This window comes from Enterococcus termitis (genome assembly GCF_001730305.1).
In the GTDB taxonomy this organism is placed as follows: domain Bacteria; phylum Bacillota; class Bacilli; order Lactobacillales; family Enterococcaceae; genus Enterococcus_L; species Enterococcus_L termitis.
Genome location: NZ_MIJY01000046.1, coordinates 57,672 through 173,014, shown reverse-complemented (window position 1 = coordinate 173,014; position 115,343 = coordinate 57,672). Strand labels below are relative to the sequence as shown.

The 115,343-nt window shown below is 37.6% G+C and carries 104 protein-coding genes, 1 pseudogene and 2 other annotated features (2 of these 107 cut by a window edge); of the genes and pseudogenes, 23 read left to right on the top strand and 82 right to left on the bottom strand.

What is annotated here, in order from left to right:
• The 7 genes from lepB (BCR25_RS18610) to BCR25_RS18580 all read right to left on the bottom strand — a co-directional run.
• On the bottom strand, positions 1-295 hold the 5' portion of the coding sequence (lepB, locus tag BCR25_RS18610) for a signal peptidase I (protein ID WP_069665112.1). It extends 260 nt beyond the left edge of the window; 295 of the gene's 555 nt are visible here — the first part of the coding sequence; the start codon lies at positions 293-295; its stop codon lies beyond the left edge, outside the window.
• Between the two features lie 249 nt (positions 296-544).
• A complete protein-coding gene (locus BCR25_RS18605) occupies positions 545-1,990 on the bottom strand; it encodes a S41 family peptidase (RefSeq protein ID WP_069665111.1) in 1,446 nt (481 codons plus the stop codon).
• Positions 1,991-2,074: 84 nt separating this feature from the next.
• Positions 2,075-2,293: a YozE family protein gene (locus BCR25_RS18600; protein ID WP_069665163.1), complete on the bottom strand. Its 219-nt coding sequence runs from the start codon at positions 2,291-2,293 to the stop codon at positions 2,075-2,077.
• A 4-nt stretch (positions 2,294-2,297) separates the two neighbouring features.
• Complete coding sequence (gene msrA, locus BCR25_RS18595) at positions 2,298-2,807, bottom strand: peptide-methionine (S)-S-oxide reductase MsrA (protein WP_069665110.1); 510 nt, start codon at positions 2,805-2,807, stop codon at positions 2,298-2,300.
• Positions 2,808-2,809: 2 nt separating this feature from the next.
• On the bottom strand, positions 2,810-3,490 hold the full coding sequence (locus BCR25_RS18590; RefSeq protein ID WP_069665109.1) for a YpmS family protein: 681 nt from the start codon (positions 3,488-3,490) through the stop codon (positions 2,810-2,812).
• Positions 3,491-3,495: 5 nt separating this feature from the next.
• Positions 3,496-4,383 carry an SGNH/GDSL hydrolase family protein gene (locus tag BCR25_RS18585; protein WP_069665108.1) on the bottom strand — a complete coding sequence of 296 codons (888 nt, stop codon included), beginning with the start codon at positions 4,381-4,383 and terminating at the stop codon, positions 3,496-3,498.
• A 301-nt stretch (positions 4,384-4,684) separates the two neighbouring features.
• Positions 4,685-5,527 carry a DegV family protein gene (locus BCR25_RS18580; RefSeq protein WP_069665107.1) on the bottom strand — a complete coding sequence of 281 codons (843 nt, stop codon included), beginning with the start codon at positions 5,525-5,527 and terminating at the stop codon, positions 4,685-4,687.
• A gap of 130 nt (positions 5,528-5,657) precedes the next feature.
• Between BCR25_RS18580 and trhA the strand changes: the two genes are divergently transcribed.
• Both trhA and BCR25_RS18570 read left to right on the top strand, forming a co-directional pair.
• Complete coding sequence (trhA, locus tag BCR25_RS18575; RefSeq protein ID WP_069665106.1) at positions 5,658-6,311, top strand: PAQR family membrane homeostasis protein TrhA; 654 nt, start codon at positions 5,658-5,660, stop codon at positions 6,309-6,311.
• 163 nt (positions 6,312-6,474) lie between these two features.
• Positions 6,475-6,675 carry a hypothetical protein gene (locus BCR25_RS18570; RefSeq protein WP_069665105.1) on the top strand — a complete coding sequence of 67 codons (201 nt, stop codon included), beginning with the start codon at positions 6,475-6,477 and terminating at the stop codon, positions 6,673-6,675.
• An 80-nt stretch (positions 6,676-6,755) separates the two neighbouring features.
• Here the strand turns inward: BCR25_RS18570 and BCR25_RS18565 are convergent, their stop codons facing one another.
• From BCR25_RS18565 to BCR25_RS18505, 13 genes are all read right to left on the bottom strand, one after another.
• Positions 6,756-7,268, bottom strand: a complete 513-nt coding sequence (locus BCR25_RS18565; protein ID WP_069665104.1) for an adenine phosphoribosyltransferase — start codon at positions 7,266-7,268, stop codon at positions 6,756-6,758.
• Positions 7,265-9,583, bottom strand: coding sequence for a single-stranded-DNA-specific exonuclease RecJ (gene recJ / locus BCR25_RS18560; protein ID WP_069665103.1), 2,319 nt, complete (start codon positions 9,581-9,583; stop codon positions 7,265-7,267). Before recJ ends, BCR25_RS18565 begins: the two co-directional genes overlap by 4 nt.
• 137 nt (positions 9,584-9,720) lie before the next feature.
• Entirely contained in the window at positions 9,721-10,152 is a 432-nt protein-coding gene (locus BCR25_RS18555) for a LapA family protein (RefSeq protein ID WP_069665102.1), read from the bottom strand.
• Between the two features lie 12 nt (positions 10,153-10,164).
• Positions 10,165-10,965, bottom strand: coding sequence for an SDR family NAD(P)-dependent oxidoreductase (locus BCR25_RS18550; RefSeq protein ID WP_069665101.1), 801 nt, complete (start codon positions 10,963-10,965; stop codon positions 10,165-10,167).
• A gap of 12 nt (positions 10,966-10,977) precedes the next feature.
• The gene (rnz, locus tag BCR25_RS18545) at positions 10,978-11,910 is read right to left on the bottom strand and encodes a ribonuclease Z (protein ID WP_069665100.1); all 933 of its coding nucleotides are present in this window, start codon (positions 11,908-11,910) and stop codon (positions 10,978-10,980) included.
• A 68-nt stretch (positions 11,911-11,978) separates the two neighbouring features.
• Entirely contained in the window at positions 11,979-13,274 is a 1,296-nt protein-coding gene (locus tag BCR25_RS18540; RefSeq protein WP_069665099.1) for a sensor histidine kinase, read from the bottom strand.
• Positions 13,267-13,959: a response regulator transcription factor gene (locus tag BCR25_RS18535; RefSeq protein ID WP_069665098.1), complete on the bottom strand. Its 693-nt coding sequence runs from the start codon at positions 13,957-13,959 to the stop codon at positions 13,267-13,269. Before BCR25_RS18535 ends, BCR25_RS18540 begins: the two co-directional genes overlap by 8 nt.
• Before the next feature lie 269 nt (positions 13,960-14,228).
• Positions 14,229-14,801 (bottom strand): DUF1269 domain-containing protein, encoded by a 573-nt coding sequence (locus BCR25_RS18530; protein WP_069665097.1) that lies wholly within the window; start codon positions 14,799-14,801, stop codon positions 14,229-14,231.
• Positions 14,802-14,871: 70 nt separating this feature from the next.
• Positions 14,872-16,737 carry a carbohydrate-binding domain-containing protein gene (locus BCR25_RS18525; protein ID WP_069665096.1) on the bottom strand — a complete coding sequence of 622 codons (1,866 nt, stop codon included), beginning with the start codon at positions 16,735-16,737 and terminating at the stop codon, positions 14,872-14,874.
• A 9-nt stretch (positions 16,738-16,746) separates the two neighbouring features.
• A complete protein-coding gene (locus BCR25_RS18520) occupies positions 16,747-17,424 on the bottom strand; it encodes a DUF4956 domain-containing protein (protein WP_069665095.1) in 678 nt (225 codons plus the stop codon).
• Complete coding sequence (locus BCR25_RS18515) at positions 17,414-18,145, bottom strand: polyphosphate polymerase domain-containing protein (RefSeq protein ID WP_069665094.1); 732 nt, start codon at positions 18,143-18,145, stop codon at positions 17,414-17,416. The genes BCR25_RS18520 and BCR25_RS18515 overlap by 11 nt, the downstream gene beginning before the upstream one ends.
• A gap of 266 nt (positions 18,146-18,411) precedes the next feature.
• Positions 18,412-19,686, bottom strand: coding sequence for a kynureninase (gene kynU / locus BCR25_RS18510; protein ID WP_069665162.1), 1,275 nt, complete (start codon positions 19,684-19,686; stop codon positions 18,412-18,414).
• A gap of 59 nt (positions 19,687-19,745) precedes the next feature.
• Positions 19,746-20,933, bottom strand: coding sequence for an MFS transporter (locus BCR25_RS18505; protein ID WP_069665093.1), 1,188 nt, complete (start codon positions 20,931-20,933; stop codon positions 19,746-19,748).
• Between the two features lie 316 nt (positions 20,934-21,249).
• On the opposite strand from BCR25_RS18505, the gene BCR25_RS18500 reads away from it, so the two are divergent.
• Positions 21,250-21,690, top strand: a complete 441-nt coding sequence (locus tag BCR25_RS18500; RefSeq protein WP_069665092.1) for an Lrp/AsnC family transcriptional regulator — start codon at positions 21,250-21,252, stop codon at positions 21,688-21,690.
• A gap of 81 nt (positions 21,691-21,771) precedes the next feature.
• On the opposite strand, the gene obgE is transcribed toward BCR25_RS18500, so the two are convergent.
• Entirely contained in the window at positions 21,772-23,085 is a 1,314-nt protein-coding gene (gene obgE / locus BCR25_RS18495) for a GTPase ObgE (RefSeq protein WP_069665091.1), read from the bottom strand.
• A 511-nt stretch (positions 23,086-23,596) separates the two neighbouring features.
• Here obgE and gap point away from each other — a divergent pair.
• Positions 23,597-24,607 carry a type I glyceraldehyde-3-phosphate dehydrogenase gene (gene gap, locus BCR25_RS18490; protein ID WP_069665090.1) on the top strand — a complete coding sequence of 337 codons (1,011 nt, stop codon included), beginning with the start codon at positions 23,597-23,599 and terminating at the stop codon, positions 24,605-24,607.
• A gap of 204 nt (positions 24,608-24,811) precedes the next feature.
• Here the strand turns inward: gap and BCR25_RS18485 are convergent, their stop codons facing one another.
• From BCR25_RS18485 to BCR25_RS18440, 10 genes are all read right to left on the bottom strand, one after another.
• Positions 24,812-25,840 carry a 3-deoxy-7-phosphoheptulonate synthase gene (locus tag BCR25_RS18485; RefSeq protein WP_069665089.1) on the bottom strand — a complete coding sequence of 343 codons (1,029 nt, stop codon included), beginning with the start codon at positions 25,838-25,840 and terminating at the stop codon, positions 24,812-24,814.
• Positions 25,841-25,905: 65 nt separating this feature from the next.
• Positions 25,906-26,153 (bottom strand) — a binding site (T-box leader).
• Between the two features lie 115 nt (positions 26,154-26,268).
• Positions 26,269-26,736, bottom strand: coding sequence for a ferric iron uptake transcriptional regulator (fur, locus tag BCR25_RS18480; protein ID WP_069665088.1), 468 nt, complete (start codon positions 26,734-26,736; stop codon positions 26,269-26,271).
• Between the two features lie 123 nt (positions 26,737-26,859).
• A complete protein-coding gene (locus BCR25_RS18475; protein ID WP_069665087.1) occupies positions 26,860-27,741 on the bottom strand; it encodes a CvfB family protein in 882 nt (293 codons plus the stop codon).
• Between the two features lie 18 nt (positions 27,742-27,759).
• On the bottom strand, positions 27,760-28,083 hold the full coding sequence (locus BCR25_RS18470; protein WP_069665086.1) for an AzlD domain-containing protein: 324 nt from the start codon (positions 28,081-28,083) through the stop codon (positions 27,760-27,762).
• A complete protein-coding gene (locus BCR25_RS18465; RefSeq protein WP_069665085.1) occupies positions 28,076-28,780 on the bottom strand; it encodes an AzlC family ABC transporter permease in 705 nt (234 codons plus the stop codon). Before BCR25_RS18465 ends, BCR25_RS18470 begins: the two co-directional genes overlap by 8 nt.
• Before the next feature lie 211 nt (positions 28,781-28,991).
• Entirely contained in the window at positions 28,992-30,917 is a 1,926-nt protein-coding gene (locus BCR25_RS18460; RefSeq protein WP_069665084.1) for a cell division site-positioning protein MapZ family protein, read from the bottom strand.
• Between the two features lie 185 nt (positions 30,918-31,102).
• Entirely contained in the window at positions 31,103-32,209 is a 1,107-nt protein-coding gene (gene rpoD, locus BCR25_RS18455; RefSeq protein ID WP_069653135.1) for an RNA polymerase sigma factor RpoD, read from the bottom strand.
• Positions 32,210-32,281: 72 nt separating this feature from the next.
• Positions 32,282-34,186, bottom strand: coding sequence for a DNA primase (gene dnaG / locus BCR25_RS18450; protein WP_069665083.1), 1,905 nt, complete (start codon positions 34,184-34,186; stop codon positions 32,282-32,284).
• 227 nt (positions 34,187-34,413) lie between these two features.
• Positions 34,414-36,750: a cation-translocating P-type ATPase gene (locus BCR25_RS18445; protein ID WP_069665082.1), complete on the bottom strand. Its 2,337-nt coding sequence runs from the start codon at positions 36,748-36,750 to the stop codon at positions 34,414-34,416.
• Between the two features lie 134 nt (positions 36,751-36,884).
• Positions 36,885-37,490: a lysozyme family protein gene (locus BCR25_RS18440; protein WP_211272526.1), complete on the bottom strand. Its 606-nt coding sequence runs from the start codon at positions 37,488-37,490 to the stop codon at positions 36,885-36,887.
• 186 nt (positions 37,491-37,676) lie between these two features.
• Here BCR25_RS18440 and BCR25_RS18435 point away from each other — a divergent pair, with 186 nt between their 5' ends.
• Positions 37,677-38,396, top strand: a complete 720-nt coding sequence (locus BCR25_RS18435) for an alpha/beta fold hydrolase (RefSeq protein ID WP_069665080.1) — start codon at positions 37,677-37,679, stop codon at positions 38,394-38,396.
• A gap of 9 nt (positions 38,397-38,405) precedes the next feature.
• Complete coding sequence (gene mprF / locus BCR25_RS18430) at positions 38,406-40,994, top strand: bifunctional lysylphosphatidylglycerol flippase/synthetase MprF (RefSeq protein WP_069665079.1); 2,589 nt, start codon at positions 38,406-38,408, stop codon at positions 40,992-40,994.
• 55 nt (positions 40,995-41,049) lie between these two features.
• Here mprF and BCR25_RS18425 read toward each other — a convergent pair whose 3' ends face one another.
• Both BCR25_RS18425 and tuf read right to left on the bottom strand, forming a co-directional pair.
• Positions 41,050-41,925: a PhzF family phenazine biosynthesis protein gene (locus BCR25_RS18425; RefSeq protein ID WP_069665078.1), complete on the bottom strand. Its 876-nt coding sequence runs from the start codon at positions 41,923-41,925 to the stop codon at positions 41,050-41,052.
• A gap of 100 nt (positions 41,926-42,025) precedes the next feature.
• Positions 42,026-43,212, bottom strand: a pseudogene (gene tuf / locus BCR25_RS18420) (elongation factor Tu).
• A gap of 336 nt (positions 43,213-43,548) precedes the next feature.
• On the opposite strand from tuf, the gene BCR25_RS18410 reads away from it, so the two are divergent.
• Positions 43,549-44,919 carry a cellulase family glycosylhydrolase gene (locus BCR25_RS18410; RefSeq protein WP_069665075.1) on the top strand — a complete coding sequence of 457 codons (1,371 nt, stop codon included), beginning with the start codon at positions 43,549-43,551 and terminating at the stop codon, positions 44,917-44,919.
• A gap of 111 nt (positions 44,920-45,030) precedes the next feature.
• On the opposite strand, the gene BCR25_RS20515 is transcribed toward BCR25_RS18410, so the two are convergent.
• The 9 genes from BCR25_RS20515 to BCR25_RS18370 form a co-directional block, all read right to left on the bottom strand.
• Positions 45,031-45,192 (bottom strand): hypothetical protein, encoded by a 162-nt coding sequence (locus tag BCR25_RS20515; RefSeq protein WP_169819040.1) that lies wholly within the window; start codon positions 45,190-45,192, stop codon positions 45,031-45,033.
• 12 nt (positions 45,193-45,204) lie between these two features.
• A complete protein-coding gene (locus BCR25_RS18405; RefSeq protein ID WP_069665074.1) occupies positions 45,205-45,561 on the bottom strand; it encodes a hypothetical protein in 357 nt (118 codons plus the stop codon).
• A gap of 260 nt (positions 45,562-45,821) precedes the next feature.
• The gene (gene nagE, locus BCR25_RS18400) at positions 45,822-47,810 is read right to left on the bottom strand and encodes an N-acetylglucosamine-specific PTS transporter subunit IIBC (RefSeq protein WP_069665073.1); all 1,989 of its coding nucleotides are present in this window, start codon (positions 47,808-47,810) and stop codon (positions 45,822-45,824) included.
• Between the two features lie 24 nt (positions 47,811-47,834).
• Positions 47,835-48,668, bottom strand: a complete 834-nt coding sequence (locus tag BCR25_RS18395) for a PRD domain-containing protein (RefSeq protein ID WP_069665072.1) — start codon at positions 48,666-48,668, stop codon at positions 47,835-47,837.
• A 391-nt stretch (positions 48,669-49,059) separates the two neighbouring features.
• Complete coding sequence (gene rpoE, locus BCR25_RS18390; protein ID WP_069665071.1) at positions 49,060-49,689, bottom strand: DNA-directed RNA polymerase subunit delta; 630 nt, start codon at positions 49,687-49,689, stop codon at positions 49,060-49,062.
• A gap of 75 nt (positions 49,690-49,764) precedes the next feature.
• Entirely contained in the window at positions 49,765-50,199 is a 435-nt protein-coding gene (locus BCR25_RS18385) for a YwiB family protein (RefSeq protein WP_069665070.1), read from the bottom strand.
• Between the two features lie 222 nt (positions 50,200-50,421).
• A complete protein-coding gene (locus tag BCR25_RS18380; RefSeq protein ID WP_069665069.1) occupies positions 50,422-51,363 on the bottom strand; it encodes a sugar-binding transcriptional regulator in 942 nt (313 codons plus the stop codon).
• Positions 51,364-51,365: 2 nt separating this feature from the next.
• Complete coding sequence (locus BCR25_RS18375; protein ID WP_069665068.1) at positions 51,366-52,355, bottom strand: alpha-ketoacid dehydrogenase subunit beta; 990 nt, start codon at positions 52,353-52,355, stop codon at positions 51,366-51,368.
• Complete coding sequence (locus BCR25_RS18370; protein ID WP_069665067.1) at positions 52,352-53,350, bottom strand: thiamine pyrophosphate-dependent dehydrogenase E1 component subunit alpha; 999 nt, start codon at positions 53,348-53,350, stop codon at positions 52,352-52,354. Before BCR25_RS18370 ends, BCR25_RS18375 begins: the two co-directional genes overlap by 4 nt.
• A gap of 191 nt (positions 53,351-53,541) precedes the next feature.
• Between BCR25_RS18370 and BCR25_RS18365 the strand changes: the two genes are divergently transcribed.
• From BCR25_RS18365 to yidA, 4 genes are read left to right on the top strand one after another with little or no spacing between them, the layout of a single operon-like run.
• On the top strand, positions 53,542-53,901 hold the full coding sequence (locus tag BCR25_RS18365; RefSeq protein ID WP_069665066.1) for a hypothetical protein: 360 nt from the start codon (positions 53,542-53,544) through the stop codon (positions 53,899-53,901).
• Positions 53,894-54,745 (top strand): lipoate--protein ligase family protein, encoded by an 852-nt coding sequence (locus BCR25_RS18360; protein ID WP_069665065.1) that lies wholly within the window; start codon positions 53,894-53,896, stop codon positions 54,743-54,745. Before BCR25_RS18365 ends, BCR25_RS18360 begins: the two co-directional genes overlap by 8 nt.
• Before the next feature lie 52 nt (positions 54,746-54,797).
• Complete coding sequence (locus BCR25_RS18355; RefSeq protein WP_069665064.1) at positions 54,798-56,168, top strand: HD domain-containing protein; 1,371 nt, start codon at positions 54,798-54,800, stop codon at positions 56,166-56,168.
• Between the two features lie 23 nt (positions 56,169-56,191).
• The gene (gene yidA / locus BCR25_RS18350) at positions 56,192-56,998 is read left to right on the top strand and encodes a sugar-phosphatase (RefSeq protein WP_069665063.1); all 807 of its coding nucleotides are present in this window, start codon (positions 56,192-56,194) and stop codon (positions 56,996-56,998) included.
• An 83-nt stretch (positions 56,999-57,081) separates the two neighbouring features.
• Here yidA and BCR25_RS18345 read toward each other — a convergent pair whose 3' ends face one another.
• From BCR25_RS18345 to BCR25_RS18305, 9 genes are all read right to left on the bottom strand, one after another.
• Entirely contained in the window at positions 57,082-59,157 is a 2,076-nt protein-coding gene (locus tag BCR25_RS18345) for a BglG family transcription antiterminator (RefSeq protein WP_069665062.1), read from the bottom strand.
• A gap of 45 nt (positions 59,158-59,202) precedes the next feature.
• The gene (locus tag BCR25_RS18340; RefSeq protein ID WP_069665061.1) at positions 59,203-59,832 is read right to left on the bottom strand and encodes a beta/alpha barrel domain-containing protein; all 630 of its coding nucleotides are present in this window, start codon (positions 59,830-59,832) and stop codon (positions 59,203-59,205) included.
• Between the two features lie 13 nt (positions 59,833-59,845).
• On the bottom strand, positions 59,846-60,739 hold the full coding sequence (dapA, locus tag BCR25_RS18335) for a 4-hydroxy-tetrahydrodipicolinate synthase (protein ID WP_069665060.1): 894 nt from the start codon (positions 60,737-60,739) through the stop codon (positions 59,846-59,848).
• Positions 60,729-61,304: a KpsF/GutQ family sugar-phosphate isomerase gene (locus tag BCR25_RS18330; protein WP_069665161.1), complete on the bottom strand. Its 576-nt coding sequence runs from the start codon at positions 61,302-61,304 to the stop codon at positions 60,729-60,731. Before BCR25_RS18330 ends, dapA begins: the two co-directional genes overlap by 11 nt.
• Before the next feature lie 314 nt (positions 61,305-61,618).
• Positions 61,619-62,878 carry a PTS ascorbate transporter subunit IIC gene (ulaA, locus tag BCR25_RS18325; RefSeq protein ID WP_069665059.1) on the bottom strand — a complete coding sequence of 420 codons (1,260 nt, stop codon included), beginning with the start codon at positions 62,876-62,878 and terminating at the stop codon, positions 61,619-61,621.
• Positions 62,879-62,907: 29 nt separating this feature from the next.
• Positions 62,908-63,189 (bottom strand): PTS sugar transporter subunit IIB, encoded by a 282-nt coding sequence (locus BCR25_RS18320; protein ID WP_069665058.1) that lies wholly within the window; start codon positions 63,187-63,189, stop codon positions 62,908-62,910.
• A gap of 12 nt (positions 63,190-63,201) precedes the next feature.
• The gene (locus BCR25_RS18315; RefSeq protein WP_069665057.1) at positions 63,202-63,648 is read right to left on the bottom strand and encodes a PTS sugar transporter subunit IIA; all 447 of its coding nucleotides are present in this window, start codon (positions 63,646-63,648) and stop codon (positions 63,202-63,204) included.
• A gap of 337 nt (positions 63,649-63,985) precedes the next feature.
• Positions 63,986-64,843, bottom strand: a complete 858-nt coding sequence (locus tag BCR25_RS18310) for a PhzF family phenazine biosynthesis protein (RefSeq protein WP_069665056.1) — start codon at positions 64,841-64,843, stop codon at positions 63,986-63,988.
• A 110-nt stretch (positions 64,844-64,953) separates the two neighbouring features.
• Positions 64,954-65,388 (bottom strand): NUDIX hydrolase, encoded by a 435-nt coding sequence (locus BCR25_RS18305; protein ID WP_069665055.1) that lies wholly within the window; start codon positions 65,386-65,388, stop codon positions 64,954-64,956.
• A gap of 166 nt (positions 65,389-65,554) precedes the next feature.
• Between BCR25_RS18305 and gloA the strand changes: the two genes are divergently transcribed.
• On the top strand, positions 65,555-65,929 hold the full coding sequence (gene gloA, locus BCR25_RS18300; RefSeq protein ID WP_069665054.1) for a lactoylglutathione lyase: 375 nt from the start codon (positions 65,555-65,557) through the stop codon (positions 65,927-65,929).
• Positions 65,930-66,056: 127 nt separating this feature from the next.
• Positions 66,057-66,776, top strand: a complete 720-nt coding sequence (locus BCR25_RS18295; protein WP_069665053.1) for a gamma-glutamyl-gamma-aminobutyrate hydrolase family protein — start codon at positions 66,057-66,059, stop codon at positions 66,774-66,776.
• 77 nt (positions 66,777-66,853) lie between these two features.
• On the opposite strand, the gene BCR25_RS18290 is transcribed toward BCR25_RS18295, so the two are convergent.
• The gene (locus tag BCR25_RS18290; RefSeq protein WP_069665052.1) at positions 66,854-67,678 is read right to left on the bottom strand and encodes an aldo/keto reductase; all 825 of its coding nucleotides are present in this window, start codon (positions 67,676-67,678) and stop codon (positions 66,854-66,856) included.
• 154 nt (positions 67,679-67,832) lie between these two features.
• A complete protein-coding gene (locus tag BCR25_RS18285; protein ID WP_069665051.1) occupies positions 67,833-68,849 on the bottom strand; it encodes a branched-chain amino acid aminotransferase in 1,017 nt (338 codons plus the stop codon).
• Between the two features lie 166 nt (positions 68,850-69,015).
• Between BCR25_RS18285 and BCR25_RS18280 the strand changes: the two genes are divergently transcribed.
• Positions 69,016-69,948 (top strand): mechanosensitive ion channel family protein, encoded by a 933-nt coding sequence (locus BCR25_RS18280; RefSeq protein WP_069665160.1) that lies wholly within the window; start codon positions 69,016-69,018, stop codon positions 69,946-69,948.
• Between the two features lie 57 nt (positions 69,949-70,005).
• On the opposite strand, the gene BCR25_RS18275 is transcribed toward BCR25_RS18280, so the two are convergent.
• The 9 genes from BCR25_RS18275 to racE form a co-directional block, all read right to left on the bottom strand.
• Positions 70,006-71,139, bottom strand: coding sequence for an N-acetyldiaminopimelate deacetylase (locus BCR25_RS18275; RefSeq protein ID WP_069665050.1), 1,134 nt, complete (start codon positions 71,137-71,139; stop codon positions 70,006-70,008).
• 202 nt (positions 71,140-71,341) lie between these two features.
• Positions 71,342-72,547 (bottom strand): ABC transporter permease, encoded by a 1,206-nt coding sequence (locus BCR25_RS18270; protein ID WP_069665049.1) that lies wholly within the window; start codon positions 72,545-72,547, stop codon positions 71,342-71,344.
• Positions 72,544-73,224 carry an ABC transporter ATP-binding protein gene (locus tag BCR25_RS18265; protein ID WP_069665048.1) on the bottom strand — a complete coding sequence of 227 codons (681 nt, stop codon included), beginning with the start codon at positions 73,222-73,224 and terminating at the stop codon, positions 72,544-72,546. The genes BCR25_RS18270 and BCR25_RS18265 overlap by 4 nt, the downstream gene beginning before the upstream one ends.
• Positions 73,217-74,368, bottom strand: a complete 1,152-nt coding sequence (locus BCR25_RS18260) for an efflux RND transporter periplasmic adaptor subunit (protein WP_069665047.1) — start codon at positions 74,366-74,368, stop codon at positions 73,217-73,219. The genes BCR25_RS18265 and BCR25_RS18260 overlap by 8 nt, the downstream gene beginning before the upstream one ends.
• A 186-nt stretch (positions 74,369-74,554) precedes the next feature.
• Complete coding sequence (gene dapD, locus BCR25_RS18255) at positions 74,555-75,256, bottom strand: 2,3,4,5-tetrahydropyridine-2,6-dicarboxylate N-acetyltransferase (RefSeq protein ID WP_069665046.1); 702 nt, start codon at positions 75,254-75,256, stop codon at positions 74,555-74,557.
• Between the two features lie 75 nt (positions 75,257-75,331).
• Positions 75,332-75,829 carry a cyclic-di-AMP-binding protein CbpB gene (cbpB, locus tag BCR25_RS18250; protein ID WP_069665045.1) on the bottom strand — a complete coding sequence of 166 codons (498 nt, stop codon included), beginning with the start codon at positions 75,827-75,829 and terminating at the stop codon, positions 75,332-75,334.
• A 190-nt stretch (positions 75,830-76,019) separates the two neighbouring features.
• Positions 76,020-76,532: a metallophosphoesterase gene (locus tag BCR25_RS18245; protein ID WP_069665044.1), complete on the bottom strand. Its 513-nt coding sequence runs from the start codon at positions 76,530-76,532 to the stop codon at positions 76,020-76,022.
• 10 nt (positions 76,533-76,542) lie between these two features.
• Positions 76,543-77,892 carry a ribonuclease PH gene (gene rph / locus BCR25_RS18240; RefSeq protein ID WP_069665043.1) on the bottom strand — a complete coding sequence of 450 codons (1,350 nt, stop codon included), beginning with the start codon at positions 77,890-77,892 and terminating at the stop codon, positions 76,543-76,545.
• Complete coding sequence (gene racE, locus BCR25_RS18235; protein WP_379974907.1) at positions 77,885-78,715, bottom strand: glutamate racemase; 831 nt, start codon at positions 78,713-78,715, stop codon at positions 77,885-77,887. Before racE ends, rph begins: the two co-directional genes overlap by 8 nt.
• Positions 78,716-79,124: 409 nt before the next feature.
• On the opposite strand from racE, the gene BCR25_RS18230 reads away from it, so the two are divergent.
• From BCR25_RS18230 to BCR25_RS18215, 4 genes are read left to right on the top strand one after another with little or no spacing between them, the layout of a single operon-like run.
• Positions 79,125-79,853, top strand: a complete 729-nt coding sequence (locus BCR25_RS18230) for an amino acid ABC transporter ATP-binding protein (protein WP_069665041.1) — start codon at positions 79,125-79,127, stop codon at positions 79,851-79,853.
• Between the two features lie 27 nt (positions 79,854-79,880).
• Positions 79,881-80,702 (top strand): transporter substrate-binding domain-containing protein, encoded by an 822-nt coding sequence (locus BCR25_RS18225; protein WP_069665040.1) that lies wholly within the window; start codon positions 79,881-79,883, stop codon positions 80,700-80,702.
• Positions 80,703-80,750: 48 nt separating this feature from the next.
• The gene (locus BCR25_RS18220; RefSeq protein WP_069665039.1) at positions 80,751-81,449 is read left to right on the top strand and encodes an amino acid ABC transporter permease; all 699 of its coding nucleotides are present in this window, start codon (positions 80,751-80,753) and stop codon (positions 81,447-81,449) included.
• A gap of 30 nt (positions 81,450-81,479) precedes the next feature.
• On the top strand, positions 81,480-82,118 hold the full coding sequence (locus tag BCR25_RS18215) for an amino acid ABC transporter permease (protein ID WP_069665159.1): 639 nt from the start codon (positions 81,480-81,482) through the stop codon (positions 82,116-82,118).
• A 207-nt stretch (positions 82,119-82,325) separates the two neighbouring features.
• Here BCR25_RS18215 and pheT read toward each other — a convergent pair whose 3' ends face one another.
• The 6 genes from pheT to lepB (BCR25_RS18185) form a co-directional block, all read right to left on the bottom strand.
• Positions 82,326-84,749, bottom strand: coding sequence for a phenylalanine--tRNA ligase subunit beta (pheT, locus tag BCR25_RS18210; protein ID WP_069665038.1), 2,424 nt, complete (start codon positions 84,747-84,749; stop codon positions 82,326-82,328).
• A gap of 6 nt (positions 84,750-84,755) precedes the next feature.
• Positions 84,756-85,802 carry a phenylalanine--tRNA ligase subunit alpha gene (pheS, locus tag BCR25_RS18205; RefSeq protein ID WP_069665037.1) on the bottom strand — a complete coding sequence of 349 codons (1,047 nt, stop codon included), beginning with the start codon at positions 85,800-85,802 and terminating at the stop codon, positions 84,756-84,758.
• An 84-nt stretch (positions 85,803-85,886) separates the two neighbouring features.
• Positions 85,887-86,095 (bottom strand) — a binding site (T-box leader).
• A gap of 40 nt (positions 86,096-86,135) precedes the next feature.
• The gene (locus BCR25_RS18200) at positions 86,136-86,480 is read right to left on the bottom strand and encodes a winged helix-turn-helix transcriptional regulator (protein WP_069665036.1); all 345 of its coding nucleotides are present in this window, start codon (positions 86,478-86,480) and stop codon (positions 86,136-86,138) included.
• A 59-nt stretch (positions 86,481-86,539) separates the two neighbouring features.
• The gene (addA, locus tag BCR25_RS18195; RefSeq protein WP_069665035.1) at positions 86,540-90,343 is read right to left on the bottom strand and encodes a helicase-exonuclease AddAB subunit AddA; all 3,804 of its coding nucleotides are present in this window, start codon (positions 90,341-90,343) and stop codon (positions 86,540-86,542) included.
• Positions 90,336-93,914, bottom strand: a complete 3,579-nt coding sequence (locus BCR25_RS18190) for a PD-(D/E)XK nuclease family protein (protein WP_069665158.1) — start codon at positions 93,912-93,914, stop codon at positions 90,336-90,338. Before BCR25_RS18190 ends, addA begins: the two co-directional genes overlap by 8 nt.
• Before the next feature lie 139 nt (positions 93,915-94,053).
• Positions 94,054-94,611, bottom strand: coding sequence for a signal peptidase I (lepB, locus tag BCR25_RS18185; RefSeq protein WP_069665157.1), 558 nt, complete (start codon positions 94,609-94,611; stop codon positions 94,054-94,056).
• Between the two features lie 187 nt (positions 94,612-94,798).
• On the opposite strand from lepB (BCR25_RS18185), the gene BCR25_RS18180 reads away from it, so the two are divergent.
• A complete protein-coding gene (locus BCR25_RS18180; RefSeq protein WP_069665034.1) occupies positions 94,799-95,146 on the top strand; it encodes a hypothetical protein in 348 nt (115 codons plus the stop codon).
• A gap of 121 nt (positions 95,147-95,267) precedes the next feature.
• On the opposite strand, the gene BCR25_RS18175 is transcribed toward BCR25_RS18180, so the two are convergent.
• The 3 genes from BCR25_RS18175 to gdhA all read right to left on the bottom strand — a co-directional run bounded on the left by BCR25_RS18175 (position 95,268) and on the right by gdhA (position 100,698).
• A complete protein-coding gene (locus BCR25_RS18175) occupies positions 95,268-96,617 on the bottom strand; it encodes a glucose-6-phosphate isomerase (protein ID WP_069665033.1) in 1,350 nt (449 codons plus the stop codon).
• Between the two features lie 231 nt (positions 96,618-96,848).
• Entirely contained in the window at positions 96,849-99,146 is a 2,298-nt protein-coding gene (locus BCR25_RS18170; RefSeq protein ID WP_069665032.1) for an Ig-like domain-containing protein, read from the bottom strand.
• Between the two features lie 205 nt (positions 99,147-99,351).
• Positions 99,352-100,698, bottom strand: a complete 1,347-nt coding sequence (gene gdhA, locus BCR25_RS18165) for an NADP-specific glutamate dehydrogenase (RefSeq protein ID WP_069665031.1) — start codon at positions 100,696-100,698, stop codon at positions 99,352-99,354.
• Positions 100,699-100,836: 138 nt separating this feature from the next.
• On the opposite strand from gdhA, the gene BCR25_RS18160 reads away from it, so the two are divergent.
• Positions 100,837-102,120, top strand: coding sequence for a BaiN/RdsA family NAD(P)/FAD-dependent oxidoreductase (locus BCR25_RS18160; RefSeq protein ID WP_069665030.1), 1,284 nt, complete (start codon positions 100,837-100,839; stop codon positions 102,118-102,120).
• A gap of 176 nt (positions 102,121-102,296) precedes the next feature.
• Positions 102,297-102,740 carry a hypothetical protein gene (locus tag BCR25_RS18155; protein ID WP_069665029.1) on the top strand — a complete coding sequence of 148 codons (444 nt, stop codon included), beginning with the start codon at positions 102,297-102,299 and terminating at the stop codon, positions 102,738-102,740.
• A 42-nt stretch (positions 102,741-102,782) separates the two neighbouring features.
• Here BCR25_RS18155 and BCR25_RS18150 read toward each other — a convergent pair whose 3' ends face one another.
• The 6 genes from BCR25_RS18150 to BCR25_RS18125 form a co-directional block, all read right to left on the bottom strand.
• The gene (locus BCR25_RS18150; protein WP_069665028.1) at positions 102,783-103,478 is read right to left on the bottom strand and encodes a winged helix-turn-helix domain-containing protein; all 696 of its coding nucleotides are present in this window, start codon (positions 103,476-103,478) and stop codon (positions 102,783-102,785) included.
• A 47-nt stretch (positions 103,479-103,525) separates the two neighbouring features.
• Positions 103,526-104,644, bottom strand: coding sequence for a WxLIP family cell surface protein (locus BCR25_RS18145; RefSeq protein WP_069665027.1), 1,119 nt, complete (start codon positions 104,642-104,644; stop codon positions 103,526-103,528).
• 197 nt (positions 104,645-104,841) lie between these two features.
• Positions 104,842-105,645 (bottom strand): WxL domain-containing protein, encoded by an 804-nt coding sequence (locus BCR25_RS18140; RefSeq protein ID WP_069665026.1) that lies wholly within the window; start codon positions 105,643-105,645, stop codon positions 104,842-104,844.
• Positions 105,646-105,699: 54 nt separating this feature from the next.
• The gene (locus BCR25_RS18135; RefSeq protein WP_069665025.1) at positions 105,700-106,515 is read right to left on the bottom strand and encodes a WxL domain-containing protein; all 816 of its coding nucleotides are present in this window, start codon (positions 106,513-106,515) and stop codon (positions 105,700-105,702) included.
• 18 nt (positions 106,516-106,533) lie between these two features.
• Complete coding sequence (locus tag BCR25_RS18130) at positions 106,534-107,268, bottom strand: WxL domain-containing protein (RefSeq protein ID WP_069665024.1); 735 nt, start codon at positions 107,266-107,268, stop codon at positions 106,534-106,536.
• A gap of 24 nt (positions 107,269-107,292) precedes the next feature.
• Positions 107,293-107,652, bottom strand: a complete 360-nt coding sequence (locus BCR25_RS18125; RefSeq protein WP_069665023.1) for an LPXTG cell wall anchor domain-containing protein — start codon at positions 107,650-107,652, stop codon at positions 107,293-107,295.
• Between the two features lie 361 nt (positions 107,653-108,013).
• On the opposite strand from BCR25_RS18125, the gene BCR25_RS18120 reads away from it, so the two are divergent.
• Positions 108,014-109,498, top strand: a complete 1,485-nt coding sequence (locus BCR25_RS18120; RefSeq protein WP_069665022.1) for a helix-turn-helix domain-containing protein — start codon at positions 108,014-108,016, stop codon at positions 109,496-109,498.
• A gap of 75 nt (positions 109,499-109,573) precedes the next feature.
• On the opposite strand, the gene BCR25_RS18115 is transcribed toward BCR25_RS18120, so the two are convergent.
• A complete protein-coding gene (locus tag BCR25_RS18115; protein WP_069665021.1) occupies positions 109,574-110,968 on the bottom strand; it encodes a 6-phospho-beta-glucosidase in 1,395 nt (464 codons plus the stop codon).
• A gap of 190 nt (positions 110,969-111,158) precedes the next feature.
• Here BCR25_RS18115 and BCR25_RS18110 point away from each other — a divergent pair, with 190 nt between their 5' ends.
• On the top strand, positions 111,159-112,160 hold the full coding sequence (locus tag BCR25_RS18110) for a LacI family DNA-binding transcriptional regulator (protein WP_069665156.1): 1,002 nt from the start codon (positions 111,159-111,161) through the stop codon (positions 112,158-112,160).
• Positions 112,161-112,324: 164 nt separating this feature from the next.
• Here the strand turns inward: BCR25_RS18110 and BCR25_RS18105 are convergent, their stop codons facing one another.
• The 4 genes from BCR25_RS18105 to BCR25_RS18090 all read right to left on the bottom strand — a co-directional run.
• Positions 112,325-113,590, bottom strand: a complete 1,266-nt coding sequence (locus BCR25_RS18105) for an ABC transporter permease (protein ID WP_069665020.1) — start codon at positions 113,588-113,590, stop codon at positions 112,325-112,327.
• Positions 113,583-114,482 (bottom strand): ABC transporter ATP-binding protein, encoded by a 900-nt coding sequence (locus tag BCR25_RS18100; protein WP_069665019.1) that lies wholly within the window; start codon positions 114,480-114,482, stop codon positions 113,583-113,585. The genes BCR25_RS18105 and BCR25_RS18100 overlap by 8 nt, the downstream gene beginning before the upstream one ends.
• Positions 114,483-114,551: 69 nt before the next feature.
• A complete protein-coding gene (locus BCR25_RS18095; RefSeq protein ID WP_281247186.1) occupies positions 114,552-115,178 on the bottom strand; it encodes a DUF2812 domain-containing protein in 627 nt (208 codons plus the stop codon).
• 65 nt (positions 115,179-115,243) lie between these two features.
• On the bottom strand, positions 115,244-115,343 hold the end of the coding sequence (locus BCR25_RS18090; protein ID WP_069665017.1) for a PadR family transcriptional regulator. Its footprint extends 209 nt past the window's final position; only the last 100 of its 309 coding nucleotides appear in the window; its start codon lies off the right edge, out of view; the stop codon is at positions 115,244-115,246.

Genomic DNA, 115,343 nt, shown 5'->3' with positions numbered 1-115,343 from the left:
TTACATAAAGCTGGTCATTTTCATAGCGGATCGCATCTCCTGGTAATCCAACGACACGTTTAATATAGATCGAACCATTTGGCTGCTTGAACACCACTACATCAAAACGCTTGATAGAGGTAAATTTTTCCATTACGATCATGTCACCTTGACTAAGTGTCTTAGCCATAGAATTTCCATCCACTGGTACAGGAATCAAAAAAAAGCCTCTTAAAATAAAAACAAGCACCACAGAGGGAATGAGTAATTTCATAAAGGAAATAAAGTAGCCGATATATTTTTTCTTTTGCTCCATTTTTTCTCTCCTTCCCGTTCATCTATCCTATTATAAAGGAAATAGAGTAAAAAAAGCGACTAATTTAAAGAAAAAAGACTCGTCAAATGAAAAGTCGAGAAAAAGAATATGAAAATGAGGATGAAACAGAGGCGTTATCCCCGAGAAATAAAAAGGGTCTGCTTCTGCCTCACCGTTTATTCGGATTTCAAGTGCCTGAGACATAACTCATAGTAGGATGTCTCAGGCACTCTAACCGCGTCATTTTCCTTATTTTTTTTCAGCTTCTTTTTGTAGTTCTTTGATCCCAACATCATATGCTTGGTCATTGGCAGTGATCATTTTTGCAACTTCTACTTCGATTTGATCAGCTGTTTCATTATCCACTTCTCCTGTAACAGGTAATTGATTATCCGTTTGGATTGCTATGACTGCATTTTTTGTTTCTTCTGAATACTCATTACTTTCAGCGTCAACTTCATACCCCAATGCTTTTAGTAAAGCATTGACATTTTTAACAACAGAAGAAGAATCTCCAACTTTCAGGGTTTTATCTCTGGAAATCGGTGATAGATAGGCATAATCAGGATAATCCGCTTTGATTGTTGGTTTTAAGCCTTTCTCGTGAATCCACTCTCCTTTTGGTGTTAGCCACTTCAACACAGTCAGCTTGATTTCACTCTTATCATTGAAGTTTTTAACGGTTTGAACTGTCCCTTTACCAAAGGTTTTTGTTCCAATGATTTCTTTGTTTCCAGATTCTTTTAAGGCGGCAGCAAAAATCTCAGAAGCACTTGCACTGCCTTCATCTACTAAAACAACTGTTGGTTCATTTACTTTAAAGCCGTCGTCTAAATCAGAAGAAGCCGCATCTTCGCTTGTATTACCGTTTTTATCTTCAAATTTGACAATCGTTTTTCCATCTTCTAAAAACATACTTGCCATTTGTTCTACTTGGTCCAGTAACCCACCTGGATTTTGACGTAGGTCGATCACAAAAGACTTAGCGCCCTCTTTTCTTAATGAGATGATGGCATCTTTCAATTCTTTATACGTATTTTCACCAAAAGAAGATATTTTGATCGAACCAATCGTCGAATCTTTTTTATCTAGTTCTCCTTTGACTGTTTCAAGTGGAATGGTATCTCTTTTGAGTTTTAATTCAAAGGTTTCGGTTCCTCGTACGATCGTTAAGCGAACTTCGGTCCCTTTTTTTCCTCGTATTTTACTGACAACTTCTGTAAGAGTTTTCCCTTTTGTTTCTTCATCATCAACTTTAATGATTTGGTCATTTGCTTTCATGCCGGCCTTAGCAGCAGGAGAGCCTTTAATTGGCGCTTGTGCAACTGTTGGTAGATCATCGGTCATTGTCATAGTGGCTCCGATTCCCTCAAAGCTGCCTGAAATACTTTGATCTAATTCATCTGCTTCCGGTTCATTCAAATAACTGGAGTATGGGTCGTCTAGGGCTTCAGTCATTCCTTTTAATGCACCATCGACCAGTTTTTCTTCGTCGATTTTTCCAACATAGTTCGTTACGATTTCATTGTAAAGATTGTCGACTTTTTTTAACTCGCTGCTTTGTATTGGACGACTCGCCAGTTGTTTTTTATATTGATGATCAAAATAAATGTAACTGCCGCCGCCAACTAGAAACGCGACACAGACGATCGATACTATGTACTGGTAATAAGGCACTTGCCGTTTTTCTTTCATGAGGTCATCTCTTTCTCTAAGTTTATCACTACATCTTTCCCAGTTTAACACGAAAAAAAAGCAAGGAAAAGTCTTCCTTGCTTTTTATTTGTTGTTTTCTAAATATTTTTCCCACAATTCATCAAAAATATGCATATTGCTTATATAATCTACGTTCATTTCTAAGTAACTTGATAGTTCATGATAATCTTCTGACTGTTTAGGAAATTGAATATCCTTTGCGGCATCATTGGCAAACTGACTTTCATCTGTTTTTTTAGGTGCCCTCAATGTCATTAAATAATGATAAAAGCTTCTTCTCATGTATTCACCAATTTTCTTTAATAAAATTTGCTCGATTGGCATGAGCATCTTCGTAACGTTCTGGATCTTTCTGATAAAAATCCTGATGGTACTCTTCTGCTGGATAGAACGTGACAGCTGGCTCTATCGTTGTCACGATCGGTTCAGTGAACCGACCACTTTCAGCTAATGCTTGACGGCTTCTCTCAGCAATCACTTTTTGTTCGTCAGTTGTGTAAAAAATCACGGGACGATAATTGTCTCCACGATCTTCAAATTGACCGAGTGCATCTGTAGGATCTGTTTGCTGCCAATAAATCTCCACTAAACGTTCATAAGGCATACGTTCAGGATCAAACTCGATTTCAACAGCTTCTGTATGTCCAGTTTTATGGCTTAAAACCTGCTCATAAGTTGGATTGGGCACATGACCGCCTGTATAGCCGGAAGTAATTGAAAGAATACCTGGCTGAGTATCAAAGGGCTGGATCATACACCAAAAACAACCTCCAGCAAAAATAGCTTTTTCACTCATGTCTAGTCCTCCTTTTTGTTCGCAGTATCTTTTGGTAAGTATATATTCATTCGAATATCATCATCAACTAAGTTGATTTTTTCGGCCCGAATAAATAGACCATTTTGCATTCTAAATTGATCTAAACGCAATAGGATCGTGCTATCATCTGGATTTACTTCTACCCAGCTTTGTAATTTATAATCTCGCTCAACAAACTTCAATATTTCTTTCATTGGTAAGCCTAATGTTCCAATAGACAGACTCTTTGCTTTTAATTGGACATTGCCATCATCCATCACATACGGATCAAAATACAGGTAAAATTGAATAGGATGACCCAAAACTTCAAACGTCCCATTCAACATCGCTTCATTTTCTAAATAGAACTGATAGGTGATATCTGAATCCTTTTGAAAATCACTAAGATAAAAATCGATCAGTGCATTCACTTGCTTCTTATTCGATTGAATGGAAACTACTGGGGTTCCCTCTTTTTCTACTAGCTCTGGAACAGGTTTATAGTTGGGTTCACGAACTTGAGTAATTCTGATAAACACAAAAGCTAAACTTGCTACGATCGTACCGATCAGAACAAGGAAGGCGATCTTCCAAGGATTTATCGGCTGCTTTTCTTTGGTTGTTTCTTTTCTTCGCTTGGTTTTCTGTTTTTCTTTTTTAGGTGTTTCTGGTTCATTTTTCATTAGTTTCACTCACTTCCTTTTTCCAGCCATTTATCTTTTGTTTTGACCATCTCATCACGAACCGCGCTAGCCATGATTTGATAACCTAAATTATTAGGATGGAAACGATCTTCTTCATACAATGCATTGTTTTTAATATCATGGGTTTCGCTTGATGAAGTTGTCTGATCATCACTAACGATACCAACCTGATCACCAATTCCTTTGTACAATAAATCATTGATTGGGATAAAATATGCATTTTTTTCAGCTTCTACGATCTCTTTTGTTCCATCGTTCCAGTTATCTACAATATCCTGCATCTCTGTAATATCAGGGAAATAAAGATAAAATGGATTGTAAATTCCTAAAACGTAAATAGGTGCATCTGGGTTGTATTTACGAATCTCTGCTAATAATTGTTCTACTTGACCTTGGTATTTTTTTAGTGGTTTTTTAAATGAATCTTGTGTCAAACGAAAAACATCACCTTTAATGACTTTCATTAAATCATTGCCACCAACAGTTAATGAAATCAAATCAGCGGAAGCCAATCCAGCTTGGATATCTTCATTTTTTTTAATTCGTTTCAAAATCTGATCGCTACGATCACCATTTTTACCAAAATTATCTGTTTGAACACCATTCAAATGGTATTCTTCTTGTAAATCATTGGCAACTAATGGAACAAAACCGCCAGAATTGGTTAAATCGCCAATACCTTCAGTTAATGAATCGCCGATTGCAGCATAATGAATCACTTCTTTGACTGCACCTTGTGCCGTTGGCTTAACACCAGTTCCCAAGATCGGTTTAGCTTTAGGGATTGCTATAATCAATAGTAAAAAAACACCGATGACTGTAGCAAAAAATAAGGCAAACCCTTTCCAATTTTTTTGAAAAAATCGTTTCATTGTATCCCTTCCTTTTCAAAAATCAAACGAGGTCATCGTTTTGAACGCTACCTCTGACCTTCACACAAAAAATAGCCGTTATCTGTCATGATACATAAAATTTTGCTAATTTTCTACATTTTTGTATGATTGATTATCAAATAACTAGAAAAAAGTGACTGAGTTATAACTTGTCAAGTTACTCCTCAGTCACGAATCATCTAAAAAAACACAGTGATCGTTTTATTAGACCGTTCTTTTCCTTTATTGGCTAAAATATGATGGTGCAAATAAGCAAAATACCTAATCATTCACCATAGCTTTAGTCTGTATAATACATAATAGCAAAGGCGCCTTTACCCGTATGTGTGGCAATAACTGGATTCGTGTGCAAGACAGGGATATCCATATCTGGAAACAACGCCTGTAAGCCTTCTTTAAAGCCATTAGCTAGTTCTAACCCGTCTGCGTGCGAAATACCTATTTGCTTCACATTTGATAAGTTGCTTAGTTCACTTTTAAGCTCATCAAACCATTTATTGAATGTCTTTAATCCGCGGCCTTTCGCCACTGGAATCAATTCAGTATGTTCAAAATCCATAACCACTTTCATATTGAAAATATTAGACAAAAGACCTGTCGTTCGACTGATTCGACCGCCTTTGACCAAGTTATCTAATGTGGAAATCCCGATAAACAATTTTGTATTTTCTTTAACACGATTGATCTCAGCTAAGATTTCTTGTATGCTCGCCCCGTTTTTAGCAAGCTTTGCTGCTTGAATCACTTGAAACGATAAGCCCTGATCTGTAAAATCACTGTCGATCACTGTAACTTTGCTTGAGCTAAGGTTTCCAGCTTGTCTAGCCGCTTCTACAGTCCCGCTTAACCCTTTTGTCATGTGTATCGAAATAATTTCACTACCATCTGCGCCTAAACGATCGTACAACTCAACAAACTCACCGATCGGCGGTTGACTAGTTTTAGGTAAAGCTTTAGCTGAACCCATCAACTCCATGAAATGCTCACCATCTAAATGATCGTCATCTGCATAAACAACGCCATCAATCATCACAGATAATGGGATCATCTGAATGTCTAGCTCGTCTCGTACACTTTTAAGCATTGTGCAAGAAGAATCCGTCACAACTTTAACATTTGTCATAATTTTATCACTCTTCCTTTAAAAACAACCTCAATTCGTGGTAAAATACTTTTGAGGCTTAAATGTCTGTCTATAGTATAACAGACAAAGAAGTATTTTTCACCAAATTAAAATGAAGGAAGTTGATTTCTTGGAAAAAATAAAATTCTCCAAAAAATACATGATTTTGAATGAAGTACTTAATGCGGTCACCCATGGCATCGGTGCTGGATTGAGTATTGCGGGACTTGTGGTTTTACTCGTTAAAGGCGCACGCTTAGGTTCAGCGGTTCATGTTGTTTCCTATGCAATTTATGGATCGACGTTGATTCTTTTGTTCCTGTCATCGACTTTATTTCATAGTTTGATTTTCACTCGTGCAAAAAAAGTGTTTCAGGTGTTTGATCATAGTTCGATTTTCTTACTTATCGCAGGAAGCTACACACCATTTTGTTTATTAAGTGTGAAGGGCTGGCTTGGTTGGCTATTGTTTGTTTTAATTTGGTTGATGGCAATCAGCGGAGTCGTTTATAAATCCCTGACCCTCCATAAACAAGAAACAGTTAAAAATATCTCTACTGTGATTTACATTATTATGGGGTGGCTTTGCTTGATTGCTGCTAAACCATTATATGCCTCATTAGGTTTTACAGGAACAGCCCTTTTAGTTGCTGGTGGTGTTTCTTATACTTTAGGCGCAGCTTTTTATAGCTTGAAAAGTGTTCGCTTTATGCATGTTGTTTGGCATTTGTTCGTAATGTTAGGTGCCGGCTTTATGTTTTTCTCAATCTTATTTTTCACTTAAAAATCCTAATCTATCAACCTTATTGAATGGTTCATCAAAAAAGCACTTCTTTTTTTAGAAAAAAGGAGTGCTTTTTTGCATTTTTTACTTTACAAACCGAACAAACATTCGTATAATAACTATACAAACGTTTGTTCGATAAAAAATTATGAGGTGATTAAGAATGAAAGCTATTCGTCGTGGCGGGTTATTATTTTTCGTATTGATTGTTGGTATTTTCTTAGGGACGTTAGGATTACGATCCGCTTTACTTATTGTTAGCCCTCTGTTTATTATATGGTTCATGTTATGGGATGAAAAACGGTACACTCACACAAGAAAAAAAAGTGAGCATCAGCATTATGTCTACCGCAAATATCCTTAACATCTGACAATTTTGTCTGATGTAAATGCAAGAAATCGGGTATCTGACTGCTTCTGTCAGATACCCGATTTTTATAGTATTTAATATTCCATTAACGTCACAATTTCATAATCACTGATTTTGTCACGCCCATGAAGATCCATCAACTCGATCAAAAATGCACAGCCGACAACGATTCCTCCAAGGGATTCAATCAGCTCTACTGTAGCTTTGATCGTACCGCCAGTTGCTAATAAATCATCGCAAATCAACACACGTTGTCCTGGCTGGATAGCATCTTTATGCAACGTCAATGTGTCGGTACCATATTCTAGATCATAGGTTACTTCAATTGTTTCACGAGGCAGTTTGCCTTTTTTACGTACAGGGGCAAATCCAACACCTAACTCATAAGCAACTGGACAACCTACGATAAACCCACGTGCTTCTGGTCCTACGACCATGTCGATTCTTTTTTCTTTTGCATAATCAACGATTTGCTTTGTTGCTTCACGATACGCATCTCCATTCGCCATCAATGGTGAAATATCTCTAAAGATAATTCCTTTATCCGGGTAATCGGGAATACTAGCAATATAATCTTTTAAATTCATTTTTGTACGTCCTCCTCATTCCACAGCCATTGTTGTAATGTCTCACGATCGCTGTATAGCAAAAATTCTTCTGTTTTAATTCTTTTTAAGCGAGTTTGATAGACCTTACTCTCCGTCAAGGGATGATTTTCAGGTTCTTCTACTTTTCTTAAAATACCGTTTTCTATTGTAACAAATCCTAGATCAAAAAACACCTGAATCATAAAAATTAATAATTTTTTTTGAATGTTTAAGAATTGCGCAACAGTATCCAACTTATAGCGAACATCAATTTGTTCCTGTTGTCTAACAAATTTATATAGCTGTGCGTATTGTTCTCTGGTTCCCGCACCATTTAGATAGGCTTCCTCTGGTGAGACGCCCATAAGATAAACTCGCTCTATTTTTCCGAGCTGCGTGATTTGTTTGAGCACGGAACGTTCCTCTGGACAGTCAACAAAAACGACCTGTTCTGCATGAGTTACCTTGATTTCATCTAAAATATCATCAATTTGGCTGAATAGTACGTGGTTTACAGCAACATCCTCAATCAGTTTTTGATTGTTTTTATCGAAATAAATGAACAAGGTATTGTTTTTAGGAATTTCTTTTTGGCGATTGTTTTTTCCACGTAAATCAAATAATTGTGTTCCTTCAATAGAAAAATCATTGACCATTAGTTGTGGTTTTTTATTGCCGTTCCACTCATTGACCGATAGTTGACCTGAAACATTTGTCTTCCCCTGACCTAGCTCGTCGATCTGGTTGCCCATTTGAAAAGCGATCGCATCTAGTTTAGCACCGGTTTGGACCAACTGAAATTTAAGATGGCTTTTATCTGCACCGATTTGACGGCTTTCCTCGATTGAGACATCTTCAAATAGAAAGTTTGGGACAGGATTATCTGTGCCAAACGGCGCCAAAATTTTTAATTGTTGGATAAAGGGAAGTGTGGCTTCGTCTACCTTCAAGATTTCATCGATTAACAATTCTTGTCCTTGCGAAAGATCGATTTGATTGGTTTCAAGAAACTCTACCAAATGCTTTTTCATTTTTGGAATATTTTCAACAGACAACGTCATACCAGCCGCCATGTGATGCCCGCCAAAGTGAATAAACTTTTCACGTATTTCATTTAACGCGTCAAATAGATTAAGCGCTGAGACACTTCTGCCAGACCCTTTTGCGCGTTCATTTTGCTCATCAATAGTCAGTACGATTGTTGGTTTGCCAGTCTCTTGCATGATTCTGCCAGCAACAATTCCTAAAACGCCCTCATGCCAGCCTTGTTTTGCAAGAATATGAATGGGATCTGCTGGATCGATCAGCTCAAAGGCTTCTTTGGTAATCGTCGATACGATTTCCTTGCGTTCTTCATTTTGTTGGTTGATACTCGTTGCGATTTGCTGCGCTTCTTCTTCATCGAAGGTTGTCATTAATTCGACACCTGGACTGGCATCGCCCAATCTGCCTAAAGCATTCAACCGCGGACCAATTGTAAATCCTATATTTTCTTCTGTAATGCTTTCTTTTTTTAAATCAGCCAAATGAATTAACATATCTAAACCAATTCGTTCACCTGTTTGGATCATTTCCAAGCCCATTTTCACAAGCACTCGATTTTCATCAGTTAGAGACACTAAATCAGCGATTGTACCGATGGCAACTAAGTCTAGAAATTCAACCGGCAGTTCTCCAAGCAAAGCAGTTGCAACTTTAAATGCTACTCCAACGCCTGCTAAATCACCAAAAGGATAGGCGCCTTGAGGATGCTTAGGATGGATGATCGCAAAAGCATTCGGCAGCTCTGCCGGTAATTCGTGGTGATCTGTAACGATAACATCGATCCCTTGTGCTGTAGCATAGTCGATCGCTTCATGACCAGCAACACCATTATCGACTGTTACGATCAACTGAGTTCCTTGCTCGATCTGCTCTTTGAATACAGATAAATTAGGACCATATCCATGAATAAAACGGTTTGGTAAAAAATAATCCACCTCACCGCCAATCAGCTCAATCGCTTCTTTCATGACGGTAGTACTAGTAATTCCATCGGCATCATAATCTCCATAAACTAAGATTTTCTGACCTTCAGCAACAGCATTTTGTATTCTGGTAATCGCTTTTTCCATATCATGGATCAAAAACGGATCATAAAGATCATTTATCGTTGGACGTAAAAAAGTTTCTAAGACTTCAGCTGATTGAATGCCACGATGCCATAGAATCTGTCCTAATAATGGATTGATTTTTTCATTTGTTAGTATTTCTGAAAACTCTGTCGGCAACTCTTTTTTTTCTTGTAATCGCCATGAATATTTTGCTTTTTTCACGTCACCACTCCTAACCAAGTAATTATACCAAATTCAGCACAAAAACTAAAGAAAGTCTCCCAGCTTTCTCAAAAATAAAAAGTGACGAATACATAACTTCAGCAAGCTATGTACTCATCACTTTGTATCAAATTTACTTACTCATCTTTATTCCTTGGTTTGGTAAAATGATCAACTCGACTTCCAACCGATTCTTGTTCGACAATTGGCTCTGTATCGGTTTGAGTTGCTGCATCATATTTAGCCTGTAAATCAGCCAATTGGTTTTCGTAGCTGCGTTTAACTTTTTCAACTTCTTCTTGTGCCATTTCATCTGTGTCATTTTTGTATGTTTCAATTGTTTTTTCAAGTTCTTTGATTTGTTTCTTTTGGTTCCAAATTGTAGTTGTCGATGTTAATAACCCAATCAAGGCACCAATGATTGCAGAACCTAGAATCGTCAAAATCAATGGTCCAGAAATTTTTGCAAAACCAAAATTAACGGGAACTGATTGACTATTTAAAACGGCAAAAACCACAATAACAAGGACTAACACAAGTCCAATAACCACACGCCACTGATTTTTCATTTGTCTTTCCTCCTATTTCTTATTCAACAAGCCACCTGCTAGAAAGTCTCCTACATGAGGAAATAATGTGTAAAAACGATATGCCCCTTCCATAATACGAGGACGATTAATCTCTCTTTTAAACGTGCCCATTGCATTGACAATTTCTTTTGCTAATGGTTTCGGTTCTAGTACAAAAAGATCCACTGATGCCAAGTAATCTCCTGAAGGATCGGCTTTATCAAAAAATTCCGTTTTGATTGGACCTGGATTAACTGTTGTCACAGCAACTCCTAAAGGCCGCAATTCCAAACGCAGCGCATTAGAGAAGCCTAAAACAGCAAATTTCGTTGCAGAATAAATCGTTGATTTTGCTGTCGCCATCTTACCAGCCATAGAGGCGATGTTGATAATGTGACCCGTCCCTCTTTCTGCCATCTGCAGCGCAGCTTTTTGAGTAAAGACCATCATTCCTAATACATTGACTTCAAACATACTTCTTGCTACCGCTAAGTCTGTGTCTAAAAAGTTTTCAAAGATACCAAAACCAGCGTTATTGACTAACACATCAATCGGTCCTACTTCTGCTTGGATTTTTTCAAAAACAGTATCTACATTTTCTGGATCTGCAATATCTAATTGAAAGGAGTAAGCAGCATTTCCGCTGTATTCTTCACACATTTCTTTGACCTTGCCGATCAAATTGATTCGTCTTGCACAAACAACGACAATTGCGCCTTTCTTAGCTGCTTCATAACAGATTTGTTCGCCTAACCCCGCAGAACCTCCTGTCACAACAACTACTTTATTCGTTAGATCTTGTCCTTTAAACATCATGTTTCCTCCTTATTCCTCTTTAAATGGTATGTCGATGATCTCCATATCTTTTACGATTTTAGTATTGGGGAAAATTTCTTTGGCTTCATTTTCCAGCTGAATAATATCACCTGTTAAATAGCGGGCGCTAATATGCGTCAAAATCAGCTTTTCAACATTCGCTTTTAAAGCAACTTGGGCTGCTTGATGACTAGTCGAATGGAAATACGCTTTCGCCATTTTTTCTTCATCCTTGTTAAAAGTACTTTCATGGACTAAAGTCGTTGCATTTTCAGCTAGCAGAACGCTATTATCCGTTTTTCTCGTATCGCCTAAAATCGTTACGATCCGGCCTTTTTTCCGGTCACCAACATACTCTTTTCCATCGATCACTTGTCCATCCGGTAACTCAACGATTTCTCCTCGCTTAATTTTTCCGTAGATTGGTCCAGAAGGAATATTTAATGCTTTCAGTCGTTCAACCTGCAGTTCGCCCTCATGATCAGCTTCAACGATCCGATAACCAAAGCTAGCAATTCCGTGATCGAGAGGCAAACATGAAACAGTGAATTGTTTATCAGAAAAAACAGTGCCTTCATTGGCAATTTCGATTATTTTCAATTCGTAAGACAACCTCGTTTGTGAGACTTTCAAAGCAGTACGTATAAACGAAGCAATGCCCACAGGCCCATAAACTTCTAAGCGTTCATTTCCTCCTTGAAATGAACGGCTGCTCAATAAGCCTGGCAAACCGAAAATATGATCTCCATGCAAATGAGTAATGAATATTTTCTCAATTTTTCTTGGTCGAATGTTACTTTTCAAAATCTGTAACTGCGTGCCTTCGCCGCAATCAAAAAGCCAAACGGCATTTCTTTCGTCTAATAACTTTAATGCAATACTGCTTACATTACGATGCTTTGCTGGAACCCCAGCTCCTGTACCTAAAAATTGTAATTCCATGGGCTACCTAACTTTCTTTAAACTTCCTCTTTATTTTAGAAGAAAGTCGTTGCTTTAGCAAATAATTTTTATTTTACTGGAAAACGCAGTGTAACTGTCGTTCCTTTAGGTTCAGTATCTGTTATTTCAATTTTCCCTTGATGTTCATCAACGATCCATTTGGCAATCGCCAAACCTATGCCATTTCCACCAGTCTTCCGATTTCTAGACTCTTCACCACGATAAAAGCGTTCAAAAACCGCTGCTTTTTTATCATCAGCAATACCAATACCAGTATCGCTGACTTTGATAATCCACTCTCCGTTTTTCACTGTAGAAAAAACAACGATTCGTTCGCCTGCTATTGTATATTTCAAGGCATTATCCAAAATAATGATCAATAGCTGATGTATTCTCTTTTTATCGAAAATCAGCTGCTGTTCTTCTCCTAAATCGATCGTAAATTGTTTCTCTTCGGCAACGGCTAATTCTTGATAAGGTAGTAAAAGTGTATTTAAAAACAGATTGATTTTTACTGGTTCTTTTTCTAATGTTAAGGAGTTCGAATCTGAACGAGCCAATAGTAATAAGTCACTTGTTAATTGACTTAAGCGCTGAACTTCATCTAAAGACAGAGCAATTGTTTCGGATTCTTCTAAAATCGTGTGGTTTGGTTTGGTAAATAATTTTTCTAATTTCGCTTGAATAATCGCCAGTGGGGTTCTTAATTCATGCGAAGCATTTTCCACAAATTCCTGTTGTTTTTTCCATGATACTAAAATAGGTTTCATAAACCACTTTGAAAGAAGATAACTCAAGCCGATCGATAATAAACCAAAGACGACCATACAAATAATCAAAATCTGCTTAAATCGTTCCACCGTTGCCTTAATAGGATCTGTATTGACCAATAGCTGGATATAAGCAACGTCCTCTTGTCCTTTTACTGCCAAAGTAATGGAACGAAACTGCAAGGAGCGGTCATTGCTGTCTTTAGTTTGGACATTTGTGATTTTGTTTAAATCCTCTGTTGATAATTTCAACTCTTGAAAATCATAGAAACGAGAACCTAGTTCTGTTTCATTTACGATTTCTCCGTCCGCAGACCAAAGGATCACTTGTTGTTGAAAATTATTAGGCGGTGGCGTATCGAATTTACCAAGCGTCTGCGCCTTGTTTTGGAGGGGGCCTTTTTTCATTAGTTGATGCTGTAGAAATTTCTCATCTGTTGAAAGACGTTGCAGATCACTGTCGACAGATTGATAGATCGATGTTTGAAGTAACTGAAAAACAATCAATCCTAAAATCAAAAAAATACTGGCAAAAGAAATCAGATTCATTAAAAAATAGTTGATCCGTTGCTTTTTATTCAACTGCTTATTCATGTGCTTTCTCCTCAGGAACCTCAAAAAGATAGCCCACGTTTCTTAATGTTTTGATCCAGCAATCCAGTCCAAAAGGCTTCAGATTTTTTCTAAGATTGCTCATATAGACTTCAACTACAGTCAATGTCGTATCTGATTGAAAGCCCCAGATTCGATCAAACAACTGATCTTTAGTAATGATCCTGCCACGATTTTGCATGAGATAATGCAACAGCTCAAATTCTTTTCCTTGCAGCGTCAATTCGTTTTCTTTAAAGTGAACTTGACGATTGTCTGGATCTAAGCGTAAATCAGCTACCACCAATTCATTTTTTCCATTCATCCCTAAAGAGCGTCTAGCAAGTGCTTGTACACGCAACAGTAATTCTTCACGATGAAACGGTTTGGTTAAATAGTCATCTCCGCCATTTTTAAAGCCATTGACCTTGTCTTGCAGTCCATCTTTAGCCGTTAAAATCAAGACTGGCGTATAAATATTTTTCTTTCTCAGAGCAGTCAAAACTTCTTCACCGGACATCAACGGCAACATTAAATCTAATACGATCAAGTCATAAATCCCTCTCTCTCCTTCGTAAAGAGCTTCTTCACCATCGTAAACTTGATCGATTTCGCCTAATTCAGATAAAATCTCCAAGATGCTATCTGATAAAATTTCATCATCTTCTACTAAAAGTATTTTTAACATTTACATTCCCACCTTTTTACTCAAAAAAAGAAGACGGAAAGCAACAGCCTTTGTGTCACGTCTTCTTTATGCACTATGTATTTACAGACATCCTATACCTATTGACAAAACGCAAATGAAGCACAAACAAGCATCGACTTCATTTGCCATTTTTTCAAAGAGGATGAGACAGAAGACATCGCTTCTGTTCTCACCATTTATCCGAATTCTATGTGAGCGGGATATGACTCAAAGCATTATGTCCCACTCAGAGATCATTCATTCAAGTATCAATTCTCTGTTTTTTCATTTGATCCTTGCTTTTTGTTTTGCCAAGATTTCTCTGCGGAATCTTTCGTTTCTTTTTCAACAGCTTTTGCATCAGAAATTTCTTTTTCTACATCTTCAAAATCTAAGCGGGTAATTTCGCCGCCTAGTTCATTCATGATCAAGTGATTCAACGGACGATTGTCTTCTTCATCAGCAATCAAGATCAAACCTGTTTCACCTTCACCGATTTGTTTCGTCACATGCTCGAAGACTGTTTGAGCTCCTTGAATTTCTTTTGCATCTTGGGTTGCACCTAAAAGGCTTCCGGCAAACCAGCCGAGTAAAATCCCCAAGGGGCCACCTAAAATCCCAATCAGCATCCCGATCATACTATTTTTTGAGGTATGATCATTGCCGGTGAAATCAAGAAAATCGTCGATTTTAAACTGATGGACACCATCATTAACATGCGTAACCACAGCCATCTGTTCTCCTTTGATTTGTTTTTCCACATATAATTTTTTTATTTCTGAAAATGCTTGATACGCTTGACTTTCTACTTCAAAATGCATAATGATCACTCTTTTTGACATCGTATCCACCTCATTTTGTTTGATGTTTCTATTTTAGCAATAAAGTAGGTCATAAAGCAATGAAAATCAATTACATCGGGGGCTGACCGCCGCTGGGTCCGCCCATTTGATTGCCGCTGACCACATTTCCTGATTGATCTACTGAGGTTGGGATATCATCAATAGAAATCGTCGCTAGTTCGGTTCCGTTTGTATACGTGCCATCAGAGAATAGACCATTTTTCTTGGTGCCAGTATCTTCTCCACCTGAAGATAACGTCACCTTTTCTCCAACTTTCAGTTTTGGTGAGCTAATCGCGATATGAGAAAAATCTTTATCTGGTGCGATTGTAAGAATGGTTTCACCTGCTTCATTTTTTAAATTGATCACCGTCCCTGCTTTTTGTGTTTCATCAAAATAGATACTGAGACTTGCTTGTGAGGAAGAGTCACTCGCGCTCATCGCCATACCGGAACTTCCACTAGCTGCAAACGTACCCCCTTCTATTGTAAACGTGCCATCATAATCTAACGCAGCATTTCCGCCATCAAGCGGGCCGTTAACAAGAAGCGTGCCGCCAGTCATACGAACATCTCCATTACTATCGATACCATCTCCATCCGCATCGACAAAAACTGTTCCTCCAGAGATTTCAATGAATTTCGTACTGTCTCCACCACCGCCTGGTTCACCAAAGGAATCTGCACCAAAAGGTCCTTCTTGTGCTGCTTCATCAGTGCTTCCACCAGCGGCATTGATTCCGTCATCTGATGCTTTCACAGAAATGTCTCCATCTTTGATAGTTACTGTAGCGCCTTCTAAGCCTTCGTAAGACTGACCGACAGTTATTTTTCCATTGTTGATCAGCAAATCTGTATCTGCATGTATCCCATCATCGCCACTAGTTAATAAAAATGTACCATTGTTGATCGTTACTTTGCCATTAGAGTGAATACCGTCATCTGCTGTGTTCAACTCAAAGCTACCATCATCGATAAGAATATTTCCGGAAGCTTTTAAACCTTTATAACTTGCCGTCGTATCAATAGATGAATCGTCATAGCCATTCGCAGTTTGAATTTTTACTTCGGCTGTCGCTATGGACAAATTGGTTTCAGCTTGAATCCCATCATTCCCAGATTGAATAGTAAAACTTCCTCCATCAATAGCAACCCAGCCTTTCTCAGCATCAGTTGCATTATTTGCTTGAATACCGTCTCCTTCAGTTGTTTTTAAGGTAAATGTACCCTCTGCGATCGAAACAGAATCTTTCCCTTTTAATGCATTATTTTTAGCTGTTACATTGACGGTGCCGTTCGTAATAACTAAGTCGTCCTTACTGCGAATCCCATTACTATAGTTTCCTGATACAGTTAGTGTACCAGAGCCATTGATCGTTAAATCATCTTTACTAAAAAAAGCAGCATCTGGTTCTGTAACATCGGCAGAAGAAAACGTATAATCTGTGCCATCAGATAAATTATTTTTTGAACCTTCCGCTAATGTTGTGATTACTTTTTTTGCCTGCTCAACGTAAATTGCTGAAGAAGAATCGTTGGTAATCGTAACATTGTTCAACACTAAACGAACAACTTCGTCTTTAGCACTAATCTTTATTTGACCTTGATAATCGCCTGATAAAATGTACGTGCCCCCAGCAGTGATCGAGATAACGCCATCTTTTTCAGTGGCTCCTGTGCCGTCGATTTTGCTGCTTGACTGATTTAAATTTATTTTTGTAGCGTTATCTTCCTCGTAGCTCTCATCAAAATCTGCTTCATCATAAGAACCATATTCATTTGCAGCAGTTTTCTTTGTCTGTGCAACCGCACTAGTAGACACTTGGGTTGTACTAGCCTTCGTTGTCTTTTCAGCATTTGATCCTTCTTGACTGCAACCACTGATAGCTAATAGAACGAATGCCAATAATGCTATGTTTAAGCGACTTTTTTTCATCTATTTCACCTACAATTCTTCTCTATTTGTGGATACTTTTCCGGAAATGATCGTTAAGTTCCCATTTCTGACACGCATTGCATCCATTAATTCTTTTTCTGTTCCACTATCTTTTAACGTAACCCGGTAACGTAATTCATACAGGCTACCCATATTCGTCGTTTTAACTGAATCCAGAGTAGCCGAGTAGGCATATTCATGAAATAGATCATCAAATAAACCAGGGTAATCTAAGTCTTCCGGAATCGTGATTTTTATTTCTCTTTCTGCCACCTTTTGTTTTTCACCAAAATGAAGTGTGTTAAGTAGTAATAAGAAAAGAGCAATAATAACAGAAAAAAGTGCGATATACCCAACAAAGCCCATGCCTGTTGCCAAACCAATACCCATTGACCAAAAAATACTAGTGATCTCTCTTGCACCACCGGCTACCGAACGGAATCTAATCAAACTAAATGCACCTAAAACAGCTACACCTGTTCCTAAATTCCCATTGACAAGCATAATAACCAGCTGAACTAAGACAGGCAAAACGGCTAATGTGATGACAAAATTTTTACTGTATACATTTCTGTACATGTGTACACATGCGACTAAAAGACCTAATACAACAGAAGTAACAATGCAAACAAGCAGTTGTTTATACGATAAATCTACAGAACTTTCCACTAACAAACTAGACAACATGATAAAAATCCTCCTTGTGGTATAAATAACGCTGATAGGCTTGAGCATATTTGGAAAATGAACTTGGATAAATATCCAAATCTGCTAAAATTTCAGAAAACCATAACGGGTATGCGCCTAATGCTTTTACCTCCATCAATACATCGATTTCTGGTGCTACCTTTTCTCCATAATCTGATAAATTTTCTTGATAGAATCGTTCTTCTCTATAGCGAATATTGAAGTCAAACGTTACTCGAAACTCTTCATCTTCTGCTGCAAACAACGCGCGCCGATCATAAGCAATCATTACCTTAGGCTCCAATCTCTTTCTGGCAAAAAGCCAGTCGATTTCTTGTTTGATTTGCTGATCTTTTGCACTGACCAGTTTAAAAGAATGTGGATGTTGAAGGTATTTTTTGGCTGACTGATAAGACAAGGCAATACGGCGTTTGTAAACAACGCCCTGTACTTTCTTTTTTATTTCTAAAAATACATTAGAAGATTCAGTGGGAATGCCATAGCTTCTAATTCTAAACTTTTCCTTATATGCAGGCTTAGCAATAGAATGCCTGATCATTTCGTAATCATGAGTATCAAAATAGACAGACATGATCGTATGTAGTCCGTATTCATCCTCTTGCATATGAGGGAATAACTTCTCTCTTAATTTATGGTATGTTTCATTAGACAATGCATATTTTTTTTCTTTTCTTTGAAAACTATTTTTTAGCTTGACCATATTCATCTCTCCTTTGACTAAACACATAGTAATCAATGAAACATAAACAAAGCTTAAAGGAGTCAAAAAATAGTTTTACACCAAAAAAAGCGTGAGTGAGATATGACTCTTCGAGTCATATCTCACTCACGTGGAATCCTTATAAACGACGGTGGGAGCAGAAGCGATCCCTTCTGTCCTATCCTCACCCAGTATCTGAATAAGTTTCATTCCTGTGACAACACTGAAAATTTCAGTATAGCTGTTATTCATCTCACTGATTTGTTTTAAACAACGAGTGTCCGTTCATTACTAAAAACTTCATATCTTTTTTCTACAACGATTTCTTCTAGTATTTCAACGAGTGTATAAACCTCTTCATACGTATTATACAACGCGATAGGAGCCAGACGGATCACATTTGGTTCTCTGAAATCTGGAATCACATTCGCTTCTTTCAATGCTTTACAAATTCTGTAAGCTTCTTTGTGCTCTAAACAAACATGTCCTCCTCTACGATGATCTTCGCGAGGGTTCCCCACACTAAAGCCATAACGCTCCAATTTTTCGTCAATCAGATACATCAGATACGCAGTAATCAAAAGTGATTTTTCCCGAATGTTTTTCATTCCTACTTCATTAAAAATATTCAAGGTACCTTCTAAGGGCGCCATCGCTAAAAAGCTCGGCGAACCAATTTGCCAACCGCTTGCATCTTGCTGATGCTCAAACTGTTGTTTTAGTTCAAACTGTGTATCATCCTTGTTGCCCCACCAGCCAGCAAGTCCTGGAGTTTCATTAAAATGTTTTCTATTCATATACAATCCTGCAATCGAACCTGGTCCTGCCGATAGATATTTATACGTACACCAAACCGCAAAATCCGGCTGAATATCTTTAAAATCCATCGGAATAGCACCGATCGCATGACATAAATCCCAACCGATTAAAATCCCTCTTTCATGGGCTGCTTCTGTAACACGTTTCATATCAATTATTTGAGAGCTTCTGTATAAAACTGTAGGCAGTAGAATAAGTGCTACATCGTCTGTCATAGCATTGATCACGGCTGTCTCATCAATCAAACGTCCATCTAAACTTTCAACTACTTTTACAGCATCGTTTGGTTCATAACCATGAAGACGGACCTGACTGTCTACGGCATAACGATCGGTAGGGAAATTTAAATCATCCACTAAAATTTTATACCGTTTTTTTGTTGGCTTGTATAATGTACTGATACATTGATGGATATTTGTTGTGGTACTTCCTGTAATCACAATTTCATCTGGATATGCATTAATCAGCGGTGCCGATAATTCACCCAATTTCCCTGCATAATGAAATAGACCATCCCATAATTTGATGCCTTCATTTTTCCAAATATCCAGCATATTTTGTAAGGCCTTTTCTGCATCTTTAGAAGCTAAGCCCAAAGAATTGCCGTCCATATAGATTTCATTTGGTTGTACATAAAATCGTTCTCTAATCGCTTTAAGCGGATCCTGTTCGTCCAGCCATTGTGCATATGCACGATCTTCTTGAAATGTATTATTCATCATTTTCACCATTCCTCTTCTCTTCTTCGATACTGCTCAGAAAACAATCTAACTGCAAATTTCTAAGTAAAAATACTTGTTTTATTTCGTTTGACAAAACTGAACACGGCTAAAAGAGCAATCGCACCAAGACCACTCAATAGAATAATTGCGCTTGTCCACGATTGTGTTTTTTCAGTCAGTCCAGTGACTAAAGGAGTTCCTATAAAAATTCCGATATAATAAAATAGATTGATAAATGAAATACTGGCTCCTATCAGCTGTTTTTGTTCAATTACCTTAGGCGCCAAAATCATCACACATGAGGAAGCCAAACTGGCTCCAGCCGATAAGGCAAACGACTGTCCAATAATCGTCCATTCATTTGATAAAAAGCCTGCCCAGATTGTTGCAAGAAACAATGAAAAAAAGGCCCCGACAATAACAGCAACTCCTTTTTTCGTTTTATCGATCAAATAACCTGCTAAAGCGCCAAAAGGAATGCCAAACAATCCAAAGTAACCTGTATATTGATTTGCTGACACCTCTGATAGTCCATATAATTGTGTATAAATCAATGGATATAGGTTGATGAAAGTAAAAAGAATAAAAGCTAGACAGCCTTGTGCTAATGCTAAAAACCATATCAATCTATTTCTTAACGCTTTTCTTATTCCAATTCGCTCTTTTTGAGAACTGTCCTCAATTTCGCTGGGCGGTTCATCAAATAAAAACAAATATAAAAGCAATAAGCAGATGGAAATTCCTGCAATCAACAGCCACGGAGATCGCAAACCATAAGCTTGCGTCATTGGTTTGAAAAAATTCATAGCCAACATTGACCCTAATGCCGAGAACGTTCCCCAAACACCTGTTGCAATGCCACTTTTTCCGCCCTTAAACCAAAAATTGATCAAAACGATTCCTACCATGATAATCATTGAAAATGAAATACCTTCTACTATTCTAGAAAGGAACAAAGAAAAAAAATGTGTAGAAAAAAAGCCCCAAAGATTACCTACTGCTAAACAACACATCAAACCAACAAGTAACTTCTTGGCACCAAAACGTGAAACTAAAGCGCCGCCAGGGATCGCTAAAAAAATACCAGATACTGTAAAAACAGACATCAGCCACGAAACAAGTGATAGAGGAATCCCAAGTTCCTGCCCTAGCTCATTTTGAATAGGAACCAATTTCAACTGACTTAATGAAACCACTACACCACCCAAATACAACAACAAAAATTTTATCCATTTGTTCCTTACCATCAAGAACACTCCTTTTTGGCTCCTTTTTTGATTGAAGAAACAATCCTTTTACTAGTAAAATGGTCAAACCACCTCAAGATAGCCTAATCATAACGGAATTCTTGATTTTTTGTATATAGAAATCTGAACAAAACAAAAGCAGATTCTTTTCAAAGCAAAGAAGATAGAAGACATTTTTTTACAATGTGGAATAAGACTAACTATCTCATCTCTTGTTTTTTAAACATCTAATACAAAAATATCTAGAAAAACGATGGTTTATCCACTATAATGAATGTACAAAATAAATCACACTATAGAACAAGGAGATGAAGCAATGGACACAATCGATCAAAAACTATTACAAATCCTGCATGAAAATTCCCGCATTTCAATTGTTGATATTTCACGAAAAATAAATTTGAGTCGTCCAAGCGTAAAAGAAAGAATCGACAAATTAGTTGAGAAAGGCACGATAAAAAGTTTCACGATTCAAACTAACTTAAATTCCCTCAACGAATCGATTACTTTTTTTAGCGAATTAAGTCAGGTCAGTCTCTCTATGGAAAAAATCATTCCTCTACTAAAAAACACCCAACAAGTAAATGAGGTCCACATTATCAGCGGAGAAGTGAATTATTTAGTAAAGGCGACAGTAACCAATACGTCAGAAATGAAAGATTTACTTTCAAAGTGGATGGTCTTTGCAAAAGTCAAAAGCTCAATCATCCTTGATACGCCGATTGAAAACCAGTTTCATTTTAACATTGAAGACTGACACCTGAAACTAGTGTAACCAAAGAGGAATACTGATAGAAATAAAAAAAAGCCGATCAATGATCAGCTTTTTTCTCAATTATTATTCAACAAATTCAAACTCAAATTCAGCGATTCTGACAATGTCACCATCTTTTGCTCCGCGTGCTCGTAATGCTTCATCCACACCCATTCCACGCAATTGACGTGCAAAGCGCATCACACTTTCATCATGTTCAAAATTGGTCATTTGGAATAGTTTTTCTAATGATTCTCCTGATAAGATCCAAGTAGCATCTGAATCACGATCGATGCTAAACTGCGGACCTTCCGCTTGAAAGCCATAATGAACAGTATCTTCAACGATCTCCTCTTCATATAATGGAAACTCAGGGGTCACATCTAATAAATCAGCAGTCGCATTTAACAAAGGATCGATTCCTTTGCGCGAAATACCAGAAATTGGGAAAATCAGTAAATGATCGGCATACTCATCTGTTCGCTCTTTTTCGATCTGCTCTTTAAACTTTTTCAAATTCTCTTCGGCTTCAGGCATATCCATCTTATTCGCAACAATAATTTGCGGACGCTCCATTAAACGCAGATTATGTGAAGCCAGTTCTTTATTGATAGCTAAATAATCTTCATATGGATCACGGCCTTCCATTCCACTCATATCGATTACATGGAGAATAACTCTTGTTCGTTCGATATGACGTAAAAACTGCGTTCCTAAACCGACACCTTGTGAAGCTCCTTCGATCAATCCTGGTAAATCAGCTGCCGCAAAACTACGACCATCACTTGTTGAAACCATTCCAAGGTTTGGCACCAAAGTCGTAAAATGATAGGCACCGATTTTAGGACGTGCAGAAGAAATAACTGAAAGTAATGTAGACTTACCCACTGATGGGAAACCAACTAAGCCGACATCTGCTAAGACTTTTAATTCCAGCTCGATTCGTCTTTCCTGTCCCGGTTCACCATTTTCAGCGATTTCCGGTGCTGGATTTTTAGCTGAAGCAAAACGGATATTGCCACGACCGCCACGGCCGCCTTTAGCTACTGTCAAAGTTTGACCATTCTCAATCAGATCACCAATCAACACTCCTGTGTCAGCATCACGGACAGTTGTACCAGGTGGAACCTTAACAAAGGTATCCTCAGAGCCGCGACCATGCATACCTTTACTCATACCGTTTTCTCCCGGCTGAGCTTTAAAGTGACGATTGAAACGGAAATCCATCAACGTCCGTAAACCCTCTTCGACAATCAGAATCACATCACCACCGCGACCACCGTCTCCACCAGCTGGTCCGCCGTCTGGTACATATTTTTCTCTACGAAAAGCAACCATTCCGTCTCCGCCTTTACCAGCTTTAACATCGATCGTTACTTGATCTAAAAACATGGACATAATTTGTCCTCCTATTCTTAAAGAAGTTGAGACAAAATCAGTTGCGTTGAAAACAGCTTCTTCTATCTCACCATTTATTTGGATTTAACTAGTCATCACAAAACACTTATTAAGTTTTGCTACTCTTTTCAAGAGCAAATGCTGTTTGAAAGCCTTTCTTATTGTAAAGGTTAATGCTGGATTTGTCTAGCCAAATTCGTCAATATGAGCGGAAATTAACGATTGTTGAAGACATGGAGATACTTGCTTTCACTATTTTCACATCATTAAAATAAATAAAATGAAAAACAATATTTTTGACAAAAATCGAAAAGGCGTTCATGCTACAAGTATAGCGTTGAGAATCTTTTATTTATAAAAAGGTTCGATCCTGTCTATTGCTGATACGTCTTTTGAACGAATACGTGCAGCAATTGATTTCATTAAGTCGTAGGTTTTGTATAAACGGTAAGTGGCTATTAAAAAATTTTGAGTAGTCCCTAGCCTTAATTATCAAAGGAGGAAATTTAGCATGACAGTAAAAGTAGGTATTAATGGTTTTGGTCGTATCGGACGTCTCGCATTTCGTCGTATCAAAGAAGTTTCTGATGATATTGAGGTAGTAGCGATTAATGATTTGACTAGTCCGACAATGTTAGCACAATTATTGCAGTTCGATTCTACACACGGAACGTATCCAGGAACTGTAACTGCGACAGATGATTCAATCGTCGTTGATGGTCAAGAAACAAAAGTTTATGCAGAAGCTGATGCCAGTAAATTAAAATGGGTAGAAGAAAATGGTGTAGATATTGTATTGGAATGTACTGGATTTTACACTTCTAAAGATAAAGCACAAGCTCATTTAGATGCAGGTGTAAAACGTGTCGTGATTTCTGCTCCTGCCGGAGATATGAAAACGATCGTATATAACGTAAATGATGACACCTTGACTCCTGATGATAAAATCATTTCAGCAGGCTCTTGTACAACGAACTGTTTAGCTCCAATGGCTTATTTCTTAAATAATGAATTTGGTATCGAAGTCGGAACTATGACAACTGTTCACGCCTATACCTCTACGCAAATGTTGTTAGATGGACCTGTTAAAGGCGGCAATTTACGTGCGGCGCGTTCAGCAGCAGATAATACGATTCCCCACTCAACTGGAGCTGCTAAAGCAATCGGTTTAGTTATTCCAGAATTAAATGGAAAATTACAAGGTCATGCCCAACGTGTCCCAGTAGTAGATGGATCATTAACAGAATTAGTATCAATATTAAAAACAAAGGTAACCGCTGATCAAGTAAATGAAGCGATCAAAAAACATACAGTTGATAACCCATCATTTGGTTATGATGATCGTGAAATTGTTTCTGGTGACGTGATAGGTACAACCGAAGGCTCGATCTTTGACCCTACTCAAACCGAAGTAACTTCAGCTGGAGAATTCCAGTTAGTCAAAACAGTCGCTTGGTATGACAATGAATATGGTTTCACTTGTCAAATGATTCGTCTATTAGAAAAATTCGCAAACCAATAAAGAAGAACATTTCAATAAAAAAAGGAGGCTGAGACAAAAGCGTTTAGCTCCAAGAAATAAGAAGTAATTCACGAAAATTGCTCTTCAAATTTTTGTGAATTTCGGCTTATTTCCGAAGGAGCTGCTTTTTTCTCGCCGTTTATTTGGGTTTAGAGAGCGAAACAAAACGGATTTTCAGTTTTGTCCCGCTCTCTGTTCATTTAATTAACTATTTTCTGCAATATATTCGACTAAACGCTCTGTTTCAGCCCAACCTAAGCACGGATCAGTAATCGATTGACCAAACACTTTACCATTGGCTTCTTGACGCCCATTTTCGAGAAAGCTTTCGATCATGAAACCACGTACCCATTGCTTCATATCATCATTCCACGAGCGATTGATTAAGGTTTCTTTCACAATTCTGACTTGCTCTTTATATTGCTTGCCAGAGTTATCGTGATTCGTGTCAATCACGATGAATGGATTTTTGTATTGACCTGATTTATAGTGCTCAACAACCTTTAACAAATCCTCGTAATGATAATTAGGCAAGTTTTCACCATACTCATTTAATCCGCCGCGTAAAACAACGTGAGCTAATGGATTAGCACTTGATTCTACTTCCATTCCGTTAAAGATGAATTCTTGTTTTTGCTGTGCAGCATATAAAGAATTGAATAACACTTTTAAATTACCACTCGTTGGATTTTTCATACCCGTCGGCTGATCGATCCCGCTGGCAACGAACCGATGTTGCTGATCCTCAACTGAACGCGCCCCCACTGCAATATAGCTAACTAGATCCTCGACAAACTCTAAATTCTCAGGATATAGCATTTCATCTGCTGTAGTTAAGCTAGTTTCGCTGATTACTCGGTTGTGCAGACTACGAACTGCGGCGATCCCTTGAATCAAGTTGCTTTCACCTTCAGGATTTTGTTGGTGAAGAAGCCCTTTATACCCATCTCCATTGGTTCTAGGTTTATTGGTATAAACTCGCGGAACCATAAATACCTTGTCTTGCACTCGTTCTTGTAATTTTGCTAAACGTGTGACATATTCCATCACTGCGTCTTCATCATGAGCGGAACAAGGACCAATCAATAATAATATTTTTTGACTTTTTCCTTCAATAATATTTTTTAACTCCTGATCCCGAATGGCTTTCTTTTCTGCTTGCTGCGTTGTTAATTTCGATAATGATTTTACTTGTGCAAAATCGATCGGCTGACTCAATGCTTTAAAACTCATAGGATGACTCCCCCTTCATTTTTCTACTACCCAAACAATAAAAAAAGCCCCGCCTTTTCATTTCTGAAAAGGACGAGACTCAAAAACTCGTGTTACCACCTTTGTTTACAATCAGTTCACACTCATTGCCTTAATAGGTACAATCTTAACTATACCCTGGCACAATAACGGGTGCGCAATAACCGTCACAGCCTACTTCATTCGGTGTGAAGTTCAAAGAGGAATTCAGATACATCAGGTTTGTGCGCCTCTCAACAACCGGCAACTTTCTGTACACCTAGTGTGTCTTACTAGTTCTTATCGATACTTTTATTGTTTATTGAAGCTATTGTATGAGATTATGTGGGTATTGTCAATCATTTTTTTAATAAATAAAAAAAGACAAAACAAATGCATTCCTAAAAATAACATTCGTTCTGTCTTTTTCTCTAGTTTTTTGATTGGTTTTTCTTCGTTTGTTGGCAGTTTTCGCAAATGCCGTGAAACGTCAATCGGTGATCTTTCACCATAAAATGATAGCGCTGTTCAATCACCTGTTCCACTTCACCTAAAAGATCTTCTTCTACTTCTTCAATGTTCCCACATTCCAAGCACAATAGATGATGATGAAAATGTTTTGCCCCTTCTTTTCGTAAGTCATAACGAGCTAATCCATCATTAAAACTTACTTTGTCGACGACTTTTAAGTCAGTTAAAATTTCTAGTGTACGATAAACAGTTGCTAATCCAATTTCCGGGCTTTTTTGTTTAACTAAAAAATAGATCTCTTCTGCTGATAAATGATCTTTTTCATTTTCCAGTAAAACCAAAACTGTTGCTTCTCGTTGAGGCGTCAGTTTAAAACCAGATTCATGTAATTGTTGTTTTGTTTTCTTTAAAGCAGCAGTTGAATCCATACTCGCAGCCCCTTATTTAGAATAATTATAAACTAGCTCAATATTCTCTAGTTTTAAATTATAATTAGTATAAAATAACTCCGAAATATTTGCAAGTGATTCTCAATTAGAATCAAAAAAGATTTATTTTTCTAAATCTGTTTCCTCTTTAGCTGGAAGTAAAAAAGTGTAGCCGGCTTCCTGCTTGATTTTACCTTGCTTTAATAAATTGCCGATTGCCCGTTTAAATTGAGCTTTACTGATGCCAAATGTTTGCTTGATTGTTTCTGGATCTGATTTATCTGTAAAAGGAATTTTGTGCTCTGACTCTCGTTCTAAGAAGGTCAAAATCATTGCAGCATCATCACTGATCACTTCATACCCACGAGGTTTTAATGACAAGTTTAAAACACCGTCCGGTCGCACACCGATCACACGGCCATTAATTTTTTCACCTAAACGAGGTTCTTGATAGCGTTCTGAAGGGTGAATAAAGCCAATATAAAAATCATCTGTCAAAACAAAGGTCCCAGCCATTTTTAAGCGATAAACAGTTCCTGTAATATTTTTATTTTTTATCTCTTCTGTTGCTGGTTTAGCCATTGCTTTGAAAAGTTTTTCATCCGCCAGTTCACCCCAAATACGATCTTTAGCATCAACTTTTAATGCAACCATCAACTGATCCTCTTTTTTAGGCCATAATTCGCGCATAACAGGCAGCTCATCCAAAGAGACGACAACATCCTTATCCTTCAAGCCGATGTCCACAAACGCCCCTAGATCTCTTCTGGTGCCCGTAACAGTTCCAAAAGCAAATTGACCGATTCGAGCAGCAGGAATAATCGTTGTCATTTCAGGCTCTTGCTTTTGATTTAAATAACCGAATCCTTCAACAGCTTCTCCGATTTCATGGTGACCTTCTTCTTTCGCCAAACGAAAAGTTATCCCATTTTTTTGTAAAAAGTAATATCCGTCATTCTCATCGATCACTAATGCGGTAAACACGTTCGCTAATAATTCATTCATATTTTTCTCCTTCTGGCTTTAGCCTAAAAAAATGCGTAATACAGCAATCGTAACGATACCGACCACGACTGTTTTCATCAAATCTTTGGTGCGAATCGCTACAAGTAAGGTCGGAATACAGCTGATTGCCTCTAATAGTTTTAATTTTGGAAATCCTGATGTTTGAGCTTCTAAAATACTCTGAAATAAAAGCGCCGTCAAGATACATATAGGAATAAACGATAAAAATCGTAAAAACCATTTCGGAAAATCGACCCGTTTGGAAATAAGAAAGGGAATGATTCGAGGAATCCACGTGACTAAAGAACAACCTAGAATGGTCAGCAACACATAATTATTCATCACGATAATTCACCACCCCAACGGTACAACCTAATAAAGTTGAAAATAACACTGAAAGCTCTGGCGAAAAAAAGCCCATGAAAAAATACAGTGACAGGCAAACTGTCCCAAGAACGATCAACGTTTCTTTTGTATGTTTTTTGATTGGATCATCGAGCTGTAAAATAAATAGCCCTGCAAACATCGCAACTAAGGCAAAGTCTAATCCGAGCAAATATGGATCAGGAATCCAGGTGCCTAATAAACCGCCAATAATCGTTGAAAGGATCCAAGCCAAATAAGCGGTAATGTTCAATCCGTGTGTCCAAGCAGATGAGACTCGTTGCCCATTAGTCAATGCTGACATCAATACACCATAGGACTCATCTGTTAAAAGCGTGCCAATACCAATACTTGTAATTAAAGGTTCCTGCTTAAAGTATGGCGCAACAGACATGCTCATCAGAAAATGGCGCAAATTCACTAAAAAAGTGGTAAAAATAATGGCTGAAACTGGTGAATGAATGGCAAGCATTCCACAAATGATAAACTGAGCACCGCCAGCATATACTAAAATGGACATCAAAGCAATCTCAAGTATTGATAACCCAACATTTTTGCCAACAACTCCAGCGGCAATCCCGATGCCTAAATAACCCAAAATCGTTGGTATACACGCCCTGACTCCTTCTTTGAACGTTGTGTATTCTTTCTCCATACTCTTTCTCCCTTGCGATTCGATCATTATCAATCTTTTTTATAATCAATAACAACCAAACTAATTCTACGCACAGACTCTCTAGCAAAACGTAAACTTAACCCCTTCTTGTAACAACCTTTTATGATTCTTTTGCTCTCAAACTAGAAGGAAAACGAGACAAAAGTGCAAAGACCTTTGTCTCATTTGCTTTCATTTTTAGAAGCATTTCTTATCTTCCAGCGTTTCTTGAAGCATTCCCCTTGAACCAACCAGTTTTAGCATTGATCGTAACCAAATATTGTCCGTCTCCGCCATAAAGATTATAATAACCTTCACCATTAATGATTCTTGCTGGCTGTAAAGAGTAATTGCCAGCAGTAATGTAGCCACGCTCAATACAAGTTGCAATAACCTTATCTTGTACGCCAGGCGCCCAGCTCCATGCAGGATTACTCATGTCACTTAAATCACTTGGATTCGCTGAATAAACTGGATCAGTATAGACACCGTCAGCATTAGCAGGTGAAAAAGTACTTGCATCTGGCTGTACCCCAGTTGTTGTCTGTCCTACATTCCCTTGATTATCGTAACCAGTCGTACCGGTTGCCGTTTGGTTTGCTTGCTGATCATTGATCGCTTGTTGTTGTGCGGCATTCGCTGCTTCTGCATCAGTTAACGCTTGATCTGCCTTTGTTAATGATTCTGTTAAAGGCTTACGTAAAGATTCACTTTTGACTTTGTCGACTTCGGTTTTGGCTGCATTATATGTTTCTCTAGACAACGCTTCAGTTAATTGATTGTCTTTATAAATCACTTCTACGGCAACTTTGGCCTTTTGTAATTGATCATATTGTGTCATCGCTTGATCGATTCCCTGATTGATCAGCTTGTCAAAGTCGTCCTTTTCAGCTCTTTTGGTGACTTCTACTTTTTTGTCAGCTTTGATCGCCGCATCATTGAGTTTGTTTCCAGAAATAATCGGTTCTGAAAATAGTTCATTGACCTGCGTAATCGCTGTTTGCTTAGTTGCTACTTTCTCATATAATGTGTCTAATTTTTTATAGTCGCTATCCTCTTTTAACGTATCTAAATTTTCTTTGATTGTTTTTAGACTGACGTTGACCATTTCAGGTTTGATAAAAACTTGTTTGTCATCCGTAAAATAACTGTTCAACTCTTTTTCTGTTTGAGCAGCCAGTTTTTCCTGTTGTCCAGAAACTTGTGTTGTACCAGACGTTTTTTTCTGTGTCTGATTATAGGCAAACCAAGAGCCGCCTGCTAGTACAACAACTGCTGCTAAAATGATAGACATTTTTTTATAATTTTTATTTTTTTGATTGTTTGTCGGCTCGGAAATTGACTCATTTGTACTAGGTGAAGCTGCTGGTTTTTCAAACTGATTTTTAGCAGGTGCTTCATCGCCTCCCTCTTTAAAGAAAATCGGTGCAGCATCCATCTCGATTTCTTCCGGCTTTTTGCTTTTAGAGGGAATCTTTGTAGTATCCGTTGGCAAAGGTTTGGGACCTATTGTCTTTTCTTCTTTTGGTTGCTCTTCCGGTTTGGTGAATTTAGTGATTTCTTCTTTAGGCATGTTTTGTTTAGCTTGCTCAGCCTTATTGTTATCTATGTCGTTAGATTTCACTTCATCTTGTCCTTTACTATTTAGTTCAACGCTTGGTTCACTCGTTTTTTCTAAAGAATCAGAATCAGCTGCTGTGCTGGACAATGCTTGTTCTGACTGTTGTTCGCTCGATTCTTTTGATTCTGTTGACTTTTCATCAACAGAATTTTGTTCATTTTTATGCTCATTGATGTATTGACTCAAGGCACCCGTCTCTTCAATTCCTTTTTCCTTGCTGTCAGTTGTTGTTTCAGGAGCTTGCTGGCCTTCTTCACTCACTGTGGATTCTTCCTGCTGTTCATTAAACATCGTCATCACGTGACCAATGCTCATATCTTTTAATTCTGACCATTCAATATTTTCATTTTGTTCTTTATTTATAAAATTTGAAGTACTTTCTTCATCTTCTGTCTCTACTCTTTTTTCTGAAGTTTCGTCAATTTTTGCTTCCTCTTTAAAAGAATAGCCGCAATTTGAGCATACTACTTCTTCATTATCTATCTCGGTTCCGCAATTTGGACATTGTTTCGTCATTCATTCCGCCTCACATTCTACTCATTCCAGTAAATCTAATCTACCATAAAATCGCTTTTCTTCCAATATGTACAGTCTAACTTTTTTGTTACGATTATTAAAAAAAGAGTGAAGCAAAACTTTTTTTTAGTTTTGCTTCACTTTTAAACCTAAATTGATACACTTTTATAAGAGTCTAAATGTGCTTATTCTAAAAAGTCTTTTAGCTGTTTAGAGCGGGATGGATGGCGTAACTTACGTAATGCTTTCGCTTCGATTTGACGAATCCGTTCACGTGTCACACCGAATACTTTCCCTACTTCTTCCAACGTTCGTGTTCGTCCGTCATCTAAACCAAAACGTAAACGCAATACATTCTCTTCACGATCAGTCAAGGTATCTAAAACATCTTCTAATTGTTCTTTCAATAATTCATACGCTGCATGTTCTGCAGGACTTGTTGCATCTTGGTCTTCAATAAAGTCACCTAAATGAGAATCGTCCTCTTCACCGATCGGTGTTTCTAAAGAAACTGGCTCTTGTGCGATTTTCAAGATTTCACGAACTTTTTCAGTTGGTAAATCCATTTCTGCACCGATTTCTTCCGGCGTTGGTTCTCGGCCTAAATCTTGCAGCAATTGACGTTGGATACGAATCAATTTATTGATCGTTTCCACCATATGCACAGGAATCCGAATCGTTCTTGCTTGGTCGGCAATTGCACGAGTAATTGCTTGACGGATCCACCAAGTCGCATAAGTAGAGAATTTAAATCCTTTACGGTAATCAAATTTTTCAACAGCTTTCATCAAGCCCATGTTTCCTTCTTGAATCAAATCAAGGAATTGCATTCCGCGTCCTACATAACGTTTTGCGATGGAAACAACTAAACGCAAGTTTGCTTCTGCCAAACGTTGTTTAGCTTCTTGGTCGCCTTCTTCGATTTTCAATGCAAGTTCAACTTCTTCAGCCGCAGTCAGTAACTGTACGCGTCCGATTTCTTTTAGATACATACGAACAGGGTCATTGATCTTCACACCCGTTGGGGCAGATAAATCTTCCATTTGGGCCTTTTCAGCAACTTTTTCGTCTTTTTTCAGACTATGTTCACTTGGGTCACCATTTTCGTCAACTACGCTAATACCAGCATCTTCAACTTTTTGGATCAATTTTTCCATTTCATCCGCATTTAATGTAAATGGTGTTGCTAATGTGTTTGTTAAATCATCATAAAAAACATTCCCTTTAGGCTTGTTTTCTTTGATAAAGGCTGCCAGTGCAGCTGCATATTTTTTTTCTGTTTCTTTTTCCATGAAAAGAAGGCCCCCTTCATTTTTCCATTCGGCTAAATCTATAAATAATAGTCAGATACGTTTGCCTAATTGTTAAGACGCAGTACGACTTTTTTGCAATTGTTTTACCAGTGTAATGACCTCGATTGCCAGTTCATCAACTAGTTGTTTATTGCCGATACGCTCAGCTTCTTTTTTCTGCTGTTGTTTCAGCATGATCAGCTCCTCTAGGCTAGAGTTTTGAATCACGCGTAAAACATCTGCCATCTCACGATCTGAGCTTTCCTCTGAAATCGTCTGCAAAGAAATATCGATCGCCAATTTTTTGACCTTATCTTCTTTCACAAAATCAAGAAAATCAGCAAGTAAAAACTCATTGTGAATACTCATGTAGCTGTCTAACAGTAAATATAGCTCTTGATATGAATCATGAGCAAAACTAAACGCAGGTAACTGCATCACTTGATTTCGAACACCTTGCTCATTCATCAGACGATAAAGTAATGTTCGCTCGGCCTTTTCAACTTGCGTTAAAGGCAAATTGTTTTGTACAGAAGGAACACTTTCTTGTTCAAACATTTCAGGTGGTTCCAACATATCTTCCATCTCAAAAGCAGGCGGTGGTGCTGTTTGCTGCTGGCGTTCTCTTCTTTTCGTTGAACGCTGCTGTGCTTCAATTTGCTTTAGTTGTTCTTCCAATGAATGAAACGATAATTGAAACTCTTGTGCTAACTGATTTAAATATCGGTCTCTTTCTAATGGCGATTGAACTAAAAGTAATTCCTGCAACAATTCATTAACATAATCAAGTTGCTCTTTTTCGTTATTCATGTTTCTTGTCAAACGGTGATAGTGCATTTTGAAACTAAAAACCGTTTCACGACCATGAAGAGCCAGCTCTCTAAAAGACTCACTACCGTATTTTCGCAAATACTCGTCTGGATCCAATTTTTCTGGAATACTAACAATACTTAGTTGAAAACGACTATGTTCACTCAATAAAGAGATCGCTCTATTTGTCGCTTCGATTCCGGCTTTATCGCCATCATAGCAGATCACGAGTTCTTTAGCGACGCGCTCTAATTTTCGAATTTGTTCATTTGTTAAACTCGTTCCCATAGAAGCTACTCCACTGGAAATTCCTGCTTGCCAGGCAGCCAGTACATCCATAAAACCTTCAAATAAAAAAACAGTGTTTTCTTTACGGATCTCTTTACGTGCTTTATCAAAGTTAAACAATGTCTCCCGTTTATTGAACAAAACAGTTTCTGGGCTATTGAGGTATTTAGGCATATCATCACCTGGAAAATCTTCTGTCTTTAGCAAACGTCCAGAAAAAGCAATGATATTGCCACGGTCGTCATTGATTGGAAACATGACTCGTTGATAAAAGCGATCTAGAAATTCGCCGCTTTCCCTTTGAATAAACAGACCAGATTCCTTGAATAGTTCTTCTGATGTTTGTTCATTTTGAAATACTTGGCTTAAAAAATCACGTTTTTGAGGCGCGAACCCAATATTGAATGTTTCGATCAGCTCTTTGGTCAAGCCACGTTCCAGCAAATAGTTTAATGCCGGCTCGCCGATTTGAGTATTCATCAGAACATGATGATACAAATCAGCCGCTTTTTTGTGCAGCTCGATCAGCTTACGATTTTGAATACTTTCTGTAGTATCTGCTTCATACGTATTGGTCCAATCAACTGAAACCGGAATTTGCTCCAATTCTGCAACTCTTTTAACGGATTCTGGAAAACTAATTCCTTCGATTTCCTGCAGAAAATTAAAAACAGTTCCGCCTTTTCCGCAGCCAAAACAGTGAAATATCTGTTTGTCTTCTGCTACTGAAAATGAAGGGGAACGTTCTTCGTGGAACGGACACAGACCCATATAGTTCTTGCCGGATTTTTTCAACTGAACATACTGTCCAACAACATCAACGATGTTCGTTCGTTGTCTTACTTCCTCGATCACTTCTTGAGGAATTCTTTGTGCCACTGTTCTCACCTCCTAAAAAGCCAAAAGCTAATGTACGTGATAGTCAGTAAAAAAGCACTGAAACCTTCAGCGCGATTTTCAAAAGACACAATTACACATGGTTAATTGTATCACATTAAACAGAATTTTCAAGTAAATTGCACGCTTATTTCTGAAATTTTTCTTTCCAACACAAAGTAAAAACACAGTTCGCTTTTTTTAAGACAGAACTGTGTTTTAAAAGGATTCTAAAGATCTTTAATTGTTTTTCCTGCTCGTTTCATTTGAATTAACCCAATCAATAAACGGACAATGATATTCATCACCATCATCACTGCAAAAATCGGTAAAGTTTGACTTGTTAAAAAGCCAACTTCTAAAATACTGTGGAACAACATTGCCGCAACATAAATACCACCAATAGTCGTTACAACAAGGAAAATCCGTAATGGATTGAAAGGCAAACATGCACGAACAACAGCCATACAGCTAATTCCGATCAATAAATAATACATTAATGTTGTTGTATCTATCTGTGTCAAGCCTTGGCTTTGACCAATCAAATAGATAGCAACAATATTCAAGACGACTAATACAGCATTCACAGAAGCATTTCGTAAAGCTGTCGGTAAAAATTTCCCTTGAACCTTGCGTTTATCTCCTTCAAATGACAAGAAGAATGCTGGATAACCTTCGATAGCTAAATCAATCAGTGTGATTTGAATCGGAATAAACGGAAAAGCAATTGCTGTAATCATACAAAGGATGGATAAAATAAATGAATAAATCGTTTTGATGAAAAAGATACTTGCCACTTTCGTGACATTATTGACAACACGTCTGCCTTCAAACAAAACATCTGGCAGCGTTGTAAAATCAGAATCCAATAATACTAAGTTTGAGATTTGTCTAGTTGCTCCGTCACCTTCTGCCATCGCAATACTGCAATCGGCTTCGCGTAAAGCTAAAACATCATTCACTCCATCACCAGTCATCGCCACCACGTGATCATTGTCTTTAAGCTCACGAACGATCGTACGTTTTTGCTGAGGTGTAACACGACCAAAAACGGTATAATCATGCACTGCTTTGCGGACATCTGCTTCAGTTTCCATTGTAGACATGTCGATATAAGACTCGTATCCATACAATCCAGCACGACGAGCAATGTTAGAAACAGTCACTGGGTTGTCCCCAGAGATCACTTTAAGATCGATCCCTTCTTCACGTAAATAAGCTAACGTCTCATTCGCATTTTGACGAATCGGATCATCTATTTCTAAAACAGCCAAAGGAGCTAAATAAGGGATAGTCTCTTCGTCCAGGGGCGTATTTTCAGCAATACCCAACATCAATACACGATAACCGTTCTCTTGTGCCTCGATTACTTCTTTAGGTAAGCGATCTTCAGTAACTAATTTTTCAGGCGCACCAAGATAAACAGTACCTAATTCGTTAAACTCGATTGCCCCCCATTTTCGCTCGGATGAAAAAGGTAACGTCTTAACTGCGCCATAACGATTAGAAAGTTCAAAGTGATCACGAATCGCTTGCATCGTAATGTTATTATCCGTACTTTCGGCTAAATAACTACCGATGATTTGCGGAAAATTCTCATGATAATTGGCATGTAACACTTCAACTTTTTGAACTTTCATTTTCCCTTCGGTGATCGTCCCTGTCTTATCTAAACAAAGGGTATCTACATGGGCTAAGGTCTCGATCGAATACATATCCTGAACCAAAATTCTTTTTTTAGCCAGCTTCACAACACCTGTAGTTAAGGCAATACTGATTAAAAGAACAAGTCCTTTTGGCAACATCCCTAGTAAAGCAGCTGCTGAAGCGACAACGGAACTTTTTAAGCCAGCATCACGAATCATAAACCCTTCTACAAATAGAATGATCCCTAAAGGAATAATCACTAAACTCGTAAATTTAGATACTTTACGAATCGAATTCACTAGTTCAGACTGAATCGGTTTATGTACTTTAGCTTCTGCAGTGATCTTCACGGCGTAGTTATCAGCACCTACATGAACAACCTTTCCGTGAACTTGTCCGCTGGCTAAGAAACTCCCTGACAGTAAAATATCGCCTTCGGTCTTCTCAATCAAATCAGATTCACCCGTCAGCAAGGCCTCATTGGCTTCTGCTTTTCCAGCTAAAACTTCTAAATCAGAGGGGACTTGTTCCCCAGCAGAAATCACAACAAGATCATCCATCACTAATTCTTTAGTATCGATCTCCATTTCCTTGCCGTCTCGAATTACATGTACACTTTCTTTGGCTACAATCGATAATTTTTGTACAAGATTTCTTGCGTGAATCTCTTGATAGATCCCCATCCCCATATTCACCAAAATAATAGCTAAAAATGCAAGATTGGAATAGGCTCCAACAAAAAGCAAACACAGAGCGATACCAAAGTTTAGAAAGTTAAACAACGTCATTACATTATCATAAATAATGTCTTTCGTTGATTTTGCTACATTTTCTTCGTAATCATTTTGAAGGCCTTGTCTCTTACGTTCCTCTACCTCCGAGTGAGTCAGACCTTGTTTTATATCAAACTTATTTGTCATGGATTTTGTTCCCTACTTTCTCCTTGTTAAAAATACACCTTCTCTAGTTTACTTGTTAATAGAAAGAACTTCAAGAAAATCCTCAAGAATTCGTAGAATTTCACTAGACGATTTTCTTAAGGATTTTAAAATTGTTATTTTAACCATTTAATAAATTGCATGTTCATCTTTACAATATCAGCATAAAACATATTGCCGCCATTTTTATATAAAAACCCACCATTATAAAAAACAGCTTGTGGGCGATAATAGCGATATGTTCTCTGATCATCATTTCCTAATAAGGGAGAAAGTACCTCTTTTGAATATTCCTCTGCCAAACGGATCGTATTTTTTCCGCCGCGTTCTTTTATAAAATCAATATAATCCAAGCCAAAATTATATGCTTGAACAGCAGTCCACTGATCGCAACCTGCTTCCTCTGCTTTATCGAGTGACTGCGCTAGATAAGCCACACCCGCATCAATGCTTTCTTTTGTTGTGCCAATCATGTGTTGTTGACCATAAACACTCTCACTGCTTTGCATCAAATCTTCTGCTTTGCCTTTTGACTCCGTATAAATAATAGCTAAAATCAAGTCTTTGTATTCAGGAATATCATTTTCTTTTACAGCTTGTTCTACCTCTGACTCAAACGTCATTACATGCTTCACATTTTTGCGAATATCATAGCCAAGATAAACGGTTAAAATAAGCAGCAGAAGCAAAACGAATAGCAGCATTTTTTTTAAGAATCTCATCAATTTGCCCATCGTATCATCCAAACTTTTTATAAGGTAGTTTTTATCATACGTTATTATTTATAAAAAATCTAAATAAATGCTAATTCTTTATTATTCTTTAAGAAAAAGAGAGAGATCTATGTTTCCTTTCAGTTTGAAAACCATCCAAAAACCGCTATACTACTATTGACAGGTGGTAATAAAATGAAACATGAAAAAAAGAACATACGGACAACCGATGGCAGTCAAATCTATTATGAAGTATCCGGTGAAGGCTTCCCTTTATTTTTACTTCATGGTAACGGCGGAAGCGGTGATTATTTTGAAAAACAACGACCGGCTTTCAGTCAATATTTTAAAGTTTTCACTATGGATAGTCGGGATCATGGACGCTCCACCAATCAAAGTACCACACTTACATTTGAGCAGATGGCAGAAGATCTATATATGATCATGAAACATGAACAATTAGACCAAGCCGATTTTGTGGGCTTTAGTGATGGGGCAAATTTAGCGATGGTTTTTGCAAAACAATATCCTCATGCCGTTCATCGACTGGTCTTAAATGCGGGAAATACAGTAGTCTCAGGAGTTAAATTGTTCTTTCGAATTCTAACAGCTTTACAGTATGGTATGTTATGTATAGCCGCAGTGATAAGCTCTACCGCAAAAAAACAATTGCGTATTGTGCGCTTGATGGTAAAAGATATTAATGTCACAACAACTGATCTCAATCACTTTCATGCGAAAACCTTAGTAATTGTTGGTAAACACGATATAATCAAACGCTCACACTCGATTTATTTAGCAAAAGAAATCCCCCAGGCTGCTTTTGTTTTAGTTGCTCATCAAGGGCATTCGTTTGCCAAGAAAAATCCAGAACTATTTAATCAAGAAGTGCTCTCATTTTTATTAGAAAAGTAGGTGTATCCAATGAAACGAGTCATGCAATGGTTCAAAGAACGAACAAGCTATTTTAAAACAATCTTTATTTTTTCAGTTATCATTATTATTTTACGCGAACTTCTTTCTATCAGTAAAACTATTTCTTTCAGTCAATTGGGAATCATTTTTCAAGATATCCCCTTTTGGAAAATTATGTTGATGCTGGTTATTGGATTGATTGCGGTCCTGCCGATGATCGGCTATGATGTGATTCTCAACAACATTCTGCAGCAAAAGCCTAAGAAACTGTTCCTATTTGAAAGCAGCTGGATGATCAATACGATCAATAATATTGCTGGCTTTGGCGGTCTTATCAGCATTGGTCTTCGTTCAGAGTTTTACGGCAAAGAAAAAGACGGCAAAAAAGTGGTACAGGCATTATCTAAAATTTTACTATTTTTAATGTCCGGCTTGTCGATTTATAGCTTCATTGCATTCTTACTGGTTATTTTTGGTCATACAAATGAATACATTCAGCAATACTGGATCTGGTTAATTGGTGGAGGACTGTACTTCCCAATTGTTTTACTCGTTAGCTTATTAAGAAAGGACGAATACATCGGAGACATCGACAGACCCACACGAGCTGGTCTGATTTTCACCTCTTTCTTAGAATGGACAGGTGTTTTAAGCAGCTTTCTATTGATCGGTCTATTAATGGGTGTCAAAATAGATCTATTGCAGGTAGTTCCTTTATTCATAGCCGCTTCTGTGATCGGGATTGTTTCAATGGTCCCTGGTGAACTGGGTAGTTTTGATTTGCTTATGATTATCGGCTTATCCGCTATTGGCATTTCTCGTGAAGTCGTCGTCGCATGGATTCTGCTTTATCGTCTGTTTTACTATATTATTCCGTTTTTAATCGGCGCATTATTTTTCATGAAAAATTTGAGCCATACATTAAATAAACGCTACTCATATATCCCGAGAGAACTTTCGACAGCATTCGCTCATAAATGTGTGGTTTTTCTAATGTATTTTTCTGGGATCATGGTCGTTTTATCGGCAACGATTCCTGAAGCCTTTATCGAATTAACTTGGCTTAAGCAATTAAACCCACTTTCTTTTCGAATTATCACACAACTGCCAGCAATTTTATTAGGCTTTTTATTATTGATCACCGGCAGAGGTATTGCTGCACGAGTGAAACGAGCTTATTTACCGACGATCGGTCTGATCGTGATTACCTTGGTTTATACCTTTGTTAAGGATTTCAGCTGGGGCGTTAGTTTCTTTCTTGGATTGTTGCTGGTTATTATTGTTTTTTCCAAAAGACAGCTATATAGAGAGCAATTGGTCTATTCATGGGAAATGGTAACGATCGATGGAGCAATTTTTCTAGCATTGACGATTTTATATATCGTGATCGGTGTGTATAATTTGCCTACCTTTCCTCACCATAAACACCGCTTCATCTCCTTCTTTTTATTCCCTTCGGAGAAAATTTGGTTTTCTGGACTTTTGGGGATTTTATTGGTTACCTTATTCAGCTATTTATTCATTCGTTATTTAGAAGGAAAACGATACAAACTCGGTCACTCTCTTGATGAAAACCGTGTTTTAACACTTCTGACGAGCTACGGTGGAAATACAGATAGCCAGTTGATTTTTCTTAAAGACAAGGACATGTATATTTATCAAAATAGTGACCAAGAAGACACTGTTTTACTGCAGTTCAAAACGTTAAATAATAAGTGTATTGTAATGGGCGATCCTTCGGGTAAAAAAGAAGACTTTTCAGAAGCGATTGAACAGTTTATCAATGAGGCTGACCGTTGGGGCTATCTTCCAGTCTTCTATGAAGTTTCTGAAGAAATCGTCATGTTTCTACATGAATTTGGTTATGATTTCATAAAAATGGGAGAAGAAGCACATGTCGATCTACCAAACTTTACATTATCAGGTAAAAAAATGAAAAGTGAACGTGCGGTTATGAACCGTTTTACTAAAGAAGGTTACTTGTTTGAGGTGCTGCAACCACCGTTTTCTACAGAGCTAATGACAGAGCTTAAACAAGTTTCAGATGATTGGCTTGGTAGCCGTAAAGAAAAAGGGTTCTCCCTCGGCTTTTTCTCAGAAGAATATTTACAGCGCGCACAAATCGCTGTAGCAAAAGACCAAGAAGGGGCAATCATCGCTTTTGCTAACATCATGCCTACCTACACGAAAGAGGAAGGTACGATCGACTTGATGAGATACAGTAAAAAAGCACCATCCGGCGTAATGGATTATCTCTTTATTTCTCTATTCAACTATATGCGTGACGAAGGCTTGACCTATTTCAATCTGGGAATGGCGCCTTTATCCAATGTAGGTACTTCCAGAAAAAGTTTTATTCAGGAACGTGTCGCTTATCTTGTGTATGAGTTTGGTTCTCGTTTCTATTCGTTCCAAGGGTTGCGGGATTACAAAGAAAAATATGCTGCACGTTGGGTGCCTCGTTATACTCTTTACTCTAGAGAAAGTTTTATTGCCTATGTTATGATCGCTTTGTTGATCATCGATAATGCGCCAATTGAAAAACAAAATAAGGTCCACGGTGTACGCCGTATTTTAAGAAATAGATACCAACGATAAAAAAAGACATTCGCTACTTAGCTCACTAAATGCTAACAGCGAATGTCTTTCTTTTTTAATCATCAAGAACCACCTTGATTGCTTCGTTGAAACAAGCTGTACCTGTGATCTGAACAGTATGTGCTCCTTTTATTCCTCTACTGACATGAACAAGAACTTGACCTTCTTTTTTGACTTGTTTGCCTTGAAAAATGGTCAACTCTTTTCGTTCAGCCTTTGGATAAATATGGTTCAACGCATACGCTCCCATAACACCAGAGGCGGTACCTGTTACAGAATCTTCTGTTGTTCCAGAAAAAGGAGATGAAAAATGGCGTGCTGTCATGATTCCTTCATCTTGCGAAAGAATCGTTATAGGATGGATCGAAGCCTTTGGTACCTCTTTCAATAGTTCAGGAAATCGTTTCGAATCTGGTTTCATCGCATCTAAAACGGACACATCTTTGACAGGCAAAATCAATGTCCAAGAGCCTGTATTTCCATATTTAATCGGTAAATGATGGTCTAAATCAGATAGTTGAATGCCTAAACTAGCACAAAGTGCCGCTTGATCTCCCTCAAAATCTATAAATCGAGGCGTTGCCTGTGTCATTGTCAGCTGATTTAACTCATCGTTGTAATAAACTGGAAGCAGTCCTGCGCCTGTCTCGATCGTAAGTTTTCGAGATCCTTTATTTTGATACAATGCAAAAAGACTTCCCATGGTCGCGTGACCACATAGAGGCGTTTCATGACCTGGCGTAAAATACCTCAATTTAACGTCTGCACTTTCACTGGTGCAGCAAAAAACAGTTTCATTGTACCCAACCCTTTTTGCGATTTTTTGCATATCTTCCGTACTAAAACGATCTCCATCCAAGACAACTCCAGCAGGATTTCCTTGACCTGGCGTTTCAGTAAACGCATCAATTCTTAAAACCGTACATTCCACAAGGTTCTCCCCCTTTTTTAGCCCATATCATACACCAAAAAAGCGTATGAGTCAAAAACCTTTTTCAGCCTTTGAAACACACGCTTAATGGACATTATTACTATTCTTTTATTTTTGTGACGATTCCAGAGCCGACAGTACGTCCGCCTTCACGAATAGAAAATGTTGTTCCTTTTTCAACAGCAATCGGATGGATCAATTCAACATCTATGGTGACATTATCTCCCGGCATTACCATTTCAACATTTTCCGGCAAATCAACCACGCCAGTAACATCTGTTGTACGGAAATAAAATTGTGGTCGATAGTTAGTGAAGAATGGCGTGTGACGCCCTCCTTCTTCTTTTGTCAAAACATACACTTCAGCAACAAACTTGGTATGCGGAGTGATCGAACCTGGTTTAGCAATAACTTGCCCGCGTTCGATTTCGTCACGAGTAATACCACGTAACAATACCCCGACATTATCTCCTGCTTCACCGTAATCCAAGGTTTTACGGAACATTTCAATTCCCGTTACAACTGCTTTTTGTGTTTCTGGTTTGATCCCGACAATTTCAACTTCATCTCCCACACTGACTTTGCCTCGATCGATTCGTCCAGATGCAACAGTGCCTCTTCCTGTGATTGAAAAAACATCTTCTACAGGCAATAGCAACGGTTTATCTGTATCTCTTTGAGGCGTTGGGATATACTCATCAACTGTCTTCATCAATTCCATGATGGCAGCTTCAGCTTCTGGATCTCCTTGCAGTGCTTTTAGGGCAGAGCCTTTAATGATCGGTGTATCATCACCAGGAAAATTATATTCATTTAGTAATTCACGAACTTCCATCTCTACTAGATCGATCAGTTCTTCATCATCTACTAAATCTGTTTTATTAAGAAAAACAATTAAGTACTTTACACCCACTTGACGTGACAATAAAATATGTTCTCTTGTTTGTGGCATTGGACCATCTGTTGCTGATACAACAAGAATTGCGCCATCCATTTGAGCAGCTCCTGTGATCATATTTTTCACATAATCTGCGTGTCCTGGTGCATCGATATGTGCATAATGGCGAGCTTCTGTTTCGTATTCCACATGAGCGGTATTGATCGTGATCCCGCGTTCTCTTTCTTCTGGCGCTGCATCGATACTAGCATAGTCCTGCGGGTTTGCAAGGCCTTTTTCCCTAATACTGTAGTGATTGCAGCGGTCAATGTTGTTTTCCCATGATCGACATGACCGATCGTGCCGATATTTACATGGGGTTTACTTCTGTCATAATGTTGTTTTGCCATAATTTACAAACCTCCTATTTTGATTGGTCAATGGAAGGTTATCTTTGACCTTCCCTGACCTTAAATTGAATTATATACTCTTTTTAAATAAAATCAATTTATCTGCTTAATAGCAATTTGAACAACTCAACTGGAATTCATTATTATTTATCACGCTAATAAAATGAACTGTTTTTTAATTTTAATGTATAGTCTTTTATTTGAATCCCGCTATTAATCATGGTAGTATATTAACCAAATAATATAAAGTTAATTAATTATACTGATTATTTTAGCGTAGTTACTCATTAGTCGACGAATAGTTAACTACAACTCACTATCTTTGGAGGTTATCAAATGAAAAACAAAATGGTTTTCCCTTTATTGCTTGCCCTAACTTTTTTACTGACAGTGCTGGTTCCCAAAAATGCAGAAGCTGCTTCTGATGGTTTTTATGTCGATGGAACAACTCTTTACGAATCAAATGGTCAAAAATTTACAATGCGAGGAATCAATGTCGCTCATACATGGTTTAAAAATGAGTCAACCGTTTCTTTGAAAGGGATTTCTAACACTGGAGCCAATACTGTTCGTCTTGTTTTGTCAAATGGACAAAAATGGCAGAAAGATTCATTGTCAGAGGTCAAACGTTTAGTTGAAGAAGCAAAAGCGAATCAACTTGTGACTATTTTAGAAATCCATGACGCGACGGGTTCAGATAACATCGCTGATTTAAATAAGGCAGTGGATTATTGGCTGGAATTAAAAGATATTCTGATTGGTAATGAAAAATACGTGATCTTAAATGTTGCTAACGAATGGGCTGGTGCATGGAATAGTGAAAACTGGAAAAACGGCTACATTCAAGCCTTACCAAAAATTCGTGCTGCTGGTATCAAAAACACAATTATGGTTGACGCTGCTGGTTGGGGGCAATATCCACAATCTATTATAGATTACGGAACAGAAGTTTTTCAGTCAGATCCATTAAAAAATACGTTGTTTTCTATTCATATGTATGAATATGCCGGTGGAAATGAAGCAACGATTAAATCAACTATCGACAACGTGCTAAATAAGAACTTAAGTGTTGTGATTGGTGAATTTGGTGCGGAACATAGTAATGGCGATGTGGATGAAAATACTATTATGAACTATTCACAGCAAAAAGGGGTCGGATATCTAGGCTGGTCTTGGAAAGGCAACAATGCTGATTTGGCTTATTTAGATATTGCTGAAACTTTTGATGGAAATTCATATACAAGTTGGGGTGAAACGTTGCTATACCACGAGAACGGCATTAAAAATACCTCAAAAAAAGCATCCATTTTTACGGGCACTACAACTTCCCCTTCCTATAATTATATCCAGTATTTTTACGGAAGCAAGTCAGCTGAACCTTGGGGCCAAGCAGTAAGCCTAACTACCAATAAAAATGGTGGACCAATCAACATATCTGATATAAAAAAAGATGGTTATTTTTATGTTGAATATACTGGAACAATGAATTCAATCGAACTATGTTTGCAAAGTTGGTCTGGCGGACCGACTTGGGTAAAAATCACACCCAGTGAAACGGGACAAACTTCTGGTGGCTATTATGCCAAATTTTCTTATACAGATTTAATCTCTAACTTCGGAAGACTAGACCTTCTTGATCAAGTACATGTATCAGCTAAAGAACAAAAAATTACCGTTAACAAACTTCAATATGGCGTCTACAGTTGATTTTATTTTTATGAAACTAAATAAAAAACTTACGAGACAAGCTGAGGTTTGATCACAACTTGCTTCGTAAGAATCTGCTGTTTATCAGGTTTTCAAAATCCTGATAAACAGCTAATTTTTATAAAATTGGTCCATTTTGCGTTCTACATTTTCACCGCATACATTCGCAAATTCAGCGGATAAACGACGTAGTTCTATTGCGTCCTCCAGAGAAAGTTCCTCTGTTTGAAATTTTTTGATCAGTCCCAACAACTGCTCTGTATTTTCCATCATATCTCTCCCACCTTACCGTTCATCAACGACTTGTATAGGCTCCTTTTCATCATAAACAGTCAAAATAAATTTCTCTTGATAAGGTTTAATCAATTCCTTTATTGAATCGATCATATGCATTTCGCAATCAAGGTAAAGAATCACTGCCTCAAATCTATTTTTTGTTTCATTTAAAAAGCGTGTTAAGTCGTTAAGTGTATTCTGTTTTGTGATTGTTTCATAGGCTGGCATTTGTTTTGCTCGAATAAAATTATATGGAATCTCTCCAGAATATCCGATAACTGCAACTTTTTTACCTGTGTGTTCTCTTTTTACTAAATCCCAAATCTTCTCGATCTTTCTTGGATTGTTTCCTTTGACAATAATCATTGATTTATCTCCTTATTCTCCATCATATTTACTCAATATGACACAAAGAAACCACATGATCATCAACTGGCACTTCTTTGTGTCCAGCTTTATTCACGCAAGATAATCTCCTCCTAAAAAACAAGTACATCTTAACCATAGCACAGAAAAAAAATAAAGCAAGAAGAGAAAAAATAAACATTAAACGTACTTTAAAAAAACAAAAAGACAAAGCCTAAATTCCATCAGAATCGACTTTGTCTTTTGTTAATTAACCTAACTTATTTTACAGTCACTTTACCAATAAGATCATTGGCTGCGGCTGTTTGACCAGATTTACTTAGGTCATAATTTTCAACAACATCTTGATTTGTGAAAACAACGATCAAATCAGATTTTTTACCTGCAGCTTCAAGTGCTGCTAAATCGATTGTTGCGATTTTATCGCCTTGATTTAGCACTTGTCCTTCTTCTACATGTAAAGTAAATGGTGCACCTTTTAACTCAACAGTATCTAAGCCCATATGCAATAATACTTCAATGCCAGAATCTGTTTGAATGCCTAATGCATGTTTTGTTGGGAAAATACTTGTGATTTTACCAGCGACAGGAGTCGTTACTTCTCCATCAGTTGGAATCACGGCAAACCCATCACCCATCATTTTAGCTGAGAACACATCATCTTGCACTTCTGAAATTGGAATCACTTTTCCGTTTGCTACAGAAAACAGCTCAGTTTCTTTCGTAGTTGCAGTTGTTACTGGCGCTTCCTCTTTCACCTCAGGCTTTTTTACAGGTTCACCCGAAACAGGTGCAGCACCATTACGAATTTTATTCATTTCGTCAGCAACGAACTGAACTTCTGTACCAACGATTACTTGAATATTCGTATCATCAATCACTTTCACTCCCGGAACGCCAGTAGCTTTGATTTTTCCTTGATCAACTTTACTTGTATCAGCGACAGTTAAACGTAAACGAGTCGTACAGTTATCGATAGAAGTTACGTTTGCATCACCACCAAGACCTTGGTAGATTCTGCTTGCTAATACTGCAAATTTGTTATCTCCGCTTGTAGCAACATCCGGTGTTTCTTCGCCTTCACCTTCTTCACGACCTGGAGTCATTAAGTTGAATTTTTTGATGGCAAAGTCAAATGCAACGAAATACAGAACTGCCATTACTAAACCTTGAACAACCAACATATATGGTTGGTTTGCAATCGGGTTACGTAAACTTAATACGAAATCGACTAAACCAGCACTGAAAGCAAATCCTGCTGTCCATTGGAAAATGGCTGAAATAAATAATGAAATACCAGTTAAAACAGCATGTAAAACATATAAAGGCCAAGCAACAAACATAAATGAAAATTCTAAAGGTTCAGTGATACCAGTAAAGAATGAAGCAAATGCTGCTGCGATCATCAATGAAGCTGTTGCTTTTTTCTTTTCTGGACGAGCGTTACGATAAATCGCATATGCTCCAGCAGGTAAACCAAACATCATCATTGGGAAGAATCCTGCTTGATACATACCAGTAACACCTTTTTCACCAGCACCAGATAAGAAGTTTCCGATATCGTTGATACCAGCTACGTCAAACCAGAATACAGAGTTCAAAGCATGGTGTAATCCAGTAGGAATCAATAGACGGTTAAAGAATCCATAAAGACCTGCACCGACCGCACCTAATTTAGAAATAGACTCTCCGAATGTTACTAAGCCAGAGAATACGACTGGCCATACAAAGAATAATACGCCAGAAGCAACTAACATTGCTAAAGCTGTCATGATCGGCACTAATCGTTTTCCACTGAAAAATGACAGAGCCATCGGCAGCTTCACTTGACTAAATCGGTTGTACATCGCTGCTGCAATTAAACCAGATAAAATACCGATAAAGGCATTGCTGATTTTAGCAAACGCTGGATCAACTTGTTCTACAGGAATTCCTTTCATTGCGCCAACTGCAGCACTTGAAAGTAATGTCGTTACCACCAAAAAGGCAACAAGCCCACTAAGTGCAGCCGCTCCGTCTTTGTCTTTTGACATGCCTAATGCTAAACCAACTGCAAATAGCACTGGTAAGTTATCAATAATTGCGCCGCCTGCTTTAACTAAGAAAACAGATAAGAAATTCGGATCTCCTAATCCAGTCATTACATTTGGATCGATCCAGTAACCAATCCCCATTAAAATCGCTGCTGCCGGCAATACGGCTACAGGAAGCATCAATGAACGTCCCATTCTTTGCATGTATGCTTTCATTTTTTTGTATCTCCCCTTATTCTTTTATTTGGTCATCCTCAAGCGTTCAATATGAATCGCCAGATAACCTAATTCTTCATTTGGAACTTGATAGTGAAAGTTCCTCATTAACAAAACTTGAACTTTTTTGGAAATCTCGTAGCTTTCTGCGTATTTCTTACGGACAACATCTAAAATTTCATCATCCAAGACTGCATATTGATTTTGTTGAAAACGATGAATAAACAAGCGCAGATGATTGACTAACCTTGAATAACTCAAGCTCATCTTTTCATCGTGAATATTGATTCCTAACTCTTGCTCGATTAAATGAATAATTTCTGAAACAATGGTGACTTCACGAATACTTTTACTGTTATCCGTTCGCCCACTACGAGCACTATGAATATGGATCGCTATATATCCTGCTTCATCATAGCTAAATGGAATTTCCAATGTTTGCGTTAAATAATCAACTGCCCATTGCGCGACTGCGAATTCTTCGCTATATAAAATCTCGATCTCATGTAAGAGCTTATTTCGCACAATAATGTTATTTTGAATATTTTCAGCAGCAAATGCAATGTGGTCACTTAGCCCGATATTGATATGTTCATTCAGTTTCTCACCTAAAACCATTTCAGCATGAGCAATGATTTCTTCCGTTACAAAGAAATACTTTTCGTCTATTTGCGATAGTAGAACCTGAAGTTTTTTTACTCCATCCGGCTCCATCACAAACATTCGCTCCACCTGTTGTGGGAATAATAAGTCGTTTTTCTTCTTGTTAAATCCCACGCCTTTGCCAACAGCCACTTTTTCCTGTCCGACATCTTCAACAAGTACTGCATTTTGGTTAAGCACCTTTTTGATTTTCATAAACATTCCTCTTCTGCAGAAGTAGATTGTCCGCATTCCTGTGCCAAGACAACAAAAAAAGCATAGAACAATCCCGTCAAAATATGAGTATATCATATTTTAAAGAAATTCTTCCATGCCTAGTATTATCTAGTCACATGAAAACGCTATTCGTTTTGTTAACAGTGATAGTTTACAAAGATATAGACCATTTGTCAACAAATTTGTCGTTCTTTTGTAAAAAACAACGAATCTGGGCTGTCATTCTAAGAATAACAACCCAGATTTTTGGCATTCAGCTAAATAATAAGACGAAAGCAGTCGGCATTTTGTTCCGGTTTCACCCACATCTAAGAGCGGATGAAACCAAAAATAAGCGAGACACTTTCGTCCAAATCTTGTGATTCGATTTTTATTCTTCTTCTTCAGAATACTCGTCGTCTTCGTCATCGAAGTCATCATCTACATCATCGTCATCGATAATTGTAAGATCTTCTTCGATTCCTGGTAATTCTTCTTCTTCGTCATCCGAATCAGCCCCGATTTCTTGAAGGTCAGAGTTGTATGCTTTGATTTCTTCATCCTCATCGTCATCTTCATCATCGTAAAGAATATCTTCGTCATCTTCATCAGTCAATTCTGCATCTTCCGGATCATCGTCATTGTAGTCGATCACATCTTCATCATTTGCATCAATGATAAAGGCATTGACCTTCTTACGTTTTCTACGGCGTGGTTTATCTTCTTCATCTTCTTCTAAACCATGTGTTACTTCTTCGTCGATAGAATCGATTGGATACCATGAGCGCAAGCCCCAACGGTTATCTCCTAGAGAGATAAAACTGCCATCAATATTTAAGTCAGTATAAAATTGTGCTAAAGAGTCACGAATTTCGCTGTCAGATTTTCCAAGATAATTTTGAATTTGGTTTACTAAATCAGAGAAATCCATCACATCTTCACGTTGTTCTAAAATTGCATGCGCAACTTCGATCATGGATAGTTCATCTTTGTTCAACCCGTCAAATACATTAATTTCCAAACGGTACACGTCCTTTCACAGTCTACTCTTTATCATACAAAAACATAGAGAAAAAATCAATTGATTCTTACATAATTACGCAGTAAATTCTAATTCTAAATGATATTCCCCGATTTTTTCGGCCTGTGAATACAAATCATAGTCAATTAAAATACTTCCAGCTACCGGCTGATCTTTTAAACTAAAGCGCAAATTACGGGTAAACGTTGTAATTTGAAATAATCCGTAAGGCGTTCTATAGCTCGTATCCAGACGTTCCTGATAAGCAAATTTCAGGCGCATTCGCAAGCCCCCTGCTCGAATCAATTGAATTTTCCCATCTGGTTCTACCTTGATTGTAACAGGAACTGGTTCTCCTTCTTCCTGCTCTTCTTTATAGCGAATGTATAAAGTATCACCAATTTTAACGATCTGCCCATCCAGATCAAAATAAAAATTTTTCTTTTCTCCAGCTTGATCAACAACTGTCTTAAGCTGAATCGATACAGGTGTTCCTTGTGACAAATCCATAAATAACACGCTCCTTATTTTAAAAGTTCAATGCGCTCGGTTTACTTCGTTGGAAAATAGCAAAATCTAATAGCGGTGCTCTTTACCGCTTTTCCATTTTGTCTTTTTCTCGAGAAGTTAGCTCATTGAACTAGAATATCAAAGTTCTATGTGCTCGTTTTACTATATTTAGTAAAAAACAAACCTTAAAGCACCTTCATATTCTCTTTTGTTCACATACGATCAAAGGATTGCCTCAGCGATGGCTTGATCGATCACTAAAATCGTACAACATTTTCCTAATAGTAAAGGCTTAATGCTTTCTGCTTTTTCTTCTCCGCAGGCAATTACCATCACATCAGGAATGTGCACTAAATCTTCTACTTTGACTCCCAGCATTCGCTGACTGATTTCATTGTTGACTGTTTGTCCATTTTTGTCAAATAAAGAAGCAACAGCATCACCTTTGACATCGGTCTGCTTTATAAGTCTCGCTTCGTCTTCCCCGATATAGCCCAATCTTTTCCATGTAGAACTTTCGTTAGGATTGCCGACACCAATAATAGCAAGATCAACATGCTTAGCCTGTTCCATTGCGGTTTTCACTAATTTTGTCTCATTTAGTATATTTGCCAGTTCAATACTTTCCGCTAATGCCGGCGCATAAAAATACTGACAGCGACTATTGATTTTTTCAGCCAGACGAAAAACTAAATGATTTGTATCAAAATAAAGGTGCTCGCTTGATACGCCTCCGACTAATGGACAAACATTGATCGATGGAAATGAACAATACGGCATTTCGTCAATCATGTCTGCCAACGTTGTTCCCCAGGATAATCCCACAGCCATATCAGCTTTCAGATGCTCCTTTACATAAAAAGAAGCAGCTATGCTCACTTCTCTTTGAATAGCTTCTGGTTGTTTTTGCTCATTTGTCGGTATAACAAGAACATCACGTAAATCATATTTATTCTCAATACGGAGTCCTAATTCTACCACATAAGCCGACTCATCTTTAATCGAAATAGAAACAATGCCATTATCTTTTGCTTGTTGCAAAATTTTTGAAATAACGGGACGAGAAATCCCCATTTTTTTGGCAATTACAGCTTGTGTTAATCCTTGTTCATAATACATTGTCACGATTTTCAACATTTTTCTACGATCTTCACTAATTTTCATGTCTAAACCTCAGTATAGCTCAGCGTTTGTTCAATTGCCTGTACAATCGAGTCAACTTGTGGCGTTGCTCGTGTCTCTAGCACTTTTTGAGCAGGCATCGGTACAAATTCTCCGCCTAAACGAGCAATGGGCGCGGCTAATTGGGTAGCTAGTTTAGATTCAGCAATGACTGCAGCTAGTTCTGCACCAAAGCCACTATTTTTAACCGCTTCAGTCACAACGATCACTCGTTTAGTTTTCGCAACTGATTGCAATAATGTTTCTGTATCTAAAGGAACTAAGGTTCTTGGGTCAATCACTTCGACGGAAATACCTTTTTCTCTTACGATACTAGCAGCTTCAAGCGCTTTATTGACCATTATTCCAGTAGCAATCACTGTCACATCTTGTCCCGCTAATTTAACATCAGCTACTCCTAAAGGCAATTCATAAGAAGTTTCTGGTACTTCTCCAGTTGTTTTGTACAACAATTTATGTTCATAAAACATGACTGGATTATTATCCTTGATCGCTGCATGTAATAACCCTTTGGCATCATAAGCACTCGAGGGCTGCACTACCTTTAATCCTGGAATATGTGCCATCCAATTTTCCAAACTTTGCGAGTGTTGTGCAGCTGCGCCTGTTCCAGAACCTGCTGCGGTTCGCATTACTAAAGGCACGCTCGCTTTTCCTCCATACATATAATGGATTTTTGCCGCTTGGTTGACAAGCTGATCCATTGCTACAGTAATAAAATCGGAAAACTGTAATTCCATAATAGGACGCATGCCTGTCATAGCAGCACCTACGGCAGCACCGGCAATCGCGCTTTCAGAAATAGGCGTATCCCGAACTCTTTTTACTCCATATTTTTCCTGCAGCCCTTGTGTTGCACCAAAGCCGCCGCCATAGATCCCAATATCTTCTCCTAAAAGAAAAACCTGTTCATCTTGAGCTAAAGCTTCATCAAGTGCTTCATTGACTGCTTGTAAATAAGTGATCGTTCTCATCTGTTTTCCTCCGCATACACATGTGTATATAGATCAGCAATTGTTGGTTCTTCATCTTGTTTAACAGAAGCAACGATTGCAGTAAATTCTTTTCGGATCGAGTCTTCTAATTGTCGAATTTCATCCGGCGTCATTTGCTTACTTTGTATCAACTCGGTCTCCAAGCGAACAATCGGATCATTGTATTTTTGCCAGTGGCGGCATTCCGCTTCGGTTCTGTACATTAGTTTGTCGGATTTAGAATGACCTTTATGGCGATAGGTTAACGCTTCTATCAAGGTTGGTCCCTTGCCGCTACGTGCTTTAGCCACTGCGTCAGCCACCGTTTTTGAGACAAGTGCCAGATCATTGCCATCAATCGTGATTCCTTCGATCCCATAGCTTGTTGCCCGATCGGAAAGTTTATCGATATTCACCATCTGTTCAATCGAGCTGCTCATACCATACTGATTATTTTCAATAAAATAGACCACCGGCAACTGCCAAATGGAAGCCAAATTCAGTGCTTCGTGAAAACTACCTTCGTTCGTCGCTCCATCCCCAGCGTAACATAAAACCACTTGGTCAGTCCCTTGCATTTGAGCACTAAGTGCAGCGCCTGCCGCAATAGGAAAGCCAGCTCCGACGATTCCATTTGATCCCAAATTGCCGACATCCAAATCTGCAATATGCATACTGCCGCCTTTTCCCTGATTAGTACCAGTCTTTTTCCCCAACATCTCAGCAAACATGCCCCGAATATCCGTTCCTTTGGCGATGCAGTGACCATGGTTTCTGTGTGTGGAAACGATCCAATCACTTTGCTTTAAAATTCCAGCTCCTCCAACTGCTGTGGCTTCCTGTCCAATGCATAAATGCATCGTGCCGTAAAGTTCTCCAGCATCAAACAATTCCTGAATCAGCTCTTCAAAAATGCGAATTTCCCACATTTTTTTCAGTCCTGTAATACTATTCATTTGTTCACTATTTTTCGTTGCACTCATTTCTGAATTCATGCCTCCACCCCTTTACAAATGTTCCGAACCAAATCATATGTAAATATATTATCGTTTTCTACCTTCAATAGCAAGATTTTCCCCAATATTTTTAATTTCTTTAAGAAATATCGACTTTAATGCTTATTTATACTCAGAGATGCATGATTTTTCTATTAAATCGTATATAATAGACTATGGAGGTAGATAAGATGTTATTTCATGATGAAGAAGCAATGTTATTTTGTATGCATTGCCAAAAAGAAACCCTACACGATATTCAATATATGAATGAAGTCATTTCCAGTATTGAGTGTGAAGAATGCCATAATCAAATGAGTATCGATATCGATGCTATGAATGAGTTTTACCACTATCTTTATGAACGTTTAGTTTCAAAACCCGGGCGTTTGACAGAAGAAGCTAGACAGGATTTTAGTAAATTTCTTGCAACGATGCCAATGCGTATCATTAGTAAACCGATGCGGTTCACCAATGAATACAATCAAATGAATAAAGAAGTCAAAGACTATGTCTCACGAGTAAAGCAGGATGATGAGTCAGATGAATAATTTAGAATCTCTCTTTCAAGTTGATACTGTTTTTTTATATGATCAACAATGTCTAACGAAAAAGGACTACTTTATGCCTTTCGCACTAACCGATGTTTTGACTACCTTTGCCGGAATAAATCAACAGCCAATCATCCACTTTTGGCAATTGGATCAAGCGATGATCCTCGGTATGAAAGACACAAGAGTCTCAAACCTTGCCAAGGGAGTCAGCACTTTAAAGCACGCCGGTTATAATACGATCATCCGTAACGCCGGTGGCTTAGGTGTTATAGCAGATAAAGGAATTTTGAATGTATCTTTGATCATCCCAAATACAGACGCTAAAAAAATAAGCATCGATCAAGGATACACCTTGATGTGGGAATGGATAAAACATGCATTCGAAGATGCTGCTCATCCGATTGATGCCTATGAAATCACTGAATCCTATTGTCCCGGTACATTTGATTTAAGTATTGACGGCAAAAAATTTGCCGGTATTGCCCAACGCCGCGTGAAAGATGGTATTTCTATCATGATTTATTTAAGCGTAAATGGCGATCAGCAAAAACGAGGTGAAAGCGTTCGAGATTTTTACCAAGTCAGTTTAGGGGATGATTTCGGAAAAAATGGGTATCCCCCGGTTGATCCAACTGTGATGGCCAATCTGGAAGATTTACTGCACACGCGTCTTTCTGTTGATCAAGTAAAAAAACGGCTCCTCGATGTCGTAACACAGACGAACTTAGAAACGATAATTGATGAGCAGGAAATCCCCACTTTGTTGCAAACAGAATGGTTTATGAATGAAACGAATAAACAACTAGAAAAAATGAAACAGCGGAATCAGATGCTGGAATAATGTTTTCTTTTTTATAAAATCTCTGTATTATACAGTAAAAAGGAGTGAAAAGATGCCAACCCCATATAAATATCAAATTTTACCGATCGAAAAGGTCTTTCGTGATCCTGTTCATAATTATATCCATGTACAGCATCAAGTGATTTTAGACTTGATCAATTCAGCTGAGGTTCAACGATTACGGCGAATCAAACAGCTTGGAACTGCTTCTTTTACGTTTCACGGCGCAGAACATAGTCGTTTTGCTCATTCGTTAGGTGTCTATGAAATCACTCGCCGAATTTGCGATATCTTCCAACGGAATTATTCTTCTGAACGCTTAGGTGATGAAGGTTGGGATGATAATGAACGGTTGGTAGCATTATGTGCTGCATTATTACATGATGTAGGACACGGACCTTATTCGCATACATTCGAACATATTTTCAAAACCGATCACGAAGCTGTGACCGTTGAAATCATAACGTCGCCAGAAACAGAAGTTTTTCAAATTTTGAACCGTGTGTCAGCAGATTTCCCTAATAAAGTCGCTAGCGTAATCATGAAAACTTATCCTAATCCTCAAGTGGTTCAAATGATCTCCAGTCAAATCGATGCCGATCGTATGGATTATTTATTGCGTGATGCTTATTTTACAGGAACTGAGTATGGCACGTTTGATTTAACGAGAATTTTACGTGTGATTCGTCCTTATAAAAACGGCTTAGCTTTTGCTATGAATGGCATGCACGCCGTAGAAGATTACATTGTTAGTCGTTACCAAATGTACGTGCAAGTCTATTTCCACCCTGTTTCACGCGGAATGGAAGTGATTTTAGATCACCTTCTCAACCGTGCAAAAGAGCTATATGAAGATCAGTCTGAAGATTATCAGCTTCATTCACAGCTATTGGTGCCCTTTTTCAAAGGAAATTATTCACTTCAAGATTATTTAAAATTAGATGATGGTGTTTTAAATACGTATTTCACCCAATGGACATCGTTGCCGGACCCAATTCTTACAGACTTAGCGAATCGTTTCTTAATCCGTAAGCCACTTAAATCGGCAACCTTTTCTGGTAATCGTGATTCTGTGACCATTCGCCATTTGAAAGCATTGATCGAAAAAGTCGGATATAATCCAAAGTATTATACAGCCATCAATTCGAGTTATGACCTTCCCTATGATTTTTATCGGCCTGAAAAAAATAGTCATCGAACTCAGATCGAAATCATGCAAAAAGATGGGACTCTGATCGAATTGTCAAAAGTCAGCCACTTGGTTGCTGCTTTAGCCGGTCAAACACAGATCGATGAACGTTTCTATTTTCCAAAAGAAATGATCGATCCGAAAAGACAACAGCATTATGATTTATTCGATGAAACCTATCGCGAATTTGCCGCATACATTCATAACGGCGCTTTAGTTGAAGGAAAAATATAAGAAGAAATTTACAGGAGGAACTTATGTCAGTCAAATTAGTAGCTATAGATATCGATGGAACCTTACTTGATTCAAACAGAAACATCACCCCGAAAGTGAAAGAAACTCTGCAAAAGGCAAACGAAAAAGGGATTTATATCGTTCTTTGCACAGGTCGTCCCTTGCCAGGCGTAAAAGAACAATTAACTGAGTTAGATTTATATGGTGATAATGATTACGTAATCACCTATAATGGCTCTTTAGTGCAGGCAACAAAATCAAACGAGATCATTTCCCAATACTCGTTAAGTTATGACGATTTTCTAGAAATCGAATTAATGTCCAGAAAAGTCGGTACGCATTTGCATACAATCGATGATAAAGCTGTCTATACCGCCAATCGTGATATCGGAAAATACACCGTTCATGAGGCTTACCTAGTCGACATGCCTTTGAAATACCGGGCAGTCGATGAAATGACACCAGATATGTCGATCATTAAAATGATGATGATCGATGAGCCGGATGTTTTAGATAAAGCAATCAGCCAATTGCCAGAATCATTTACTAGTAAATACACGACTGTCAAAAGTACTGAATTTTATTTTGAAATCCTAAACAAAGAAGCGAGCAAAGGTAATGCCCTAGCTAAGCTTGCGGAACATTTAGGAATTGATCAATCAGAAACGATGGCCATTGGAGATAATGAAAATGACTTATCGATGATCGAATATGCTGGTATCGGTGTGGCAATGGGCAATGCAACTGAAAACATCAAGCGAGCAGCAGATATTCAAACAAGCAGCAATGATGAAGACGGCGTTGCTGAAGTTTTACTAAAATATATATAATAAGCAAGACATAGGAGAGCAAGCATATAACTGCAGCAAAACATTGTAACAGCTGCAGTTACGCCAAGCCCTCTATGTCTTTTTTATTTCTCTAATAGAGCAGTAGTTTGTGATAAATAACCGAAAACTTCTTCCGACTGCTGACTTGTTTCAAGTATTGAATAAAACTCGGGATCTTCCAACAATCTTACCAACTCTACCATAGCATTTAAATGTCGATTATTTTCTGTGGCAGCTAAGCAAAAAACATATTTCACTGGATCATTTTCTTTACTGCCAAAGACGATCGGTTCCTTTAAAACGGTGATGCTCATGCCTAACTGCAGCACGCCGTCCATCGGTCTGGCATGAGGTAAAGCAACTTGCTTGGAAATCACCATATACGGGCCTTCTTTTTTCGCTGTTTCGATCATCGTCTCAATATAATTCCGTGTGATCCGTCCCTGTTTTAGTAACGGAGCAGCAGATAAGCGAATTGCCTGTTCCCAGTTTTTAGCGCTCATGTTTAATTGAATCAGCTCAGGTGCAGTGATTTCCTGAAGCCCTGGACCATCATCTGTTTCTTCTACAGCTTCATTTTGATTGATCAAGTACTCATATAATTCCTTCTCTAGACCGGCACTTTGATTGATAGCAGCATGTCGTTCCACAATTTCCATAATTTTATCAACTGCCGGCAATTTAAAGTTAAAATTACCGATCTGTGTATACACATCACTGATCAAGCGATACTTTTCACTTGTTGTCATGATTGGGCTAACGATATACACTGGTTTTTTCGTATAAAAAAGCCGAATATTTGGCACTGTTGAAAAAATCAAATCATAGGAATTAGATAACTGCTCGATCTCACTTGTTTCAACTGGACCTAAAAAGGACAGTTCAGGAAAAAGTGTTTTTAATTCGGTATAAACAATGGATGAGCTGCCAATGCCATTTGGACAAACAATCAATGCAACTTTTTGAGTTGTTAGACAATCATCGAACGTTGAACAGAGTGAAGCAAAATGCATCGTCAAAAAGGCGATCTCATCTTCTGGTATAGGATGCTCAAAAAGTGAAGCAAACGGTTTTAGTGTTTCTTCTACAATATTGAATAGTTCCCCATATTCACTTTTGATCTTTTCGTGGAGCGGGTTGACGATCGGTAATTTGAAAAACAAGCGATAATATGCCGGACGAAGATGTGAATACAACTGACGAATAACCACTTCTCTATTATTAAAGCGAATGCCGGAAATCGTCTCAAAGCGTAAAATGATTCGCTTCACTAAGATCATGATCGTTTCTGTATCCTTGCTATGAATTGTTTCCCGTCCAACTGACAAACCTAGTATCCAAGCACAGAGATAGAGTGCAGCAGAAGCTTCATTAATAGCAAAATGATCCAATATGCTTCTAGAAAATTGATATTCATTCATAGCTGTTAATGCAGGTAATTGATATTTGTCATTTAACTTTACTGGAAAATCAGACAAACGTTTCTTCAAGAAGATAAACGTATAGATAAATTCTGTCAAACGATTTTCAACGAACGAAATACTATATTTTTTGGTGTATTGCTCCAATAGTTGCCTCATCGTTTCAACCGTTTCAATATGATGCCTTTCTATAAACCGATCATAAATAAAACTAGTGTTGTTTTCAGTAGAATCCCAAATGATCATCTTCATCAAATAATAACGAATTTGATATTCATCACCTGACAAATAATAGCCATTTTTCCTAGTATAAGCCAACTGTATATTTTCTTTTTCAAGTTGCAGTGTGAGATTTTTCAAATCATTGATAATGGTCGTTTTCCCTACCCCAAGCTCTTCGATAAAATGACTGATTGAGAGATACTCATCTCCACAATAAAATAAAAGTAAGTATAAGTAATTTGTCCGCTCGAACGCATTCATTAAGTATTGTTTTGCATAGGATCTGTCTGACAGCACAGAAATAAATTGCTCACGCACTTGGTCATTCAAAATGATTCGATTGTTTTCGATCACTAATTTCCAGCCATTGTCGGCTCCAACATATTCGTTGATCTTTTCCAAAGAATATTCTACTTGTCGTTTTGTCAGACCGGTTTGAGCTGTTAACTCATTTACTTCATGCACTGACCGCTCAACCAAGCGTTTCATCAGTTTTCTGGAACGTTCATCTGTCATTAGATCCCCTCCTTATAAAACAATCTTTCACATAATAACGTCAGCTTATGCTCTATAACAAATAACTGCTTGCCTTAATTGTGTGGCATTTTTTGAAATTTCTTCCGTTGTTCCTTTGGTCAAAAGGCTACCTACACCGATGCAATCAACACCACTTTCAAGCCACTTATCAATATTTTCTAAGTTCGCTCCGCCAGAGGACATGACCGGTAGATAAGGAGTTGGTGTTTTTATCGTTGCAACGAGTGATGGACCATAATAGGACGAAATCGGAAAGGCTTTAACCATTGCTGCCCCAGCTTCAATAGCGGTGAGCATTTCGGTGATGCTCGTACAGCCTGGCATGTAAGGAATTTGATAACGATTACACAATCGACATACAGACTCATTATAGTTAGGTGCTATGATAAATTTAGCTCCGCTTAAGATCGCTAACCTGGCTGTTTCACTATCTAAAACCGTTCCAGCACCAATCAAAAGCCTTTCGTCATACCGTTCACTTAGTTGTTTTATGATTTCTCCGGCATTAGGTAAAGTATAACTTATTTCCATGCAATCGACACCTCCGGCTAAACAGCCTTCAGTAATTTCAATTGCCCGTTCAATCGTTTCTACTCGGACGATCGCCATAATGCCAGACTCTTCAATACGTGTTAATATTTTTGTTTTAAACATTTATTTTCTCCTTTTATAAAGAACCGAATTTTTTTAAATAGTTTGCCATCGTCTGTTCAATTTCTGCCATCACTTGTTGATTTGGTTCCATAACAGGTAGTCTAGCAGCACCGACATCAATGCCTTGTTGTCGAACCGCCGCCTTTAAAACAGATGGAACGGTACCTAGTTTTAATATTCGTCTAAATGCTTCTATACTCTCTTGCATTTCCTGTGCTTCTTTAAGTTTGCCTTGTGACCAATAACGATAAATAGCGACATCTATTTCAGTTAATACGTTTGAGGTTGCCGCAACTGCTCCTGTTGCACCAATTTTTAAGGCTTCCAAAATCAATGAATCAGATCCTGATAAAACAGAGAACGCTTGACCTTCTGCCGCGTTTAAGTATTGTTTGATTGTTTCAATATCCCCGCTACTGTCCTTGATTCCAATCACATTTTGATGGTCTGCAAGTCTTTCCACAACATTTTTAGTAATGGTTATTCCTGTATTCTTAGGTATATTGTACAACATCAGCGGAGCAATCTGCGTTTCAGCTATTGATAAATAGTGGTGAAGTAGTTCATTTTCAGTAATCTTAACTAAGTAAGGGGTAATCACAGACAATGCATCCGCTCCTACTGCAGTCATTTCTTTCGAAAGAGCAATCACTTGAGCTGTACTATTACCACCTGTACCAACATAAACGGGTACTCTTCCATTCACTTCTGAGATCACCAGCTCTGCAAATCTAATTTTTTCCAAATCTGTTAGTCTATGAAATTCTCCATTGGTCCCTAAAATAAACAGACCGTCAACCTTCTTTTCGATCAGTCGATTGACCAATTGTTTTGTTGCTTCTGCATTGATATGATCTGTTTTGTCTAATGGAGTTACCATTGCGGTAATGATTCCTTTAGGCTTCATTCCTGATCCCCCCTATTTGCTGTTCCAATATACTTTTTCCTAATGCACCGCCAGGATGCCATTTGACATATTCTTGATTTGTCAGACCTTTTTCTTCTTGTAATAAAACACTTAATGATTGTAGAATCAAAAGCTCTGCTAAAATTGATGCACGCGGCGGCTTGTTCAATGAATCGCCTTCTTTTTCTACCCCTGCGAAGAGAAAACAATCGCTATTTTGAGAAAGCCATGAACTTTCCCCGCCAGTCACAGAAATAATTTTAGCCCCATTATTTTTTAATGTTTGTATCGTTTTTTTCAGTTCTTCCGTTTCTCCACTATTAGAAATAGACACCACTACATCCCCTGCTCTTACTTGTCCTGATGAGCCATGTACTGCTTCTGTTCCGTCCAAGAAGTAAGCAGGTGTGCCAGTGGATGAAAGTAATGAAGCGATATATACTGCAACATGCCCTGGTTTTCCTATTCCTGTAACATGGACACGTCCGCCCTTCTTTTCCGAAGCTATAATCAAATCTCTAGCTGCAAATAATGGATCGATTGATATTTCTTGAATAAATTTCATTAATTCTTCCGAAGTTGTTTTAAAAAAGTCGGTTAGCACCTGCTCTGTATCCTCTACCAATGCGTATTCCTCCTATCTACTCTTAAAACTTAGGTTGAACAGAAGTGTCAGCTTATTTCCGAAGTCTTCAAATCTCAGTGCTTTAGCACTTAGCATTTTGCTAGCTTCACGTTCTTCTTTGAACAATAGTGAAACTGTATGCGTTAGCTGATGTGATCTTAGCGTAGTAGTTTCTTCTGTTTCCACCGTTTATTAAGTTTTAGAGTCCAAGACAAAACTGTTTTCTAGTTTTGTTCCGGACTCAGTTTTGAATGTTAAGAAAAAAGACCTAAAAGTTTTTCAAGGAAAATTCCAATAACATTGTAATCAATATTCGGGAACGTCGAACCTTCCAAGCCCATACTTCCGTACACCGGATAAAGAATTGTCGGTAGAAAAGCCAACAATAATCCGACTACAAATGAACCGGCAACAGCACCACGCCAACCACCTGTTGAATTACCGAAAACGCCAGCAGTTCCTCCGGAAAAGAAACAGATATGAGCAGCTGGAATGATTACGACTGGAAATTTGAAAATAACCATGATCGCAACTCCTACTAACCCCGCGGCATATGCAGATAGAAATCCAACGATAACCGCTGTGGGAGCATATGGGAAAACAGTCGGTACGTCTAAAGCTGGTCGAGAATTAGGAATAAACTTCTCTGAAATTGAAACGAAAGCAGCTGTAATTTCCGCTAAGAACATACGAACTCCAGTCATCAAAATAGACATCCCGGCAGTAAATGTAAATGCCTGTACCATTGGGAAAACAAGCCAATGTGTTGCTCCAGAAAGTTCTTCTGTCACTTCACGCCCTGCTTTTAAAGCGGATACATAAAAGAGAATGAGCATAATCACCGCAACACCCATCAAGAAATCTCTAAAAAATGATAACCATTTTGGGAAATTGATATCTTCCGTACTTTTGTCTTCGTGCTTACTAAACAGCTTTCCGATATAACCAGACAATGAATACCCGATCATATTAAAGTGACCGATAGCTGTATCGTCACTACCAGTTATTTTGCGCATAAATGGCTGACATAATTGTGGAAGTGCGGCCGAACAGAATCCTAAAATCGTTCCTCCTAAAATAATAGCTGCTACATCAGAAATACCATGTGATTTGATGATCAATGATAGAACACAAGCAAAGAATAAACTATGTCCTGTAGTAAAAAAGATATTTTTCATCGGTGTGATTCGAGCAAAAACCAGGTTCATTAAAAAGCCTAGAATCAGTGTACACGATGTAACCAATGCATATTGTTCTTGTGCCATTGCTGTCGCAGCTTCCGGCGAAGCCACAACACCAACAATATTAAAGCCAGTTTGAAATAACTTATTGAAATTTTGAAGTGCCCCAGTCATCAAACTACCACCTGCGCTAAACACCATAAAGCCAATGATTGTCTTAAATGTTCCTGTTAAAACCTCGGTTCCTGTTTTGCGTTGAGTGACCAAGCCGACAAATGCAACGATTCCTAATAGGATTGCGGGTGTACTTAAAAAGCTAATGATAAAATCCACTAATTTTCATCTCCTTTAAACGAGCTATTCTATTCTTGATTCAAAAAAGCATTGAGCTTACTTTCGATTTCAACTTTATCAACAATATTGTTGATTCCAATAATTGTTTGCTTCAAGCCTTGTGTCTTTAATTCTTCTGCAACGTCTGCCAACGTGATCAATAAATCGCCATCAAAACCTGGTACCGCATCCAATGAAGAATGCTCCACTTGAATTGGAAACCCGTGTTCTTTGATCACCTGTTCTGTCTTTATTTTTAACATCAAGCTTGATCCTACTCCAGCTCGACATGCAATAAGTGCTTTATGCATTGCTTTCATCTCCTATTCCTTTTCATATATATACGTCAAAATTTCTTGTGGTTCTTTTGCAGAATCTAATACTTGATAGAACTCTTTATCACTCAGTAAATTTACCAGCTCTGCCATTGATTCTAAATGCGTTTCGCTATCCTTAGCACTCATACAAAACAAATACTTGACTGGATCATTCGTTTTATTCCCAGAAATGACTGGCGTTTTTAATGTAGTGATCCCCATCGCTAAATCCAAGGCACCATATTGAGTTGGCGCGTGTGGTAAGGCAACATGCTTTGTCACAACAATATAGGGCCCAACCGTTCGAGTCGTTTCAATAATTTTCTCAACATACTCATCGGTGATTTTTCCTAAGTTCAACAGAGGTGCAGCGGATTGGCGAATCGCTTCTTCCCAATCAGTCACTTCAAGTTCTAACTGAATAAATTCTTTTTTGATCATATCACTTAACAATATGCAACACCCCTCTTGATTTTTTACCAAGCGTACGACTTATTGGTTCTATTTCAATATAAGCGGTTTATGAAAGGGTTTCAATCTCTTTTTATGCCTTATTTTGTCAGCCTCAAACACAAAAAGTGGTCTCTACTTTTTTGCTTCAGCAGAAAAACTAACTCTCTGACAAAAACGATACCACTGTTGTAAAGTATCCCCATCAAGAGGTAGTTTACTGGCTTGATTCATGACACTAATTGTTTCTAGCAAAAACAAAATCTGAACCGAAATAGTTAGAGAAAAATCATAAAAACCACCCGTATCAACGAGTGGTCTTTATGATTAACTTTCATTTTTATTCATCATTGTCAATAGTTAAAGTCTTTGTTTCACAGTAATGACCTTTGCCACCAACAAAAACATTGACTATTTCATTGTCGCTATTCGTCGCTAATTTAACGACTATTTCAGAAGGCGACTCTAACGAATAGCCTTGTTCAAACACATACAGCTCTTTTTGCAAGTAACGATGTTTATACAAATAGCAAGCGAGTGCTGCGTTTGAAGTACCAGTCGCCGCTTCCTCATTAATGTCATAAAGCGGAGCAAAATTTCTGCAGATGATTCGATCATCAGTAAAAGCATATAAATGCAGCCCGACCACATCATGCTTCTGGCTGATCTCTTCAATTTTCTCAAAATCAGGCTTTAGAGCTTCTAATGCTGTTTCACTTTTTATAGGAACTAAAATATCTTTTAATCCTGTGGAAACTACTTGAATTTGGTATGTACGATCGATCGCTTGACTATCAAAACAATCGTCAAACTCATTTGGAGATAAAATATCATAGAATATCGGTTTGTTTTGTTCCATGAAGATCATACCATCTTTTATAGAAATCGTAAGTATACCACTGTTTGTTTCTATCGTGTATTCATTTTTACTGATTTTATTTCCTTGCATCAGTAAAGCGAATGAAGCGATTGTAGCATGTCCACACAAAGCCACTTCCTCTTTTGGTGTAAAATACTCAAATCTATAATCAGCACGATCAGATGCCGAGATAAACGCAGTTTCTGCATAACCTAATTGTTTGGCAACAGCCATTTTTTGAGCAGTAGTCAATGGATTGTCCATAAATACAACTCCGGCTTTATTTCCTCCTTCTTGATCCTTGCTAAAGCCACTAGCAACATAAACAGATAATTTCATTAGCTCACCCCTTCTTCTTTCATCACAACATGTAAAACGCTGCGTAAACTCATTATTATTCACAGTGTTTCTTAAATTTCTATCTCTTCAATTTTTGAATGCATTGGCGTTCATTGCCATTTTTTTACTGCCCACTTATGACTACCGCGTTTTAGTAAAGAGATCCCTTCTTCAACACTTACCCAGCGAATCTCGTTTGTCTTTTCTAGTGGCTCACAAACCTGCTTCCACTCATCAGCCACAAAAAAATAGCCTGGATTATAATAATCCGTACAGCGATGCCGTGAATGGAAATATTCATCTGCTTGACCTAAATACTCACCAATCACAACTTCAATCCCCAACTCTTCCAGCATTTCACGATTGATCGCTGCTTCCTTGGTTTCTCCTTGTTCAATTTCTCCACCAGGTAAAAAATAAGCCCCATTCGGTGCTTGGATTAAAACAATCTCACTATTATCATTTCTAGACACAATAATATAGGCACCCAGCCTTTTTTTATAAACCAACGTTTCCGATTTTTCACCGAATGACGGTATTTCCATAAAAACAGCTCCTTTACATTTAACTCAATTTTACATGAGAATTTTCTAATGAACAAGTATTATCTTGTCTTTTAAATCCCATTCACTGTTAAGTCTATGCTACTATATGAGTATCGACAGATTTTTATCTGTGATATATTTTTATTTTGAAAGGAAGATGCCGCATATGAAAATGGCCCATACTTGTGTACGTGTCAAAGATTTAGACGCGTCACTGGAATTTTATCAAAAAGCGTTCAACTTTGAAGAAAGTCGTCGCCGTGATTTTCCAGAACATAAATTTACGCTAGTGTATTTAACATTACCGGGTGATGCGTACGAGCTTGAATTAACGTATAACTATGACCACGAAGCATACGACTTAGGAGATGGTTACGGTCATATTGCTATTAGCACGGATGAAATCGAAAAACTGCACGAAGAACAAAAAAATGCTGGTTTTAACGTTACTGATATGAAAGGTTTGCCTGGCACTCCTCCATCGTATTACTTCATCACTGATCCTGATGGATATAAAATTGAAGTGATCCGAGCTCGTTAATCAAACTCAGAAGCACTTTTAGGCCTCTTGCCTAGTTGTGCTTCTTTTTAATGGGCGAGCCATTTAACTTTCTTTTTTGAGAAACAATGATAAACTAATGCTACAGAACTAATAAGGATGTGATTTCATGCAAAAAGTTATCGGCATAGCCGCTAACCAAATTATTCATTCCGTTGATGTTTTTCACGGAAACCACGTATCATATACACCGCAAGGATTCGTAACAGCTGTACAACAAGCTGGAGGATTGCCGCTTGTTTTACCTATAGATTCACCAGAAGCTGCAAAAGCATATATTGCGAAAATCGATAAATTATTATTAGCTGGAGGACAAGATATCTCACCTGATTTATACGGTGAAGCCCCTCATCCAAAGCTTCAAGAAACCAATCGAAATCGTGATGAATTTGAACTTGCGTTGATCAAAGAAGCAATCAAACAAAACAAACCTATCTTTGCGGTTTGTAGAGGCATGCAGTTGATCAATGTTGCTTTAGGCGGTACGCTGTATCAAGATCTTTCTCTATATTCTAACTGGGAGATCAAGCATACCCAAGAACCAACACTGCCTCAATTTGCTACTCATGAGGTAAACGTTCAGCAGGATAGTTTACTTTATCCGTTATTAGGTGAACAAGCACAAGTCAATTCCTATCATCATCAAGCCGTTCACAAATTAGCAGAATCATTGAAAATCAGTGCTGTTTCTTCTGATGGATTAATAGAAGGAATTGAGTCGATTGATCCTGAACAACGCATTTTAGGGGTTCAATGGCACCCAGAACTACGTTTCGATGTAGAGCCAAAAGAGTTTGGACTATTTGATTATTTTGTCAATTCACTATGATAGTTAACAAAAAAGGAGCAAGACTGAAGGATATTTTTCAGTCTTGCCCCTTTTTCATTAAAAAAACTACTTATTTTTTAGAAATCAAAATTATCTGGATCTGGTCCTAAACGTTCATTTGTATTTAATTGATTAATTTGTTCAAGTTCATCTTCCGTTAGTTCAAAATCAAATACATCAAAATTTTGTTTAATACGATCCTTGTGTACGGATTTAGGAATCACAATGATGTCGTTTTGAAGATGCCAGCGGATGATTACTTGTGCGGCAGTCTTATCGTATTTTTTCCCAATTTCAACTAAAACAGGATTTTCTAGAATTTTCCCTTGGCCTAAAGGTGACCACGCTTCTGCCGCAATAGAATGATCTGCTAGAAAACGGCGTAAAGGCTCTTGTGTCAATGTTGGATGAATTTCAATCTGATCTACGGCTGGTGAAACGGTGGCATCTTTCAACAGTTCTTCAAGATGGTGCTCATGAAAATTAGAAACACCTATCGCTTTTGCACGACCGCTGCGATAAATTTCTTCCATCGCCCGCCAAGAGTCCTTATATTTGCCTTCTACTGGCCAGTGAATCAAGTATAGATCAACGTAATCTAAATCAAGTCTTTTTAAACTTTCATCAAACGCTTTTAGTGTTGATTCATATCCTTGATCAGCATTCCATAATTTAGTAGTGACGAAAATCTCTTCTCTGGGCACACCAGATTCGCGGATTCCTTTACCTACACCTGCTTCGTTTTTATACGCTGCAGCAGTATCGATCAAACGATACCCACTTTCCAGCGCCCATTTCACAGAATCGACTGCTTCTGTTCCGTCCTCCACTTTCCAGACACCTAATCCTAAACGTGGAATAACTGAACCATTTGCTAATTTTTTTGTTGTTTCAAAAGTCATGTAACCATCATTCCTTTCTATCAAAATAGCTTCTTATTTTATTATACTCCTAAAAAGTCTAGATGGAAAAGCTAAGAATTTTCTTCATCAATATAAAAAGACGGAAATCACGCATACATCGTCATTTCCGTCTTATAGAAAAAGTGTTATCAGATTATACTGTTATATTTCTGATCCAATCAGCTGGATCTGGAAGGTCTCCAAATTGAATACCTGTCAATTCATCATAGAGCTTTTGAGTAACTGGTCCAACTTCAGTCTCACTGTAAAACACATGAAACTCATCTTGGGTCTGAATACCTCCAATTGGAGAAATCACAGCGGCTGTTCCGCAAGCACCAGCCTCTTTATACTGATCAAGAGAATCAAGATATACATCTTCTTCTGCTGCTTCTAATCCAAGATTATGCTCAGCCAAGTATAGTAATGAATATTTCGTGATACTTGGTAAAATCGAAGGAGACAATGGTGTGACAAATCGATCATCTTTTGTGATCCCGAAGAAATTGGCTGAACCTACTTCTTCAATTTTTGTATGGGTTGCAGGATCTAAATAGATACAGTCTGAAAAGCTTCTTTCCTTCGCTTCTTCACCTGGTAATAAACTTGCTGCATAGTTGCCGCCCACTTTAATTGCTCCGGTTCCTTGTGGTGCAGCACGATCATAGTCAGAGACAATAAAGTTCGTCGGAACCAAACCACCTTTAAAGTAAGCACCGACCGGCATACAAAAGACTGTAAATAGATATTCTGGAGCAGGATGCACACCGATCCCTTGACCTACACCGATCAATAAAGGTCTAATGTAAAGTGTGCCTCCACTTCCATAGGGCGGGACAAATGCTTCATTTGCTTTGACAACTTCTTCAACTGCTTGAATAAATTTCTCTTCTGGAACCTCTGCCATCAAAAGACGCTTAGCACTTCGATTCATTCGTTTAGCATTTTCATCTACTCTGAATAAATTGATAGAACCATCCTTGCAGCGATAGGCTTTAAGCCCTTCAAAGCACTGTTGTCCATAATGAAGCGCAGCGGAGCCTTCGTGCAGATGAAGAACATTGTCCTCTGTCAGCTTTCCATCGTCCCATTGGCCGTCTTTCCACATTGAAATATAGCGAAATGGTGTTTTTATATAATCAAAGCCTAAATTATTCCAGTCTAATGTCATACGATCACTCCTTATTTTCAGAATATTGTAACACATTCCCAATCATTTTGTTAACCTTTTTTCAGAAATAATTACATCTTTTTTCAATTTAAAGTATACTATTACTATGACAGAAAAAAACTCGTTTCTGATCAAGACAAATTTTAAAAAGAAAGTTGGGCTACCCTTGTTTATTGTTGGACAATCCGTTTCTACTGAAACATTAGACAGCACTGTAGATTCCGTCGTAGATATAAAAGCGGCAACTGAAACTAAAATCAATGCGCTCCAACGCTTTTGGAACAATATCAATTGGGATCAAATCTTAGCTACCGTGATCGAAAAAACGATTTACTTACTTTTATTGATTTTACTTTTTGTCATTCTTAATCGAGTGGGCAAGTTATTGATTGATCGTGCTTATAGCAACTATAGTAAAAAGCAATCCTTTAGTGAAAGCCGTTTAAAAACCTTGCATACCTTGATCAACAATGCCTTTCAATACACGCTGTTTTTCTTTTTCATCTATTCCTTATTAACAACTGTTGGCGTGCCAGTGGGCTCGTTGTTGGCAGGTGCCGGGATTGCTGGTGTCGCCATTGGTTTAGGGGCACAAGGATTCATGAACGATATTATTACTGGCTTTTTTATCATTTTGGAGCAGCAAATGGACGTAGGTGATTATGTCCGCTTAACTGCCTTAGGAATCGAAGGCACTGTGACTTCTGTCGGCTTACGAACGATTCAAATGAAGGCGCTGGACGGCACCGTTCATTTCATTCCTAATCGCAATATCACTACGATCAGCAATCTTTCTCGTTCAAATATGCAAGTCTTAATCGATGTCCGCATCATGCCCGATGAAGGCTATGATCAAATCATAACGATCATCGATCAAGTAAATCAAGAATTGAAAGAAAAATTTTCTGAAAGCATTCAATCTGGACCAACTATCTTTGGTATGGTCGATCTCGGCAATGGAAATTTTGCCGTTCGTACGACAATGTATGTTTTAAATGGAAAGCAAGCGACGATCAGAGAAGAATTTTTAGCTCAATACGTCAAAAAACTTTCTGAAGCAGATTTCACTATACCAAACACACCGATCACTCTAAAATAATAATGAATAAGACAAGAACAGAAGCCTTTTTTATGCATCAGCTTCTGCTCTTGTCTTTTATTTTTCACTATCTAAGGATTTTAAAAATGCAGCAATATGTTTTACTGCCAAAGGAATCGCCTCTTCTTTTGGATCAAACTTTGCAGAATGCAGCCCATAGGGACTATCGACGCCCAGCCAAAACATTGTGCCTGGAACTTTTGATAACAAATAACCAAAATCTTCCCCTGTCATTGCAACACCTGCTTCATAGAAAGAAACACCCTTCTCTTTTTCCATAAATGACATAAATCGTTCGGTCGTTTCTCGATCATTGATAACCGGAACGTAGCCTTTTTGATCTAAAAAAACGTCCACTTCACAGTTAAACGATTTTGCAATTCCTTCGCCAATTTCTCTGACTCTTTTTTGCGTCAATTGATTCATTTCTTCAGTCAAGGTTCGAATCGTGCCGGTAATTTTAGCTTCTCCTGCTATCACATTTGTGGCACTTCCGGCATTAAACGTTCCGAAGGTTACAACGGCTCCTTCTACAGGATTTACATTGCGACTCACAATCGTTTGTGCTTGCTGAACAAAGCTCATGCCAGCCACTAGCATATCGTTTGAATCTTGAGGAAACGCCGCATGTCCCCCTTTCCCATTCAATGTAACGTGTATTTCGCAAGTAGCAGCAAACAATGTTCCCACTTTGGTAGTAATCGTTCCCACTGGTAAATCAGGATTGACATGCAAGCCGTAAAATTCATTCGGCAGCCAATCACCGAATGCTCCGCCATCATACATCAACATGCCGCCAGCTTCATTTTCTTCCGCTGGCTGAAAAAGAAACAAATAATTGTTTTCAGGCTGCTCTTGGGCCATTTTCTCTAATAAGCCTAAAGCAATCGTCATATGAAAATCGTGACCACAAGCATGCATGTATCCCTTATAAATCGATTGAAAATCGGACGCCACTTCCTCTGTGATTGGTAGACCATCAATATCTGCTCGCCAGCCAATCGTTTTTTTCGGAGCCTTTCCGTGCACAAAAACTAAGATCCCAGTTTGCCAAGTTTTTGTTTCTACATATTCTTTATCGATCAAGCGAATATACGCCAATAATTTCTCTTGTGTCTTTACTTCTTCTAATCCGATTTCTGGTATTTGGTGCAATTCTCTACGAATGTCTATCAATTGGTCGTTAATCAATATATATCTGCCTCTTTTCTATTCTTAAGACATATTGTTCAACAAAAAAAGACATCTGTCAATCTATCACTCATAGAGCTTGCTATTTTTTGTAAAAAAACGTGAGTGGGACATAACTCTTCGAGTCATGTCCCACTCACTTGGAATCCGAATAAACGCTGGAATCAGAAGCACTCTCTCTTCTGTCCTATTCTTTTTACTTCTATTTCATTATATCGATCAAATCTTTTTTAGAAGCCGCAGAAGCTGGCATATAACTAAAGGCAATTCCGATCAAAGCTGAAATTCCGACTGCCAAGGAAATCGTAAATAAATCTGGACGTACAGCAAACGGAAGAAAAATCGATGTCAACAGCCCTAAAAGCATGCCTAATAAATAACCGATCAGACCACCAAGTAAGGTGAGCGTCAGTCCTTCAGCTAGGAATTGTTTTCGGATATCCTTTTCAGTTGCTCCTAATGCCCGCCTAATGCCGATTTCTTTGGTTCGTTCAGAAACGGAGATATACATCATATTCATCACGCCGACACCTGCAATAAATAATGATATTCCTGCTACCGCTGAAATAAACAACGTCAAGTTATCTAAAATCTTACCCATTTCCGCGATAGTTGATTTCGGATTGTATTGTTCATATTCTCCTACATTTCTCAAACTACCATTGAAATTTAGCTGTTTCAATACTTCTGAAGTAACTCGCTCCTTTTCACTACTGTCCTCCACTTCCAAATTCAAAATGGACTGACTGTCTGCTTTTTTAAAGTAATGATCGTAACTTTTAATTGGAAAATACGCCAATGCCGACTGATTTTCCATTGATAATGTTCCGTTTTTGTTTGCGATCACACCAACAATCGTGAACAATTCATTCATTAGTTCAAACCCTTTACCGACTGCTTGCTTTGCGTCACCGTATAGCTTTTGTGCCAAAATCTCATCAATGACAACAACCTTATTCAAGGTCTCACTGTCTTTTGGTTCAAGCTGTCGACCAGCAACTAATGGTTCTGTTGTTTGTTCAACACGTTCCACATTTTTCGTTAGTTTTTTCCCTCGAATATAGATTTCCACTTGACGCTCACTTAGCTTTTGCTTCGGTTCATAAAAATCAACCTTTTTAACGCCCTTGATATTCTTGATCAAGTCAAGATCACTTTTTTTGAATACTTCTTTTTCACTTAATGCATTAGAAATATCATAATAACTAAAGGTAAGATTATTGACTGTTTCTTTTGTATTCGTCATCGACATCTTATCGATCATATCCCGCTTAAAACCATTACCAATAGAAACGATCGTAATAACAGATGCAATACCAATAATGATGCCGAACATCGTAAGAAAGCTGCGTTTTTTGTTTTTCAGAATTGATTTTAATGCGGTTTTCCAGAGAACAATATTTTTCATTTAATCAACTCCTCTTCAATGATTTCACCATCTTTTACTCGAATTAAACGATCGCAATAAGAGACCATTTCAGGGTTATGTGTAACTAAAATGATCGTGGCACCTTCCGTTCGATTCAAGTCTTGAAATAACTGCATAATATCCTCGGAAGTTTTTGAGTCTAATGCTCCAGTTGGTTCGTCTGCAATGATGAATCGAGGCGAGTTGACGATCGCTCTGGCAATCGCGATTCGTTGTTGCTGTCCACCGGAAAGTTGCTTTGGGTATTTATTCCCTTTATCGCCCAAACCAACTTTTTCTAAGACTTCCTGAACTCGCGCTTTGGTATTTTCATAGGCCGATCCATTATACAGTAAAGGCAATTCAATATTTTCAAAAACAGTATTGTTCTCGATTAAACTGAAATTTTGAAAAACAAAACCAACCGACCGATTCCGAATAGCTGAAAGGTCTTTATCTGAAAAGTCAGTGATCTCTTTTCCTTCAAAAAGATATTTCCCTTCGAACTTTTTATCGATAAAGCCGATTAAGTTGATCAACGTTGATTTACCCGAACCAGAAGGGCCCATGACTGCAACGAACTCTTTTTCTTTGATTTCGAAATTAATGTCTTTTAATACATGGAGTTTTTCTTCTTCTAAAGAATAATATTTATTGATATGTTCTAGCTTAATCATTTTCAACCACCTGCACTTCTGCATCGTTTTTCAATGATTCATCGGGATTATCAATGATCTTCATTCCTTTAGAAATTCCTGATTCTACGATCTTAGCATTATTTACCTCTGTAAATTTCACTTCTGTTTTTTTCGCTCGACCATTTTTATAGACATAGACAAAGGTTTGTTTACCTTCAGTGATGACCGCATTTTCAGGGACTATCAATTGTGGCTGCTGCAATGAAACTTGAACTGAAGAACCGTATGCCCAAGGAAAATCTCCTTCTACTGTAAATTCGTAAGCTGGGATTTCAGCTTCTCCACCTTTTCCAGTTTTTGGTAATTGGTTGATGCTATTTATTTTACCTTGTACCACCTGGTTAGACCCAATTGATGTAACGCTGACTTCTTGACCTGTCTTTAGCTTCGTTAAATCATATTCTGTTACTGTTCCCTTGATTTGTTTTGTTTTGCTCAAAACTTGAACTAAAGGTGTATCCAATGATTTTTTGCCTGCTTCATTAACAATCGCGATTCCATCTTGTGTAGCATTAACTGTTGTAGAAACTTTGCCTTGTTCTGATTCAAGTGCAGCTGCTTCATCATTGACCTCTGTGTTTGCTAGTTCTAATGCTTGTTGCGCTTGAACCACTTCACTATTAGCAGCGCTTAATTCTGACTTTTGTTGTTCAACCTTGCTCTTTAAGGTTTCTTTGTTCTCGGGATCCGCTTCACGATCCAGCTCTGCTCTACTTTGGTTCAATGCTGCTTGCGCTTCATTGTATTTCGTTTGAGCACGGGTTAAATTTTGAGTTGCCTGTTGCGCAGATAGACTGCTCTTGTTGACTGCTCGCTGCTGTTGATCCGCTCTTGTTTGTGCCTCACCATTTTGATAGTTCACTAAGGCTTCTCCTGCTTTGACTTCTTGCTCGTTTTTGACTGGTATTGATGCAACAGTTCCTAAGGCTTGATCATAAAAAATATCTTCTGTTTGCATCGCTTTGACCTCTCCTTTTAATACAAGAGGATCAAGTGGTTCCAACGTAAACGCACTATAACTAGGCTCAGTTTCTTTATTTGAAGAAGAGTATAAAATATAACCTCCGATCCCTAAACTAATGATCACTCCGCCAATAACCCATTTTATTTTTTTGTTCTTCATAATTACTATTCCTCCTACAATCTGTATATAACTGATTATAAAGAATTACGAAGTATTCAAACAGCGAATGGGCGAACAGTTTCCTTACATAATTGAAAGCTTAATATAACACCAAAAAAAGGTTAAGCAAGACAGCTTCAAACGCCTCACTTAACCTTTTTATAAACTCAATCAACAGGTGGATGACTACAGCTTACGTAACTCTTCCAGCATCGTTGTTTTACTTTTTGTTTTTTCGTCAATATCTTTGATTTTTCTAGCGGGAACTCCAGCCACAACCGTATAAGGTGCAACATCATCTACAACGATCGCTCCTGCCGCTACAACTGCTCCTTCACCGACTCGAACGCCTTCTAGGACAACCGCATTAGCACCGATCAAAACATTGTCTTCAATGATCACAGGTTGAGCACTTGGAGGTTCCACTACACCCGCCAGCACTGTTCCAGCACCAATATGACATTGTTTTCCAACCGTTGCTCGTCCGCCTAAAATAGCACCCATATCGATCATCGTACCTTCGCCGATCACTGCACCAATATTGATCACTGCACCCATCATGATTACTGCTTGATCACCGATTTCGACTTGATCACGAATGATCGCTCCTGGTTCGATACGTGCGTTGATTTCTTTAATATCAAGCATCGGAATCGCTGAATTGCGAGCGTCATTTTCAACAACATAGTCGTCGATCAATGATTTATACTCTTCTAAAAATGCTTTTATATCTTCCCATTCCCCGAATAAAGTGCCTGTTTTACAATTAGTAAAAGCTTTGACCGTGTCTGGAAATGTTACCTCTTTCAATTTACCCTTCAACGTAACTTTTACAGGTGTTTTCTTTGTTGCATTGCCAATATAATTGATAATTTCGTATGCGTCCATCCTCTAACTCCCTTCAAACGTAACTGTAAATTAATCATTCTACAGATTTTTAGCTTAACAGAAAAAGGAAAAAAATCAAACAACTTTTATTTCTCTTGGGTCTTCTTCTGATTTCGGTAAAATGACATTCTTACGTTCTAATTCGTGTGCCATATGATTGATCGCCTTAAGCAGTTCTTTGCGTGTAATGATCCCTTTAAAGCACTGATTATCATCGACAACAGGTAAAAATGCTGCATCCACCAGTAAATGTAAAATGTCTTCTAATTCCCATTGCTCACCGATCACAGGAACATTGACTTCCATCACATCAGCAACTGTAAATTCTTTTAATTTATCAAAATCAACAGATGTAATATCAAACATCTTATCGACAACATCTGATAAACTGATCAACCCAACAAAACGGTCACCTTTATCTAAAACCGGAATTTTTGAATATTTTACTTGTGATAACACTAATAGTGCATGACTAAGCGGATTTAAACACATCACATTTGCGACATTTTCCGCAGGTATTAAAAATGTTTCTTTCTTTTCTAATAACAATTCTTTTACAGCAGTTCCAATCATTGGAGTGCCTCCATTTCATTTTCTTTGCCACGAATACTATTTTACCGAAAACAGATGCGAATGTCATGAAATTCAAACTTTTTTCATAACTCTTAATAAAAATTAAGTTTTGCGCACAGATTCTTCATGTTTGCAAAAGAAAACAAGGCAAAACGATTTTGACGTTGTTCCCTTGTTTTTTTTAGTATTATTATTTAGAGAAAGTAAAAGATAGTTCTTTAAACGGCTGATGATCACGCCCAAAATACTGTACATAATAATGATCTGCAGTACTTTCAATCATAGCATACGATTTTAGCTGAATCGGTCCTCTTGGTTGACTGATACTTCCAGGATTCAAGTATAAGATATTTGCTCGTACCTCACAGCCAATTTCGTGAGTATGACCGAACAACGCAATATTTGCTGATTCCTCTGCAGCCTGCATGGCAAGTGTCGTTAAACCAAAACGCACATTTGCCAAATGTCCATGGGTCATAAAAATTCTGTCTATTTCAGTTTGCTCAACGATTTGATTTGGAAATTCTGGATCATAATCACAGTTTCCTTTGACCACGATAAAATCCTGCCACAACACATCGGTCGGTTCTAATTCTGAATCACCACAATGAAACATACGATCTACTTTTCCACGATAGGTATCAGCTAAATCGACCAGAATGTCACGATCTCCATGGTTATCACTTACAACTAGATACTTCATTGACTACCTCCTATTTTTTCAACCAATTTTCCCATTGATTTTTTAGTTTCGCTACTGCTTTGCCTCTATGACTAATTTCATTTTTTCGTTCATCTGAAAGTTCTGCAGCTGTTTTTTGCTCTTCCTCTACGAAAAACAACGGATCGTAGCCAAAGCCATTTTCGCCTCGCGGAATCGTACCAATTTTTCCAGACCAATCACCATCAACAACTAAACTTTCTTTATCAGGTGCTGCAAAAACAAGAGTGCAGTGGAAAGTCGCTGTTCGCTGTTCAGATGGTATACCAGTCATTTCATGAAGTAGTTTGGCATTATTGGCAGCATTATTGGTTGGCTCGCCTGCAAATCGGGCAGAAAAAATACCTGGACGTCCATCAAGTGCATCTACGATCAATCCAGAATCATCTGCTAAAACAGGTTGCTGTAAAATCTCAGCAATCGTCTCTGCTTTCAATCGAGCATTTTCTTCAAAGGTCTTTCCCGTCTCCTCTACATCAGGAAGTTCAGGATAATCTAGTAAAGTTTTTACTTGATAGCCCTTTTCAGCAAAAATCTTAGTAAATTCTTTTGCTTTCCCCGGATTACGAGTAGCGATGACGATCGTTTTTTCCTCTGCCAAATAATCTGCTGGTACATTTGGTCCAGCTAAAGCTTCTTTTTGATAAGCGATCAATTCTTCAATACCAGTCTTTCCATAAAAAAGCAGTGCATTTAGTTCATCACCAGAAAAAGTTGCTTCTTCTCCCGTTCCTTGGAGCTCAACAAAATTTCCAGATTCTGTCATTACCAAATTCATATCTACTGCAGCAGCTGAATCTTCCTCATAATCCAAATCCAAGACACAGTAGCCATCTGACAAGATCCCAGCACTGACTGCTGCTAAATATTCCTTGATCGGATCTTCTTTAAGTTCTCCTCTTTTGAGCAAATTGTCTATTGCTAGCTTCATCGCAACAAATGCTCCAGTGATACTTGCTGTACGAGTACCTCCGTCTGCTTGTACAACATCACAATCTACGATGATGCTGCGCTCTCCAAGCTTGGTCAAGTCGACTACCGCTCGTAAAGAACGACCAATCAAGCGTTGAATTTCCATTGTTCTGCCAGTTAGTTTGCCCTTTGCACTTTCACGAATATTACGTGTATTTGTTGCCCTAGGCAACATACTGTATTCAGCTGTTACCCATCCTGTGCCTTCGCCTCTCAGAAATGGCGGCACTTTTTCTTCCACTGTTGCCGAGCAAATAACTGTCGTATCACCGAAGGAAATAACTACGGAACCTTCTGGATGCTTATATACATTTGTCTCGATTGTGACTTTTCTTAATTCTTTGGCTTGTCTGCCATCATGTCTATTCAATATGTGTTCCTCCTAAACGAATTTGATTGATATCAAGTGTTCCTAACTTTAACCATTCATCTGCAATTTCCTTAAACATTTTTGCTGAACCAGTTGTATAAAATTCATGCGATAGCTGTTTTTTTTGCAGGCTATTGGCAAGATCAAAGTAATCTAACAACATGCTGACCTCACTTACCGTTTCTGCTCCAGAATCGATCAATTTCACTTGGTTACCCATAACGTTTTGGATCAAAGGACGTAATAATGGATAATGTGTACAGCCTAAAATCAGAGTATCTAGCTGTTTTAATAGCAAAGGATTCAAGGTTTCAGATACGACCTTTTTAGCAACTGAAGAGTGTGTTTCATTACTTTCTACAATTGGAACAAATTTAGGACAGGCTAAACTCGTAACGATCGTTTTTGGCGCCTTTGCTTGCAGTGCCTGCTCATAAGCACCACTTTTGATCGTTCCCGCTGTACCAATCACTCCAACACGATTATTTTTCGTGGCTTTCAATGCTGCTCTAGTTCCCGGTAATATTACCCCAACAACAGGGATATCCAACTGGGCCTTTATCTGTTCAAGCGCAACAGCTGTTGCTGTATTGCATGCAATCACTAACATCTTTATATTTTTTTCTAGCAGAAAATTGGTCATTTCCCATGTAAATTGAACCACTTGCTCAGCCGGTCTTGGACCATATGGGCATCTTGCGGTATCACCTAAATAAATTAAACGCTCATTTGGAAGCTGCTTTAACGCTTCTTTTACTACTGTGAGTCCGCCAACGCCGGAATCGATAAAACCTATCGCTTCATGATTATTCAAATTGATCAAACCTTTACTGTATATTTCATTATCCCTATTTTCTACTTTTTAGCTCTTTATTTCAAGTTTTATTCCTACACTCCTCCTATTATATCATTCTTGTATCTTCTTTTTATTGAATTTCATATGATCTTTAGAAAAAAAACTGGTAATCTCTTTTTTCATATGTTACAATTTATAACATTAACAAATGAATAGAATTATGATTATTAGATTAGATATAAAGGAAAAATGTTTTTATAAAGAGAATATTACATTAGAAGTTATCTGTCACTATCCCTATTAACAAGCGGATTAACCGTTTTCTTACTAATGTCAGTAAATTAGTTTTATTCATCTTTGCACATTTTCTTTTACTATCTCTCATTATGATCACTCGATATTCATGTGACAAATCTATACATAAAGGAGATTAACTATGATTTCGTTGGAACATGTCAATAAGTTTTTTGGAGAACATCATGTTTTGAAAGATGTCTCATTAAATGTCAACGAAGGAGAAAAGATCGTTATCATCGGTCCTTCCGGATCAGGTAAAAGTACATTGATCCGCTGCATCAACCGCTTAGAAAAAGTGAGTGATGGACATATTTTTGTTGACGGTATCGATATAACTGAACCAAAAGCTCCTGTACAGGAAGTGCGTCAAAAAGTAGCCATGGTATTTCAAAATTTCAATCTTTATGCACACAAAACGATTATCCAAAATTTAACTCTTGCCCCAATCAAAGTTAAAGGAGTTAGCAAAGAAGAAGCGACTAAAACTGGAATGGAGTATTTAGAACGTGTCGGACTTGCAGACAAAGCACACGCCTATCCTTCTCAACTTTCAGGAGGACAACAACAGCGTGTCGCTATCGCTCGAGCTTTAAACATGCATCCAGAGATTATTTTATTTGATGAACCCACTTCAGCCTTAGATCCAGAAATGATCCAAGAAGTTCTTGATGTCATGATCGATTTGTCCAAGCAAAATATTACCATGATTTGTGTGACCCATGAAATGGGCTTTGCCCGTCAAGTAGCCGATCAAGTGATTTTCATGGACGACGGTCAAATCATCGAAACTGGAACACCAGAACATTTCTTTACAAACACCCAAAATGAACGAGCCAAAGAATTTTTGAGTAAGATCATTCATAACTAACTATTAAAAACTAGGAGGAACTAAAATATGAAAAAGATGAAAAAAATCGTAGGTGCCCTTTCTCTCGCTTTACTACTCGGTGTTTTTGTTGGCTGCGGCAGCGGCAATGATCAAGGTTCCGCTGATTCATCCAGCAAAGGTACGACTGATTTACAAAAAATCAAAGACGCAGGTGTTATCAAAGTTGGGGTAAAAGAAGATGTTCCTAATTTTGGCTATATGAATCCTGATACCAATAAAAATGAAGGGATGGAACCTGATATTGCTCGTTTAATTGCGAAAGAATTAACAGGAAGCGAAGAAAATGTTGAATTTGTCGGTGTTACCGCAAAAACACGCGGTCCTTTATTGGATAATGGTGAGTTAGATATGGTGATTGCAACTTTTACAATCACAGATGAACGAAAAGAAACATACAACTTCACCACTCCTTACTATAAAGATGAAGTTGGTTTCCTTGTAAGAAAAGCAGATAATTTTACAGATACAAAAAGTTTAGATGGCAAAACGATTGGCGTGGTTCAATCTGCAACAACTAAAGAAGCCATCGAAAAACAAGCACAAGAACTTGGTGTTACCTTTAAATACCAAGAACTTGGCTCATATCCAGAATTAAAAACAGCACTGACTTCTAAACGAATCGATGCGTTTTCAGTGGATAAATCAATTCTGACTGGCTATGTTGACGACAACACCGAAATTCTTAAAGATGGTTTCTCGCCTCAAGAATACGGAATTGCTACTAAAAAAACCAATACAGAATTAAGTGATTTCTTAGACGAATCTATTGAAAAATGGGAAAAAGATGGAACTTTAGAAAAAATCTACAAAACATGGAATCTAAACTAAATCCCTAATCGATTTTATTTAGCTTTTCTGGAACCGGGAGGGAAATAGATGTTGATTATATTAAATGCTGGTCCTTTTGCTCTTTATCGTTGGGAAGCGTTGCTTAAGGACTGGAAACTGTTTGGTAATGCCTTTATATACACGATTCTTTTGGCAATCGGGTCTTTGCTCGTTGCCATGATTCTTGGAATTATTTTTGGTAGTTTATCTTCTATGCACACTAAATTACCAAAAATATTCAGCAGAATTTACGTTGAATTCTTTCAAAATACACCTTTATTGATTCAATTTATTGTTGTTTATTACGGTTTTCCACTGATCAGTCCAGCGCTAACTTTTCCAACAACGTTTATTGCGATTCTTTGTGTTGGTCTTTATCATGGTGCCTATATCTCAGAAGTTGTTCGTTCTGGTATTGGCGCCGTTCCAAAAGGTCAGTTCGAAGCAGCCTATTCTCAAGGTTTTTCCTATGGTGAAACCATGCGTTACGTTGTATTACCTCAAGCTTGGCGCATCATGTTGCCGCCTTTGACCAATCAGGTGGTCAACTTGATTAAAAACACGTCGACCGTTGCCATTATTTCTGGCGCTGATGTGATGTTCACTGCAAACAGCTGGTCATCTATTAATTTAAATTACATTCCAGCTTTTGCTGTAGCAGGATTTTTGTACTTTATCCTTTGTTTCCCCTTAGCTAAATTAGCTCGGCGACTCGAAGAAAACAACAAGAAAGCTTATACCAGATAGGAGGATGCAAACATGTCTTTTTCAGAACAAATGAGTCAACTTTTGACAGGGAATAATTTGCGTTTCTTATTCGATGGCTTGAAGCTTACTCTGTATATTTCTTTTGTCGCTATTGTCTTAAGTACGATCTTTGGTACTATTTTAGCTGTGCTAAGAAATCAGAAAAAAGGACCTTTTAAATTTTTAGCAAGCCTTTATATCGAAATCGTCCGCAATATCCCTAATTTACTTTGGATCTACGTAATTTTTCTGATTTTCAAAATCAAATCTACACCTGCCGGCATCGTTAGTTTTACTGTTTTTACCACAGCTGCACTGGCAGAGATCATTCGTGGTGGTTTAAATGGTGTAGACAAAGGTCAAAAAGAAGCTGCCCGTTCGCAAGGTTTTAGTAATTTTCAGATCATTTTGCACATCGTCTTACCTCAAGCAATCCGAAATGTCCTTCCTGCGATCGTGTCACAATTTGTCACAGTGATCAAAGATACAAGTTTCTTGTATTCCGTAATTGCCTTGCAGGAGCTATTCGGAAAATCATATATCTTGATGGGACGATACGCTCAAACTGAACAAGTATTCATGATTTATGGGCTTGTAGCACTGATGTATTTCGTAATCAATTTTGTCATCTCTCAATTTTCTCGATGGTTATCAAGAAACTGGGTTTAAAACGAATAGAAAAACCGTTAGTGAAATAGTTGTAAATTATAAGGACCATGATATAACCCTAAAGGTTATATCATGGTCCTTTAAAATTTGAATAAACAGTGTTAAAAAAGCACCGCCTTCAGAAAAAGAAACTGACATTGTTGTGAAACACAGCGAACTATGCGCACATGTAGAACAATACTTACTACACTGCATCTCAATCACTAATTATCTAATCGTTACATTGAATGCTTCAATTAAAGCTTTTTCAACTTTTGCTAGAGATTTATTGATTTCTTCATCCACTAATGTCGCTTCAGCATTAACAAACGTCAAGCTGTACGCCATCGATTTTTTATCATCAGCAATATTTGCACCTTGATATACATCGAATAAATGGACAGACTGCAAGTATTTTCCGGCATTTTCAGTAATCACTTCGACTAGCTCTTGATTTGTGACTGTTTCATCTACTAATAAGGCAATATCTCTGGAAATTGCTGGGAATTTAGTTACAGGTTGATAGACAAAGGAATGCGTATTTGCTTCAACTAGCGCCTTTACATTCAATTCAGCAACATATGTTTCTGGAATGTCATACTCTTTTGCAATCGAAGGATGAACTTGCCCAATGAAACCAATGACTGTTTCGTTCAATTTTACTTTTGCAGTACGTCCCGGATGTAATTCAGCATAATCATCGACCGCTTCATAGCTGATCGAATCAGCAAGACCAATTGAATCAAACATTACTTCCAACATTCCTTTAATTGTGTAAAAATCAACTGGAACTTCTTTTGTTTGCCAATCCTTAACCGTTTGATTACCTGATAGAGCAACTGCTAAATGATTTTCTTCGTATGGAAGCTCTTGTGCTTCTTCTTCATTTCGGTAAAATACTCGTCCGATTTCGTAAAGGCCGATATTGGTATTTTTCCGTGCCGTATTATAGGCAACATCATCAAGCAATCCTGAAACTAAGTTCATTCTCAAGACCGAACGTTCTTCACTCATCGGCCATTGTAAGCGTGTTGGCTGACTTTTTCTCATCATAAACTGACTGGATTTATTCTCGGTCGTCAACGCGTAACTAATTGCTTCACTTAATCCGCATCCTTCTAATAGACCTTTGATTTTACGTACCAGCTGTTGACCGCTAGTTAAGCTGCCAGCAACGGTTTCACCTTTCGGTAAGGTTGAAGGAAGATTGTCATAACCATAAATCCGTGCAACTTCTTCAATCAAATCAGCTTCGATCGTGATATCCCAGCGTCTTGGCGGAACAGTTACTCCGTATGTTTCATCGTCTACTGTGTACTCAAATCCTAATGTTTCAAAAATTTCATTGACCGTTGCTAAATCTAACGAGGTTCCTAAATATTTATTGATTCTTGAAAGTGTTACACTGACTGTGATTTCATCAAGTTTAACTTCAGAACCAACAGCCGTACCAGAAACAACAGTTCCACCAGCCAATTTTGCGATCATCGCAGCCGCAACATCTCCTGCTTGGCCGATCGTTGCTTGATTGATTCCTTTTTCGAAACGGCTAGATGATTCGCTACGCAAGTTAAATTCTTTAGACGTTTTACGAATAGATACAGCATCGAACAAAGCAGCTTCCAGCGCAACAGTTGTTGTACCATCTGTAATCTCTGAATCTGCGCCGCCCATTACACCAGCAAGCGCCACCGGACTCTTTCCGTTTGTAATAACGATATTTTCGTTTGACAGTTCTCTTTTTTCACCATCTAATGTTACTAGTTCTTCCCCAGCATTTCCGCGTCTCACAAGGATCTTTTTACTCGCTAATTTATCGTAGTCAAATGCATGCAGTGGCTGACCGAACAGCAACAGAATATAATTGGTTACATCCACAACATTATTGATTGGACGAATCCCTTCATTCATTAAACGGTTTTGCAGCCAAAGAGGACTTTCCGCAATCGTTACATCTTTGATGATTCTAATCTGATACGCAGGTGTATCGGTTGTATCCTTGACTTCAACATCGATATAATCAGAAGCCGATTCGGTTGAATCTTCTTTTAAAGGCTCATCGTTAAATGTTGGCGTCTGACGATAGATTGCTCCAACTTCATAGGCTACACCACGCATACTTAATGCATCGGCACGATTAGGTGTGATCGATAACTCAATGATGGAGTCATCCATATCTAAATAAGAAAAAACATCACTGCCGTTCACTGCATCTTGAGGCATATAATAAATTCCATCAGCGTAGGCTTTAGGGATTACATTGTCTGAATAGCCCAGTTCTTGAAGCGAACAGATCATTCCGTTTGAGACTTCGCCTCTCATCTTCCCTTTTTTGATTTTTTGGTTTCCTGTGATTCGAGAGCCAGGTAAAGCAACGATGACCTTGATCCCTGCTTTTACATTGGGTGCACCACAAACGATTTGAGACAGTTCTTCTTCGCCTATATCCACTTGGCAAATTGATAAGTGATCTGAATCAGGATGAGGAATGCATTCTTTAACCTCACCGACAACTATTTTTTTCAAGCCTTCTTGCGGTACTTCTACTCCTTCAACTTCGATCCCTGTTAAAGACATTTGGTCTGATAATTCTTTGGCAGAAATCTTGGAAAGATCTAAATATTCACTTAACCATTTATAAGAAACTAACATCGTCGATTACTCCTTTACCTTAAATTGATTTAAGAAACGCAAATCATTTTGATAGAAATTACGGATATCATTTACACCATAACGCAGCATAGCTACACGATCTGGTCCCATTCCAAAAGCAAAACCAGTGTATTCATCTGGATCGATGCCAGACATTTTCAGCACATCCGGATGAACCATGCCGGCACCCAAAATTTCAATCCAGCCAGTATGCTTACATACATTACAACCTGCACCGCCGCATTTGAAACAGCTGACATCCACCTCAACTGAAGGTTCAGTAAATGGGAAGTAGCTTGGGCGTAAACGAATACTACGATCTGCACCAAACATTTTTTTCATAACTACTTCTAGTGTTCCTTTAAGATCGCCCATCGTGATGTTTTTATCAATGACAAGACCTTCGATTTGATGGAACTGGTGACTGTGTGTGGCATCGTCTGTATCTCTACGGAAAACTTTTCCGGGAGAAATCATACGCAGTGCACCTTTTGAGAAATCATGTTTTTCCATAGTACGTGCCTGAACTGGTGACGTATGTGTACGAATCAACGTTTCATCTGTAATATAAAAAGTGTCCTGCATATCACGTGCTGGATGGTCTTTAGGTAAATTCATCCGTTCAAAATTATAATGATCTGATTCCACTTCATAGCCTTCAACGATTTGATAGCCCATACCGATAAAAATATCTTCGATTTCTTCCATTACTTGAGATAAAACATGACGTGTGCCATGTGTGTGTTGTTTACCGGGAAGGGTAACATCGATCGTTTCTTGTTCAAGAGCAGCATTCAAAGCAGCAGCTTCCAGAACTTCTTTCCGTGATTCAACAGCCTCTGTTAGCAAATCACGAATCTCATTGGCAAAGCTTCCTACAACTGGTCGCTCTTCTGCCGATAAATCTTTCATTCCTCTCAATACTTCTGTGATCGGTCCTTTTTTTCCTAGTGTTTCCACTCTGATTTGATTCAAGGCACTAAGATCAGCAACTTGTTGAATCTTGGTTAATGTGTCATCTCTTAATGCTTCTAACTGAGCCTTCAATGTCATTTCTTCTATTCCTTTCTTTCGTTTGATTGATTGGTTGAGTTTTCATTTATTCGTAAAACTAAAAAACGATAGCCCGCTCCTTTACTAAGGAACGAGCTATCGTGTTACCATCCTACTTCATGACAAAAAGCCATGCACTCAATTTTAATAACGGCTTTCACCGGTCTGCTTTTTGGAGCAGACAAACTCCGGAAGTGAACTTCATTTTTCGATAATGTAATCTGTTTTCAGTCTAAGACAGATTCTCCCTGGAACATATCAGCCAAACTACTCTTTTCCATCAACGTTAAATTTATCCAATTGAGTACAGTTTACAAGAAGTTTTCCGATAGGTCAACTGCATTCTTCAGCTGTGACCCATTTTTCTGCCCATTGTTGAATTTGCTCCATGGCTTGCTGCAAGTCCTTACCTTTGTCTGTAAGGAAATATTCTAAGCGGCTGCTTTCATCACATCGAACGGCTTTTGAAATAACGCCTTCTCCTTCTAGTTCTTTTAATCTTTCGACTAGAACTCGATCGCTCAATTCAGGAATTTTTTGGCGCAGTTCACCAAATCGTTGTGGACCATTTTCCAGTAAAACGTCAATGATCAAACCATTCCATTTTTTCCCTAAAATCGCAAAGGCTTTTTCAAACTTGGGACATAGTGAAAATTCGGTCGTTTTTACTTGCTCCATTTTCCTCACCTCGTGACATGAGTATAGCACACAACTTACAATTTGTAAGTACATCTGCTTTATTTCTCATCGATTTTTTCAATAACTTCTTCTTTGTCAAGGTCAATAATGACGCCAGCAGCTAATAACACTAAAAATACTTGACTTATTGGTTTGTTTGTTGCCTGCATCAAGGCTTTGCGGTACAAATTCAGCTGACCTTTATAGCGTTGAATAATTGTTTTAATTTCTGCTGGATCTTGGACATTTTTAACAAAATCAGTTTTATAATCATACAAAATACAAGAATCTTCTTGTTCGATATATCCGTCGATCATTCCGTGAATCAGCAGATCATCATCCGTTTTTTGCGGATAATCCTTGATCAATTCCTCTGCTGGCAGCAGCATAGAAAATGGTTGTTCACGAACAACATTTTTAGCTTCATTCAACATTTTTTTCCCTAGGCTCGTTTGATAAAAGGCTAAGATTCGATCAAGATCAATTTCTTTTGCTACATTTTCTTGAATGATTTTTGTTTTTGTCAATTCTTCTAGTAACTGTTCAAGCGAAGTTCTTGTCGGTTCTTTTTCCAAATCTAATAGCTGTAAGAGATAGTGCGTAGCCGTTCCGATCTCAACAGAAGAAGCTTGACGAATAGTTTCTATAAATTTGGGTCTGCCTAACTCTCCTTCAGTCATTCGATGAACGATCAGTGGCTCAGGCTGAAACGTATTTTTCTCACTGACTTCGATTTTAGCTATTTCTTTGTTGTCTGGATCTTCGAAAACTCGTTTTATCTCAGAAACCGATTGGTAATTTGTTGTTTGTGTCGATAGTTGATACGGATAGATATAATCTAAACGATGAAGTGCTTGTTTTATGATAGCTGGATCACTTGCACTAATCGGTTTATTCGTTTGAACACTTGTGTCGATAAATTGAAGCGCCGCAAATTGTTCTTGAATTTCTGCTTCGGTCATAAACGCCATTGTAAAATCTGCAGGGTGAGTAGTAATTTCGGCAACAGTTTCCGTAGGTGTTTCTGATTGAAATTCAGACATGCTTTGATGACGAATCAAGCTCATTCCCACCCAGTTCATCAAGCTACTTTTACCTTGTAGTCGGTTTTCACTTGGCAATACTTTGGTTCGTACATCTCCGACTTTTAGCCACTCTTTCCAGAGAGCTGCCTGATCGTTATATGAGCCGACCAAGAATAATTTTTGTTCAGCTCTTGTTAATGCCACGTATAGTTTTCGCATTTCTTCAGACAATAGCTTTTTCAATTTGGCCTGTTTGATCGCTAAAAATGGTAAAGTGTCATACAACATACGTTCTGTTTGATCTAAATAACGGATACCAACACCCAGTCGATCGTCAAAAATATAACGTTCATTCAGATCACCTAGATTAAATTCTTTGGTCATATCTAAAATGAAAACGATTGGAAACTCTAGTCCTTTACTGGCATGGATCGTCATTACTCTGACTGCATTTTCTTCACTCAATATGACAGGTTCCGCTAAGTCTTTGTCTTTCTCCTGCATTTTTTCAATGAAACGAACAAATTGAAACAGACCACGAAAGCTCGTTTGCTCATATGCCGCTGCGCGTTCAACTAAAGCATATAAGTTCGCCTGGCGCTGCTTTCCGGCAGGCAGTCCGCCAACATAATCCAAATAGGCTGTATCCTGATAAATCGTCCAAATCAATGAAGCAAGCTGATTACGCCGCGCTAATTCCCGCCATTTTGCTAACAATTGGGCAAACGCAAGTGTTTTTGACTGTAATGCTTTTTGCTCTTTATTCACCTCTTCTTGATGGTTAAAGGCTAAAAAAGCATCATAGTAGGTACTTTTTTTAGCAGCTAAACGAATCTCAACTAATTCATTTTCCTTTAAACCAACGATTGGTGAACGTAATACTGCTGCTAAAGGAATATCTTGATACGGATTATCGATGATCTGCAAAAGTGAGACCATCGTCTGTATCTCAGTCGCTTGAAAATAGTTTTGCGCATCATTGACTTGAATCGGAATCCCAGCCGTTTTAAATATCTCTAGAATCGTTAGGTTATTTTTCTTTGTTGGTGTTAATAAAACGATGTCTTTATACGTGACAGGACGATTTGCTTTAGTGGCCTTATCATAGATCAAAAATTCTTGATCAATTAATTCTCTGATTTTCAAGGCTGTCATGTGAAGCTCGCCTTCTGTTTTATCTTCTAAAATCAGTTGACTGTCGTCTGTAATGATTGGTTGTTCATCAGACTTTACCTTTTTTTCGTAAATCAATACTTCTGTATCATAATTCTGTGCTTCTTCAAACTGGTCAAAGCCGTGCACCAAGCGTGCCGCATCATCATAAGCAATCTGTCCCACACGCTCATCCATCAACTGTTCAAAAACCAAATTAGTAAAGTCTAAAACATTTTTACGTGAACGGAAATTTTCTGCTAAAACAATTCTTTTTCCATCTTGGTTTTGTCCATATTGATTGTATTTTTCAATAAATAGAGTTGGATCCGCTAGACGAAACGAATAGATCGATTGTTTCACATCACCAACCATGAATAAATTACCAGCCTCAGCTGTTGGGCGTCTAAGCCAATATAAAATTGTTTCCTGCAAACGATTGATATCCTGATATTCATCAACCAGCACTTCATCAAATTTATCACGATAATAATTTGATGCCTCACTAGCAGTCCAGTCGTCCGCTTCCTTTTTTGCTAAAATCGCTAAGGTGAAATGCTCTAAATCATTAAAATCAACTAGACCTTTTTTTAATTTTTGGCTACTGTATTCTTCAATGAACGCTTGTCCAACAGTCGCCATTTCCTCAACCACTGGTGCAGCTTGATTCATTATTTCTTTCATTTGTTCTGGGGATAAGGTAAACAGATCAGCAATAACTGTGGTGATTGCTTTTTTATTCTGCTCACGTAATCCTTTAGCTACAGCAGCAATTCCCTTAAGTTCTTCCACACGAACAGTGGGATAACGCTCAAAATTAACCGTTGTTGAAATGTCGTAACCAGATTCTAAATCATTATCTGCTAATTGACTGCTGAATGTTTCAACAAAGTCTTTTTCATTACGAGCAAGGGCAGCGATTTTTTCAAGCTTTTCTTCTCCCTCAGTTAATTGAATCATTTCTTCATAACGATCAACACAGCGAAGTAACGTCTCCATGATTTGTGGTTTTAAGAACTCTTGAAACAACCGAGAATCTCCCAATCTTCCTGTCACTCGGTAACTATCTGCCAAATGTGTCAACCATTCCTCTGGATCAGGATTCGCTTTAGCAAATTCATAAAGTGAAAAAATCAGCCGAGTCAGCCCATCATCACTACGGTCATTCGAAAAGTTACCTGTTAATTGATAAAAAGATTCACGATCTTCTTCATAAAACCTTTCTCTCAATTCATCCCAGACATCTTCTTTCAGTAAAAGCATCTCTGTTTCATCTGTTAACAAACGAAACACAGGGTCCATATCAATCAAATAATAGAACCGACGGATCACCGTTAAGCAAAAAGCATGTAATGTACTGATATTCGCTGTAGGAAGCAACGTCAACTGACGAACAAAATGCTGTTTTTTGTCTGGATCACTTTCACTGGTGATTGCCTTTTGTAAAGCGATCTGAATCCGTTCTTTCATTTCTTTGGCAGCAGCTTCCGTATACGTCACGATCAAAAGTCGATCGATGTCCGTACCGCTCTTTAGCTTCTCGATCACTCGTCGAACAAGAACTGTTGTTTTTCCAGAACCTGCAGAAGCAGACACCAAAATATTTTCGTCTCCATCAAATACGGCCTGCCATTGATTGTCAGTAAATTGTTCATTTTCTGGACGTAAGGGAATCATTTTACTCATCGTTCATTCCTCCTTCCTGCTCATCTAACATCAAACGCTCCATGACTTCATTTTTAGATAATGTTTCAATGCGGTTATAATTATTTTCTTTTAACATCACATCAAAATTACAAACGCTTCTAAACGGACAGAAGCGGCAAGCAATACGTTCTTTTCCTTGATAAGCTGGATTTAAATCGATCTCACCACTAGTGATCTTATTGCCCGCTTCGATAAATTTACTGCGATTATGAGTCAATAATGCGTCTAGCTCTGGTTCTGTCACAAATTTATCCTCTTGTCGGCGTCCTGGTTTAATGAGCTCTTTAGCTGACTGCTCGATTGGATACAGCAATGAACTTTGCTTAGGCATCAGGCCTTTGTCAAGATTTTCCAACAGCACAGGATCATTTAATAATAGTCCGTCAAATTGGAACTTCTTCATTAATAGCTGTTCTTTTTTCTCTTCTTGCTCATAAGGAAGAATTGGATTATGCACATGCAGGTAAAGTGAGCCAGCAGGTTTTGCCGCGCGACCAACTAGATTTACCGCATCCATTAATGCTACATCAAGATATGTCAGCATCTGCATCGCCAAACCATAATACGCTTCTGTGATATTAAATTTTTTATGACTGGATTTATAATCAACAACACCTAAATAAAGAGCATCTGGTGTAACTAATTGGTCTAATCTGTCAATTTTCCCACGAACACTGACTTTACCACCATTTTCCAGTGGTAACTCCAAGCCTTTGATCCCCTTTTGGCTGGCAAGCTGACCAAACAAAACTTCAGTCTGGATAGTCGTCATGCCGCTACGCTCACTTTGCCGTTTTAGAGCCCAGCTGACTTTTTTAATCGTTTGTCCTAATTGATAGCGGATATAATTCATTCGACTTGAAGAATCTAAAATTGAAAACTTGATTTCACCAAACACGGCATTCAAGATTTGCTCAGTAAATTCTCCTACTTCCTGATCGGTTAGTTCTACTAACTGTTTATTCTGCATAATCAACAACTTAAAGAACTGATCCAGCGCTTCATGGAAAAAATCACCAGTCGCAGCCGGTGATAGGCCAAAGACATCACGCTCTTTTAAACCTAGTCCGAAACGAGAAAAATACTGATATTGACAACGATAAAAGCTTTCCATACGAGAAACAGAGGTGTAGATTTGTTTGCTATATAGATTTTCAGCTAATTGCTGCTCCAAATTTTCCGGAATATTTTTATGAGACAAGCTTTCAAAAACATGTTGTGCTAATTCACCCAGCTCTTGTTTCATCAGCTCGCGTTCCATAGCTAGCCAAAAAGGTAAAATGCCTTCTTGCGATTCCTTTTTTTGTCGTTTTAAATTCGTTAAATCACTGATCAACGTTCGGTAAGTCCCTATATGCTCTAAACTTTCATGTTCGTCATCGAGAATAGTCAAACTGGCTTTTTGGACGATTGGCAAGTTCAAATCCTTTTGAATATTTACCAAATAAGGAGACATCTTAACATCTTTGACTGTATCTTTAACGCTAGGATAAGTTAAATACAATCTTTCTGTTGCTGAATTGAACATAATATAGGCGATGAATGGCTCTTTAGCAATATTTTTTCGGGTGTCATTAAGTAAATATTGTCCTTCTTCCAAGCATTCACTCATCATTTGACGTTCTTCATCTGAAAGCAAGGTTTTATTGTCCATTTTTTGAGGTAAGACTTGATCCGTTAAACCAATTGCAAAGACAACTTTTGCTTGACCAGGACGAGCCAGATCCACCGATCTTACTTGAACCTGATCAATCGCTGTAGGAACTTTGTTATAACGCAAGCCTTCCAAGCCGCTTGAAAAAACAGCTTCAAATGTTGCTAAATCAAATACATCATTTCCATAAATGGTGACATATTCATCCATCAATGTCATCAAGGCAGACCATGTTTGCTCATGGTTTCTGGCAGCTTCTAATTCTCCTTGTTCGATTGCTTGATTCCGCCACATCATCAACTGCTTTTCCACACCGTTATTGACTAAAAAGCGATAAAAATAGTCAGCTGCCTCAATTCCTGTTGCAGCAGTTTGGATATTTTTGAAAAAAACTGGGATTGTTTGCTGAACGAACTTGCGGACGAGATTTGAATCTTTTTCGATTTGTTCCGTATCATCCTGCTGATCCGTTTCAAAGTCATAGCGGATAAAATGCCAGTCTTTATCCTGTTCCCAATGGTATCCTTCATAGCCATAAGCTAAGACGACATTCTCAGTAAGATCGATTTTTCGACGCCATTCATCTCGTTGCAGTTGCCATTCTTCATTGGAAATCTGATCTGCTATCGGAAAAAATAATTCTGTACGTAAAAAGCGTAAAACATCACGGTAGCGATAACGATATGACTGAATAGCAAACAAAGATTGGATAAATTCTACTAGTGGATGTTGTTCCATCGCCATGTCACGATCTAAATAGATTGGAATCTCATTCAACGTAAACAGCGGTTCTATTATTGTCTCATAGCTATCCAAGTCACGTGTTAAGATTTGAATATCTTTATAGCGATAATGTTTTTCTGCCACTAATTTTCGGATTTCTTTCGCTATATAACTGATTTCTTCTTTTGTGGTTTCAGCACGCCAAAGCTGCAGATGAGTGTTATCTGTTTTGAGTCTTTGCTTATTAGCTCCACCTTCTTGTGCTGTGACCCAATAATCACCCAGATCCTGAAGGACACCCTCCGTCACCAAAGCACGACTATTTTCAACAATATCCGGTAAAACGGCCACAGACGAATGTCGAGCAAGTTGATATAATTGTTGGTAGGTAGCGCCCGTTTCATAAAATAGATTCATCAATGATGGTACTTCTACCGGGTATTTTTTATCTAAGACCAAAGAAATTTTTACTTCTCCGCCTTGTCGCAGCAACACTTCAATCAACTTCAACTCTCTAGCTGAAAAATGATGGTAGCCAGTGATCACAAAGAGTACATTTTTCAGGTTTTTCGTCTCTAAATAATCAGTCAAATAATTGATGATTTGCGCAGACTTGATTCCGTATTGAATCATAGTTTCTTCGAAACGTGAAAAGATCAATTGAATATCCTTGATTTTCAGCTGTAGATCTTGTTCCTTCCCAGCTAAATCTGATCCAGTTAAAAAATCTGTTAATTGCTCGATCTCGATATTTCCGTCCTTCATCTCTTGATAAAGTTCAAACAGCTGTTGGATAAACCCAGCTTTATTAATTTCTCCTCGAAAAACCTTTAGTGCGCCTTCGTTTTCAGATAATATCTTCCTAAAAATCATCGCAGCGCCTGCTTCTGTGATAACCTCTGAACTGTAATATTGCGTATTCTGTAAATAATACCAAGCCAAGCGATAAAAGCTAAATACCTGCAGCCGCATTGTTGCAACTGAGTCTTTTTGATCGCCTTCGATAGCTTTGATTCGTTTTAACGCACGGATTTCTTGTTCAAACTTCATATGGTTTGGAACTAAATAAAACACTTCATTTTTATCATCTTCTGCTAACCATTTTACCGAAGCCTGTAAAAGTGCCTCTTCTAGATCCATCGCTGCTGTTCCGCGAATAAATTGCAAACTCATTTTGCCACATCCTTTTCCGCTCTTTCGTCTTCTTAGTGTATCATAAAACATTTTGACAGAACCTATACTATCTAACAAAAAAAGCCTCTTAATTAAAAGAGAGCTTTTTATTTACGGCCAAGCCGTTTGCTTTGATCAATTACTTAACTTTAGGAAGCGTTCCAAAACGGTTTAACGGCCATAATACAAATTTGACATCGCCAGATATTTTTTCTTCACTGATAAAGCCAATCATTCTACCATCTTTTGAATTCCTACGATTGTCTCCCATTACAAAGTACTCACCTGCTGGAACTTTGTCTTTTCCAGTGACCTCCTCTAATGTGAAATCTAGAGTCAACGGGTTTCCGTCAGCTACTTCCTTTTTAAATTCATCTAAATATGGTTCTTCAACTTCTTTTCCATTGATATACAAAACATCGTCTTTGTATTCAATCGAATCTCCAGGCAATCCGATCACACGTTTGATGTAACTTTTTTTAGGCTCATCCGGGGCGGGAAATGTCACAATATCATACCGTTTAATATCGGTGTTTTTTAAAGCAATCACTCGCTCGCCATCTGCCAACGTTGGATCCATTGAGTGGCCTTTAACCACAACAGGAGTAAAGACAAATTGCCTTAATAAGAATAACACAAGGGCAAATGCCGCAAAATATAATACTGTATGTAATAACTCTTTAGATTTCAATTTCATTCCTCCAAAAACTTGCTTTCTATAGTTTACCACAAATAACAAAAATCCTACAGAATTCTTTCCTTTTTTAGCAAATTCTCTTGTTGATCTTAAGAAAATGGCAAGAGTTCTTCATAAAAAGATGACGGTAACGTCAACATTTGATAAACTATAAAGGAATATCAATGATAAAGGAGGTCGAATCATAGTGTTTATTTCATTCGGGATGTTTATTGCTTTAATTATTGCAACGATCATCATGATCCTGTTGATTATTTACTTAACTTTTACAAGCGGTAAAAGTAAAACATCACGACATGACCGTCAAATCCAAGCTGAAGAAGAAGCGAAAACACGTTTAGCTCAAAATAATTCAAATCTAACTGAGTCTAGATCTGCACAAACAAATGATAGTTCTTTTACAGAAGAAACGGACCATACATTACAGCAAAACACTCATTTTCAGCATGACGCTGAGTCAATAAATAATTCAATCGAAGAGGACGATCAGTTACATGTCCTGCCTTATCCAAAAGATGATGATTTCAATCGATGAACGGAATATAGAAAAGCTGATTTTCCAGTAAAATAATCATCTATACTTAGAAAAAAGGAACGCTCAATTTTTTGAGCGTTCCTTTTTTAATTAAAATCAATTCATATCAATAAACACGATATTATAAGCGGGCATTTAATTCTTTGGCTAAATCTTCAAAGCCTGGTTTACCAAGTAGTGCGAACATATTCTTTTTGTATGCTTCAACACCTTCTTGGTCAAATGGATTTACCCCATTCAAGTAACCAGAAATTCCCACAGCAATTTCAAAGAAGTACATTACATAACCTAATGAATAAGCATCCATCGCTGGAATTTTTACGACCATATTTGGTACACCGCCATCTGTATGAGCAAGCAATGTTCCTTGGAATGCTTTTGTATTTACAAAATCAATTTCTTTTCCTTGTAAATAACCTAGACCATCTAAATCTTCTTCCAATTCAGGAATAGAAACTGTGTGACGCGGTGTTTCTACTTTTACAACTGTCTCAAACAAGTTACGCATACCATCTTGTACGTATTGTCCCATTGAGTGTAAATCTGTAGAAAAATCTGCTGCAGCTGGGAAAATACCTTTTTGGTCTTTTCCTTCTGATTCACCAAATAATTGTTTCCACCATTCAGAGAAATAGTGCATGCCTGGTTCATAGTTGATCAGCATTTCGGTTGTTTTGCCTTTACGGTATAAAATATTTCTTAATGCAGCATATTGATACGCTTCATTTTTACTTAAATCAGTCGTTGTTGCATACTCTTTACGCGCATCGTTAGCTCCTGTCATCAATGCATCGATATCCGCGCCACTTACAGCGATCGGTAATAAACCAACAGGTGTCAATACAGTGAACCGTCCGCCAACATCATCAGGAATCACAAATGTTTCCCAACCTTCTGCATCTGCTTCAACTTTGACAGCACCTTTAGCACGGTCTGTTGTCGCATAGATACGTTTGTTTGCTTCTTCTTTACCATATTTTTTAACTAATAATTCTTTGAACACTCTAAATGCGATTGCAGGCTCAGTTGTTGTACCTGATTTAGAAATTACGTTGACTGAGAAGTCACGATCACCGATAACATTGATCAAGTCAGCTAAGTATGTTGAGCTGATGCTATTTCCAGCAAAGAAAATTTGTGGTGCTTTTCTTTCTTCTGATGGCAATAAGTTGTTAAAAGAATGATGTAAAAATTCAATAGCCGCTCTTGCACCTAGATAGGAACCGCCAATCCCAATAACAACTAATACTTCAGAATCAGATTGGATTTTAGCTGCAGCTTTTTTAATGCGGGCAAATTCTTCCTTATCATAATTTTCCGGCAGGTCGATCCAGCCAGTAAAATCACTTCCAGCACCAGTTCCTTCTCGTAATGCTTTGTCTACTGCTGTTACTTGAGTTTGCATATAGTCCAATTCATGATCAGCAATAAACGGTGTTAAATTAGAATAATCAAATTTAATGTGTGACATTCCGTCTCCTCCTTGAAATAAAACTTACTACAGTATCTACTTTACGTTTTTTTTAAGTATTTTTCAAGTAAATTATGATTGTCTGTACCAATTATCTATCTCTTTCCATAAATTAAAAAAAGCTTGGTTACAAATGAGCTATACCAAATCATTATATAGCAGACTTCCTTTAAGAAAAACAAGACATGACCATTTATTTTACTCTAGTCATGTCTTTGTTCGCTTATTTTATTAAGGGCCATCTTCCAATGTTAAAACAATCTCTGTTTCGTAGTTTTCATCTGACCGTATACTTCCTGGTAAGACATCTAAAAGAATTGCTTGATCGTCTGCATTATCAAAATTGATTGAAAAAGTACCATTTTTGGCATCTTTATGACTATATAACTCTGTTGTCATTTGATCAGTTAACGGTTCTTTAATCCACTCACCCAGTTCATTCTGTTTAGAGAAGAATAGATTGCTGGCAGTTTTTTCGCCATTTTTAAGCTGTAAAGGCTTTTTCAATTGCGCCATCAAACGCCATTGCTGCGTGATAAATCGAGAATCATTAATTAGAAACTCAATCTTTGTTTCTGGCGCTATCGTTTGTTCTTTTGAACGAATCATTGGTGTCCCATAAGAAATTTCTTCTGCTACTTTTTCAAAAGATAGACTACCAGGAAGTAGCGTGATCTTAAATGGCTTGTATAGCTTTCCAAAACGAACGCCCACTTCATAGGTTCCAGGTTGTCGTTTTAGATTACTATCATCAAAAATCAGCTCTGTTTCTTTGCTTTCCCCAGTTACTAGATCCCACACACCCGCTTGACTATTTTTTAATAAAAAGTCTTTACGCTTTTCAGGATCTGTAGGTAAATCAATCGTTAAGACAGAAAAGTCTTTAGCAAATAGCATATGTTTCCCATCTTCAATGATCGTCTCATCTTTAATAAAAATAGGAACAGTGATGACCGTCTGATTTTCCGCTTTATCTGCAAAAGTAATCTCCGCTGTGGTAAAGCCTACTTTGGAAAGATCAGGTTTCTTTGTTAATAAAATGTTGATCCCAGAAGCTCCAGCATTGTCGGATAAATTCTTATACAATGTAGTAAGAGCTGGTAGTTGCTCACCTAAAGTTAAGTATTGAGTAACTGGTTCCGCTTTTGGTGCTTGTGTATCACTTACTTCTTGTAGGTCTGATTTTTCACTGACATTACCAGAAGCATCGGTTGCTGTAGCATAGTATTGTTTGTACGGTCGCAATGGTCGTTTTTCAGTTGGAAGCGAGAGCGTAAATGTACCATCATCATCAGACTTCCCTTCTAAAAACAACTGATCATTGGCAGCATCATAAATCTGAATACTTGCTTTAGCTTCAGCAGTACCATTCATTGAATCTGCTATATCCTTCAATCGATTTAAAGTTGGCTGCTCTGGCGGAATAGTATCTAAGACTGTTTTGATTTTTATATCTTCTTTGCCATGTAACGAACTAATGATTTTGATTTCTTCACCAAAGGCGAACGTCTTATTTTCCGGCAAGGTGTAAGTAAACGTACCATCAGCTGCAGCACGAATTTGATACTTACGTGTATCTGATGCAACACCTGAACTTAATTCGCCGTCTGGAATTGCCGAATGTCCTGAAAACTGTAAAAATGCATTTGGATGAGTAACACCGATAATCGAGCGGTTATGTTCATCATCAGGATCATTCACAAGATCTTCTACAACTAAATCAAGCACTACAGCATTCATTAGATCTTGAGCTTTCTTTAGATTCCCCTCTAAAGTTGTCATGAGAGTAGCTTCCAACAACCCTTTATAGCTAGTAAGTCTTTCTTTTAGTTGATTGATTTCTTTTTGCGTAACACTTAATTTAAGCTGTGTTCGAGTGTCATCTGTAAATAACGCATCAATTTCAGGACTAATGTTAAGGACTTGATCTGTGATATCTACAAGCATTGGATTATTTAATTGAATCCCGCCCCAAAACCGAGATGAAACATTGGCATACTGATCCACTCGCAAACTAATTTCATTGATCGTGCCAGCTAAAAAATTGACTCTGATGCTTTTAGGATTTGCTCCTTGATTATTCATTCTGAATTCAATACTTTTAGCGGGTGTTCCATCTTTTTTTCTAAGGAATATATAGCTAGTGATACCACCACCTGCTGAAGTTGATGACCAAGAGGAACCAAGTCTTGCTCGAAATTCATAATATCTTTTTGGATCTAGAGTAAAACTTTGTGTCGCATACATCGGCTCGTTTGCAAGAATAGTATCTGACGAGCCTGTTCTTTGGATATACACCAAATCCTTTGTTGCTCGTCCATAGCCAGAGTATTTAATAGTTCTCAACACATCATCAAAATTGAAACCAGCATACCTTATAGTTCCATAATCATGATAATAGGCTCCCCATTGATCCGGCTTTAATATATTCTCTTGTACAGCTTCTTCTGGCTCTGCCGCTTTTAACTGAGAACTGTTTTTCGTTTGAAGGAACATACTGAACAAAACAAGAACTAAAACAATCCCCATAAAAATAACGATATTTCTTTTTCTCTTTTTTATTTTTCACACCTCTTTATACTTTATCTATAGTAACCATTATACTAATTTTCAGATAGAAGAACTTCTCCAATACTGAACAGTTTTAATGCCTAAAAAGAATAAAAAGCTACTACTAAGAATCATCTTACGACGACTTAGTAGTAGTTAAAAAAGGTATAAATTAAGGGAGTGATTAAACGAGTCCTTGACTCAACATTGCTCGCGCTACTTTTTCAAATCCTGCAATGTTCGCGCCTAAGACATAATTATTAGGTGCTTGGTATTTGTTAGCCGTATCACGACACGTTTCATAGATATTTTTCATAATATCATCCAACATGCCATCTACTTTTTCAAACGACCAAGATAGACGTTCAGAATTTTGACTCATTTCAAGTGCAGAAACGGCCACGCCGCCAGCGTTTGCAGCTTTACCTGGACAGTATAAGACGCCAGCTTCAGCTAAAACATCTACAGCTTCTAGTGTACATGGCATATTTGCACCTTCTGCTACGACTTTACCACCGTTTTTAACCAAGCGTTTTGCTTGTTCTACATTAATTTCATTTTGTGTGGCACATGGTAAAGCAATATCATAAGCCACATCAAAATCCCAAACAGATTGACCATCATAATAAACTGCATCTTTGTGAGTTTCGACATATTTAGAAATTCGCTCACGATTTTTCTCTTTCAACTCTTTGACAAGTTCCACGTCAATTCCGTTTGGATCATAAACAAAACCAGTTGAATCAGAACAAGTTAGAACCGTTGCACCTAGTTCTTTTGCTTTTTCCATTGCATAAATTGACACATTTCCGCTACCGGAAACAACCACTTTCTTGCCTTCAAATGAATCGTTTGAGTCATTCAGTAAGTGTTTAACGAAATAAACACAGCCATAGCCTGTTGCTTCAGTCCGTGCTTGGCTGCCCCAATAGCCTAGTGGTTTACCTGTTAGAACACCTGCATCATAATTTCTCAAACGTTTGTACATACCGAATAAGTAACCGATCTCTCTTGCGCCAACACCAATATCCCCTGCTGGTACATCCGTACTTGGCCCAATATGTTTTTGTAACTCTGTCATAAAGCTTTGACAAAAACGCATGACTTCTGCATCTGATTTTCCTTTTGGATCAAAATCACTACCGCCTTTACCGCCGCCGATCGGTAAACCAGTCAAGCTGTTTTTAAAAATTTGTTCAAATGCTAAAAACTTCATCACACTTAAATTCACGCTAGGATGAAAACGTAAGCCGCCTTTATAAGGACCGATAGCAGAGTTATACTGCACGCGATACCCACGATTGACCTGCCAGTTCCCTTGATCATCTTGCCAAGGCACTCTAAACTGTAAAATTCTTTCTGGTTCAATCAGGACTCCTAAAATATTGGCTTCAATGAATGCTGGATTTTCTTTCAAAAATACTTCAACCGTTGGTAAAAATTCGTCGACAGCTTGCAAGTATTCTACTTGCCCTCGATCATTCTCATGAATCTTCTTTTGAATCTCTTCCACGTACTGTTTTGCTTCCATTTAATCACCCTCTCATTGTTATAATCCTATTTTAACCTAAATTCAGAAAATTTCCACAACTTTTTATTGGAAAATGAAAAAAATTTAGAAAAATAATTGAAAATTGTGTTAAACTACCATTGAATCGGAGGGAAATGTATGAAATCATTTGATGTTATTGTTGTCGGAGCTGGTACTAGCGGTATGATGGCTGCTATTGCAGCTGCGAAAGCCGGCAGCAACACTTTATTAATAGAAAAAAACAAGCGAGTCGGAAAAAAACTCTTATTAACTGGCGGCGGTCGCTGTAATGTGACCAATAATCGCCCTGCCGAAGAGATCATCGCTCATATTCCTGGAAATGGAAAATTTTTATATAGTGCCTTTTCACAATTTGATAACTACGATATTATGGCTTTTTTTGAAGCAAATGGTACACATTTAAAAGAAGAAGACCACGGACGGATGTTTCCTGTCACTGATCGCTCCAAAACAATTGTAGAAACTTTATTTAACCAACTTGAACTGCTCGGCGTGACAATCTATACAGAAGCAAAAGTTGAAAAGGTCTTGCGCAAAGAAGATCAGGTGATCGGTATCGCTTTAGAGCATGAAAAAATCTATGCTCCTTGTGTTATTTTGACAACTGGCGGCAGAACTTACCCTTCTACTGGTTCGACAGGCGATGGCTATAAGATCGCTAAACGGTTGGGGCACACGATCAGTCCCCTTTATGCAACAGAATCGCCAATCATTTCAGATGATCGGTTCATTAAAGAAAAAACCTTACAAGGCCTTTCTTTACAAGATGTTTCTTTAGCTGTTTTAAACAGTAAAGGAAAAATTGTTGTAGCACATCAAATGGATCTCTTGTTTACCCATTTTGGCCTTTCCGGTCCAGCTGCATTAAGATGCTCTAGCTTTGTCAATCAAGAATTAGCAAAAAATGACCAACGAAAAGTTGTTTTACAATTAGACATCTTTCCTGATTTATCCGTCGAAGAACTGAAACAAGAGATCAAGAAAAAGCTGTTGGAGCAACCGGATAAAACCTTGAAAAATGCGTTAAAAAATCTGGTTCCTGAACGTCTCTTACATTTTATCTTAGACCAAGCATCTTTAACCGAGGTACAAGCTAAGATTGTTACAGAGGAACAAATAGAAAAACTGGTGCAGCACTTTAAGTTCTTTCATATAAATGCTGCAAAAACACTGCCAATCGAAAAATCTTTTGTAACTGGCGGCGGTATCTCTTTAAAAGAAGTTCAACCAAAAACGATGGAAAGTAAATTAGTCAACGGTTTGTTTTTTGCTGGTGAATTATTAGACATCAATGGTTATACCGGCGGCTACAATGTGACCGCAGCTTTTGTTACAGGCTATGTAGCTGGAACACACGCTGCTGCTATTGCAGAGTATACCTACTTACCAGAAATCGACTAAAAGACAATGCAGCATACCTTATCGCTGAAAAATGATAAGATTTGCTGTATTTTTTTAATGTATTCTTGTTTTCTACGACTTTAGCTGGATAATTTTTTTATAAAAAATCAGTCTTTTGTTTGATTTATTTCTATGCTATCTATGTAAAAATAGAGACTATGGAGGTGAGTTATACTATGAATATTCATTTAAAGCGGCAAACAAGTTGGGGCTGTGTTCGTCATTTCAGTATCTATAAAAATGGGATTGCTCAAGGTAAATTATTTAACAATATTCCAGTCGATTTGGCAGTAGAACCAGGAGACATTCTAGAGTTTAAAGAAGGAATGTTTTATACTTCTCAAAAAATCACGATAACACCTGCAACAACAGAAATTCTTATTACAAATACCAATCGTATTCAGCACTTATTCTATCTATTTATCTTTCTATTTTTAACTGTTTCTCTGGTTGGCTTGTATCTAGCTTCTATAAAGATTTTTTTAATGACTGAAATTTCAACTTTATTTATGCTGAATCTGTTCTTTCGCTATCGTTCTTATCTTTTTCAAATCGATCCTGGAGATACCTTGCCAGAAGATCTTACTCATTTAGAAAGCTACAAACAAAAAGCCGTATAAATTCAGCACTCTGAATTTATACGGCTTTTTCCTTTTGAAAGGTTATCCTTCATTTTTTGATGAAGATGATTCTAAGATATAGCCAATCGAACGAACTGTTTTCAATCTGATAGGCGACTCTTTTACTGCATCAAACTTTTTTCTTATATGAGAAACTAAGTTGCAAACTCGATTCTTTTGAACCTCACCTGTCTGTTTAGACCAAACGCCTCTGTATATATCTTCGTAGGTGACAGTTTGATCTCTCTTATTAAATAAAATGGACATCGCTAAAAACTCTTGTCTAGTCAAGTCGATTTCTTGATTTTCATTCACAACTATACATGATTTTTCAGGAATTATTTCAAAAGAAGCCCTTTTCATATTTTTCTTGATTGTTTCTTTTTTAACTCGTTTCAAAATGTTTTTGACGATTAAATCTAAGACATCTGCCTCCTCGGAATAAATGCCATCTGCCCCCAATTTCAGATAAACCATTTGAGAAGTGAAAATCGTTTGTTCTGGATCAGCAAGGATCAAAATGTATACATCGGATTTTTTTCTTATCTCCAGTAAATGCTCACAAATACTGGTAAAATTTAGTTCTTTACTTTCTTCTATAATAAGAATATCTAATCGATCTACCTCTTCTATACATACTGTTTCGATTAGCTCCAGTGAACATTGTTGATCTGATTTCAAGATTTTATAATACTCATTTTGAGGAGTTCTTAATGAAAAATACCCTATATTATACATACTACCCGTCTCCCCTATTTAAAATTAATTACCGCTCAATAAATGAACTATTTATTTTTTTTAACACTATTGGTGTTGTTCATTTTTTTACTCGTTGCTTTTTTTCTTTTTCTTTTAGCTGCTTCCGCTTTTAATCTTTTTCTTTTGATTCGTTTCTTTTTACTGATGTATTGAGTAAGTATAAAGGTGAATAGAATCAATACGATTGCACCAGCTATAGCTCCGATAATATACCATTTTGTATTGTCTACTTTTAATTCAACTGCTTTTTCGTTCAATTCTTTTGCTTCTTTAGAACTGATCTCGAAGTCTTTTGACCACTTCCACTTCTCGGAGCCGCTTGTCACATTCATATGCAAAGTATAGCTGCCAGCTTTGAATTCTTGATTATCCCAACTAACCCCAAAATTAAAATTCGAGTTTGGCGCCATTCTCAACCCTGTTCTTTTTTGTTCGAACAATGAATTCTTACTATCTTTTTGCGTTATACGAGCATCCACTTCCATATCTTGAATAATTACTGGTTGAGTATTTTGAATATTGGCCTTCAGCACATTTCGATAATTGACTTGCGAGGGTTGAATTTTCCCGAGCTTTAAATCCGGTTTGACCACTTTATCGTTTTCTCTGATAAGTACACCGATCGCAAAGGCAAAACGATTTTTGATTTGGACACCTGATTTATCTTGCTCTTCTTTTGAAGCATCTTCTTTCTCAGTAAAATGTAGACCGCCTAAAACAACTCCGTCTAATTCCTCATTGGGCATCGTTACTTTAACTTTTAGAGTTTTTGAACTTTTAGGCGGGATTGTTGTTTCTTTTTCTACTTCAGTAATTGCCGAAAAAGGTGCTTGTAATGTTTCATCTAATTTTGGTTTTGAATTACTATAGTCAACGATTCCATTATCATTTGTCACTGCCGTATTTGCATGGTTTTCGACAACCACTTCTTTATCCAAAGGATTGTTCATTAGAACGTCTAATACCTGGACCTGTCCAGGTTCCATCATTAGATCGAAATAGGTTTTAGTCTTATCGATTTGATTTTCAGGAATAACTGCTGTAACAGAAAAATTCATCGTTCCATCTTGTGCAGATGCATTCATCGGCATTACTCCGACCATCATCAAAACTACTAGTACTAGCATTATCATTCGTTTCTTCATTTAACTTATGTCTCCCAACTTGCGTATGTTTGTTTTTTCTTTGTTTTATGTATGAACCATTAAAGTTCGGACAGAAGTATTCAACTCTTATTTTCAAAGGAGTTACTTCTGCTTCGACCATTTATTCGTTTTTAAAAGGACCAGGTCGTAACTCGTAGAGTTATGTCCCGGTCCTAATGATCGGAAATACTAAGCTTTTAGTTTGTTGATGTCGGTGTAGAAGAAAGTGTCCAAGTAATAACAGACTTGTATTCTTCATTAGGGTCTTTTTTAGAGTCTGCTGGAACGTGAAGTGTCACGTTTGGATTTCTGTCTGTAACAGTTAATTCTTCGCTTGGTGTTTCGCTGAACATTGCTGCCCATGAACCCATCCCTTGATCTGCATTTGCTTTTATTAGCACTTCTGGCTCTGAAGATAGGGTTACGTTTGTATTCAGCATAGCAGGTACAAAATCTTTACCGTCAACTGGTTTAACAGCAGTTGAAAATTGCGCATTTGATAGCGTCAACGTAGCTTTTAAATCTGCATCGGGATTGACTGTTCCTTTAAATGGTGTAGCTGATACTGCCAGTTCCCATCCTTCGTTTGTCCCTCTATTATCCGTTACTTGTACATAATGAGGTACATATTTTTCTTGCAATGGATCTGATAATTGACCTTCTTTATCTAATAATCCAACTTTTGGATATAGTGGATTATAGTCTGCTGCATTACCAGACATTGTTACTGAACCAAACTTAAAGTTTGGAGCAAAATCAATTCTTAGTGGTCCCTTTGTACTTTCTGAACCTTCACCTGGATCAGGTTTAATGCCTTCGCCTTCAGGATTTGTTGGATCTAGTGTTGCTCCGCCGCCATCAGCTTCAGTTGATTCTGCTTCAAATTTTACTGTTGCATTTGTTTCTGACGCTGCTACTTCTTCAGCAAAAGCTGCAGTAGGCGCTGTTCCTAAAATAAATGTGCTTAATAATAGTGTTGAAACGATTGTTGACTTTTTCATATTCATTTCCTCTTTTCTTTGTTTACCTAACTATGATTGTTCCTGCTTTTTTCTTTATGGTGCTTGTTCTGGTTCTACGTCTGATTTTTCTGGTGCATCGATTAGCGTCCATGTTAAAACTGTTTTATAAGCTGCATTTGGTACTTTTGCTGTGTCACCAGGGATTGCTAGAGAAACACTCTTTTGCCCTTGCTCATCGGTGTCACCAAGTGTATAATGCCAAGTCCCCATACCTTTACCTGCAGAAGCATTAACCACTGTTACGGCTTCTGAGCCAGGAGTAAATGAATGACCAAACCCTTGAGGCGCAAATTCAGCTCCTTTTTGAGATGACTTCAATGTAGGATTCGCAAAGGTCAATTGAGCCCCTTTCAATTCTGATATTTTTCCATCAGCATCTTCTGCTTGAAATTGAGAATCTTGTTTTACTTGTAATTGCCATCCAGCATTCGAACCACGACTGTCAGTAATTTGAACATAGTTTGGTGTTTCTTTTGGTTCGTCAATCCCGACTAACTTAACTTTTGCCAGTTCAGCAAAGTAAGTGGCATCATTACCTGACACTTTTTGATTTCCAAAATTGATTTTTGTAATATAATCGATCGTTAAAGGTCCAACCATACCCGTTTCACCTTCACTTGGTGATTCAATCTCTTCGCCGCCAGGTCCAGTTGGTTTTGTTGGTTCAGTTTCATTTTGAGAAAATGAAATCTCCGCTTCTGATTTTGCCGGATCATTGATTGTCATTGGTGGTTGGCTCACTCCGCCTTCACCTTCTGTTTCAGCAAAAACTGCTGGTGTTCCTAGTAATAGACTGGCAAACGTTACCAATCCAGTTGTAGTCAATGTTACTTGTTTTTTCATTAGCATTCTTTTTTCTCCTTTAGATTATATTGGTGTATCAATCAACTCCCAGGTTAGGGAAGTTGTATAGTTACCTTGCTTTTTTTCTGTTGTTCCTGGAACACGGACTTGTATGCTTGTTTTACTTTCCTCTTTATTTTTTCCAAACATAATCAGCCAGGTTCCTTTTCCTGATGTCTCAGTCGATCTTGATACCTCTGTCGGTTCACCATTTTCCGGATCTAAATGAACATCTTTACTAGCTGTCGGTTTCGCTCCGTGATTTGGTGAGAACAACGTGATATTGTTTATCGATAGTTGTGCACCTTTTAATGTGTGTGCCCCGTTCTTGAGCTGTCCATTTTGAGTGACGGTCAACCGCCAACTTGAATTTTTTCCTCGATTGTCTGTTAATTGAAGAAAATTACCTATTTCTTCTTCTGTATTACTGTCTAACCGTTTTATTTTAGTTAGTGCAGCATAGTAAATAACATCCTTTTTCGATGCTTCCTGTTGTCCAAAGACAACGTGAGGGGCAAAATCAACGCTTAATGGACCTGCAGTCCCGGGTGTGACAGGTATCTTGGAAATGATCTCTGCTGCCTGATCAGGGTGCGTTGGATCAATCGGCGGTGTGATATCTGTGTTCTCTCTGTAAGAAATTTCAGATTCAGATCGATTTTTAGTAAAACCATCCGCAAAAGCAAGTGTTGTCTCTATACTAGTTCCACCTAGTAGTAGAGTTAAAAAAACAATGAATTTTCTTATATATTTTTTCATTTCTCCTCCCCTTTCATTTCCCAGTTATTTTTTTAGGCGGTAGTAGCCTTTTTTAAATAACCAGACAAAGCTTATAGCCAATACCAATGCCCCAATCCATATAAATAAATCATTAGTTATAGAGCCAGTTTTTGGCAAAAAGCTTCGGTTTCTTGTTTCATTCACTTCATTTGATTTGGTTTTTGGAAATTGCTTTGGTTGATTTGGCTGCTTTGGTGCTTTGTCGCTGCTTTCGATCGTACTACTCTCTTCGCTTCCTTCTATATCGTTAGTAAACGTCAGACCGATTTCAGTGTCATAATTTACTGCTTCAACTTCTATAGAGAAAGCAAATGTCGCTATTGTTAGCAACGTCAAACTAAGCAAAAAAAAATAATGTTTCATAATACCTCCCTCTTACCTTTTGGTTCTCCTCTTGATTCCAAAAAATAATTAAAACGCTATTTAACAATTTTAATTGTTCGTTTTTTAAATGAATCTACGATTAAGTTTTATGCGTTTCTGTTACTCAATTATCATAAAACATATTTTTTTTTTTTTAAAATCCAAAACTGAACACATTTCGACTCTTATTTAGATAAAATAACAAATATTATAATTAAGAATAATAAAAAGAACGATTACATTACCATAAAAATAACAAATAAATAATAAATAAATCACTGTTTTTTCGCTTATCATATTGACTTATCTCTTGTTGTAATCTATAATTCCAGCGACATCAACTAATAAAGGACGTACATTAATGGAATTTTTTTTAAATGATAAAAATAATAAAAAATTAGAACTCTTCAAAGAATTGATTTTTAGAGACGGCGGAAAAGTATCTTTTGCCTATCTACAACATTACCTGGATATCTCGTTAAGCACATTAAAGAGATATTTTAATGAATTAGAAGCAGACATCAAAAATAATGAAGACTTGAAAATGTTGGAATTTGTAAGAAATACCGGGAGTTTCCAGATAAATAACCACTCTGATTTTCAAATCGATTATTTTGTTGTTCATTTAAGACTTTACTACTTAAGTGAATCTCTTCAGTTCAAAATAATTTCAACCATCTTCACCAGAAATTATGCGACAGTCGATGAACTAGCAGACGAATTATTTGTAAGTATTCCTTATTTATATAAGCAAATCACAGCTTTAAATGAACAATTAAAAATGTTCCATATTAAAATCATTTTTAATTCAGATGAAAATATTGCTGGTGAAGAAAAGCATTTAAGAATGTTTGTCTTTTATTTTTATTGGAATGCTTACAGAGGGATTGTCGTTCCTTTCAAAGCTGAAACAGGATGCAGTCTGTCTTTTCCAGAAGCCGTAGACTGTCTTAAACATCGTTATTCTGACTCTGTCATTAAACGAATCGAATTAATCTTGCGCATCTCCACTCTAAGACAAGACAAAGCTCAAATTCACTTACCGGAAGAAATAAAAAATATCCTCCTTTCCTTTGAACTGCCAAAAGATATTTCTTCAGTATTAAGAAACTTTTTTGTGACAGAAGACGAATATCTATTTTTCAATTTAATGCTTCGCAGCTTCATCTCAGATATTGATTCACCAGAAGAGAAAGTCGCTCTATTTCGATCATTTTCCCGTTCATTGCGTTTGGTTTATTCTAGTGAGCTGTTGATTGATGAATACGAAAAAGATTTTTATCCCTCGACACCTATGACTCCAAGAATAAAGGCAAATATATTCTATTATGTTCTCATCGGTCTGATCCATTCGATCTACTTTGAAATCAATCCCCTTTACTTTTTCAAACAAGTGATGGTCAACATTCCCGATCAAAAAGAATACGTAAAAAAATATGTAAAAAGACATCCAAGAAATTATCGATTTTATAAAAAATTCAGGAAAGAGCATCCTGAAATGATTCTTGATTCTTCATTTAATTTTACGATCTGTATCTTATTAACGTTTTTAACAGACATGTTTTCTCTTCCTACTGTTAGCATTTACATCCAATACAGTAGCAATAATTTTGGCTCAGTCTTTATAAAAAATAGATTGTTGACTCTCTTTAATCCTGAAACCATCACTTTTACGAATCAAGTAGAAATGGCAGATATTGCCATTATTGATAATGTTGAGCAGCATGGAGAAAAAGAAAAACAAGAATTTTTCTTCGTCAACAACTTCTTAGATGAAAAAATGTGGTTAGAATTAATTATATTCATTCAAAAGATTATTTTAGCTAACAAACGAATGCTGAATTAATCAATGTGTACATATTCTAAAAAATACAAAAAAGACAAGAGCAACGAAGCTTCGTTGCTCTTGTCTTTTTTGTATTTAATTACTTTTCATCAACTCAGTTACATAAGCTACTGTATCTGGTTGCTCTTGTTCAATTTTTGCAATAGCATCTGAGAAGTTTGGTAAATGATCTTTATGTGCAATCAGCAATTCATCTAATAATGTTTTCGCCATAGAACCGCCTGGAACTAACGGATTGATCGTAAAGGCATGTAATGCTGCACCATAATCTCCGTCAATTGCTGCACGGATCACTGTCTCTTCCATTCCTTTCATGACTTGGATAATACCGCGAGCCGCTGGCGGGAATGCCCCCCAATTATATGGTTCGTGACCATGAGCTGTTACAGGACCAGAAACTTCAACAACACAATCGTAAGGAAGGTCTGTAATTGTTCCGTTGTTTTCAGTTGAAACAACCATATCTGTCCGTTTGTCATTATGGATCGACGCAATTAATTCACATGCTGCATCACTATAATGTGTACCACCACGTTGTTCTAATTCTTTTGGTTTGTAATCTAAATTAGGATCTTTATATAATTCAAACAAACGAGCTTCTGTTTCTTTTACTACTTGGGCTCTTGTTTCTCCTTTTTCAAATTCTTCGATTGAATGTTTCAGCATTTCATCTTCAATGTAATAATAACGATGATAGCCGCATGGCAGCATGCCTAAGTCTTTGATTTGTTCATAATGGAATGGTGCATTATGGATATTTTTCAGATGACTTTCTGAATCTTCCTGCGGTCCATAAATCAAATCGATCAATTCTTGTGTCCGTTCTTTTCCTTGTTTGTCCCACACACGGTGCCAGTGGAAGTGATTGATACCAGCAAATTTAAAGAATAAATCTTCTTCAGGAATACCTAATTTTTCCGCTGCTTGTTTTCTATGACCGATCGGTACATTACACAATCCAGCAGTTTTTTTCCAACCACCATGCTTGATCGCAGCTTCAGTAACCATTCCAGCTGGATTAGTAAAGTTTACTAACCATGCATCTGGACACAACTCTTTCATATCTTCAATAATGCCAAGAATCACTGGAATTGTACGGAACGCTTTAAACATTCCTCCTGCACCATTAGTTTCTTGACCTAATACACCGTGAGATAAAGGAATTCGCTCATCTTTGATTCGTGCATCAAGCAAACCTACACGAAATTGTGTTGATACGAAGTCTGCATCTTTTAAAGCTGCCCGACGATCTAAGGTTAAATGAACTTCCCAATCTAAGCCCGCCGCTTTGACCATCCGTTTAGCCATCGCTCCAACGGTTTCTAATTTTTCTTTTCCTTCTTCAATATCTACTAACCAAATTTCTTTGATTGGCAATTCGTCTTTTCTTTTGATATAGCCTTCGATTAATTCTGGTGTGTAACTAGAACCTCCACCAATTGTCGCGATTTTCAATGCATCTCTTGTCATGTGTTTCCCTCCTGATTTTTTGTTCAGAATATGTTCTGACATCGTTTACATTTATAGGATAATCTGTGGGAATGTTCCCATGTCAAGCACTTTTTCTATTTTATTTATGGTATACTTAAAAAGTGAATACGTTTTTATTCTGCCAAAAATAAAAGAATGGGTTCTCCCTTTCAATCAACAAGGAGCAATTATGACGACGATTATCGATGTAGCAAAACACGCACAAGTCTCTAAATCTACCGTCTCTAGAGTTATTTCTGGAAACGGCTATGTCAGTCAAGAAAGTCGCAAAAAAGTACTTGAATCAATGGAAGCGTTAGCATATTCGCCTAACCTAATCGCTAGAAATCTTCAAAGCGGCGAAACAAAAACAATTGGCTTTCTCACGCAGGGATTTATCGATCCACTCGGTGTTTTTCTTGAAAGTTTCATCTCTATCGCAAAAAATTATAATTACTATGTTACCTTATATTTTACTGATGGAGATAAGAAAAAAGAAATTGATGCCCTTAATCAAATGAAATACAAACAACTGGATGGTGTGTTTATTTTAACCCGAGCAAATAAATGGGAAGTCATAGAACCTTATAGTATTTATGGGCCAATAGCGACTTGGCATCGAATCGATTCTGAACGAATTTATTCTTCCTATGTCGATCATTATTCTGGTTATTCGCGTTCATTAGACTACCTTTTTCAACGAGGATATCGATCGATTGGACATGTTTTAAGTAATCCCGAAAATCTAAATACGAAAGCTCGGCTACGAGCAATCGAGGATTTTCATAAAGAAAAGAATATTCCACTGAAAGACGAATGGCTTTTCCAAGATAATACGAGAATTGATAATGGAAAATATATCGCACGATCGTGGCATAAAATGGCAAACAAAACCGATGCAATGGCCTTTTATACAGATTCTGTTGCTGCCAGCTTTATCTCTGAACTTCAAAATTTAGGCTATTCTATTCCAGAAGATGTTGCTGTAATCGGATTTGACAACAGTGAAATTAGTCGTCTGATGCACATTACTACGGTTGATTATTCAATCAGACATCAAGCCGAAAATTCTTTTATTTATATACACAACCAACTGAACAGCAAGAAAATAGCCGAGCGAGAAATAAGCGTATCGTTAGTTGAAAGACAAACCGTTCCTTTTAAAAATGATTGTACCTCTTCTCTTGATTAGACAAGACAATCAAAAAATACCGTCCAAATAAAAAAGCTGACATTCACAAAAAAGAAGAATTCTTTCGTAAATGTCAGCTTATTTCTATTGTAATCGATATTTTTCAATCTTGACTAAGATAAAACTAAAGACAATGTTAGCAACGATTTTTTCCTTAACTCTTACTACCTAACTGTCTTTTTTCTTTCATTCCTCAAAATCGAAACCGATTGTTTCAGTGATTTCAAAACACCACCATCACTATAAACCAAAACATTAGATTTATATAATTTGGCAGAGAATGTTGTCAATAAAATGCTAAATATTACTAAAATAACTAATGAAACTACTGCATTTGCAGTCGTTGCGGTCTCATTTGCTAAGCGAATTGGCATAATGATCGATGAAATCAACGGAATATAGGAAGTAACCTTGATCACAATATTCTGAGGATCACTTAGACCAAAGCTAAATCCGATAAAATAGCCAATCATCGCAATATACATTATTGGTGTCACTGCTTTTGGTGTATCCTCTGGTTTGGACACCAGTGATCCACATAAAGCTGCCAATACCGAATATGAGATGACGCCAAGAATGAAGAAAAGCAATGTAAATGCTAAGAAACTCCCTAATAGATCCTGTACTTGCACACCTTCTAGAAGGCTTTTGACTATATCTAAGTTTTTTAATTGTGAATAGCCGATGCCAAAGGTCACTGCATAAACGGCAATTTGTGTGATCGCAACCAAAATGACACCAACTAGTTTACCATAAAAATGTGTTTGTGCTTTCGTACTAGACAAAATAACTTCCATAATACGCGTTCCTTTTTCAGAAGCTATTTCTTGGGCAATAATGGAAGAATACGTAATAATGATCATAAATAAGAAGACGGTAATAACTCCTGTTAATACTGTTTGGAAAATGGAATTGTCTTCGCCTTCTTCCATCTTACCCTCTTCATTAAAACTAACTTTTGTCTTTTTAAAATTAGCCGGCTGGCTCAAACTCGCCAGCTGTTCCTGCGTTAAATTTAACTTGCTGGCATTTAATGACACTTGTAGATTATTCAGTAATTGACTGATCGTTAATTCAGTCGTCATACCTATAGAAGATTCAGCATACATTTTTCCTTTGATCTCATCATTACTTGTAGTGAGAACCAAAAATGTGTCGATCTTTTGTTTTTTCAGCTGATTCTCAGCGTCTTTTTCAGATTTCAACACTTTGAATGAATAGTCTTCCTCTTTAGCTGCTTCTAACTGTTGAGCCAGTTCCTGGTTATCGGAAACCAAGCCAATCTTAGTTTCTTCACCTTTCCCAGCAAAAGAACCAGCGACATAAATAATACCCATCACGATAAAGGGCACTAAAATCATAATGACAAAGGAAACAGATTTTACATTCTTTTTATAGACATCACTTGCTATGATCCAAAATTTACTCATTAGGTTCACCTGCTTTCATTTTGAATATCTCCTCTAAGGTCGGTGGTTGTTGATTAAACATCGGAATGTAGCCAAATTGTGTTGCTCTAGCAAAGATTTCTTGACCAGCATTTGGATCATTCAACGTCACTTCAACAACGCCATCTTCACGTTTAAATGCATTTTTTACACCATCGATCGCCATTACTTCATCAACGTTCAAAGGTGATTCTAAAAATACTTTAGTTCGTCCAAAACTCTCACGGATGTCATGAACTTTCCCATTCAATACCATCTTACCGCTTCGCAACATCACAAGATGATCACAGATTTTTTCAACATTATCCATATTATGACTAGAAAATATGACGCATGAACCCTTTTCTTTAAGTGCTAAGATCCCGTCTTTTAAAAGCTCTGCATTTACTGGATCTAAACCACTAAATGGTTCATCCAAAATCACCAGCTTAGGTTCATGAATCAACGTTGCAATTAATTGAACTTTTTGCTGATTTCCTTTTGAAAGTGATTTTACTTTATCTGTTTTCTTTCCTTTGACTTTGAACTTATCCATCCATTCATCGATTTTAGGTTCAATTTCTTTTTTGGTTTTCCCCCTAAGTTCGGCAAAATAAATCAATTGTTCTTGAATTGAAATTTTCGGATACAATCCACGTTCTTCGGGTAAATAACCAATGTCATTATAGTCTTTCCCGCTTAATTGGTGACCATTCCAACGGACGATTCCGCTATCTTGAGATAAGAAATCCAAGATCAAACGAAATGTCGTTGTTTTCCCAGCACCATTTTGACCGATCAGACCAAGAATTTTTCCATCTGGAATCTCAAAAGAGATATCATCTACAGCTGTATAGTCCCCAAATGTTTTGACCAAATTTTTTACTTCTAACATTTCCCATCCTCCTATATTCAATCGTATCTTTATCGTAGAGATTCATTTTCTAGCTGCATAATGTACAGCTTAGAAAAAAGAATAACCGGATATCAAGCTAATAATAATTCCAAGAAAAAATCCAATACCACCTAAAAACAGAGAGTCTCTCAATACTTTTTGGCGATGAGCAAAGCGCTCCGGCTGATTATAATAGTTGATTCGATCCTTGTAAATCACCAGAGAAAATAAGACGCTCACAACCACTCCTAGTGGCAATGCAGCAAAAAACATTCCAAAAAATGTCAGTATCACCCGTACCGCTACATTTGCCAATAAAGGATTTTTTGTCGCCTTGGTGAGTATTAACAGACCTAGACAAGCAACACCTAGAGGAAAATAAATGAGATAGCATTTTAACAACCACAACCATTCTTTCTTCATTCTAAGCCAATAGCTTTCAGGATCAGAATAAATTGTCGGCGTAGTGCAATCTGCTTTAAAAAAGTAATACTTCTTTTTATGACTTCCTATATTTTCCCAACCTGCTTGCTTATAAATCACTAAATATTCAGACAATTCATCGGATGAACCATCAAAAAAATCTACTGAAAAATTCTTCTTTTCAGGTTGCCCTTTTTCAAACACTAAAAATCCCCATCGATTTATTTTTCTAAAGTGCCACCCTTGCTCTGCTTGTTTTTTCAAGAGGAGCATTTCCTTTTCAGGATAAAAGGCAATCCCTCTAGAAAAAATGTACTTCTTTTCCCTAACCATATCCTTCATTCTCCCTTTTCAGCTAACAGACGGCTTCCAGCCTGATAAAGCATCTTGCGACGTTCCACATCTTTTTTTAGACTGTTTCTTCCTTTGACAGTAATC

Bases quoted from the DNA above. Each gene is read 5' to 3' on its own strand.
- BCR25_RS18605 (WP_069665111.1), bottom strand. From the start codon at position 1,990: ATGAAAGAAAAACGGCAAGTGCCTTATTACCAGTACATAGTATCGATC.
- BCR25_RS18600 (WP_069665163.1), bottom strand. From the start codon at position 2,293: ATGAGAAGAAGCTTTTATCATTATTTAATGACATTGAGGGCACCTAAA.
- msrA (WP_069665110.1), bottom strand. From the start codon at position 2,807: ATGAGTGAAAAAGCTATTTTTGCTGGAGGTTGTTTTTGGTGTATGATC.
- BCR25_RS18590 (WP_069665109.1), bottom strand. From the start codon at position 3,490: ATGAAAAATGAACCAGAAACACCTAAAAAAGAAAAACAGAAAACCAAG.
- BCR25_RS18585 (WP_069665108.1), bottom strand. From the start codon at position 4,383: ATGAAACGATTTTTTCAAAAAAATTGGAAAGGGTTTGCCTTATTTTTT.
- BCR25_RS18580 (WP_069665107.1), bottom strand. From the start codon at position 5,527: ATGACAAATGTTAAAGTTGTGACGGATTCTTCTTGCACAATGCTTAAA.
- BCR25_RS18570 (WP_069665105.1), top strand. From the start codon at position 6,475: ATGAAAGCTATTCGTCGTGGCGGGTTATTATTTTTCGTATTGATTGTT.
- BCR25_RS18565 (WP_069665104.1), bottom strand. From the start codon at position 7,268: ATGAATTTAAAAGATTATATTGCTAGTATTCCCGATTACCCGGATAAA.
- BCR25_RS18555 (WP_069665102.1), bottom strand. From the start codon at position 10,152: ATGAAAAATCAGTGGCGTGTGGTTATTGGACTTGTGTTAGTCCTTGTT.
- BCR25_RS18550 (WP_069665101.1), bottom strand. From the start codon at position 10,965: ATGTTTAAAGGACAAGATCTAACGAATAAAGTAGTTGTTGTGACAGGA.
- rnz (WP_069665100.1), bottom strand. From the start codon at position 11,910: ATGGAATTACAATTTTTAGGTACAGGAGCTGGGGTTCCAGCAAAGCAT.
- BCR25_RS18540 (WP_069665099.1), bottom strand. From the start codon at position 13,274: ATGAATAAGCAGTTGAATAAAAAGCAACGGATCAACTATTTTTTAATG.
- BCR25_RS18535 (WP_069665098.1), bottom strand. From the start codon at position 13,959: ATGTTAAAAATACTTTTAGTAGAAGATGATGAAATTTTATCAGATAGC.
- BCR25_RS18530 (WP_069665097.1), bottom strand. From the start codon at position 14,801: ATGTCAAAAAGAGTGATCATTATGCATTTTGAAGTAGAAAGTCAAGCG.
- BCR25_RS18525 (WP_069665096.1), bottom strand. From the start codon at position 16,737: ATGAAAAAAAGTCGCTTAAACATAGCATTATTGGCATTCGTTCTATTA.
- BCR25_RS18520 (WP_069665095.1), bottom strand. From the start codon at position 17,424: ATGTTGTCTAGTTTGTTAGTGGAAAGTTCTGTAGATTTATCGTATAAA.
- BCR25_RS18515 (WP_069665094.1), bottom strand. From the start codon at position 18,145: ATGGTCAAGCTAAAAAATAGTTTTCAAAGAAAAGAAAAAAAATATGCA.
- kynU (WP_069665162.1), bottom strand. From the start codon at position 19,686: ATGATGAATAATACATTTCAAGAAGATCGTGCATATGCACAATGGCTG.
- BCR25_RS18505 (WP_069665093.1), bottom strand. From the start codon at position 20,933: ATGGTAAGGAACAAATGGATAAAATTTTTGTTGTTGTATTTGGGTGGT.
- BCR25_RS18500 (WP_069665092.1), top strand. From the start codon at position 21,250: ATGGACACAATCGATCAAAAACTATTACAAATCCTGCATGAAAATTCC.
- obgE (WP_069665091.1), bottom strand. From the start codon at position 23,085: ATGTCCATGTTTTTAGATCAAGTAACGATCGATGTTAAAGCTGGTAAA.
- gap (WP_069665090.1), top strand. From the start codon at position 23,597: ATGACAGTAAAAGTAGGTATTAATGGTTTTGGTCGTATCGGACGTCTC.
- BCR25_RS18485 (WP_069665089.1), bottom strand. From the start codon at position 25,840: ATGAGTTTTAAAGCATTGAGTCAGCCGATCGATTTTGCACAAGTAAAA.
- fur (WP_069665088.1), bottom strand. From the start codon at position 26,736: ATGGATTCAACTGCTGCTTTAAAGAAAACAAAACAACAATTACATGAA.
- BCR25_RS18475 (WP_069665087.1), bottom strand. From the start codon at position 27,741: ATGAATGAATTATTAGCGAACGTGTTTACCGCATTAGTGATCGATGAG.
- BCR25_RS18470 (WP_069665086.1), bottom strand. From the start codon at position 28,083: ATGAATAATTATGTGTTGCTGACCATTCTAGGTTGTTCTTTAGTCACG.
- BCR25_RS18465 (WP_069665085.1), bottom strand. From the start codon at position 28,780: ATGGAGAAAGAATACACAACGTTCAAAGAAGGAGTCAGGGCGTGTATA.
- BCR25_RS18460 (WP_069665084.1), bottom strand. From the start codon at position 30,917: ATGACGAAACAATGTCCAAATTGCGGAACCGAGATAGATAATGAAGAA.
- rpoD (WP_069653135.1), bottom strand. From the start codon at position 32,209: ATGGAAAAAGAAACAGAAAAAAAATATGCAGCTGCACTGGCAGCCTTT.
- BCR25_RS18445 (WP_069665082.1), bottom strand. From the start codon at position 36,750: ATGACAAATAAGTTTGATATAAAACAAGGTCTGACTCACTCGGAGGTA.
- BCR25_RS18440 (WP_211272526.1), bottom strand. From the start codon at position 37,490: ATGAGATTCTTAAAAAAAATGCTGCTATTCGTTTTGCTTCTGCTGCTT.
- BCR25_RS18435 (WP_069665080.1), top strand. From the start codon at position 37,677: ATGAAACATGAAAAAAAGAACATACGGACAACCGATGGCAGTCAAATC.
- mprF (WP_069665079.1), top strand. From the start codon at position 38,406: ATGAAACGAGTCATGCAATGGTTCAAAGAACGAACAAGCTATTTTAAA.
- BCR25_RS18410 (WP_069665075.1), top strand. From the start codon at position 43,549: ATGAAAAACAAAATGGTTTTCCCTTTATTGCTTGCCCTAACTTTTTTA.
- BCR25_RS20515 (WP_169819040.1), bottom strand. From the start codon at position 45,192: ATGATGGAAAATACAGAGCAGTTGTTGGGACTGATCAAAAAATTTCAA.
- BCR25_RS18405 (WP_069665074.1), bottom strand. From the start codon at position 45,561: ATGATTATTGTCAAAGGAAACAATCCAAGAAAGATCGAGAAGATTTGG.
- nagE (WP_069665073.1), bottom strand. From the start codon at position 47,810: ATGAAAGCATACATGCAAAGAATGGGACGTTCATTGATGCTTCCTGTA.
- BCR25_RS18395 (WP_069665072.1), bottom strand. From the start codon at position 48,668: ATGAAAATCAAAAAGGTGCTTAACCAAAATGCAGTACTTGTTGAAGAT.
- BCR25_RS18385 (WP_069665070.1), bottom strand. From the start codon at position 50,199: ATGGATTTGTCACAAGGAACACCTGTATCGATTCAGCTTAAGACAGTT.
- BCR25_RS18380 (WP_069665069.1), bottom strand. From the start codon at position 51,363: ATGAAAATTAGTGAAGATCGTAGAAAAATGTTGAAAATCGTGACAATG.
- BCR25_RS18375 (WP_069665068.1), bottom strand. From the start codon at position 52,355: ATGAGAACGATCACTTATTTACAAGCAGTCAATGAAGCACTTGATGAA.
- BCR25_RS18370 (WP_069665067.1), bottom strand. From the start codon at position 53,350: ATGAATTCAGAAATGAGTGCAACGAAAAATAGTGAACAAATGAATAGT.
- BCR25_RS18365 (WP_069665066.1), top strand. From the start codon at position 53,542: ATGTTATTTCATGATGAAGAAGCAATGTTATTTTGTATGCATTGCCAA.
- BCR25_RS18360 (WP_069665065.1), top strand. From the start codon at position 53,894: ATGAATAATTTAGAATCTCTCTTTCAAGTTGATACTGTTTTTTTATAT.
- BCR25_RS18355 (WP_069665064.1), top strand. From the start codon at position 54,798: ATGCCAACCCCATATAAATATCAAATTTTACCGATCGAAAAGGTCTTT.
- yidA (WP_069665063.1), top strand. From the start codon at position 56,192: ATGTCAGTCAAATTAGTAGCTATAGATATCGATGGAACCTTACTTGAT.
- BCR25_RS18345 (WP_069665062.1), bottom strand. From the start codon at position 59,157: ATGACAGATGAACGTTCCAGAAAACTGATGAAACGCTTGGTTGAGCGG.
- BCR25_RS18340 (WP_069665061.1), bottom strand. From the start codon at position 59,832: ATGTTTAAAACAAAAATATTAACACGTATTGAAGAGTCTGGCATTATG.
- dapA (WP_069665060.1), bottom strand. From the start codon at position 60,739: ATGAAGCCTAAAGGAATCATTACCGCAATGGTAACTCCATTAGACAAA.
- BCR25_RS18330 (WP_069665161.1), bottom strand. From the start codon at position 61,304: ATGAAATTTATTCAAGAAATATCAATCGATCCATTATTTGCAGCTAGA.
- BCR25_RS18320 (WP_069665058.1), bottom strand. From the start codon at position 63,189: ATGCATAAAGCACTTATTGCATGTCGAGCTGGAGTAGGATCAAGCTTG.
- BCR25_RS18310 (WP_069665056.1), bottom strand. From the start codon at position 64,843: ATGAAATTATCTGTTTATGTTGCTAGTGGCTTTAGCAAGGATCAAGAA.
- BCR25_RS18305 (WP_069665055.1), bottom strand. From the start codon at position 65,388: ATGGAAATACCGTCATTCGGTGAAAAATCGGAAACGTTGGTTTATAAA.
- gloA (WP_069665054.1), top strand. From the start codon at position 65,555: ATGAAAATGGCCCATACTTGTGTACGTGTCAAAGATTTAGACGCGTCA.
- BCR25_RS18295 (WP_069665053.1), top strand. From the start codon at position 66,057: ATGCAAAAAGTTATCGGCATAGCCGCTAACCAAATTATTCATTCCGTT.
- BCR25_RS18290 (WP_069665052.1), bottom strand. From the start codon at position 67,678: ATGACTTTTGAAACAACAAAAAAATTAGCAAATGGTTCAGTTATTCCA.
- BCR25_RS18285 (WP_069665051.1), bottom strand. From the start codon at position 68,849: ATGACATTAGACTGGAATAATTTAGGCTTTGATTATATAAAAACACCA.
- BCR25_RS18270 (WP_069665049.1), bottom strand. From the start codon at position 72,547: ATGAAAAATATTGTTCTCTGGAAAACCGCATTAAAATCAATTCTGAAA.
- BCR25_RS18265 (WP_069665048.1), bottom strand. From the start codon at position 73,224: ATGATTAAGCTAGAACATATCAATAAATATTATTCTTTAGAAGAAGAA.
- BCR25_RS18260 (WP_069665047.1), bottom strand. From the start codon at position 74,368: ATGAAGAACAAAAAAATAAAATGGGTTATTGGCGGAGTGATCATTAGT.
- dapD (WP_069665046.1), bottom strand. From the start codon at position 75,256: ATGGACGCATACGAAATTATCAATTATATTGGCAATGCAACAAAGAAA.
- cbpB (WP_069665045.1), bottom strand. From the start codon at position 75,829: ATGATTGGAACTGCTGTAAAAGAATTGTTATTAGAAAAGAAAGAAACA.
- BCR25_RS18245 (WP_069665044.1), bottom strand. From the start codon at position 76,532: ATGAAGTATCTAGTTGTAAGTGATAACCATGGAGATCGTGACATTCTG.
- BCR25_RS18230 (WP_069665041.1), top strand. From the start codon at position 79,125: ATGATTTCGTTGGAACATGTCAATAAGTTTTTTGGAGAACATCATGTT.
- BCR25_RS18225 (WP_069665040.1), top strand. From the start codon at position 79,881: ATGAAAAAGATGAAAAAAATCGTAGGTGCCCTTTCTCTCGCTTTACTA.
- BCR25_RS18220 (WP_069665039.1), top strand. From the start codon at position 80,751: ATGTTGATTATATTAAATGCTGGTCCTTTTGCTCTTTATCGTTGGGAA.
- BCR25_RS18215 (WP_069665159.1), top strand. From the start codon at position 81,480: ATGAGTCAACTTTTGACAGGGAATAATTTGCGTTTCTTATTCGATGGC.
- pheT (WP_069665038.1), bottom strand. From the start codon at position 84,749: ATGTTAGTTTCTTATAAATGGTTAAGTGAATATTTAGATCTTTCCAAG.
- pheS (WP_069665037.1), bottom strand. From the start codon at position 85,802: ATGACATTGAAGGCTCAGTTAGAAGCATTAAGAGATGACACATTAACC.
- BCR25_RS18200 (WP_069665036.1), bottom strand. From the start codon at position 86,480: ATGGAGCAAGTAAAAACGACCGAATTTTCACTATGTCCCAAGTTTGAA.
- addA (WP_069665035.1), bottom strand. From the start codon at position 90,343: ATGAGTAAAATGATTCCCTTACGTCCAGAAAATGAACAATTTACTGAC.
- BCR25_RS18190 (WP_069665158.1), bottom strand. From the start codon at position 93,914: ATGAGTTTGCAATTTATTCGCGGAACAGCAGCGATGGATCTAGAAGAG.
- lepB (WP_069665157.1), bottom strand. From the start codon at position 94,611: ATGAAATTGAAATCTAAAGAGTTATTACATACAGTATTATATTTTGCG.
- BCR25_RS18175 (WP_069665033.1), bottom strand. From the start codon at position 96,617: ATGTCACACATTAAATTTGATTATTCTAATTTAACACCGTTTATTGCT.
- BCR25_RS18170 (WP_069665032.1), bottom strand. From the start codon at position 99,146: ATGGGGATTGTTTTAGTTCTTGTTTTGTTCAGTATGTTCCTTCAAACG.
- gdhA (WP_069665031.1), bottom strand. From the start codon at position 100,698: ATGGAAGCAAAACAGTACGTGGAAGAGATTCAAAAGAAGATTCATGAG.
- BCR25_RS18160 (WP_069665030.1), top strand. From the start codon at position 100,837: ATGAAATCATTTGATGTTATTGTTGTCGGAGCTGGTACTAGCGGTATG.
- BCR25_RS18155 (WP_069665029.1), top strand. From the start codon at position 102,297: ATGAATATTCATTTAAAGCGGCAAACAAGTTGGGGCTGTGTTCGTCAT.
- BCR25_RS18150 (WP_069665028.1), bottom strand. From the start codon at position 103,478: ATGTATAATATAGGGTATTTTTCATTAAGAACTCCTCAAAATGAGTAT.
- BCR25_RS18145 (WP_069665027.1), bottom strand. From the start codon at position 104,644: ATGAAGAAACGAATGATAATGCTAGTACTAGTAGTTTTGATGATGGTC.
- BCR25_RS18140 (WP_069665026.1), bottom strand. From the start codon at position 105,645: ATGAAAAAGTCAACAATCGTTTCAACACTATTATTAAGCACATTTATT.
- BCR25_RS18135 (WP_069665025.1), bottom strand. From the start codon at position 106,515: ATGCTAATGAAAAAACAAGTAACATTGACTACAACTGGATTGGTAACG.
- BCR25_RS18130 (WP_069665024.1), bottom strand. From the start codon at position 107,268: ATGAAAAAATATATAAGAAAATTCATTGTTTTTTTAACTCTACTACTA.
- BCR25_RS18125 (WP_069665023.1), bottom strand. From the start codon at position 107,652: ATGAAACATTATTTTTTTTTGCTTAGTTTGACGTTGCTAACAATAGCG.
- BCR25_RS18120 (WP_069665022.1), top strand. From the start codon at position 108,014: ATGGAATTTTTTTTAAATGATAAAAATAATAAAAAATTAGAACTCTTC.
- BCR25_RS18115 (WP_069665021.1), bottom strand. From the start codon at position 110,968: ATGACAAGAGATGCATTGAAAATCGCGACAATTGGTGGAGGTTCTAGT.
- BCR25_RS18110 (WP_069665156.1), top strand. From the start codon at position 111,159: ATGACGACGATTATCGATGTAGCAAAACACGCACAAGTCTCTAAATCT.
- BCR25_RS18105 (WP_069665020.1), bottom strand. From the start codon at position 113,590: ATGAGTAAATTTTGGATCATAGCAAGTGATGTCTATAAAAAGAATGTA.
- BCR25_RS18100 (WP_069665019.1), bottom strand. From the start codon at position 114,482: ATGTTAGAAGTAAAAAATTTGGTCAAAACATTTGGGGACTATACAGCT.
- BCR25_RS18095 (WP_281247186.1), bottom strand. From the start codon at position 115,178: ATGCTCCTCTTGAAAAAACAAGCAGAGCAAGGGTGGCACTTTAGAAAA.